This window comes from Gilliamella sp. Pas-s25, assembly GCF_009795885.1.
Taxonomy (GTDB): Bacteria; Pseudomonadota; Gammaproteobacteria; order Enterobacterales; family Orbaceae; genus Gilliamella.
In genome coordinates, this window is record NZ_WTEV01000008.1 from 1 (window position 1) to 114,022 (window position 114,022).

Annotated in this window: 87 protein-coding genes, 4 tRNA genes, 1 other RNA gene and 3 pseudogenes; 61 read left to right on the forward strand and 34 right to left on the reverse strand. The window is 33.2% G+C overall.

Annotated elements, in window-relative coordinates; translation table 11 throughout:
• Window positions 1-80: 80 nt before the first annotated feature.
• The 4 genes from GQ593_RS05315 to mfd all read right to left on the reverse strand — a co-directional run bounded on the left by GQ593_RS05315 (window position 81) and on the right by mfd (window position 8,423).
• Window positions 81-1,628 carry a DUF945 family protein gene (locus tag GQ593_RS05315; RefSeq protein ID WP_160431120.1) on the reverse strand — a complete coding sequence of 516 codons (1,548 nt, stop codon included), beginning with the start codon at window positions 1,626-1,628 and terminating at the stop codon, window positions 81-83.
• Window positions 1,629-1,812: 184 nt separating this feature from the next.
• Window positions 1,813-3,096: a YdgA family protein gene (locus tag GQ593_RS05320; RefSeq protein WP_160431121.1), complete on the reverse strand. Its 1,284-nt coding sequence runs from the start codon at window positions 3,094-3,096 to the stop codon at window positions 1,813-1,815.
• A gap of 314 nt (window positions 3,097-3,410) precedes the next feature.
• Complete coding sequence (locus tag GQ593_RS05325; RefSeq protein ID WP_160431122.1) at window positions 3,411-4,928, reverse strand: YdgA family protein; 1,518 nt, start codon at window positions 4,926-4,928, stop codon at window positions 3,411-3,413.
• Window positions 4,929-4,964: 36 nt separating this feature from the next.
• Window positions 4,965-8,423, reverse strand: coding sequence for a transcription-repair coupling factor (gene mfd, locus GQ593_RS05330; protein WP_160431123.1), 3,459 nt, complete (start codon window positions 8,421-8,423; stop codon window positions 4,965-4,967).
• Window positions 8,424-8,572: 149 nt separating this feature from the next.
• Here mfd and lolC point away from each other — a divergent pair, with 149 nt between their 5' ends.
• The 3 genes from lolC to lolE are packed head-to-tail and all read left to right on the forward strand — an operon-like array spanning window position 8,573 to window position 11,733.
• The gene (gene lolC / locus GQ593_RS05335) at window positions 8,573-9,784 is read left to right on the forward strand and encodes a lipoprotein-releasing ABC transporter permease subunit LolC (RefSeq protein WP_160431124.1); all 1,212 of its coding nucleotides are present in this window, start codon (window positions 8,573-8,575) and stop codon (window positions 9,782-9,784) included.
• Window positions 9,777-10,493 carry a lipoprotein-releasing ABC transporter ATP-binding protein LolD gene (gene lolD / locus GQ593_RS05340; RefSeq protein ID WP_160431125.1) on the forward strand — a complete coding sequence of 239 codons (717 nt, stop codon included), beginning with the start codon at window positions 9,777-9,779 and terminating at the stop codon, window positions 10,491-10,493. The genes lolC and lolD overlap by 8 nt, the downstream gene beginning before the upstream one ends.
• A 1-nt stretch (window position 10,494) precedes the next feature.
• Window positions 10,495-11,733, forward strand: coding sequence for a lipoprotein-releasing ABC transporter permease subunit LolE (lolE, locus tag GQ593_RS05345; RefSeq protein WP_202115376.1), 1,239 nt, complete (start codon window positions 10,495-10,497; stop codon window positions 11,731-11,733).
• Window positions 11,734-11,791: 58 nt separating this feature from the next.
• Here lolE and GQ593_RS05350 read toward each other — a convergent pair whose 3' ends face one another.
• On the reverse strand, window positions 11,792-12,517 hold the full coding sequence (locus tag GQ593_RS05350; protein WP_160431126.1) for a rhomboid family intramembrane serine protease: 726 nt from the start codon (window positions 12,515-12,517) through the stop codon (window positions 11,792-11,794).
• Between the two features lie 44 nt (window positions 12,518-12,561).
• Window positions 12,562-13,056 (reverse strand): GNAT family N-acetyltransferase, encoded by a 495-nt coding sequence (locus GQ593_RS05355; protein WP_160431127.1) that lies wholly within the window; start codon window positions 13,054-13,056, stop codon window positions 12,562-12,564.
• A 239-nt stretch (window positions 13,057-13,295) separates the two neighbouring features.
• Between GQ593_RS05355 and GQ593_RS05360 the strand changes: the two genes are divergently transcribed.
• The gene (locus GQ593_RS05360; protein ID WP_442903591.1) at window positions 13,296-13,376 is read left to right on the forward strand and encodes an integrase core domain-containing protein; all 81 of its coding nucleotides are present in this window, start codon (window positions 13,296-13,298) and stop codon (window positions 13,374-13,376) included.
• Window positions 13,377-13,962: 586 nt separating this feature from the next.
• On the opposite strand, the gene recO is transcribed toward GQ593_RS05360, so the two are convergent.
• Entirely contained in the window at window positions 13,963-14,655 is a 693-nt protein-coding gene (gene recO, locus GQ593_RS05365) for a DNA repair protein RecO (protein ID WP_160431128.1), read from the reverse strand.
• A 147-nt stretch (window positions 14,656-14,802) separates the two neighbouring features.
• Between recO and GQ593_RS14190 the strand changes: the two are divergent.
• Both GQ593_RS14190 and ubiT read left to right on the forward strand, forming a co-directional pair.
• Window positions 14,803-16,420 (forward strand): annotated as a pseudogene (locus tag GQ593_RS14190) (Na+/H+ antiporter).
• Between the two features lie 21 nt (window positions 16,421-16,441).
• Entirely contained in the window at window positions 16,442-16,930 is a 489-nt protein-coding gene (gene ubiT, locus GQ593_RS05375) for a ubiquinone anaerobic biosynthesis accessory factor UbiT (RefSeq protein ID WP_160431193.1), read from the forward strand.
• A gap of 54 nt (window positions 16,931-16,984) precedes the next feature.
• Here ubiT and GQ593_RS13775 read toward each other — a convergent pair whose 3' ends face one another.
• On the reverse strand, window positions 16,985-17,164 hold the full coding sequence (locus GQ593_RS13775; protein ID WP_237397691.1) for a hypothetical protein: 180 nt from the start codon (window positions 17,162-17,164) through the stop codon (window positions 16,985-16,987).
• A gap of 253 nt (window positions 17,165-17,417) precedes the next feature.
• On the opposite strand from GQ593_RS13775, the gene thrS reads away from it, so the two are divergent.
• The 19 genes from thrS to GQ593_RS05470 all read left to right on the forward strand — a co-directional run bounded on the left by thrS (window position 17,418) and on the right by GQ593_RS05470 (window position 41,508).
• On the forward strand, window positions 17,418-19,343 hold the full coding sequence (gene thrS, locus GQ593_RS05380) for a threonine--tRNA ligase (RefSeq protein WP_160431129.1): 1,926 nt from the start codon (window positions 17,418-17,420) through the stop codon (window positions 19,341-19,343).
• Between the two features lie 27 nt (window positions 19,344-19,370).
• Complete coding sequence (gene infC, locus GQ593_RS05385; RefSeq protein ID WP_085248720.1) at window positions 19,371-19,910, forward strand: translation initiation factor IF-3; 540 nt, start codon at window positions 19,371-19,373, stop codon at window positions 19,908-19,910.
• An 84-nt stretch (window positions 19,911-19,994) separates the two neighbouring features.
• Window positions 19,995-20,192 (forward strand): 50S ribosomal protein L35, encoded by a 198-nt coding sequence (gene rpmI / locus GQ593_RS05390; RefSeq protein ID WP_034945602.1) that lies wholly within the window; start codon window positions 19,995-19,997, stop codon window positions 20,190-20,192.
• Window positions 20,193-20,222: 30 nt separating this feature from the next.
• Window positions 20,223-20,576 carry a 50S ribosomal protein L20 gene (gene rplT / locus GQ593_RS05395; protein WP_024496189.1) on the forward strand — a complete coding sequence of 118 codons (354 nt, stop codon included), beginning with the start codon at window positions 20,223-20,225 and terminating at the stop codon, window positions 20,574-20,576.
• A gap of 209 nt (window positions 20,577-20,785) precedes the next feature.
• Window positions 20,786-21,769, forward strand: coding sequence for a phenylalanine--tRNA ligase subunit alpha (pheS, locus tag GQ593_RS05400; RefSeq protein WP_160431130.1), 984 nt, complete (start codon window positions 20,786-20,788; stop codon window positions 21,767-21,769).
• A gap of 16 nt (window positions 21,770-21,785) precedes the next feature.
• Window positions 21,786-24,173, forward strand: coding sequence for a phenylalanine--tRNA ligase subunit beta (gene pheT / locus GQ593_RS05405; protein WP_160431131.1), 2,388 nt, complete (start codon window positions 21,786-21,788; stop codon window positions 24,171-24,173).
• Between the two features lie 5 nt (window positions 24,174-24,178).
• Window positions 24,179-24,472, forward strand: coding sequence for an integration host factor subunit alpha (locus GQ593_RS05410; RefSeq protein WP_065637551.1), 294 nt, complete (start codon window positions 24,179-24,181; stop codon window positions 24,470-24,472).
• Window positions 24,473-24,609: 137 nt separating this feature from the next.
• An RNA gene (gene ffs / locus GQ593_RS05415) (signal recognition particle sRNA small type) lies at window positions 24,610-24,705 on the forward strand.
• Between the two features lie 140 nt (window positions 24,706-24,845).
• Window positions 24,846-25,988 carry a polysaccharide biosynthesis/export family protein gene (locus GQ593_RS05420; RefSeq protein WP_160431132.1) on the forward strand — a complete coding sequence of 381 codons (1,143 nt, stop codon included), beginning with the start codon at window positions 24,846-24,848 and terminating at the stop codon, window positions 25,986-25,988.
• Between the two features lie 29 nt (window positions 25,989-26,017).
• Complete coding sequence (locus GQ593_RS05425; protein WP_160431133.1) at window positions 26,018-26,917, forward strand: hypothetical protein; 900 nt, start codon at window positions 26,018-26,020, stop codon at window positions 26,915-26,917.
• Window positions 26,917-27,720 (forward strand): ABC transporter permease, encoded by an 804-nt coding sequence (locus GQ593_RS05430; RefSeq protein ID WP_160431134.1) that lies wholly within the window; start codon window positions 26,917-26,919, stop codon window positions 27,718-27,720. The genes GQ593_RS05425 and GQ593_RS05430 overlap by 1 nt, the downstream gene beginning before the upstream one ends.
• Entirely contained in the window at window positions 27,720-28,379 is a 660-nt protein-coding gene (locus tag GQ593_RS05435; protein ID WP_160431135.1) for an ABC transporter ATP-binding protein, read from the forward strand. The genes GQ593_RS05430 and GQ593_RS05435 overlap by 1 nt, the downstream gene beginning before the upstream one ends.
• Before the next feature lie 24 nt (window positions 28,380-28,403).
• Window positions 28,404-30,497, forward strand: coding sequence for a capsular polysaccharide biosynthesis protein (locus GQ593_RS05440; RefSeq protein WP_160431136.1), 2,094 nt, complete (start codon window positions 28,404-28,406; stop codon window positions 30,495-30,497).
• 298 nt (window positions 30,498-30,795) lie between these two features.
• Entirely contained in the window at window positions 30,796-31,986 is a 1,191-nt protein-coding gene (locus tag GQ593_RS05445; RefSeq protein WP_160431137.1) for a capsule biosynthesis protein, read from the forward strand.
• A gap of 25 nt (window positions 31,987-32,011) precedes the next feature.
• Entirely contained in the window at window positions 32,012-33,226 is a 1,215-nt protein-coding gene (locus GQ593_RS05450) for an acyltransferase (RefSeq protein WP_160431138.1), read from the forward strand.
• A 34-nt stretch (window positions 33,227-33,260) separates the two neighbouring features.
• A complete protein-coding gene (locus tag GQ593_RS05455) occupies window positions 33,261-34,346 on the forward strand; it encodes a stealth family protein (RefSeq protein ID WP_160431139.1) in 1,086 nt (361 codons plus the stop codon).
• Window positions 34,347-34,401: 55 nt separating this feature from the next.
• Window positions 34,402-38,523, forward strand: a complete 4,122-nt coding sequence (locus GQ593_RS05460) for a CDP-glycerol glycerophosphotransferase family protein (RefSeq protein WP_160431140.1) — start codon at window positions 34,402-34,404, stop codon at window positions 38,521-38,523.
• 39 nt (window positions 38,524-38,562) lie between these two features.
• Window positions 38,563-39,432 (forward strand): protease HtpX, encoded by an 870-nt coding sequence (gene htpX, locus GQ593_RS05465; RefSeq protein ID WP_160431141.1) that lies wholly within the window; start codon window positions 38,563-38,565, stop codon window positions 39,430-39,432.
• 138 nt (window positions 39,433-39,570) lie between these two features.
• On the forward strand, window positions 39,571-41,508 hold the full coding sequence (locus tag GQ593_RS05470) for a peptidase U32 family protein (RefSeq protein ID WP_160431142.1): 1,938 nt from the start codon (window positions 39,571-39,573) through the stop codon (window positions 41,506-41,508).
• 137 nt (window positions 41,509-41,645) lie between these two features.
• On the opposite strand, the pseudogene GQ593_RS05475 reads toward GQ593_RS05470, so the two are convergent.
• Window positions 41,646-43,007: pseudogene (locus tag GQ593_RS05475) on the reverse strand (phage/plasmid replication protein, II/X family).
• Window positions 43,008-43,063: 56 nt separating this feature from the next.
• Between GQ593_RS05475 and GQ593_RS05480 the strand changes: the two are divergent.
• The 3 genes from GQ593_RS05480 (at window position 43,064) to GQ593_RS05490 (ending at window position 45,948) form a co-directional block, all read left to right on the forward strand.
• Window positions 43,064-43,255, forward strand: a complete 192-nt coding sequence (locus GQ593_RS05480; RefSeq protein ID WP_160431143.1) for a hypothetical protein — start codon at window positions 43,064-43,066, stop codon at window positions 43,253-43,255.
• Between the two features lie 885 nt (window positions 43,256-44,140).
• Window positions 44,141-44,854, forward strand: a complete 714-nt coding sequence (locus GQ593_RS05485; RefSeq protein WP_160431144.1) for a helix-turn-helix domain-containing protein — start codon at window positions 44,141-44,143, stop codon at window positions 44,852-44,854.
• 50 nt (window positions 44,855-44,904) lie between these two features.
• Window positions 44,905-45,948 (forward strand): YdgH/BhsA/McbA-like domain containing protein, encoded by a 1,044-nt coding sequence (locus tag GQ593_RS05490; RefSeq protein WP_160431145.1) that lies wholly within the window; start codon window positions 44,905-44,907, stop codon window positions 45,946-45,948.
• Window positions 45,949-46,015: 67 nt separating this feature from the next.
• Here GQ593_RS05490 and hrpA read toward each other — a convergent pair whose 3' ends face one another.
• Complete coding sequence (gene hrpA, locus GQ593_RS05495; protein ID WP_160431146.1) at window positions 46,016-49,891, reverse strand: ATP-dependent RNA helicase HrpA; 3,876 nt, start codon at window positions 49,889-49,891, stop codon at window positions 46,016-46,018.
• A gap of 76 nt (window positions 49,892-49,967) precedes the next feature.
• Here hrpA and GQ593_RS05500 point away from each other — a divergent pair, with 76 nt between their 5' ends.
• The 4 genes from GQ593_RS05500 (at window position 49,968) to GQ593_RS05515 (ending at window position 55,847) form a co-directional block, all read left to right on the forward strand.
• A complete protein-coding gene (locus GQ593_RS05500; RefSeq protein WP_160431147.1) occupies window positions 49,968-50,387 on the forward strand; it encodes an META domain-containing protein in 420 nt (139 codons plus the stop codon).
• Between the two features lie 346 nt (window positions 50,388-50,733).
• Complete coding sequence (gene pykF, locus GQ593_RS05505; protein WP_160431148.1) at window positions 50,734-52,146, forward strand: pyruvate kinase PykF; 1,413 nt, start codon at window positions 50,734-50,736, stop codon at window positions 52,144-52,146.
• Between the two features lie 109 nt (window positions 52,147-52,255).
• Window positions 52,256-54,322 carry a polyphosphate kinase 1 gene (gene ppk1 / locus GQ593_RS05510; RefSeq protein ID WP_160431149.1) on the forward strand — a complete coding sequence of 689 codons (2,067 nt, stop codon included), beginning with the start codon at window positions 52,256-52,258 and terminating at the stop codon, window positions 54,320-54,322.
• 1 nt (window position 54,323) lies between these two features.
• On the forward strand, window positions 54,324-55,847 hold the full coding sequence (locus GQ593_RS05515; RefSeq protein WP_160431150.1) for a Ppx/GppA phosphatase family protein: 1,524 nt from the start codon (window positions 54,324-54,326) through the stop codon (window positions 55,845-55,847).
• Window positions 55,848-55,928: 81 nt separating this feature from the next.
• On the opposite strand, the gene GQ593_RS05520 is transcribed toward GQ593_RS05515, so the two are convergent.
• The 3 genes from GQ593_RS05520 to GQ593_RS05530 all read right to left on the reverse strand — a co-directional run bounded on the left by GQ593_RS05520 (window position 55,929) and on the right by GQ593_RS05530 (window position 61,388).
• Window positions 55,929-57,392, reverse strand: coding sequence for a DASS family sodium-coupled anion symporter (locus tag GQ593_RS05520; protein ID WP_160431151.1), 1,464 nt, complete (start codon window positions 57,390-57,392; stop codon window positions 55,929-55,931).
• 220 nt (window positions 57,393-57,612) lie between these two features.
• On the reverse strand, window positions 57,613-58,584 hold the full coding sequence (locus tag GQ593_RS05525) for an FAD:protein FMN transferase (RefSeq protein ID WP_160431152.1): 972 nt from the start codon (window positions 58,582-58,584) through the stop codon (window positions 57,613-57,615).
• A gap of 29 nt (window positions 58,585-58,613) precedes the next feature.
• Window positions 58,614-61,388: a flavocytochrome c gene (locus GQ593_RS05530; protein WP_160431153.1), complete on the reverse strand. Its 2,775-nt coding sequence runs from the start codon at window positions 61,386-61,388 to the stop codon at window positions 58,614-58,616.
• Window positions 61,389-61,901: 513 nt separating this feature from the next.
• On the opposite strand from GQ593_RS05530, the gene GQ593_RS05535 reads away from it, so the two are divergent.
• Window positions 61,902-62,966, forward strand: coding sequence for a dihydroorotate oxidase (locus GQ593_RS05535; protein ID WP_160431154.1), 1,065 nt, complete (start codon window positions 61,902-61,904; stop codon window positions 62,964-62,966).
• 133 nt (window positions 62,967-63,099) lie between these two features.
• On the opposite strand, the gene GQ593_RS05540 is transcribed toward GQ593_RS05535, so the two are convergent.
• Together GQ593_RS05540 and dnaQ are read right to left on the reverse strand one after the other, a co-directional pair.
• Window positions 63,100-63,176 (reverse strand) — tRNA-Asp (locus tag GQ593_RS05540).
• Window positions 63,177-63,290: 114 nt separating this feature from the next.
• Window positions 63,291-64,028 carry a DNA polymerase III subunit epsilon gene (gene dnaQ, locus GQ593_RS05545; RefSeq protein WP_202115381.1) on the reverse strand — a complete coding sequence of 246 codons (738 nt, stop codon included), beginning with the start codon at window positions 64,026-64,028 and terminating at the stop codon, window positions 63,291-63,293.
• Between the two features lie 223 nt (window positions 64,029-64,251).
• Here dnaQ and rnhA point away from each other — a divergent pair, with 223 nt between their 5' ends.
• From rnhA to GQ593_RS05560, 3 genes are all read left to right on the forward strand, one after another.
• On the forward strand, window positions 64,252-64,725 hold the full coding sequence (gene rnhA, locus GQ593_RS05550) for a ribonuclease HI (protein WP_160431155.1): 474 nt from the start codon (window positions 64,252-64,254) through the stop codon (window positions 64,723-64,725).
• 75 nt (window positions 64,726-64,800) lie between these two features.
• Complete coding sequence (gene gloB, locus GQ593_RS05555) at window positions 64,801-65,529, forward strand: hydroxyacylglutathione hydrolase (protein ID WP_160431156.1); 729 nt, start codon at window positions 64,801-64,803, stop codon at window positions 65,527-65,529.
• A 40-nt stretch (window positions 65,530-65,569) separates the two neighbouring features.
• Entirely contained in the window at window positions 65,570-66,805 is a 1,236-nt protein-coding gene (locus tag GQ593_RS05560; protein WP_160431157.1) for a transglycosylase SLT domain-containing protein, read from the forward strand.
• On the opposite strand, the gene GQ593_RS05565 is transcribed toward GQ593_RS05560, so the two are convergent.
• From GQ593_RS05565 to rlmC, 3 genes are all read right to left on the reverse strand, one after another.
• Window positions 66,792-67,565: an endonuclease/exonuclease/phosphatase family protein gene (locus GQ593_RS05565; protein ID WP_160431158.1), complete on the reverse strand. Its 774-nt coding sequence runs from the start codon at window positions 67,563-67,565 to the stop codon at window positions 66,792-66,794. The genes GQ593_RS05560 and GQ593_RS05565 overlap by 14 nt on opposite strands.
• Window positions 67,558-69,129 (reverse strand): glutamate--cysteine ligase, encoded by a 1,572-nt coding sequence (gshA, locus tag GQ593_RS05570; RefSeq protein ID WP_160431159.1) that lies wholly within the window; start codon window positions 69,127-69,129, stop codon window positions 67,558-67,560. Before gshA ends, GQ593_RS05565 begins: the two co-directional genes overlap by 8 nt.
• Window positions 69,130-69,359: 230 nt before the next feature.
• Window positions 69,360-70,508, reverse strand: coding sequence for a 23S rRNA (uracil(747)-C(5))-methyltransferase RlmC (rlmC, locus tag GQ593_RS05575; protein WP_160431160.1), 1,149 nt, complete (start codon window positions 70,506-70,508; stop codon window positions 69,360-69,362).
• 218 nt (window positions 70,509-70,726) lie between these two features.
• On the opposite strand from rlmC, the gene map reads away from it, so the two are divergent.
• Window positions 70,727-71,515: a type I methionyl aminopeptidase gene (gene map / locus GQ593_RS05580; protein WP_160402305.1), complete on the forward strand. Its 789-nt coding sequence runs from the start codon at window positions 70,727-70,729 to the stop codon at window positions 71,513-71,515.
• Window positions 71,516-71,576: 61 nt separating this feature from the next.
• Here the strand turns inward: map and GQ593_RS05585 are convergent, their stop codons facing one another.
• Window positions 71,577-72,446, reverse strand: coding sequence for a co-chaperone YbbN (locus GQ593_RS05585; protein WP_160431161.1), 870 nt, complete (start codon window positions 72,444-72,446; stop codon window positions 71,577-71,579).
• Between the two features lie 26 nt (window positions 72,447-72,472).
• On the reverse strand, window positions 72,473-73,264 hold the full coding sequence (locus tag GQ593_RS05590; RefSeq protein ID WP_160431162.1) for an SDR family oxidoreductase: 792 nt from the start codon (window positions 73,262-73,264) through the stop codon (window positions 72,473-72,475).
• A gap of 77 nt (window positions 73,265-73,341) precedes the next feature.
• On the opposite strand from GQ593_RS05590, the gene mtnN reads away from it, so the two are divergent.
• Both mtnN and GQ593_RS14065 read left to right on the forward strand, forming a co-directional pair.
• Window positions 73,342-74,034, forward strand: coding sequence for a 5'-methylthioadenosine/S-adenosylhomocysteine nucleosidase (gene mtnN / locus GQ593_RS05595; protein ID WP_160402308.1), 693 nt, complete (start codon window positions 73,342-73,344; stop codon window positions 74,032-74,034).
• Entirely contained in the window at window positions 74,031-74,657 is a 627-nt protein-coding gene (locus GQ593_RS14065) for a TRIC cation channel family protein (protein ID WP_202115382.1), read from the forward strand. The genes mtnN and GQ593_RS14065 overlap by 4 nt, the downstream gene beginning before the upstream one ends.
• Before the next feature lie 35 nt (window positions 74,658-74,692).
• Here GQ593_RS14065 and rnd read toward each other — a convergent pair whose 3' ends face one another.
• Both rnd and GQ593_RS05610 read right to left on the reverse strand, forming a co-directional pair.
• Window positions 74,693-75,775 (reverse strand): ribonuclease D, encoded by a 1,083-nt coding sequence (gene rnd, locus GQ593_RS05605; protein WP_160431163.1) that lies wholly within the window; start codon window positions 75,773-75,775, stop codon window positions 74,693-74,695.
• Between the two features lie 24 nt (window positions 75,776-75,799).
• Window positions 75,800-76,954 (reverse strand): metallophosphoesterase, encoded by a 1,155-nt coding sequence (locus GQ593_RS05610; protein ID WP_160431164.1) that lies wholly within the window; start codon window positions 76,952-76,954, stop codon window positions 75,800-75,802.
• Window positions 76,955-76,987: 33 nt separating this feature from the next.
• Here GQ593_RS05610 and cmoA point away from each other — a divergent pair, with 33 nt between their 5' ends.
• Complete coding sequence (gene cmoA / locus GQ593_RS05615) at window positions 76,988-77,758, forward strand: carboxy-S-adenosyl-L-methionine synthase CmoA (RefSeq protein WP_174786748.1); 771 nt, start codon at window positions 76,988-76,990, stop codon at window positions 77,756-77,758.
• 36 nt (window positions 77,759-77,794) lie between these two features.
• Window positions 77,795-78,763 (forward strand): tRNA 5-methoxyuridine(34)/uridine 5-oxyacetic acid(34) synthase CmoB, encoded by a 969-nt coding sequence (cmoB, locus tag GQ593_RS05620; protein ID WP_160431165.1) that lies wholly within the window; start codon window positions 77,795-77,797, stop codon window positions 78,761-78,763.
• Between the two features lie 414 nt (window positions 78,764-79,177).
• Here cmoB and GQ593_RS05625 read toward each other — a convergent pair whose 3' ends face one another.
• Window positions 79,178-79,468 (reverse strand): hypothetical protein, encoded by a 291-nt coding sequence (locus tag GQ593_RS05625; protein WP_160431166.1) that lies wholly within the window; start codon window positions 79,466-79,468, stop codon window positions 79,178-79,180.
• Between the two features lie 339 nt (window positions 79,469-79,807).
• On the opposite strand from GQ593_RS05625, the gene GQ593_RS05630 reads away from it, so the two are divergent.
• Entirely contained in the window at window positions 79,808-85,804 is a 5,997-nt protein-coding gene (locus GQ593_RS05630; protein WP_160431167.1) for an MG2 domain-containing protein, read from the forward strand.
• A gap of 188 nt (window positions 85,805-85,992) precedes the next feature.
• Here GQ593_RS05630 and GQ593_RS05635 read toward each other — a convergent pair whose 3' ends face one another.
• The 5 genes from GQ593_RS05635 to hemA form a co-directional block, all read right to left on the reverse strand.
• Window positions 85,993-86,928, reverse strand: a complete 936-nt coding sequence (locus GQ593_RS05635; RefSeq protein WP_160431168.1) for a hypothetical protein — start codon at window positions 86,926-86,928, stop codon at window positions 85,993-85,995.
• A 901-nt stretch (window positions 86,929-87,829) separates the two neighbouring features.
• Window positions 87,830-87,916, reverse strand: a tRNA-Leu gene (locus tag GQ593_RS05640).
• 98 nt (window positions 87,917-88,014) lie between these two features.
• A complete protein-coding gene (locus GQ593_RS05645; protein ID WP_085247981.1) occupies window positions 88,015-88,257 on the reverse strand; it encodes a zinc ribbon domain-containing protein in 243 nt (80 codons plus the stop codon).
• Between the two features lie 125 nt (window positions 88,258-88,382).
• On the reverse strand, window positions 88,383-88,637 hold the full coding sequence (locus GQ593_RS05650) for a DUF1289 domain-containing protein (protein WP_160431169.1): 255 nt from the start codon (window positions 88,635-88,637) through the stop codon (window positions 88,383-88,385).
• A gap of 36 nt (window positions 88,638-88,673) precedes the next feature.
• Complete coding sequence (gene hemA, locus GQ593_RS05655) at window positions 88,674-89,945, reverse strand: glutamyl-tRNA reductase (protein ID WP_160431170.1); 1,272 nt, start codon at window positions 89,943-89,945, stop codon at window positions 88,674-88,676.
• Between the two features lie 163 nt (window positions 89,946-90,108).
• On the opposite strand from hemA, the gene lolB reads away from it, so the two are divergent.
• The 6 genes from lolB (at window position 90,109) to GQ593_RS05685 (ending at window position 96,191) form a co-directional block, all read left to right on the forward strand.
• Window positions 90,109-90,729, forward strand: a complete 621-nt coding sequence (gene lolB / locus GQ593_RS05660) for a lipoprotein insertase outer membrane protein LolB (RefSeq protein WP_160431171.1) — start codon at window positions 90,109-90,111, stop codon at window positions 90,727-90,729.
• A gap of 12 nt (window positions 90,730-90,741) precedes the next feature.
• A complete protein-coding gene (gene ispE / locus GQ593_RS05665; protein WP_160431172.1) occupies window positions 90,742-91,581 on the forward strand; it encodes a 4-(cytidine 5'-diphospho)-2-C-methyl-D-erythritol kinase in 840 nt (279 codons plus the stop codon).
• Between the two features lie 264 nt (window positions 91,582-91,845).
• Window positions 91,846-92,907, forward strand: a complete 1,062-nt coding sequence (locus GQ593_RS05670; RefSeq protein ID WP_160431173.1) for a bifunctional transcriptional activator/DNA repair enzyme AdaA — start codon at window positions 91,846-91,848, stop codon at window positions 92,905-92,907.
• Window positions 92,908-93,136: 229 nt separating this feature from the next.
• Complete coding sequence (gene apt, locus GQ593_RS05675) at window positions 93,137-93,688, forward strand: adenine phosphoribosyltransferase (protein ID WP_160431174.1); 552 nt, start codon at window positions 93,137-93,139, stop codon at window positions 93,686-93,688.
• Window positions 93,689-93,970: 282 nt separating this feature from the next.
• Window positions 93,971-94,741 carry a dimethylargininase gene (gene ddaH / locus GQ593_RS05680; RefSeq protein WP_160431175.1) on the forward strand — a complete coding sequence of 257 codons (771 nt, stop codon included), beginning with the start codon at window positions 93,971-93,973 and terminating at the stop codon, window positions 94,739-94,741.
• Between the two features lie 49 nt (window positions 94,742-94,790).
• Window positions 94,791-96,191, forward strand: a complete 1,401-nt coding sequence (locus GQ593_RS05685) for a basic amino acid/polyamine antiporter (RefSeq protein ID WP_160431176.1) — start codon at window positions 94,791-94,793, stop codon at window positions 96,189-96,191.
• Window positions 96,192-96,418: 227 nt separating this feature from the next.
• Here GQ593_RS05685 and GQ593_RS05690 read toward each other — a convergent pair whose 3' ends face one another.
• The 4 genes from GQ593_RS05690 to GQ593_RS05705 form a co-directional block, all read right to left on the reverse strand.
• Window positions 96,419-97,165 (reverse strand): tRNA1(Val) (adenine(37)-N6)-methyltransferase, encoded by a 747-nt coding sequence (locus GQ593_RS05690; protein WP_160431177.1) that lies wholly within the window; start codon window positions 97,163-97,165, stop codon window positions 96,419-96,421.
• A complete protein-coding gene (gene nfi / locus GQ593_RS05695; RefSeq protein WP_442903592.1) occupies window positions 97,155-97,820 on the reverse strand; it encodes a deoxyribonuclease V in 666 nt (221 codons plus the stop codon). The genes GQ593_RS05690 and nfi overlap by 11 nt, the downstream gene beginning before the upstream one ends.
• Window positions 97,821-98,292: 472 nt before the next feature.
• Window positions 98,293-99,453, reverse strand: a complete 1,161-nt coding sequence (locus GQ593_RS05700; RefSeq protein ID WP_160431179.1) for a hypothetical protein — start codon at window positions 99,451-99,453, stop codon at window positions 98,293-98,295.
• A 553-nt stretch (window positions 99,454-100,006) separates the two neighbouring features.
• A complete protein-coding gene (locus GQ593_RS05705) occupies window positions 100,007-100,150 on the reverse strand; it encodes an Arm DNA-binding domain-containing protein (RefSeq protein WP_160431180.1) in 144 nt (47 codons plus the stop codon).
• A gap of 137 nt (window positions 100,151-100,287) precedes the next feature.
• Here GQ593_RS05705 and sbcB point away from each other — a divergent pair, with 137 nt between their 5' ends.
• The 13 genes from sbcB to GQ593_RS13795 all read left to right on the forward strand — a co-directional run bounded on the left by sbcB (window position 100,288) and on the right by GQ593_RS13795 (window position 111,489).
• A complete protein-coding gene (gene sbcB / locus GQ593_RS05710; protein ID WP_160431181.1) occupies window positions 100,288-101,733 on the forward strand; it encodes an exodeoxyribonuclease I in 1,446 nt (481 codons plus the stop codon).
• A gap of 94 nt (window positions 101,734-101,827) precedes the next feature.
• The gene (locus tag GQ593_RS05715; RefSeq protein ID WP_160431182.1) at window positions 101,828-102,268 is read left to right on the forward strand and encodes a CidA/LrgA family protein; all 441 of its coding nucleotides are present in this window, start codon (window positions 101,828-101,830) and stop codon (window positions 102,266-102,268) included.
• The gene (locus tag GQ593_RS05720) at window positions 102,265-102,954 is read left to right on the forward strand and encodes a CidB/LrgB family autolysis modulator (RefSeq protein WP_160431183.1); all 690 of its coding nucleotides are present in this window, start codon (window positions 102,265-102,267) and stop codon (window positions 102,952-102,954) included. The genes GQ593_RS05715 and GQ593_RS05720 overlap by 4 nt, the downstream gene beginning before the upstream one ends.
• A gap of 1 nt (window position 102,955) precedes the next feature.
• Entirely contained in the window at window positions 102,956-103,603 is a 648-nt protein-coding gene (locus GQ593_RS05725; protein WP_202115383.1) for an ElyC/SanA/YdcF family protein, read from the forward strand.
• 161 nt (window positions 103,604-103,764) lie between these two features.
• Complete coding sequence (artP, locus tag GQ593_RS05730) at window positions 103,765-104,493, forward strand: arginine ABC transporter ATP-binding protein ArtP (protein ID WP_160402280.1); 729 nt, start codon at window positions 103,765-103,767, stop codon at window positions 104,491-104,493.
• 23 nt (window positions 104,494-104,516) lie between these two features.
• Window positions 104,517-105,251, forward strand: a complete 735-nt coding sequence (locus GQ593_RS05735; protein ID WP_160431184.1) for a transporter substrate-binding domain-containing protein — start codon at window positions 104,517-104,519, stop codon at window positions 105,249-105,251.
• A 131-nt stretch (window positions 105,252-105,382) separates the two neighbouring features.
• Window positions 105,383-106,111 carry an arginine ABC transporter permease ArtQ gene (artQ, locus tag GQ593_RS05740; protein WP_160431197.1) on the forward strand — a complete coding sequence of 243 codons (729 nt, stop codon included), beginning with the start codon at window positions 105,383-105,385 and terminating at the stop codon, window positions 106,109-106,111.
• Between the two features lie 12 nt (window positions 106,112-106,123).
• Complete coding sequence (gene artM, locus GQ593_RS05745) at window positions 106,124-106,801, forward strand: arginine ABC transporter permease ArtM (protein ID WP_160431185.1); 678 nt, start codon at window positions 106,124-106,126, stop codon at window positions 106,799-106,801.
• Between the two features lies 1 nt (window position 106,802).
• The gene (gene uvrC / locus GQ593_RS05750; protein WP_160431186.1) at window positions 106,803-108,638 is read left to right on the forward strand and encodes an excinuclease ABC subunit UvrC; all 1,836 of its coding nucleotides are present in this window, start codon (window positions 106,803-106,805) and stop codon (window positions 108,636-108,638) included.
• A gap of 108 nt (window positions 108,639-108,746) precedes the next feature.
• The gene (pgsA, locus tag GQ593_RS05755) at window positions 108,747-109,301 is read left to right on the forward strand and encodes a CDP-diacylglycerol--glycerol-3-phosphate 3-phosphatidyltransferase (protein ID WP_160431187.1); all 555 of its coding nucleotides are present in this window, start codon (window positions 108,747-108,749) and stop codon (window positions 109,299-109,301) included.
• A gap of 235 nt (window positions 109,302-109,536) precedes the next feature.
• Window positions 109,537-109,624: transfer RNA gene (locus GQ593_RS05760), tRNA-Leu, on the forward strand.
• A gap of 12 nt (window positions 109,625-109,636) precedes the next feature.
• Window positions 109,637-109,712: transfer RNA gene (locus tag GQ593_RS05765), tRNA-Gly, on the forward strand.
• Between the two features lie 904 nt (window positions 109,713-110,616).
• Window positions 110,617-111,489 carry a LysR substrate-binding domain-containing protein gene (locus GQ593_RS13795; RefSeq protein WP_160431188.1) on the forward strand — a complete coding sequence of 291 codons (873 nt, stop codon included), beginning with the start codon at window positions 110,617-110,619 and terminating at the stop codon, window positions 111,487-111,489.
• Between the two features lie 138 nt (window positions 111,490-111,627).
• Here GQ593_RS13795 and GQ593_RS05775 read toward each other — a convergent pair whose 3' ends face one another.
• The gene (locus tag GQ593_RS05775; protein ID WP_160431189.1) at window positions 111,628-112,815 is read right to left on the reverse strand and encodes an MFS transporter; all 1,188 of its coding nucleotides are present in this window, start codon (window positions 112,813-112,815) and stop codon (window positions 111,628-111,630) included.
• 767 nt (window positions 112,816-113,582) lie between these two features.
• A pseudogene (locus GQ593_RS13800) lies at window positions 113,583-114,022 on the reverse strand (integrase core domain-containing protein); the annotation flags it as partial.

Below are 114,022 nucleotides of genomic sequence, written 5' to 3' on the forward strand. Positions count from 1 at the left end.
CGAGTTATGGTTGTTTTTTGCAGAATTATTATAACTCACATCATGCCGTCTAAAAAATAATCACGAAAGATCAACACGCCCTAATTATCTTCAAAAACTTTTTGTAAAAAATCCTGCTGTGGTAACATTTGTCCATTTAACATCGCTTCTTGTTTATCTTTGGAATAATCCACCTCAGAATAGATCCCCTCAATGTTATTTTTTTCAAAGGTAAATAGTGGGATTTTGCTAAATTCATCTTTTACCATAGATTTTATTGATAAATATTCGTTTTCAATTTGTTCAGTTGTTAGTGTTTCTTCATTTTGGGTTTCGAGTTGTGCTGAGCAATAAGCCAATACGTAAAATGGTACATCGACGTTTAGTTTAAGGCTATCAATATTGTCAATGTTGATTATAAAACGTTCCAGTTTTGATCGTAATCCTGATAGGGCTACAAAAGCATTGGCATTAACTTCACCTATGGTGTTTTTAAAATGGAATTTATTTAGTGAAATTTGGGAATTTAACGATGTTTGTTCGTCATTAAAGTCGGTATTATCATAATTATTTGATAGCATTGAGGCAGGGATATTTTGGTAACTAAGATCTAAACTAACACTGCCTAAATTTGGCAAACCGAGTAATACCGATTTTGCATTGGCTTTTAATAAACCATCAACGGTATTGTTTATTGGGTTGAAGGTGTTTTCTAGATCGACCGTTAGGTTATTAATGATGAACTTTTTATCATCTGAAACGGGATCAGAATAGGCGTTTTCAAGTGTGATTTTGTCTATTTCGGTGTGAATATTAGGGATTGTAGTGCCAGTTTTATGAAGGATATCTCCTTGATATTTTATATTATCAAACATAATGTGCGTTTTGATATAGCTATCTCTAGCTACTAATGCAATCTTATCGGCATTGATATTGTAATTTATTTCTGTTTTGTCTAAATTAGGATAGGCTGATAAATTAAATTTCTGTAAGGTGATTTGTGGTTTTGAGAAGTTTTTATAAATGAATTTATCTATATCCACTTGAGCATATAAATCGGAAAGATCCTTATTGACTTCAATATTAATATTACCATCGGACACCTCTAAGGAGCCATTAATAAATTTCAAAATCTCAGAATTATTATTGGAATCTGAATCAACAAGATTGAGCGCTTTGTTATCTAATTTTATGGTGAGATTTTCTTGGTAGCTCATACCGAGCTTGGCTGTAATAAATGGTTGATTACCAGCTAGTTGCCAAAGTTCTGGCGATAGTGCTTCGCTCATTGCATATTCTATCCATGCCATCTGTGGGGTAAATCTCCCTTCTGAAAGGGCAATGATTGGGAATGGGCCATGGTGAATGGTGATATCGTCATTAAAAAGTGTTTTTGTGTCTTCAATAAGCCAACTGAAACTCTTTGGAATTACTTTTACAGTAAGGTGTAGGTTGGTTGAAAAGATAGATTGTTGATAATCGCTATATTCAATTACAATGCTAAATTCGTCTTGGTCGTTGTCAATTTTTTGTGTAATTTGTTCTATTTTATTGTCAATGTTGTTTTTGATTACGTTCCCTGTATACCAAGATGAGCTAACGTATCCCAATATTGCAATAATGCCTATAGCGATTACACTTTTCTTCATTGTTTCTTCTCTTTATTTATTGAGTTTTATTTTAGTAATTTTAATTGATTTGCAGTTTATAGGCGATAATTTTTTGATTATTTTAGTTTATTTTATTTGAGGGTAAAAGTTAGTTTGGGGGTAGCTGAATAAAATTCGCCAGTATAACTGGCGAAATAGGTCAGCAGGGATGTAAATTGGTAGACTATAAGTGATCAAAGAATTCTTCTTTTGTTATTGTTTTGCCATTTACGCTAACTTCGTTACTATCTTTGGTTAGGCTAACATCAGAATAGATACCTTGAGTTTTATCATTGCTTAAAGTTAAGAATTTAGCGTTACCGACTAAAAATGCCGACATAAATTGTAGATTTTGTTTTGCTTTAGCAACTTGTTCTGGTGTTACCTCGCTAGAGTTAGAGTTTTCAATTTGCGCTGACAAATGAGCTAACACATCAAATGGTGCTTCAAGCTTTAATTTAAGGGAATTGATTTTTTCATAATCAGCTTTATCAATGGTTGAGCTATCAACATCAGAAATATCAAACTTTAGGTTAGCATTAAGATCGCCGGCAGCATTATGCCAATTGAATTTATTCAACGAAAATTGGATATTGTGTTTTTTGCTAGTATCGTCAGAGTCAGGATAATCCATTCCCAATTGATTACTAAACAGTTGTTTATCAAGACCTTTAAAGTCAAAATCTAATGAACCATTACCCAGATTTTGTTGGCCAAAAATAATTGAATCAACACGACTAAAAAACGAACCATCAACGGTGTTGGTGGCGTTATTTAAGACATTTTTTTGGTCCATAACAAATTTATTAATAACAATCGAAACAGAATCTGAGCTGAATAATATAGGATAGGTTAATGAAATTTTATCGATTTCAACTTTAGTTGAAATGTCAGAGCCTGAGGTATAGCTACTAATGGTGTAATTACCTTTTCCAAGTTCAAATGTACCATCAATGACTGGGATTTCGTTTTGAGTGGCTTTAATCGCTTTGCTTGCTAATTTAACGGTGATATATTGACCATAACTCATACCTGCATGCCCAGTAATAAACGGCTGATTACCCGCTAGTTTCCAAAGTGTTGGATTGGCTTGCTCGGTCATTTCGTATTCTAACCAAGCCATCTGTGGGGCAAAGGTTCCTTTGGCTAGGGCTGCAACAGGGAAGGGACCATGATGGATAGTGACATCATCATCAAATAGGGTTTCCGATTGAGCATCTTCTCCTGTAGTATTTTGCAGTGATGCTGTAACGGTTAAATGTAATTTTGTTGAAAAGATATGCTTTTCATAATTACTTTTTATAACCGACACCACAAAATCGTCTTGACTCTGGTTAAATTTGTTTGTGATTTGTGCCAATTGGTTGTCGATATGGTTTTCGATCATGTTACCGGTGTACCATGCAGTGCCTACGTAAGCAATCCCTAATGCAGCAACTATTCCTATAGCAAGTGTGGTTTTTTTCATCTTAGCTCTCTTACTTATTCATTATATTTTAAATTATCATTTTTGATGAGTTGCAAAATCAGCCAACAAATTTGTAATATATTCAATACGATCGATTTGTGGTAATTTTGATTTTTGTAATTCTAATCGATTTGAGCTTTCTAGGCGATAATTTTTTGACTTTTTGTAAAGCGCATTTAACACAAGTTTAAATTGATCCCTTACTGTATTATGGTCAATAAATTATCAACCGTTATGCTCGAGTTTAAAATAATCGCTAAGTTAACCAAAATAACCGAAACAATTTATAATTATATGAGTGTTACAAAAACAAATTATAAATTTTTAAAAAAATCTTTTTTATCTAGTAATTGCCCATTTACATTTACGTTTTGACTGCCTTTTGTGTACTGCACATCAGAGTAGAAACCTTCTGTTTGATCTTTATTAAAGGTAAAAAATGGCGATTGACTAAAAAGCTTTTTTGAATTGGTCTTTATTACAAAGTTTTCTTTTGCAATTTGTTCTGCTGTAACATGGCTAGCGTTAGGGTTTTCGATTTGTGCTGACAAACGAGCTAACACGTCAAATGGTGCTTCGAGCTTGAATTTAAATGTGTTGATTTTGTCGTAATTTTTTTCATTAATACTTGCGTTATTAATATCTGATATATTAAACAAAAAGTTAACATTGATATCGCCACCAGCATTGTGCCAATTGAATTTATTTAACGAAAATTCGATATTATGTTTGTCGTTCTCACTTATGTCAGAAGCATGTGTTTTAAATTGATAATTTAAAAATTGTTTATCAACCCCCTTGAAGTTAATATCAAGCGATCCATTGCCCAGATTTTGTTGACCATAAATAATCGAACCAATGCTACTGACAAGCGAACCATCAATCGTATTGTTGGTGTCATTTAAGACATTTTTTTGACTCACCACGATTTTATTAATAATCACCGATACCGATTCGATTTTAGGGGTGGATGATTTCATATTTAATGTAATTTTATCAATACTGCTTTGCTCATCAATATTTTGATTTTTGTAGTTAACCCGACCTTTGGATTTGAAATTGTTGACATCAAAATTCCCTTTTGAGATAAAGCTATCAAAACTGTATTTAATATTGCCAATATTAAATTCATAATCGATGTCTTCAGTGGTACTGAGTGGCTTTAATGACAGATTAAAGTCATCAAAGTTAAAATGATGGGTATCGTCAGAAAGAAAAACTAATTTATCCAAATTGATTTCAGCCTTAATGTCAGAACCATTGGTATAGCTACTAAAGGTATAACTGCCGTTACTGATATCTAAGATACAATCATGAATGGACGGGATTTCGTTCTGTGAGGCTTTAATCGCTTTGCTTGCAAGTTTAACGGTGATATATTCGCCATAACTCATACCTGTATGCCCACTAATAAATGGCCGATTGCCGGCTAGTTTCCAAAGCGTTGGATTAGCTTGTTGGCTCATTTCATATTCTAACCAAGCCATTTGTGGGGCAAAAGTCCCTTTGGCAAGCGCAGCAATAGGGAAAGGGCCATGATGGATAGTGACATCGTCATCAAATAAGATTTTTGAAGTAGCATCTTGGATAATAGATTCATTTGGTGACGCTGTCACAGTTAGATGTACTTTAGTTGAAAAGATACCCTTTTCATAACGACTTTTCGTAACGGAAAATGTGAAAAGGTCTTGAATCTGATTAACTTTGTTTGTGACTTGGGCTAATTGGTTGTCGATATGATCTTCAATCATGCTACCGGTGTACCATGATGTACCTACATAAGCCATACCCAATACAGCAATTATTCCTATAGCAAGTGTGTGTGTTTTCATTATGGTTCTCTTAATTATTCATGATATTTTAAATTATTATTCTTGATGTTCTGCAAAATCAATCAATAAATTTTTAATATATTCAATGCGATCGATGCGTTGTAATTTTGATTTTTGTAATTTCAATCTATTTGAACTTTCTAGGCGATAATTTTTTGGTTCTTTTTGAATTATTTCAATTAAATAATCGACTGATACCTTATTATTACTGCCGAATTCTATATAACCGCCTTTTTCGCCAAATTCGATTTTGGTAATACCTAATTGGCTTGCCTGATAACGGATTTTGGTGGTTTCTAATAAAAACAGCACCGCATCGGGTAATTGACCAAAGCGATCTCGCATTTCGACTTGAATATCAGTGAGTTCGGCAAGGTCGGTGATGCTTGCAATGCGTTTATATAGCGATAAGCGTGTATTGACATCGGGAATAAAGTCATCAGGGATTAATGTTGGTAATCTTAACTCTACTTCGGTTTGTTGGCTATTAAGTAATGATTCCAGTGTGGGTTCTTTGCCTTCTTTAAGTGATGTAACGGCCTCATCAAGCAGTTCAATATAAAGGTTAAAGCCAATAGTTTCAATTTGTCCACTTTGATCACTACCCAATAGTTCGCCTGCACCCCGAATTTCAAGATCGTGCGTAGCTAAGGCAAAACCTGCACCTAAATCTTCTAGGGATGCGATCGCATCTAAGCGCTTTTTAGCATCTTTAGTGAGCAATTTAGGGTGTGGCGTTAATAAATAAGCATAGGCTTGATGGTAAGAACGTCCAACTCGCCCCCTGAGTTGATGTAACTGAGCTAAACCGAATTTATCGGCACGATCAATAATAATAGTATTGGCGTTAGGAATGTCGATACCGGTTTCAACAATGGTAGTACAAACAAGTATGTTAAAGCGTTGATGATGAAAGTCATTCATCACACGTTCTAAATCGCGTTCATGCATTTGCCCATGTCCAATGGTAATGCGTGCTTCGGGCACCAATTCTGCCAGTTTTTCGCTGACTTTTTCGATATCAGAGATGTCATTGTGTAAATAATAAATCTGACCACCACGTAAAATTTCACGTAAAATGGCTTCTCTAATCACAAGCTCATCATATTCTCGAACAAAGGTTTTTACCGCCAGTCGCCGAGCAGGTGGCGTTGCGATAATTGAAAGATCTCGCATACCACTCATAGCCATGTTTAGCGTTCGTGGAATTGGAGTTGCTGTTAGCGTTAAAATATCGATATTTGCTCGCATTGCTTTAATGCGTTCTTTTTGACGAACGCCAAAGCGGTGTTCTTCATCAACAATTAGTAAGCCTAAATCTTTCCATTTAATATCTTCTTGTAGTAATTTATGCGTACCAATTACAATATCAATTTTGCCTTCGCCAAGAGCTTCTATAATGGCTTTTTGTTGTTTAGCTGTTTTGAAGCGAGACAGGCTTTCTATACGGATAGGCCAATTGGCGAAACGATCACAAAAGCTTTCGTAGTGCTGTTCAGCAAGCAGGGTTGTTGGCACTAAAACAGCTGTTTGTTTATGATTAATAACAGCTAAAAACGCAGCACGAATAGCAACTTCGGTTTTACCAAAACCCACATCACCGCAGACTAATCGGTCCATGGCATAAGACGAGCACATGTCGCCAATTACTGCACCAATCGCATTTTGTTGATCATCAGTTTCTTGATAAGGGAATCCTTGGCAAAATAGTTCATATTGCTCACGGTCTTGTTGAAATTGAAATCCGGGTTTGCTTTCACGTTCGGCATAGATATCGAGTAATTCAGCTGCGACATCACGCACTTTTTCGGCCGCTTTTTGCCGAGCCTTACTCCAAGCATCAGTGCCTAATTTATTCAGTGGGGCGTTTTCTTCATCGCCACCTGAGTAACGACTTATTAAGTTTAATGATGAAACCGGTACATAAAGTTTGGTCTCATTAGCATATAATAAAATGAGATATTCTGCGGTAATGCCGCCTGTTTCTAATGTAGTGAGCCCTGCATAGCGACCGACACCATGTTCTAAATGAACAACGGGTTTACCTGGAGTGAGTTCAGCTAAACTGCGAATAAGTGAATCAGTATTGATAGCTTGTTTACTTTCTTTTTTGCGACGAATAACGCGTCGACCTAGTAACTCATTTTCGGTTATAAACGCAAAATTATCTTGCTGATTAATAAAACCTTGCTCGCTAGCACCAACGATTAGATAAAATCGGCTATCAGCATTGTTGGGTTCATCAAGCTGATTGATGGTAGTTGGATGAATACGAATTCTGCCAAGAATTTCTTGTAAAGCTTCTTTGCGTCCTTCTGATTCCACCGAAAAGATGATTTTTCCTGAAAAATCATCAACAAATTTTTGAAATTGCAAATAAGGATCTTTTTGTTGGATCTCAATAGCAATGTTAGGCAATGTTGCATAAGGTAAATTAATGTTTTTACTTGATTCAGTTGTTGCCACATGCGATACAACCATCCTTGGATAGTTTTTAAAATTGGCAAAAATTTCGTCAGTTTTAGACCAAATAACACTTGGTGAAAGTAATGGTCGCATAGGATCGACTTTGCGACTTTCATAACGCTGAGTAATGTCTTGCCAATACTTATTAGCATATTGCTCAATATTAACAGTATTGATAATTAAGGTATTAGCTAAAAAATAAGAAAATAGTGGTGTTAACGGTTCGTTAAAAAACAGTGCTTGCCAATATTCAATGCCAGTTGGCAAAATATTTTTGCTAACTTGTTGATAGATGCTCTCTGCATCTAATCTTACTTCAAATTGTTCTCGCCATTGACTACGAAACAGTTCGATAGCCGTTTTATCAAAAGGAAATTCGTGCGCTGGTAGCAATTGTATTTCTGTGATTTCATCAAAGGTGCGCTGCGTTTCAACATCAAAGGTGCGAATGCTGTCGATCTCATCATCAAAAAAATCGATACGATAGGGTTTATCACTGCCCATAGGGTAAATATCAAACAAAGCACCACGAGTGGCATATTCGCCATGCTCCATCACTTGGCTCACTGAGCGATAGCCAGCATTTTCAAGTTGAAGACGTAAATGTTCACGACTAATTTGTAAGCTTTTTTTCATCATAAACACATGTCCACCCAAATAGCTTTGTGGGCAAACTTTTTGCATTAAGGTATTAATGGGTAAAATTAATGCCCCTTTGGTTAAATGTCCAAGATGATAAAGGCAAGACAGACGTTCTGATACGATATCTTGATGAGGTGAGAAGCTATCATAAGGCAATGTTTCCCAGTCAGGAAAGATAATAGAAGTAAATGGTGAAAATTGTTTAAGTTCTTCGTGAATACGCGAGGTTTGTTGCATATCATCGGTCACAATCACAACTAAACCTTCATGTGCGTCTATTGCTTGGGCACAAAATTGTGATAAGGATGAGCCAACAAGCTGCCCAATTTGTTTTACTTCACCTGACTTTTGGGGAATTATGTTTGAAATATTAACTGTTTTAGGCATGATGAATTCGTTGATATCGTTGAAAAATTATCACCAGATTATAACGTAAGTACGCGGTTGTTTTCTATAACTGTTTAATCCTGTATGATAAGCACCTTGCATTTAACTAGCAAAACTTTGTCAAAAAGTTTCAGGTAATATATACGTTTATGTCAAAACTATTTCGTCCATTAGTATTTTATATTGGTTTGCGTTATGTCTATGGCCAAAAAACGGATGGCTTTGGTCGCTTTGTATCATGGTTGTCGATGATTGGCATTATGTTGGGTTCTATTGGTCTAATTGTTGTGTTATCTGTGATGAATGGATTAGAAGACCAGATGCAAAACAGTATTCTAAGATTCTTTCCTCAGGCGCAAATCACTTCTATTAAAGGTAGACTTGATCCAAGTGCTAACCCTAGTTCATCATTTGAAAAGATTAAAGGCGTTAATCGTATCACGCCGTTAGTCACTAGCGATGTGGTATTGCAAAGTGAACAAAGTATTACTGTAAGTACGTTGATGGGGATTACACCAGAAGATAATGATCCTATCAATGATTATATCTATAGCGGATCGGTATTTGATCTACAAGCGGGGCAGTACAATGTCATTATTGGGCAAACATTAGCCAATCAATTAGGCGTAACCGTTGGCGACAAAATTCGCTTAATGGTGACAGATGCCAGTCAAATCACCCCAGTAGGTCGTATACCGTCGCAGCGTTTATTTAACATTGTAGGGTTGTTTTCTGTTAACCATGACATCAATCAAGCGCTTATTTATGTCAATCAATCTGACGCTAAAAATCTATTACGTTATCCAGCCAATATGATTAGCAGTTGGCGTCTGTTTCTAGACAAACCGCTTGATATTGCATCAGTAACGAATACTCAATTACCTGAAGGCTTAGTGTTTAACGATTGGCGAGTAAAACGTGGTGAATTATTTCAAGCCATTAAAATGGAAAAAAACGTCATGGGGTTACTCATTAGCCTAATTGTAATTGTAGCCGCTTTTAATATTATTACCTCGTTAAGCTTGCTGGTGATGGAAAAGCAAGGTGAAGTGGCTATTTTAAAAACCCAAGGGCTATCGCGATTTAAAATTATGTTAATTTTTATTATTCAAGGTGCAAGTTCGGGCGTAATCGGTACACTATTAGGTAGTGCTGTAGGATTGCTACTTGCTGTTAACTTAAATGAAATCATGCAACTGTTAGGTTTATCTTTAGCTGGTATTTTGCTACCGTCACTGGTTGAACCAACGCAAATTATTTTTATTATTATCGGATTGCTTATGTTATCGTTAATTTCAACTCTTTATCCTGCATATCGCGCCGCCAATATCCAACCTGCCGAGGCTTTACGTTATGAATAATACAGAAAAATTGCTTTCAGCTAAAAATCTTTATAAAACTTATAAAGAAGGCAAAATGGTGACCGAGGTATTAAAAAATGTCTCGTTTGATATTTATCAAAAATCCTTACTCGCCATTATTGGAAGTTCCGGTTCAGGTAAAAGTACCTTATTGCATTTACTCGGTGGACTTGATAAACCAACTTCAGGCGAAATTATCTTTAACTCTCATCAGTTAAGTCAATTATCCGAACAAGAAAAGGCACGTCTACGCAATCAAGAAATCGGTTTCGTTTATCAATTTCACCATTTATTGCCTGATTTTACGGCACTTGAAAATGTGGCCATGCCATTGTTAATTGGTGGTGTATCGACAAATGAAGCTAAAAAGCGGGCTATGGCAATGCTAGAGTCAGTCAACTTAGTCAAACGCGCTCATCATCGACCTTCTGAACTTTCGGGAGGGGAACGTCAGCGTGTAGCAATAGGGCGTGCATTAATTAATAACCCTGCTTTAGTGATGGCTGATGAGCCAACGGGTAACCTTGACAAATCAACTGCAGATTCTATTTTTGAACTGTTGATTAAATTAAACCGTGAACACGGTACTGCGTTTTTGGTTGTTACCCATGATCTTGAATTAGCCAATAAACTTGATAAACAATGGGTAATGAGAGACGGGCAACTTTCTGATAGCGCATTATCAGATAATCAATTAACGGATAATTAATATGAATTTATCTTTAATTACTGCTCTCAAATTTCGAAAAGGACGTCGCAAAAGTGGTATGGTGTCGTTAATTTCGATTATTTCAACACTCAGTATTGCTATTGGTATTGCTGCATTAATTATTGGCTTAAGTGCTATGAATGGCTTTGAGCGGGAGCTACATAATCGAGTTTTATCGGTCGTACCACATGGTCAATTATATCCAGAATATGGTAATTTAGATAATTGGCGTCATGTGCAACAAGAGCTTACGAACAGTAACAATATTGTATCGGCAGTACCCTTTGTAAGTTTTACTGGGCTTATTGAAAATGGTAGTAAACTCGGCGCTGTTGAAGTGCAAGGGATTGATCCTGAAAAAGAAAAGCAAATCAGTGCACTGCCTAATTATGTGCTTAATAATAAATGGCAAGATTTTAAACCTGATCGCCAACGCATCATTATTGGTGCGGGAATCGCCAAAAGCTTGTCGGTGAGCGAAGGGGGATGGGTTTCTTTATTAATTCCGGCTTCGAGCACTCCAAACCAGCTTAAGCCACCGAAAAGGGTTCGTTTGCAGGTGGTAGGTATATTAGAGTTAAGCGGTAGTTTAAGCAATAATGTCGCTTTACTGCCCTTAACCGATGCGCAAAAGTTACTTAATATAGGTGACAATGTCACAGGTATCATGATTAATGTAAATAATGTTTACCAAGCTAATCAGATTATTGGACAAGCTTCGTTAAATCTAGAAGAAAACCTATCATTTACTAGTTGGGAAAACTCATTTGGCTTTATGTATCGTGATATTCAAATGATCAGGCAAATCATGTATCTGGCCATGATTGTGGTTATTGGCGTGGCTTGTTTTAATATTGTGTCAACTTTAGTGATTGCCGTAAAAGATAAACAGCGCGATATTGCTATATTAAAAACGCTAGGTGCAACCAACCAACTAATTAAACATATTTTTATTTGGTATGGGGTGATTTCAGGATTGATTGGTAGCTTAATCGGGGTAATTTTAGGCGTGGTATTATCCTGGCAACTGTCGAATATTATGGGAGTTGTTGAGTCATTAATGGGGCATAAAATCTTAAATAGTAATATCTATTTTATCGATTTTTTACCCTCGGAAATTCATCTATTTGATGTGTTGGTCGTGTTTATAACTTCCATGTTACTTAGCTTAATTGCCAGCTATTATCCAGCTAAACGTGCTTGTAAAATCGATCCAGCTCGAATCTTAAATAGTTTCTAGGATTGAGTTGCATAAAAAAGGCGCAGTTTGATTGTTTATCATCAGTGCCTTTTTGTTTTTAATTGTAAATATAATAATCACTGGGTAAGGCATAGTGCATATAGACTATATATACCCCTAATGCCGTAACAATAAATAGTAAACTCATAATAAGTAAAGTTATTGGATATTTGAACGTTTTAAGGCATAAAGAAATCAGCCCACCAAGCACAAAACCCGTGCATGCCCCCCCGATATGAGCCATATTATCGATCGAAGGTAATAAGCCTAATCCTGCTGTCAAAATTAAACTGATCAGCATCGCTTTGACTGGCATTTCTTGTATATTAGCCTTAAACACTAAGCAATAAGCTAGTAAGGCGGTAATAATACCTAAAATAGCACCCGAAGCACCACAGCTGATTACATTTTGATTAATGGTAGCTATATCACTTGATAAGCTTCCCACTAGACCTGAAAAAAGATAAATACCCAAAAAAGCCATGCGGGGGATGCGCTGTTCTAAAATTGGTCCAATGCTCCATAATGCCAGCATATTCATAGCTAAATGGGTAAAACCGACATGCATAAATAAATTGGTAAACATACGCCAATATTGGCCAGAAAAGGTCAATGCTGCAACATCGGCACCCCAATCAATCAGAAAGTGATTTTCGTAAAGTGTCGAAAAACCGCGACTATCAAGTAACCGGAAGAGAAAAAAGCAAAGGACATTTATCATCACTAAAGTCGAGGTGATTTTAGATTGATTAGCGTAATATTTGATATCATTTAAGGTACTCATTAAAAATCCTTTTGAATAGTTGAATTTTATTGATAGTAGGTGAGTTAATCTAACCGTTTACCCCATATCATTAAATCACGCTGAACATTATCCAATTCAGCAATTTTTGGAAGAAGCCCCCATTGTTGATACTGCATTTTTTTAAATAAATTAACACTAGGTAAATTATGTCGAAACACATAGCTAAAAATTGCCTCAATTCCTACTTGTTTAGCAAATTGTTCAATTTTATCCACCATAAATTGACCAATTTTTTTACCCCGAAAATCTTGATGAAGATATAAGCTAATCTCAACCGTTTTATAAAAAGCAGGGCGACCATAAAAAGAAGACAAGCTAATCCAACCACAAGGCTGATCTTGATATTTTATTAACCAAAGGGGACGATTTTGAGGGTTATGTTGGTAAAACCATTCTAATCGACTTTCAACAGAAACAGGCTCCGTATCAGCAGTCACTTGGCGACTAGTAATTGTTGAATTATAAACATCGACAATAAAGGGTAAATCTTCTAATTTAGCATCGTGGTAAGTGATCATGTTTTTTGCTTTAAGTGGTTTAAAGAGAAATTATTGTAATTTTATTATTGATTGTAGGCAATAAGGGATATTTTTAATTAGGCATTGATATTGCGGTCAGTTTGCCAGCAGATAGAATTACTCGTTATCTGAATCAGCTAACTGAATATTATGGTTATCCGTTAAAAATACGGGGCGATAATAAACCTGAAATTACTGGAAGAGTCTTTTCCAACTGAGCCAAATCACATGGTATCACCATTGTTCTTATTGAGCCAGGTAACCCATATCAAAATGGTCACATTGAACGATTTAACCGAACTTATCGCACTGAAGTGTGAGATTTATATCTTTTTAACAACCTAGAGTAAGCAAGGATAATGACTGAAGAATTACTCACTATGTATAAGGCATTAAATAACATGACGCCCATTGAATTTAAAACACTAAAACAGTCAGCCTAATTTTCTACGTCAGTTATATGCTAAAAATGGGATATTTACATATGAATTCTCAATTAATGACGAAACGGTATAGAATCCTGAATATTTTTTACAAAAATATAGCTTAAAATATGAGTAGTAGTGTAAATACTCCATAGTGAGCAAAAAACTAACGTAGCAAATAACGCAACCTGTTTTGACAGACGTTTAATGCTATAAGGGATGTTTTTATCACGTTCCTTTTTACGGATATGGGGGGAACAACTTCAATCTGCTTTCTTTAGCACATTATAAGTTGTAAATAGTTGGACAACTGACCATAAAGTGTTTAGTCAATCGGTAACGATTATTTTTCTTTATGATAGAGACCCGTTTGTATATTCATTACCGTTTTTTTCAAATTACAGTAAACAACGCAAGTAATTCCTACATCAAGATACAAACTATCAAAATGAGCATGGGTTACTGATAAATATCAGTAAGATTAAATTTTTAAAAATAGCTCTCTACTTTTAAATGGTTTTGATCCTACATAAGGTTTTAACGCCATTCTGGTAAACCGTTTAGCCGCTTTTAACGTACTGTCATTATCAAATTGACGTTTTCCAAAAGCTAAAACTTGCTCTCCTGTAAAGCTGGTATTATTTTGTAATAAACTACTAATAAAACCTTTTTCGCTTTCGTATTGATAATGCATCGATTTAACAATATCATCACCTGTTACACAGCAATGAAAATAATCGATGTGATACCCTAAATTTTCTAATAATGATAATTCAAAAGCTCGCAGCACATTTTCAGCAGGAATTTGTTGAGCTAATTGTTGCAAGCTTGTTAGATAATCATCAAAAAGAGTTGGCATTTCTGTTTCTGCAACTAAAACTCGATGTAATAACTCATTTAAATAAAATGCGCTATATAAGAAAACAGATACTAACGGTAATGCCAGCGACATAGCTTCAACTTGCCGCAATGTTTTTACTTCACCTTGACCTGAATATTGTACAATGAGCGGGGTAAAAGGTTGCAACATACCTTTCAATGCTGAACTCTTTCTCCTAGCCCCTTTGGCTAACACCGTTATTTTTCCGACATTTTCAACGAATAAATCAACTAATAAACTACTTTCAGTGTAAAAACGAGTATGTAGTATAAATGCTCTTTGCCAACTTTCCATTAAAATGCCTTTAAATTATATTTTTGGTTGATAATTGCACACAACACAAAAAGAAATAAATTTTTCAAATTTTCACCTGAAATCTAGCTAAAATTCCGCTATAATCAATACAAACAATAGGATTATAGGATAAATAAAAGAGAAGCTATGGATCTTTTTTCAATAATTTTGCTACTAGTATTAATTGTATCACTTTCTGGCGTCGTTATTAAAATGTTACCAATACAAATTCCATTGCCACTAATGCAAATACTGTTAGGTTGTATACTGGCTGCTTTTGGTGTTTATGTAAAATTCGACCCAGAATTATTTCTTGTTTTATTCATTCCACCATTACTGTTTGCTGATGGGCGTAAAACATCGGTAAAAGACTTTGTGCACAACGTCAGAGAAATTGTTGGACTTGCGCTAGTTTTAGTTGTAATAACAATTGTCGCTGTTGGTTATTTACTTTATTGGATGTTACCAAAAGGAGTAGAATTAGCAGCAACATTTGCACTAGCTGCAGTTTTATCGCCTACCGATGCTGTAGCATTAAGTGGAATTGTGGGGAAAGGACGCATTGAAAAAGAAAAAATGGAGATCATCGAAGGTGAAGCATTGATGAATGATGCTTCAGGTTTGGTGTCTTTAAAATTTGCTATTGCTATTGCAGTTGGTGATGCGGTATTTAACATCTTTGATGTGAGTATGCAATTTTTTATAGTTGCGCTTGGTGGCTTGGCTATTGGTGTTTTATTTACTTGGCTATATGCACGTATTTTACGTAAAATAAATCAGCTGACTCACAATGACCCAGCAATTCAAATCGTATTATTATTCTTACTCCCATTTGCCGCTTATATTATTGCCGAGGAATGTCATTGTTCTGGTATTTTAGCAGCAGTAAGTGCAGGTATGACAGTTAATCATTCTGGTATGATGCGAAATGCACCATTAACTGCACGTTTGCAATCAGATAGCACATGGTCAATGCTAACATTTGTTTTTAATGGATTCGTATTCGTTTTATTAGGTATTCAGTTACCAAGCATTTTGAACAATACTTTTGCCGAAAACCAGATTGATACTTCAATTGAAGTATGGCAATTATGCTTAATTGTTTTGTTTGTATTTGCCGTATTAATGGGAACTCGATTCGCCTGGTTGTGGTCAATGAAACATCTGCCAGCCATGCCGCCCTCTTGCATTTAGAGAATACTCAACAAGAGATCTTTTAATTTCGACATTTGCTGGGGTTAGAGGAGCGATCACTCTAGCTGGTGTGTTATCTATTCCAATGACAATTGGTGGTCGTTATCAACTTGTTTTTATTGCAACAGGTATAATTTTAATTTCATTGATTGCAGCCGTTATTATATTACCTATCTTATTGCGAGGTAGTGTTATTTTAGATAATTCAGAACAAGCTAATGAAATTTTAACTGTAAAGGGTCATATGGCAGAAGAAGCGATTGTTAGCTTGGAAAAAATGCAAAATAATCTGCTACAAGAAACGACTGAAGATAGTATGGATCAAGAAATAATACATGAAGTTGGTTCACGTGTTATTGGATCATTAAGACGTCGAACAGGTCTTAAAGGTTTAGAGAAAAAAGCACTTGAAGCAGAAAACCTAGAAAGACGTATGCGCCTGGTTGCAATAGGTGCAGAACGAACCGCTTTATTACAAATGAAAATTCGTAACGAAGTGAGCGAGGAGGTTTTTGAACATTTAAATACCGACTTGGACATTTATGAAAAAATGATTTCTGGGGATGCATAAATGATTGGAACAAAAAGCCAAATTTTAAGCAAGATTCATTCACAGTTTGTTAATAATGGGCCCCATATTTTGGGGCTTACCTTACGATGCATTCCTTTTAATGTCAAAAAGCAAGCCATAGAACAATTATTACAGCTACAATTTGAACATTCCCTAGAAGATGGCGATCTTGATTTTTTAGAAAATCGTTGGCTTAAAATAGAAGTGACTGATCTAGGGCTTATCTGGTTTGTAAGTTTGATCGAGAATAAATTAGTTGTTAGCCGAGAAGAAATTGCTGATGTGAGCTTTATTGGTAATGCTAATGATTTAATTATGATAGCGACCAGACGTCAGGATCCCGATACCTTATTCTTTCAACGTCGCTTGATTGTAGAAGGTGACACCGAATTAGGACTATATGTTAAAAATTTAATGGATTCTATTGAGTTAGAAGCTATGCCAAAATTTTTAAGACTAACACTTGAAAAATTAGCGAATATTATTGAAAGTGCGCCAGCTCATCTTTAGGAAACTCACACCGCAACAAAGCTTGCTTTAATGTATTACAGACTAAATGACGGTCTATATTGTCTGCAACATCAAATCCTTTTTCAACTTGCAAGCTTTTGATATAAGGCGAGGAGGGTGGTATAATCGCTGATTAGTAATTAATACAACATTAATTGCTTTCCAGTTAGCTACTCGATATAAAATATCTTTGATTGGTTTTGGGCATGCATCGACATCAATCCAAATGTTCATAACCGGTATATCTAAATTATAAAATATCAATTGCTCGCAATTATAGTTGTTATTAGGGGAAAATTGCTATTTATTTTTTGTGAAAATATTTTAGGTAAATCAGCAATTTATTCTATTTTATGAATTTACTTATGTTGATATAAGCTGATTCTTTCTATTTAAAATCTTTATGATAAGTGGTAGTATATCTGACCAATTTATTTAGTACGCAAGTGCGCTTTCGTGTGGCGCACCACTGTTATAAGGATTTATTATGCCAATTATTACTCTTCCTGATGGAAGTCAACGCCAATTTGATAAACCCGTTACCGTTTTAGAAGTTGCACAAAGTATTGGTGCAGGGCTGGCAAAAGCTTGTATAGCTGGACGTGTAAATGGTGAGCGTAAAGATGCCTCTGATATTATTGAGCAAGATGCAACATTAGCCATCATTACAACTAAAGACGAAGATGGACTTGAAATTATTCGTCATTCTTGTGCGCATTTATTAGGTCATGCTATTAAGCAATTATGGCCGGATACACAAATGGCAATCGGTCCAACAATTGATAATGGCTTTTATTATGACGTTGATTTAGATCACTCATTAACGCAGGAAGATCTTGATGCATTAGAAAAACGCATGCATGAATTGGCTAAAAAAGATTATGAAGTAAAAAAAGAAGTCGTCAGTTGGGAACGAGCTAGGGAAGTATTTTGGGAACGTCATGAACCATATAAGATTGCCATTTTAGATGAAAATATTCCTAAAGATTCAAAACCAGCACTTTATCACCACGAAGAATATATTGATATGTGTCGTGGACCACATGTACCTAATATGCGTTTTTGCCACCATTTTAAATTGCAAAAAGTTGCAGGTGCTTATTGGCGTGGTAACAGTGACAATAAAATGTTACAACGTATTTATGGAACAGCGTGGGCAGATAAAAAACAACTTGATAGCTATTTACAATTTTTAGAAGAAGCGGCTAAACGAGATCACCGTAAAATAGGTAAACAGCTTGATCTTTATCATATGCAAGAAGAAGCACCCGGTATGGTGTTTTGGCATAATGATGGATGGATTATCTTCCGTGAACTTGAAGTTTTTGTTCGCACTAAATTGAAAGAGTATGATTATCAAGAAGTAAAAGGCCCATTTATGATGGATCGTGTTTTATGGGAAAAAACAGGGCATTGGGGTAATTATAAAGAGTTAATGTTTGTCACTTCATCTGAAAATCGTGAATATTGTATTAAGCCAATGAACTGTCCAGGGCACGTACAGATTTTTAATCAAGGTTTAAAATCTTACCGTGATTTACCATTACGTATGGCGGAATTTGGTAGTTGTCATCGAAACGAGCCATCTGGATCTTTACACGGATTGATGCGTGTTCGAGGTTTTACTCAAGATGATGCACATATTTTTTGTACTGAAAGTCAAATTCGCAGTGAAGTTAATAGCTGTATCAAAATGGTTTATGATACTTATAGCACTTTCGGTTTTACAGATATTACTGTTAAGTTATCAACTCGCCCTGAAAAACGCATTGGTAAAGATGAGACATGGGATCTTGCAGAAAAAGATTTGGCCGAATGCTTAACTGAAAACGGCATTGATTTTGAATACCTACCAGGTGAGGGAGCCTTTTATGGACCAAAAATCGAGTTTACTCTACATGACTGTTTAGGGCGTGCATGGCAATGTGGTACTGTTCAACTAGATTTTATGCTACCAGAACGTTTAGATGCAACTTATGTTGGTGAAGACAACGAACGTCATGTTCCAGTTATGATTCATCGAGCCATTTTAGGTTCAATGGAGCGCTTTATGGGAATCTTAACAGAAAACTGCGCAGGATTTTTCCCTACATGGCTTGCTCCATTGCAAGTTGCAGTAATTAATATTACCGATAATCAAGCTGAATATGCAAAACAATTAACCGCGCAACTACAAAAAGTTGGTATTAGAGCAAAAGCGGACTTGAGAAATGAGAAAATAGGGTTTAAAATTCGCGAGCATACTCTTAAACGTGTTCCTTATATGTTTGTTTGTGGAGACAAAGAAATGGAATCAGGAAAAATTTCAGTTCGAACTCGCCAAGGTAAAGATCTTGGTAGCTTTGAAGTGAAACATGTTATAGAATTGTTGCTTAACGAAATTCATAGTCGTTCATTAGAACAAATGAATTAATGATAAATTAATTTGGAGGAATGAGATATTAAAGTCAGTAAACGAATTCAGTCAACACGAGCACATAAGATCAACGATGAAATTACCGCTCGAGAGGTGAGATTAACCGGCGTCGATGGTGAGCAGCTCGGTATAGTAAGCTTAAATGAAGCTTTAAAACAAGCTGAAGAGGCAACTTTAGATTTAGTTGAAATAAGCCCTAATGCAGAGCCACCTGTTTGTCGAATTATGGATTATGGCAAGTTCCTCTATGAAAAGAGTAAAGCAACAAAAGAGCAGAAGAAAAAGCAAAAGGTTGTTCAGGTTAAGGAAATTAAGTTCCGACCTGGTACAGACGAAGGCGACTATCAGGTAAAACTCCGCAGCCTGATACGCTTTCTTGAAGATGGCGATAAAGCTAAAGTCACATTACGTTTTCGTGGTCGTGAAATGGCTCACCAACAGTTAGGTTCTGAAATGCTTGACCGCATTAAAGAAGACTTAGCTGATTTGGCGATTATTGAGTCTTATCCAACTAAGATTGAAGGTCGGCAAATGATTATGGTGCTTGCGCCTAAGAAGAAATAATGGTTTTACAAGCTAGTTTTTGATTTATTGAAAATTACACCATTATTTTATTTTTATTAACAATGCGAAGTGGAAATTAATAAAATGCCTAAAATTAAAACTGTAAAAGGCGCAGCAAAGCGCTTTAAAAAAACAGCTTCTGGTGGCTTTAAGCATAAGCAAGCTAACAAAAGCCATATCCTAACTAAAAAATCAACTAAACGTAAACGTCATTTACGTGGTTTGACGACTGTGTCAAAAGGCGATTTAGGTTTAGTTACTGCGTGTGTTCCATACGCTTAATTTTGGTTAATTATTTAGAGGATATAGTTTATGGCTCGTGTTAAACGTGGTGTTATTGCTCGTGCACGTCACAAGAAAATTTTAAAACAAGCAAAAGGTTATTATGGAGCTCGTTCACGTGTGTATCGTGTTGCTTTCCAAGCTGTAATTAAAGCTGGACAATATGCTTACCGTGACCGTCGTCAACGTAAACGCCAATTCCGTCAATTGTGGATTGTTCGTATTAATGCTGCAGCTCGTCAATGTGGTCTTTCTTATAGCCGTTTTATTAATGGTTTAAAGAAGGCATCAATTGAAATTGATCGTAAGATCCTTGCTGACATTGCTGTATTTGACAAAAATGCATTTGCTGCATTAGTTGAAAAAGCCAAAGCAGCACTATAATACTTGATAAAAGCCGAGTTATCTCGGCTTTTATCATTCTAATTTTGATATTTTTGAAGAGTAAATTAATTATGAACATAGTTATTTTTCGTTTCTTTTTTGGTTTCTGTTGCAATATAAATTCATGAGGCAAAGAAAAAACGAAAAATGATTATAAAAGCCTCAAAAGAGGCTTTTTTTATGCAATGAACAATAAGCAGGAGAACTGTATGTCTCAATTAGTTGAACTGGTTAATAATGCCAAATCCGCTATTGAAAGTGCTAATGACATTAATACGATCGAACAAATTCGTGTGGAATATTTTGGTAAAAAAGGCTATTTTACAATGCAAATGGCTTCGTTACGTGATGTTCCTGCCGATAAGCGCCCGGCTGTCGGTCAAAAAATCAATGAGGCAAAACAAAAAGTCATTGAAATATTAAATCAAAAGCGCAATCTTTTAGAGCGTCAGGCTCTTGATGCAAAGCTGGCAAACGAAACAATAGATATCACTTTGCCAGGTAAAACACTTGAATTAGGTGGATTACATCCAGTCACAAAAACAATTAATCGATTAGTTGATTTTTTTGGTGAGCTGGGTTTTGTTGTTGAAACTGGCCCTGAAATTGAAGATGACTACCATAATTTTGATGCACTGAATATTCCGGCTCATCATCCTGCGCGTGCTGATCACGATACATTTTGGTTTGATGCAAAACGATTATTAAGAACACAGACATCAACTGTGCAAATTCGCACCATGGAAAACCAAAAACCCCCAATCCGAATCATTGCTCCAGGTAGAACTTATCGTAATGATTATGATCAGACTCATACGCCTATGTTCCACCAAATGGAAGGTTTACTGGTTGATAAGGGTATCAGTTTTACACATTTAAAAGGGTTATTACACGATTTTCTTCATTGCTTTTTTGAAGATAATATGGAAATTCGTTTTAGACCAGCTTATTTTCCATTTACAGAACCTTCTGCTGAAGTTGATATTAAAGCTAAAAACGGTAAATGGTTAGAAGTGTTAGGTTGTGGAATGGTACATCCTAATGTATTACGTAATGTGGGCATTGATCCTGAAATCTATAATGGTTTTGCTTTTGGTATGGGTATAGAGCGATTAACTATGCTACGTTACGGTGTCACTGATTTGCGTTCTTTCTTTGAAAATGACTTACGTTTTTTAAAGCAATTTAATTAATTCTGGAGATCAAAACATGAAATTTAGTGAAAATTGGCTACGTGAATGGATCAATCCAGAAATTAGTAGCGAAACGCTTACCAATCAATTGACAATGGCTGGTTTAGAAGTCGAAGATGTTGAAAAAGTAGCGGGCGATTTTACTGGAGTAGTTGTCGGTAAAGTTGTTGAATGTATGCAACATCCGAATGCAGATAAACTTCGTGTAACAAAAGTTGATATAGGTAAAGCCGAATTACTTGATATTGTTTGTGGTGCGCCAAATTGCCGTCAAGGTTTAACTGTTGCTTGTGCAACAGTGGGGGCAGTATTACCTGGCGATTTTAAAATTAAAGCGGCTAAATTACGAGGCGAACCTTCGGAAGGTATGCTTTGTTCTTATTCTGAATTGGGAATTGCAGATGATCATAATGGGATCATTGAGTTGCCAGATGACGCACCTTTAGGCATGGATATTCGTGAATATTTAAATCTTAATGACGTTATAATAGATATTAGTGTTACACCAAATCGAGCGGATTGTTTTGGAATTGTTGGTATTGCCAGAGATATTTCTGCAGTTAACAATATTGCAATGAAAGAACTAAAATTTGACAGTGTATCTGCAACAATTAATGATACATTACCAATCCAGATAGATGAACCGAAAGCAGCACCACGTTATTTAGGTCGTGTAATTAAAGACATCAACATTAATGCTGCAACGCCATTATGGATGAAAGAAAAACTACGTCGTGGTGGAATCCGCTCTATTGATGCAATCGTTGATATTACCAACTATGTATTATTAGAACTTGGTCATCCAATGCATGCGTTCGATTTGGCTGAAATAGAGCAGGGTATTGTTGTTCGTTATGCCCAAAAAGAGGAGAAACTTGTTTTACTTAATGGTAATGAAGTTAAACTTAATGATAAAACCTTAGTTATTGCCGATCACCAAAAAATCTTAGCATTAGCAGGAATTATGGGCAGTGAAAAATCAGGCGTAACGCAATCGACTAAAGATGTGTTTCTTGAATCTGCGTTTTTTAACCCATTAGCAATAACAGGTAAAGCTCGTGAATATGGTTTACATACAGAAGCTTCACACCGTTATGAGCGTGGAGTAGACCCATCTCTACAATTTGTAGCAATGGAACGAGCTAGCAAATTATTAATTGATATCTGTGGTGGCGAAGCTGGTCCAATTATTGATGTAACACATAAAGAAGAACTTCCTGTACAAGCAACTATCCAGTTACGTCGCAATAAAATTGATCGTATTATTGGTTATGCAATCGAAACACAAAAGATCACTGATATTTTAGTTAGACTCGGTTGTGAAGTTGAATACAAAGAGGATGTGTGGGTTGTAAAATCACCAAGTTGGCGTTTTGATTTACAAATTGAAGAAGATCTAGTTGAAGAAGTAGCTCGAATTTACGGATATAATAATATCCCAAATGCTAACCTGAAGATTGAATCAGTAATGAAACCAAAGCCAGAAAGTGAAATATCATTACGAAGGGTAAAAGAGTTATTGGTTGATAAAGGGTATCAAGAAGCAGTTACATATAGCTTTGTTGATCCAAAAGTTCAGCAAATTCTTCATCCTGAACAGCTTGGAATCAAGTTGCCTAACCCGATTTCAAGTGAAATGTCAGTCATGCGTTTATCACTATGGTCTGGATTATTAGATGCGGTATTATACAACCAAAATCGTCAGCAAGCACGTATACGATTATTTGAAACAGGCCTACGCTTTATACCAGATGAAAAATGTGAATTAGGTGTACACCAAGAACTGATGTTATCTGGTATTGTTACAGGTAGTTTGTACGAAGAACACTGGCAGCTTCCTAAAAAGCACGTGGATTTCTACGATCTTAAAGGTGATATTGAGTCAATTTTTTCACTTTTAGGCTGTGCGGATAAAGTGCAATTTAAGAAATCACAGCTTACTACCTTACATCCAGGACAGAGTGCAGATATTTATTTAAATGATGTTTTAGTTGGCTATTTTGGTGTCTTACATCCAGAAATTGAAAAAAAATTATCTTTAAATAGTAAAACGCTTGTTTTTGAAATAAATTTAGCTAAAATTGGTAGCAAGAAAGTACCTGTTGCTCAAGACTTATCAAAGTATCCATCGAACAAACGAGATATAGCTATTGTTGTATCAAATACAATTCCAGTAGCAGATATAGTTTCTGAGTGTAAGCAAGCTGGTGGTGAGCAACTTATAAAAGTTAACTTGTTTGATGTTTATCAAGGTGAAAATATCAAGGAAGATCAAAAAAGTCTTGCTATCAGTTTGATTTTACAAGATAAATCGCGTACACTTGAAGAAGAAGATATAACAAACATTGTAAATAAGTGCGTCACTGCTTTACAAAATCGTTTTAAAGCCCTATTAAGAGAATAATAACTATGACATTAACTAAAGCTGATATTGCAGATCGTCTTGCCGAAAAATTTAACATTGATCGTCAAGAAGCTAAAGTCCTTGTTGAACTCTTTTTTGAAGAGATTCGAGTGGCTTTAGAAAAGGGAGAACCGGTAAAATTATCTGGATTTGGTAATTTTGCGGTACGTGATAAAAACTCACGTCCAGGACGTAATCCAAAGACAGGTGAAAGTGTGGATATCTCTGCTCGTCGAGTTGTTACGTTTAGACCTGGAATTAAATTTAGAGAGCGTGTAGAAAAAAATTTAGTTATCTAATTGCTAAGTTTTACTCCTGCTTTTGCAAAATAAGGCCTTTCTTTTATTTAATATATGAGAAGGGCGTAGTATTTTTTAACAAAAATAGTTGTATTAATTTCTTAAATAAAGCATAATAATACCTCCAATGGAGGCTCTGTGGGTCCTCTTGCAACATTTTTTTGCTCATCAGGTCAGATCCGGAAGGAAGCAGCCAAAGTAAAAAGTATGTGTGTGGGATGCGGCTGATAGGGTCTCCTCCAAAATGTTTTTATAGTAAATTTATCTGTTTTACCAATTATAAATAAAATTAGGTGTTATTTTAAAAATTAAAATAACTGCATGAGCTAGTAGTCTATAGTATCCTAAGTGTAGATGAATAAGGAAATTTATTTTGAAATTACCATCCCTTCTTCCAATAACGTTAGCAATGGTTTTAAGTGGTTGCTCATTTCTACCTCATTCAGGCCCCAATTTTTCTTCTATAAAGAATATCAATAAGCAACAGACTGAATTAGATAGTATTTATAATAAAGTTAAAATTGTTAATTTAAATACTTCAATAGATCTAATAAAAGAAACCAAAACTAATTTTTTGAATTATAATAAGTTTATAAATGAAACAAGTAATAAAGTTAAACAAGTAGATAACCTTGGAAAAGGTGATAGCATAAAAATTTCTATAATTGAAACCCCTCCAGCAATACTATTTACAGGTTCAAGTGATACAGGCGCACCAAAAACAGGATTAACTGAATTACCAATCGTTGTTGTTGACTCTCAAGGATTTATTTCTTTGCCGTTTATTGGAAATATAAAAGCTGCCAATAAAACTCCCACGCAAATACAAAAAGAGATAATTGAAAAACTGTCTGGTATTGCAAATAGACCGCAGGTAATTGTTACTGTTTTAGAAAAACGCTCATCAAGTGTTACTGTTATTGGTGATAAATTTAGTGGTAAAATGCCAATAACAGCTAAGGGGGAACAACTGTTAGATGCTGTTACTATGTTAGGTAACAATATGTATGATATTAAAGATACTTTAATACAAATAACTAGAAATAATAAAGTCAATAAAATTCCACTAAGTTTGGTATTATCTAATCCTAAACTTAATGTTAAGCTTCAAAAAGATGATGTTATTACTTTGATCAATAAGCCTAGTTCTTTCATTTCTATGGGGGCGATAGGGGCAACCAAAGAAGTCAGATTTGAAGCTGTTGGAATTAATTTATCTCAAGCATTAGCCCGTATTGGTGGCTTACGAGATAATCAATCTGACGCCCGAGGGGTGTTTGTATTCAGATATCAAGATACATTTTCAGCTGATAAGAAAAAAGAACTTATTCCAACGGTTTACCAAATAGATTTAAATAATCCCAACTCATTGTTTATAATGAATAAGTTTCAAGTTAAAAATAATGATATTGTTTATGTAGCCACTGCACCAATTATAGAATTACAAAAATTCTTGTATGCAATTTTCTCACCAGGTATCGGAGTTGTTAATCAAGTCAGCCAGATTAATGAATGATTTTTTGATTAATATACTGGTGACATTTTATGTATTTAAATTTTAAAAGAAAAAAAAGTTGGTTATTACATCTATTGACTACATTGCCAACTTTACTATCAATAATTTATTTTGGCTTAATAGCAGAAAATATTTATACATCAGAGGCAACGTATATTATACGTTCTTCTGACACCCAGTCATCATTGGGGGGCTTAGGAAGTTTTTTTTCAAAGGTTGGAATTTCACGCTCTAATGATGATTCTTATGTGGTTTTATCATATATTAAATCTAGAGATGCGCTATCTTCTGTTGAACAAGTTTTACCTGTACAAGAATGGTATACAAAAAAAGGGGATGTAGTATCTCGGTTTAATGGATTTTCTCTCGATTTTTATAACAAAAAAGAATATTTTTATCGATATATGAGCAATATGATAAGTGTTAATTTCGATAGTTCTACTGGTATTGCTACAATTAGTGTAAATGCTTTTGATACGCAAGATGCATACAAAATAAATGAACAATTATTAAGGCAGGCTGAAGGGTTTGTGAATCAAATAAATTTACGAGCCAAACAAGATCTTATAACAGCATCATTAGCAGAATTAAAAAATGCTGAATCACAGATGAAAAAAGAAGCTCAAGCATTAGCTGAATTTCAGAAAAATAAAAATAAGGATGCTAATTTAGCAGAATATCAACAAATACTAATTAATAATACTGTGGCCAAACAACAATTTGAAGCTGCAACTTTATCTCTACGTAATGCACAGGTTGAAATAACAAAAAAACAACTTTACCTAGAACGAATTGAACAACCTAGTCTGTCAGACGTATCATTTAAACCTGCGCGTATCTATAATATCATAGCAACCTTTATAATTAGCTTTCTAGTATATGGTATTATTAATTTACTTTTAGCTGGTATAAGAGAGCATAAAGATTAATGACGGAAATAATTGCTAAAACATCATTTATTCGTTCTTTAAAGATACAGCTTAATGTATTGAATGCTTTAATTTTAAGGGAAATTATTACACGTTACGGACGTAATAATATTGGTTTTCTTTGGTTATTTGTTGAGCCGATGTCATTAACTTTTTTAATAAGTTTAATGTGGTTTTTTTTTAAAATAAATTCTATATCTAATCTAAACATTGTTGCATTTGTATTAACTGGTTATCCAATGGCTATGATGTGGCGTAATGCTTCATCTAGGGCAAAAGGTTCAGTTACTGCTAATAAAGCATTGCTATATCATCGAAACATTAAAATCTTGGATTTAGTCTATGCTCGAGTTTTTCTTGAAATGATTGGCGCAAGCGCTGCTCAAGTATTTGTTATATTATTTTTTATTTTTATTGGATTAATTGCTATACCGTATGATCCTTTTTATATGCTATGTGCCTGGGGATTAATGTGTTGGTTTTCTCTTGGGTTAGGTTTAATCATTTTTGTTTTATCTGCTAAATATGAGGTGTTCGATAAAATGTGGGTCACTTTAAGTTTTATACTTATGCCTCTTTCTGGAGCATTTTTTTGGGTTGACACTTTTCCTCATGAAATTCAAGAATTATTACTTTATATTCCGCCTATCAATGGCACTGAGATGTTTCGATCAGGATATTTTGGTCCATCAGTTATAACTCACCAAAACGTAAGTTATTTAGTTTTGTGCAATATAATTTTATTATTTGTGGGATTAACTATGGTAAAAAACAATGAAGCACAGATTATTGAGGATAATTGATGATCAGCGTTAGACATGTCAGCAAACAGTATTTAACAAGGAAGGGATATAAAACAGTTCTTAATGATATTAATTTTTCTTTACAGAGAGGAGAAAAAATAGGGATTTTGGGACGTAATGGTGCTGGTAAATCGACACTAATTAGACTACTCAGTGAAGTTGAAAAACCAACCACTGGTTCAATAATAAGAAATATGTCAATTTCTTGGCCATTAGCCTTTTCTGGTGCTTTCCAAGGCAGTTTGACAGGAATGGATAATTTAAGATTCATTTGTCGGATTTATGGATGTTGCATTGATAAAACGAAAAAATATGTTGAGGATTTTGCTGAATTAGGAGATTATTTATTTGAACCAATAAAAAAATATTCTTCTGGAATGAAGGCTCGCCTAGCTTTTGCTTTGTCATTGTCAATTGAGTTTGATTGTTATTTAATTGATGAAGTAATTGCTGTTGGCGACTCTAGATTTACCGAAAAATGTAAAAAAGAATTATTTGAAAATAAAAAAGATCGTTCTCTCATCTTAGTTTCTCATAACATGAATGCTATAAAGAACTACTGTGATAAGGCAATGGTATTAGATGCTGGTTGCTTATATCAATTTGACACAATTGAACAAGCATATACATACCATAGCAATCAACAAAAAATTGGTTAATATTTATAATTAATTGAGCTATACATGAAGAAAGTCGCAGTTTTCTCAAAAAAAATTCTAGCCATAAAAGATATAAATTATTTTTTTTCTGATTTGTCATTTGTATCTATAAAGAAACAAAAAAAAATTGATGCAGTTGCTGGATGGGGGTATCGACCAACAACAGTTAAAGCTAGGGCATATGCAACCAAACATTTATTACCATTCATTGCTCTTGAAGATGGTTTTTTGCGTTCTATTGGTTTAGGATTAGAAGGTTTTCCTCCACTGTCACTTATTGCTGATAGTATTGGAATCTATTATGATTCTAGACACCCCTCAGAATTAGAAATATTAATCAAAAATAAAATAATTTTAAATCAGCATATGAATGAAGCGACCGCTGCAATAAAGTTAATTATTGATACAGCGTTAACGAAATATAATCATGCTCCTGATTTTTGTGGTTTTAAGGATAAAAGCAGCCATCAAAATAAAAAAGTGTTAATCATCGATCAAACATTTGGAGATAAGTCTGTCGAATTGGGCGGAGCAAGTCAAGAAACATTTATATCAATGCTAAATTGTGCTGTCAAAGAGAATCCATCTTCAGTTATTTATGTGAAAACCCATACAGATGTAATCAATGGATATAAGAAAGGTTATTTAACTCAAATAGTTAACCAGAAGTCTGTTATTTTATTTAGTGAAGACGTAAACTCCCTTTCATTACTTAAATATTTTGATAAAGTTTATGTTGTTACATCTCATATGGGATTTGAAGCACTTTTATTGGGTAAACAGGTTATTACATTTGGCTTACCTTGGTATGCTGGATGGGGGGTTACCGATGATCGTCATAAAGATATAAACCATTTACGAACAAATAATAGAAGAACTCAAGCTACAGTATTAGAGTTATTCACTGCAAGTTATATATTATATTGTAAATACATTAACCCTTATACAGGCAAAAAGGGAACTATTTTTGATGTTATTAGCTATTTAACAAAAATGAAAACACTCAATAATAAGCTTAGAGGCACGATTAACTTAGTTGGATTTTCATTCTGGAAGAAACAAGTATTACTACCTTATTTAAGCCTACCTTCTGTAAAATGTCGTTTCTATTCAGTTAGCAAATTTATAAAAACCATTAATAATGAAGATATAGAAAATAAACTTAGAACTGAAAAATTATTAATCTGGGGGCAAGGAAAAAAAACATTACTTCCAATTATAGAAAGAATGAATCTATTTCGTGTTGAAGATGGCTTTATCCGCTCCATTGGTTTAGGATCCAATCTAGTTATGCCATATTCACTGGTTATTGATGAGCTAGGCATTTATTTCAATTCCCAAAATATGAGTGAATTAGAGTATTTATTGACAAATAAAAAAGTCAATAATCAGGAAATTGAAAAAGCTAGATCACTACAGCATTTACTAATTGTAACGAAATTAGGTAAATACAATGTAGGTAAAAAAATTAATATTAAACCAAGTGACAGTAAATCAAAAATTATTTTAATTCCTGGTCAGGTTGAAGATGATGCATCTATTTTATATGGCTCACCTGTCATAAAAACGAACTTAGCTTTGATAAAGGCCGTTAGACAAAAGAATCCAAATGATTATATTATCTATAAACCTCATCCAGATGTTCTGAGTGGTAATCGAATTGGGAAGGTTGATAAAGTTGAAATTAAAAAATATGTTGATGAAATTGTTGAATTTGTTGACATTATTAATTGTATTGAACAAGTTGATGAAGTTCACACTATCACATCGTTAGCAGGGTTTGAAGCGCTAATTCGGAATAAACAAGTAGTGTGTTATGGTCAACCGTTTTATTCAGGTTGGGGATTAACAATGGATATACATCCTAATGTTAGACGGAATAGGCTACTAACACTTCATGAATTAATTTATATTGTGATGTATGATTACCCCATTTATATTCATCCTGAGACTTTAGCTTTTACAGATCCAGAAACTTTAATTAGTTATTTAAATGATAAAAAATTAAAAAGCTCAAAATTAATCAAGCAAAAATGGTTAAAAAAACAAATCAATAAATTAAAGCAAGTTATTTTTCTTATTTGTAAAATAAAATTAAATAAGATTAACTATCTATAAATTATAATAATATTTTATAATTCTTATCAATATTTGTACTTTAGTTATTAGTTTTGAGTGACGTCAATAGTGTAAGTTCACTATTGGAATAAACTAATTTACTAAGTTAGTACTTAATCTTTTATTAACATATTTCTGCATTGAGATATTTATATCATAGTATGATTTAACGATATTATTTTAATAAAATTTACAAATTTATGTTTTTATGATAAGATAGTAAAAAATGTAAATGTTTAATCATATTAAAGTAAATTATTCCTTTATCATTATCGATTTTGTTATATACAGGGAAGTAATGATCCACTATTTATACGAACTACTCCATAAAAAAAATATCTTATTTCTACAAGGTCCTATTGGTCCTTTTTTTAAAAATGTAGCAGAATGGTTGCAGAAATCAGGATGTAATGTTTATAAGATAAATTTGAATGGAGGTGATGAGCATTTCTATCCGCAAAATAGTGTTTCTTTCTGCGAATCACCTGAAGCATTTCCTCAATTTTTACAAAACTATATTAATCAATATACTATTGATGCTATTGTTGTTTTTGGCGATTGTCGCATTTACCACAAAATAGCCAAATCAATAGTGGATTCTAATTCAAATTTATCATTTTGGGTGTTTGAAGAAGGTTATCTAAGACCCCATTATATTACATTTGAAAAAGATGGAGTTAATGGTTTTTCTCTTATTCCCAAAAATCATGATTTTTATCAAAATATTGAAATTACCTCCATTGATGACAGCAAGGGGAAGTCTCATTATTATTCAATGATTTACTATAGTGTTATTTATTATATTTTTATACTACTAAAAAAATATAAATATTCTAATTACGTGCACCATAGGAAGACATCATTATTTTTTTACGCTTCTCGTTGGACTTTAGCTTTAATTAGAAAATTGAAAACCAAGTTAGTCCAACCTAAATTAGTAAAGAATGTCATTAATAATGATTATAAGCCATTCTATATTTTTCCTTTGCAATGTAATCAAGATTTTCAAATAAAGGTCCATAGTCATTATCATTCTATGAAATCCTATATTTTTAGAGTTATTCGCTCATTTTCTTTATTTGCTGATGAAAAGAGCTATTTACTAATCAAGCATCACCCAATGGATGAAGGTTTTAATAATTATAATCGATTAATAAAAAAATTGGCTAACCGTTATGGTGTAAGCAAACGAGTGATATATATTCATGGTGTTCCAATGCCGATTTTACTGAGAAAATCGATTGGGTTGGTTACTGTGAACAGTACTTGTGGTCTTTCAGCACTTATTCATGGATTACCTGTTATTGCTCTCGGTAACGCACATTATGATATAAAAGGATTAACTTTCCAAGAAGGACTCGACCGTTTTTGGAAGGAAGGACAAAAACCTGATCCCGAACTATTTGAACGATATCGAAGTTATTTGTGCAATAAATCTCAGATTAAGGGATCCATTTATGGCTCTGACTTTAAATTACATGCTAAATAATTTTCAAATATAGGAGAAATATATAGTGGCAAATATCTATGTAGAAGGCCATTATTCAGATAATAAAGGAAATCAGGTTTTCGCACCAAAAAATTTGAATGGTGTAACAGTAAATTTTGTTGGTGCTAATAATAAATTAATTATTGCGGATACAAGTAAAATTCGTAATATTAATTTTGATTTTCCATCACATAATGCAGTTATCATTATCGGAAAAAATGGGAACTTATCAGGGCAAATAAGAGCTGGTTATTATTGTCATATTAACATTGGTGATAATGTAACTTGTACTAATAAAATATATATAACATCAGCAGAAAAAACAAAAATCATCATTGGGGATGATTGTATGTTTTCTACAGGTAACCAGATTCGTTCTGATGATGCTCATGCAATTTATGATGTTGATACAGGCGAACGAGTAAATAAATCTAAAGATATTATTATTGGTGAGCATGTATGGTTTGCTTTTAATTCAGTAGTCTTATCAGGAAGTCAAATTGGAGAAGGTTCAGTTGTCGGATTTGCTAGTATAGTAAAAGGACAATACCTAAATAATTGTATAATTGTTGGTGCTCCGGCAAGATCTACTAAACATAACATTGCTTGGGAAAGACCTCATGTGATGCTCAATGAACCTTGGATTAGAACCCATCAAAATCAAATAAAATCTAAAAAGGAATATTGGAATAAGACAATTGAAAATAAGCCTATATATGTAGGTCAAGGCATATTTCATAATATATACAAATTAAAACCCTTTGGAGAACCTATTAATAAAACAAAATATCATCCTTATGTTGAATTATATAATATATTTATTCAGGAAAATAGAATTTATTTAAAGGGAATTGCGGCTATCATTGGTATTCCTTGCCCAGAATATACTCCATGTATAAAAAATTATTTATTATTTACTAATAAGAACTCATGTTATTCAAAGCAATTAGCAAAATTTTCAGATCCAAATATTAGTCGCAAGTTATTTAATGGTGATTATATTAGCTATGATAAAGCAGGTATGTTCACTTTTAGAGATGAAGGTTTATCAATTGATGATATTCCTAATGGTATTTATAAATTAAAGATAAAATTAACTTTCAATGAATTAGAATATTATAGTGATCTTAAAAGTGAAAATTTTAAGGAATCATTTTATCAAAATGATAAAGTGATATTAAAACTTTATATTATTAATAATGTTGTTTATTTCAAAAAAACAACCAAAACTTTAATATAATAAATTTATTATTGATATACATTAGATTCATAATATGAGTAAACTTAGTAAACTTTTAAAAAATCCAGGAATATTTTTTAGAGATTATTTCATAAAGAAATATCCATTGTCCTTAGATGAACAAGGTCATAATTTGTTGCATGAAAATGTTCTAATTGAAAATGATTTGAGATTATATGATATTACTGTAAATGAAAGTAAAGAACCTGTTGATGTAGTTATTACATGGGTAAATAACCAAGACCCTGAGTGGATAGCAAAGTTTGAATATTATAAAAATCAGAAAATCAATGATATTAATCCTATTTCTATAGATAATGCAAGATTTGAAGATCATGGCGAATTATTTTATGTAATTAAAAGTATTCAACTACATATGTCATGGGTAAGAACAATTTTTTTGATTACAGACAACCAAATCCCCACCTTTGATCTTCCTAGCAAAGTTAAGATTATTGATCATAACCAAATTATAAACAAAAAGTATCTTCCTACTTTTAATTCTCATGTTATCGAGGCTCATTTACATAATATTCCAGAATTATCTGAAAATTTTATTTACTTTAATGATGATGTTTTTATAGCCAGAAATCTTCCTAAAAGCCATTTTTTTTGTGGTAATAATTTATCATCTCTATTCATAACTAAAAAAAATTTGAATATTCTAGTTAAGAAAGGCTTTAAAACTCCCACATTATCAGCAAGTCTAAATTGCAAAAATCTATTATTAAAAAAATACAATAAAAAAATAGATAACCCACTAGTTCATACTTATGTACCATTAAAAAAATCTTATTTTGAATTAGCATGGTTATATTTCAATGAAGAAATTAGTAATTTTATCTCGAATAAATTTCGAGATGATAATGATCTCAATTTAGCTACTTTTTTGGTTCCATGGATGATGTATTTAGAAGCAAAATCTAAATTATCTCGTGACATTTGTTATTACTTTAATATTCGTTCCGCTAGAGCCAAAACTAATTATACATTCCTAAATAAGAAATCTGGTTCAATGCCTCATTCTTTTTGTGCGAATGATTTTTTTATACATAAAAGTAATGATTCAAATTATCAATCTAATTTGATGGAATTTTTGGAAAAATTCTATGACTCATAACTATTTGATTATTAATTTGAATTAATTTTTTATTATTTAAAAGGTTTAAAATTCTATGTCTATAGTAAAAAAATGGAAAAAATTAAAAAGGGACCCAAAACTTTTTTTTTGGGATATGTATCAAAAAAGAAGTAAATATGTAATAAAATATAAACCATCAAAAAAATATAAGACTGAACAAAAATTTACTGTAGTATCTGCAGTCTATGGTGTTGATAAATATTTAAATGATTATTTTGAAAGCTTAGTGAATCAAACTATTGGATTTGAATCACATATAAATTTAGTTTTAGTAGATGATGACTCTCCAGATCGGTCTTCAGAGATTATTCAAGGATGGATAAAAAAATACCCTAATAATATTACTTACATTCATAAAGAAAATGGTGGACAAGCTTCTGCACGTAATTTAGGTATGGATTATGTAAAAACCAAGTGGGTTAGTTTTATTGATCCTGATGACTTTGTTAGTTTGGACTATTTTGAAGAAATAGCTAAAGTAATTGATAAAAACCCCAAAGATACGGGATTGGTTAGTTGTAATTTTATTTTTTATCGTGAAAATAGTGATCAATACAGTGATTCACATCCATTAAAATACCGTTTTACTAAAGGAATTACATGTAATTCCAATTTTGATTTTGGTAAAAACATAGTAATGTCAGTTAACTCAGGAATATTTTCTACAAAAGTAATCCTTGAAAATGATTTATTTTTTGAGCCTAGGCTGAGACCTTCGTTTGAAGATGCTCGTTTTGCTTCAGAATACATATACTATATTAAATCATCAAAAGTGATTTTCTTACCATCTGCTAAATATTATTATAGGAAAAGAGAAGATGGTTCATCGACTTTAGATACATCATGGAATGATAAACGTAAATTTTTAGATGCTTTAGAATATGGTCCAATTTTTGTTTTAGAATTCTACAAAAAAAAATTGAAACAAATACCAGAATTCATACAAAGACAAGCTTTATATGATTTTGCTTGGATTTGTAGACATTTACTCAATAATCCTAACCCTCTAAATATTTTGAGTAACTGTGAAAAAATAAAGTTTTATGAAAATGCTGAGAGAATTTTATCTTTTATTGATATTAAAACAATTTTAAATTTTGATTTGGCTGGAATTTGGTTCCTCTATAAAGTAGGTTTACTAGGATCCTTCAAAGGTATAACTGATATAACTCAGATAGCATATATTGAAAAGTATGATCAAACTAAACAAGAAATTTTGATATCGTATCACAGTTATAGAGAAAGTGATATTTCTATATTGTTCGACAATAAAGATACAATACCGAAATATCAAACAAAGAAAAAGCACACATTTGGCGATAGATATTTTGTAACAACGTATAAATTGTGGGTTGGTTTGCCAGATAAATTTAGCAAATTTGAAATCAAATTTAATGGTATTCATTCAAAAATTTTCATCAAAGGAACTTTTTTTTATACAGGTGTTTCTCATCAAGAAATGATAAAACATTTAACTTATTTTGTTCAAAAAAATAAAAGAGATCATTGGATTCTTATGGATAGAGATACTAGAGCAGATGATAATGCAGAGCATTTGTATAGATATATTAGATCTCAACATCCTGAGCAAGATATTTACTATGTATTGTCAAATAAATCTCATGATTGGAAACGTTTAAAAAAAGATAATTTTAATTTGTTAAGTTTTGGCTCATTTGAACATAAAAAATTATTAAAGACAGCATCAAAAGTAATTAGTAGCCATATTGATAAATATGTTAATGACTATTTTTCTGATGGCTCAATGTTAAACCAACAATTTATATTTTTACAACATGGTGTTATTAAAGATGATTTATCAAACTGGATCAATACAAAAAAAAATATAAGTTTAATGGTTACTAGTACTGAAGCAGAGTTTAATTCCATCGTATTTGATAATAAATATTATTTAACAAATAAGGAAGTAATATTAGCAGGTTTAGCTAGGCATGATGCTTTGTTTTTGCAAAAAAACAAATTTGAATCAAATAATAAGACTGTTTTAATAATGCCAACATGGCGTGATTCTATTTTACCGAAAGCAAAAGCAGATTGTTCAGAGCGAGATAGAAACCCTGATTTTATATCCACCGATTATGCTATACATTGGCGAAGTTTTTTGCATAACGAATTATTGAAAAAAATAACAAATGATGGAATAAAAGTTATTTTTGCTCTTCATAAAAACATAGAACCATATTTAGATGATTTTAATATTCCACCTTATATTGAACAATGGCATTCTGGAAGCTGTAGCATTCAAGAATTATTTTTAAAGTCAACACTACTTATAACTGACTATTCGTCAGTAGCATTTGATATGGCATATTTAGAAAAACAAATTGTATATTATCAATTTGATGAAAATGATTTCTTTTCAGGGAAACATACTTTTTCAAAAGGTTATTTTGATTATAGGCAACATGGTTTTGGCCCTGTTGTTACTACAGAGGATGATTTAATTAATGCTTTAAAAACTATTACCAAGAATGATTTTTCTATTGAAGAACCGTATTTATCGAGAATTAGGAATGTTTACCCTTATAGAGATGGAAGATGTTGCGAAAGAACTTTTGATGCAATCAAAGCATTAGATAAACAGTCTGAAGGTTCAGAGATAATTAATTTTACAATTTTAGCAGATTTTATGTTAAGGGCGTACGAAGAGCAAAATTGGCCAATAGCAATTCAACGAGCAAAGCTATTATTATCAGGTAATGAAGAACAAGTAGAAGTTGCCCAGCTTGTCTTATCTGAGGCAAGCTATTATCAGAGAAACCCTTCAATATTTCTTGCTAATGTTAATAAAAATAGTATTAAAAATGAGAAAATTAAAGCATTTCTTTTTATGGCTCAGGAAGAGTGGGAAAAAGCTTATAAAATTTGGAGTAAATTGATAAATAAATCACATTCTGATTTATTTTATCAGTTAATATGTTGTTACCACAGTAACTATGCTTTTGAAATTCAAAATGAGTATTTGCAACACTTTAATAATTGTGATAAAAAAATATTATATTTAATTAATGCATTAGTATTTATATCTAATGAAAATTGGAATGGAGCTATAGAACAATTACATCTTTTACTAAAGAGTAATGTAACTGAATTCTTTTTAAAGAAATATTTCCCAGAATTAATTTTGGCTGATGTGTATAGAAAAATTAATAAACTAGATCACAGTCAAGAACAATTGGTAAATTTTGAAAAACATGCTACTGACAATTTTGAATACAAATTACAAAAGGTTAAGCTAACTTTAGTTAAAAAAGACTATTACAACGTGATTTCCTATTTAAAGAAAACATTTAGTAATAATTTTATGATAATTCCTAATTCGGCTTTAATTAATTATATTGAAGCTTTAAAAATGTCGGCAAATTGGGAAGAAATTGTAGATTTCTCTAAAGTATTATTGAAGAAAGATGGATATTGGAAAGTTATTGCACAACAAATGTTAGCTGAAGCAAGTTATCGCAAATATAAAATATCTTTATTTATTAATAATGTAAATCAAAAAATTGAGAATATTAAAGATGAAAAAACCAAAGCGTTTCTTTTTATGACTCAAGAAAAGTGGAACGAAGCTTATCAATGTTGGGAAAAAATTACTAATAAAAAAGCAACAGATCTCTTTTATCAGTTAATTTGTTGTTATAATCTTCAGAATTCTTTTTATGCAATAAAAATTAGTTCAGATTATTTAGAAAATGATTTATTTGAACAAAAAGAATTATATATATTAAATGCTCTTGTCTATATTACACAACAAAAATGGGAAGATGCGATTTCTCTGCTTAATCATTTAATAAATTCTAATATATGTAAATATTTCTTAAGAAAATATTTACCACAATTAATTTTGGCTAATATTTTTCGTAATTTAGGAGAATTCGAAAAATCAAATAAGTTATTATCTGAATTTGAACAACATACGCCAAATGATGTGGAGTGTCATATACAAATGGCAAAACTGGCTCTTTCACAGAAAAATCACCAAAAAGTTATAAGTTTGCTGAATAAACTATTTAATGATAATTATAAGTCAATGCCACCATCAGTTTTAGTTGATTATATTCAAGGGTTGACTATGTTAGTAAATAATGAGATGGAAAATTTAGAGAAGATTATTGAATTTGCTAGTAAAAAGTAAATTATTTTTGAATTATCCCCCCAAAATGAGGACACTTACATGATGCGAATTGGATTATTTATTCTAACTAACTTAGCGGTTATGTTAGTATTCGGAATTATTCTAAGTATTTTAGGCGTTGATGCGCATAGTACTTTAGGATTACTTATTTTTGCAGCAATCTTTGGTTTTGGAGGATCTTTTATATCTCTTCTATTATCTAAGCGAATGGCTTTGCGGTCAGTAGGGGGACAAATCATAACTCAACCTAGTAATAGTCAAGAACAATGGTTAATTGATATTGTTCGTCGCTTATCAACAGAACTTAATATAAAAATGCCAGATGTTGCTATTTATGATGCTCAAGACGTTAATGCTTTTGCGACTGGTGCAACCAAAAATAGCTCTCTTGTTGCGGTAAGTTCAGGTCTATTAAATACTATGACCCAAGATGAAGCTGAAGCAGTCATTGGTCATGAAATGAGCCATGTCGCGAACGGTGATATGGTTACAATGACTTTATTACAAGGTGTACTGAATACTTTTGTTATTTTTATTTCACGAACTTTAGCGTCTGTTGTAGCACAAGCACTAGATGATCGCAATCGAGGCTTATCACAGTTAACATATTTTATAATAGTTATGGTATTTGAAACGGTCTTTGGTATTTTAGCTAGTCTTATCGCAATGTGGTTTTCTCGTTATCGAGAATTTCATGCTGATGCGGGTTCGGCTAAATTGGTCGGAAACACAAAAATGATTGCCGCTTTAGAAAAACTCAAAACTAGCTATGAGCCAAACGAAGATACTTCAATTTTAGCATTTTGTATTAATGGTGCTAAAAAAGCGAAATTTTCAGAGTTATTTATGTCTCATCCTCCCTTAGAAAAACGTATAGAAGCCTTACGAAACAATACTTACCAAAGTTAGTGTTAGCTAAGCTATAACAATATTTATACGCAAACGTATACTTACCTGAAACTTTTTGACAAGCATTAGGGAATTAATAATAATGCTTGTCAAATAAAGATTAAACTATCAAAAAGTTACATATTTTAAGAGTTCATCATGCCATATCATAATACCAATAATAAATTAGAATTACTTAGCCCCGCTAAAAATATTGAAATTGCTCAGCAAGCCATTTTACATGGCGCAGATGCTGTGTATATTGGTGGACCGAGCTTTGGTGCTAGGCATAATGCTGGTAATTCCATTAGCGATATTGCTCAGTTAGTCGAATTTGCTCATCGTTATTATGCAAAAGTGTTTGTAACCTTAAATACCATTCTTCACGATAACGAACTTGAACCAGCAAGACAACTTATATGGCAGTTTTATGATGCTGGTATTGATGCGTTAATTGTGCAAGATATGGGTATTTTAAATCTGGATATTCCCCCGATAGATTTGCATGCTAGCACTCAAATGGATATTAAAACACCTGAAAAAGCCAAATTCTTGTCTGATGTTGGTTTTTCACAAATAGTATTGGCTCGTGAACTTAATTTAGCTGAGATAACCAAAATTAATGAGCAGATTGATGCAAAAATAGAGTTTTTTATACATGGTGCACTTTGTGTGGCATTTTCGGGACAGTGTTATATCTCTCATGCACAAACAGGGCGTAGTGCGAATCGGGGAGATTGTTCCCAAGCTTGTCGGCTTCCTTTTACCTTAAAAGATGATCAAGGCCGTATTGTTGCTTACGAAAAACATTTATTATCAATGAAAGATAATAATCAATCGGATAATTTGAACGAATTAATTCAAGCAGGTGTGAGATCATTCAAAATAGAAGGACGCTATAAAGACATAAGTTATGTCAAAAATATTACCGCTTTTTATCGTCAAAAATTAGATAATATTTTAACCCAATCTCCTAATCTACAACCAGCATCAAGTGGTCGAACAGAATACTTTTTTACACCAGATCCTAACCGAACATTTCATCGAGGAAGTACAGATTATTTTTTGCATGGAAGAAAGCCAAATATAGGCGCTTTCGATTCGCCTAAATTTATTGGCTTGCAAGTCGGAGAGATAATTAAGGTAACTCCAAAAACTATCGACATTAAATCTGAGAAAATATTAACTAATGGAGATGGTTTAAATGTACTAATAAAACGAGAGATTTTTGGATTTAGAGCCGATAAAGTTGAAAAACTTTCGGTCAATCAATACCGAATTTATCCAAATGAAATCCCTAAACCACTTTTGTCAGTTAAATTACCTTATGTGGTTAATCGAAATCTCGATCACATGTGGCAACAAAATTTATTGAAAGAATCAAGTAATCGTAGAATTGGCGTGTCATTTGAACTACATAATATCAAAAACGGGATTGAGCTAATAGCAAAAAGTGAAGAGGGGATTTGCGTTAAGCAAGAACTAAATGGGGCATTCGATCTTGCAGATCAACCTGATAAATCATTAAAAAACATGATCGATAATTTATCAAAATTAGGACAAACTATATATTATCTAACTAATTTTGAAGTGAATTTATCAACCATTTATTTTATTCCAAGTAGCCAACTTAACCAATTTAGACGGGATACTATTGATAAATTGACTGCCACAAGATTAGCGAATTATCGTCCCCAAAAACGTAAACCTGAACAAAAGCCAGCTCCAATTTATCCTGAAAATCATTTAAGCTTTTTAGCCAACGTTTATAATCATAAAGCAAGAGAATTTTATACTCAACATGGGGTTGAATTAATCGAGAACGCCTATGAAGCACATGAAGTTAAAGATGATGCACCATTAATGATAACAAAACATTGCTTACGATTTGCGTTTAATTTATGTCCAAAACAAGCAAAAGGAATTCAGGGTGTTAAAACCAAAGTTACACCAATGAAATTGATTCAAAATAATGAAGAATTGTTGTTAAAGTTCAATTGTAAAGCTTGTGAAATGCAAGTATGGGGTAAAATCAAAAAACATATTTTAAAAATGCCACTTTCTGGTAGCGATGTTATTTTTATGACAAAAAATTAAAATATCAAATAAAATTATGGTTATAAATAATGTATTTTATTTAACATAATATACATTACGCGCACCAAGATAAACGTACGTGAATTCTATAGATGCAACCAACAAAATCATGTCGTCAATTTAAATTCACTTAATCATTAAACAGCCTTTAAATATTCCAAATTTTTCATATCATCATAAAATGATGTCGGTTCAACGTACCAATCTGGACGCTGATGACTAAAATCGATATTAATAACCCTGCAAAGAGGAATTACGTTATTTTTTTGTTGTTGTAAGTTTTGTAATTGCATTTTACTTAAACCGATCGACAATAAGTCATTTTCATATCTATAAAATGACATGCGATTCATTGAGTTCTTAACGAATTGATAACCGTCATTTAATAATGATCGATAAAATGCATAAATTCGATTAGCTTTTGAATATGAAATTTTTCCTGTTCTAGTAATAGTAAAATAACTATCATTTAATAATGTTCGTATACGTTTATCATCATAAATATTCATTTCTGCGCCTTTCACTGCTATCAAGATGTCATTAAATGCTGTCTGCCATAATTCTTTAATAATATTAATGCCATTGTTTTGTTTATCTTGTTGATATTTAATAAATTTAAATAAATTTCTAGGTATATTATGCTTTTCTAAATAACTATGCTTTAATCGTGCTTCAAATCTAACGCATTTTTTAGCCCAATCAATGAGGTCAGGATTTGATAAAATTTTGATTTTTCGTTGTAATAAATGATCTTGAGGTTTAGATAATGATAATTTTTCTAATTCTGATAATTGATTGATGACTTCGTAAAATTTAAGATAAACTTTCAATGATTTAAGTTGGCTACCTGTATTCCATTCTACTGTAGTCTGATATTCTCTGTTATAACGTGATTTTTTTGTTTGACCATTAGTAACATTTTTCAATGAATCAATCACTTGTTGAGCTATTAGCTCATTATCAACATGAGCCGAATAAGTAACATCAATCCAGTCTAAATTAGTGTTAGAAATATCTAATAAATCAAACAGTTTAGGCATACCATACGCTAAACCGCTCAATAATTCAGTTGCACATAATTCTAAATTTTCAGAACCAAAAACATTATGACCTTATAATAATTTGGCAGGACTCGCCTTTATCTCGACGCATGGCTTCATAGTTATAGAGCCAGCATGGATTTTCACCGCTAAACTTGCAAAACTCGACGGTAAAGATTCAAATGGATGATTAAGATCTCGAACCTGCAAATCACCATCAATACAAAATTCAACAGTACGAGCACCAAGAGCACAACCCGATAATTTACAAATTTCCATTAAATCGACATATTGCCCATAACGACCACCAACATCATCGTGTGATTTTGTTTGCAAAACAAACTTATTTTTAAAAGGTATTCGTAATAGCAATAAATCAATCATATTTGCATTAATGCATACACTTAAACAGTAATGCAAAATTATCATAAATAAACGTGCATGTAAACACTCAAGCATTAAAATATGAATGATGATATACAATATTGCATACAAGCAAACATAAAGGGGTAAAAATGACAACACCAAAAAGAACAAGTTTAGCAATCAGCGCAGAAAGAAAACTTAAAATTGAAAGATTAGCTGTAGATTTAAGTTATAAAATAGGAAAATCAGTGTCGTGGACAGAATTAGCCACATACATTCTAGATAACTACGCAAAAGATGCAGTACAAGACATTATCCATTCTGATAAAAAAATAAAATAACGATTATTTTTTAATCGAACATACCCAAAAATCTTCAAAAAGCGACAAACGGAATTGTATAAATAATAATCTATTTGTAACATATTGTTACAAGGTTGAACTATTATATATAGTTCAACCTTTAAAAAGGTGATAAAACTATTTCGTCACTTTTCAATAAAATAAAAGGTAAATATTTATGAATTATTACAAAGAAAATTTATTCTAACTATTCAAAAAGTTAGGAGAAATTATGTTAAGGCTAAAAAAACAATATTTAAAGAGTTATATAATTAAATGTTATCAACATGAAATTAAATATTATCCGTGTGTTCATAATTTCATATATAAGAAATTTAGCACTAAACAAGAAAAAAGTGCTTATTTTCTTCATATGATTGAATATAAACAATATAAATTAAAAATCAGAGCATCAAGAGGAAGCAATATAGCAAATGCATGGGACGATTACCAATCAGATGTATATAAGATGTTAAAAAGCTGGAAATATAACTCAAAAAGAAAGAAACAACACCATAACTAAAATAAGATCGCATAATCTGCCGTTATGCTAAATTCTTGACTGTTAGCCACCTGCGGTGGCCAACATTATACAGCCTACGAATTAAACATAACGGCATTAACATTATGCGAACCACGATAAACGTACGTGAATTCTGTGGATGTAAGCCATAAAATCATGCCGTCAATTTAAATTAAGCTACCAAACCCACTAACCCTATAATTAATCTACAAATTAATAATACATAAACAATAAAATCAATAAAATCAATGCGTTAAAATAATGTATATTATGTTAAATAATATTTAATGTTAATGAGTGATTTTTGTTTTATTATAAAATATGATAATCTAATAAATTATGATTATTTCTTTTTGGTTAATATGCAAAATATTTTTAAGACATTACGTTCAAAAAGTTATTCTGTTCCATGTGAATTATGTAGTATAGGCTCTCTGTGTATTCCCATGATGCTCAACAACAAGCTAGATGGCATCTTAAATCGCAAGGTATCTTATAGCAAAGACGAAATTGTAGTTAAAGCTAATACACCATTTACCAAATTCTATATTATTCATGCAGGTGCATTTAAAACCTTTGTTACAACGACGGATAATCATCAACAAATTAATGGTTTTTATTTACCTGGTGATATTGTTGGTTTAGATTCAATTTCAACAAAAGTATATAACAATACGATCCAAGCGCTTAGCAATACACAGGTTTGTGAGCTTCGTTATGACGAATTAATGTCACTTGTTGATAATCAAAAAAACATTAGAGACATGGTATTTAATTTACTAAGTTCTGATATTTATAATTATCAAAAATTAGTATTATGCTATTCACAAAAAAAAGCGGATGAACGATTAGCAACATTTATATATTCGCTCTATCAACGTTATGAAAAAAGAGGACATTCTTCATTAAATATTAAACTGATGATGAGTCGAGCTGATATTGCTAACTATTTAGGCTTAACAATTGAAACGGTTAGTAGAAATTTCTCAAAATTTCAGGAGCAAAATATTTTATCAGCTAGAGGAAAATATATATTTATTAAAAACTTAAATGCTTTAATAGATTTAGGCAACTAGATTTATTTATGTTAAAATAATCGCAATACTATATTGTAAGGTCTTAATATATGACAAGTTTAAAGAAAACATTTATTCTAGCAACTTTGGCTCTCACCCCTCTTTCTTCGTTTGCTGCCCAACAACTAACCGAGCAACAAGCTAAAGATTTGCAATCATTTAAAAGCATAACTATCCGTGGAGCATTTTATACTGATAATGACTATGTTTTGGCAATGTCAAAAGCGGCAGATAAAGAAGGTGCCGCTTCTTTTTTTATAACAACCACTAATATCAGCCCTTCTAATGATACTTTACGCATTGTCTACGCTAAATTATATAAATCTGATGCACCTAAAGCTGAACAGCAAGTAGAGAGTTTTCGCAAATTCGAGGGGATATATGAATATCCTAAATCTAAAGCCATACGTTTAGAACCTTTTAATATTGTGCGTATCCGCGGCTATTTTCCTAATGAATATGATATGAATCAAGCAATTGCAAAAGAAGCATCGGCAAAAGGTGCTTACGCCTTTTATATCGATTCACGTTCTGAGTTAGGTAGTAATATACAAGTTGCTGCCTATTTATTTAAAAAGGATGCACCTGAACGTAAACTACAACCAGAAAATGCTATTCCTTACGATTCTGAAGCAGGCCAACAAGCTCTAGCTAAAGGTGGTGATGATGCAATGCAAGTTGAAAAACCAGGATATTATTCTCCATCAGCGTTTAATGAAAAGTTTTATGCAGATAAATTTAATAATAAAGTAAAAGTTATTGATCAATCTACTAATAAAACGAAAACTTCTGCAGCAACTAGTATCCATGCATCTGAAGTTGCTACGGTTGCAGCAGAACCGCAACGTGTCAATCGTTACACTGTCACTTTGTCGGACGGGCGAAAAATTCAAGAATTAAATGATGCAACTGCGGCTAAAATGGTGGCATTTGATACAATTAAGTTCAGAGGTTATTATGTCACCGATCAGGAAATTTCTTATCAGGCAGGTAAACGAGCTATTGATGCTGGAGCCAAGTATTATCATATTGCTAGAGTAGCGCATGATTCAAATGGTCCGAATATAACTGTTTTTGTCGATCTTTATCGATAAACTCTAGATAACTGGGCGCATAAGCGCCCTATTTTTTATCACACAAATACCTTCATTCAATCAACAGTTATAGCTCAGATTTTACTTTGTCGATTTGTTGCTTAATACGTTTTACTGAAATTGGATATGCAGTACCTAACTGCTGAGCAAATAGATTCACTCTAAGTTCTTCAATCATCCAACGGATATTTGTTACTTTTTCTTGTGATTTTAAGTTTTCTGATAAGCTATTCACCCATTTTTCATATTGAACTTCAACTTCATCAATTATATTCATCGACTGCCTATCTTTAGTGGTATTCAACATTAGTTTTTCAATTCTTTTTTCAATCGCCAATAAATAACGATTGATATCTGGTAGTCTTTTATAGCTTGATTGTGCAACAAAGCCTTTATAAATAAGATGATCCATTTGCTTTTTTATATCAGATAAAGCAAAAGCTAATGATATGTCAATTCGCCCCTTTAATTTTTTACCGATGTTGTAATATAACGTCAAAATGGACTCAACTGCTTTGGCAATATCAACCACAACATCATTAATATGACTTTTGGTATAATCCAATAATGCCTCATAATTATCTTGGTTTTGAATTACTTGACCATTTTTTTCAATCAAATAGTCAACACCACAGGCAATGCAGTCATCAATTAAACTCAGTACCGTACCAAAAGAATTGAAGTATAAGCCTAATTTAGATTTATTTGGTAATTTTTCATGTAAGTACTTGATTGGCGATGGTATATTGAGTATAAGCAAGCGTCGTAGCCCTAGTTTTGTAAGTCTTTGTTGCTCATCTTGATTATCGACTAACTTAATGCTTACAGAATGTTGATTATCAATGATTGCTGGATAAGCTTTAATCGTATAATTTTTATGATTTTCTTCATAAATATTAGGCAAGGAGCCGAAATTCCACTCTGTTAAATTATTTTGTTCAATTTGAACCGTTTTCTTAATTGTTAAAGATGAAAATGCTTGTTGGAGTTGATTTTTGAGTTCTTCTTTTAGTAAAACTAGGTCTTTACTTACAGCAATTTCTTTATTATTACTATCAACAATGCTAAAAGTCATCTTCAAATAGTCAGGGATTTGATCCAATTGCCAATCTTCAGGGGCAACTTTTACACCTGTCATTTTGTGAAATTCGGTTTCTAAACTTTCAAGTAAAGGTTGATTCGTTGAAATACCTCTACTCAAAAATGCATCAGCATAGTTTGGTGCTGGAACAAAATTTCGGCGCAATGATTTAGGTAATGATTTAATTAATGCAATAATTAAATCTTTTCTAAAACCAGGTACTAGCCAATCAAATCCCCTATTTTTGATTTGGTTTAATAGATTAAGAGGTATTTTTATCGTGACGCCGTCACGTTTATGTCCGATATCAAATTGATAACTTAGTGCTAATTTCAAATTATCTTGATTCCAAAAATCAGGAAAGTCATTTAAATTAACCTGTTGTGCCGATTGTTTGATCAACATTTCTTTCTCGACATTAAGAAAATCAGGATCTGATTTCTGTTTTTGTTTCCACCAAACATCAAAATGTTTAGATGACACAACCGATTTATCAATTCGCTTTTCATAAAAATTAAAAAGTTCATCATCATCTATTAAAATATCTTGCCGGCGAGATTTATGCTCAAGATTTTCAACTTCATTAATCAATTTTTTATTTTTTTTATAAAACTGATGGTTGGTAAACCAATCACCTTCAACCAAAGCGTGACGAATAAATAGAGAACGACTTAATTCAGGATCTATTTTACTATAATTCACCATTCGACTAGCAACAATAGGTAAACCAAATAATGTCACTTTTTCATTTGCAATAGTTGTCCCCCGTTTTTTAGACCACTTTGGTTCATTATAACTATATTTCACCAAATGTTTTGCTATGGGCTCAATCCATTCTGCTTCAATTTTAGCCACTGTCCTTCCCCATAGCCGGCTGGTTTCTATCAGTTCACTAGCGATACACCATTTAGGTTGATTTTTGAAAAGTGCCGAATTAGGAAAAATTGCAAATTTAATATTTCGTGCCCCAAGATACTCATGCTTTTCAAGTTCTTTCATTCCGATATGGGATAATAAACCGCTTAGTAATGAAACATGTAATGAATTATAATCTGCTGCTTTACTATTTATAGGGAATGCTAATTGTTTAATGGTTTGTCTAATTTGTGTATAAACATCTTGCCATTCTCGAATCCGAAGGTAGTTTAAAAATTCTTTCTGACACAATCGTCTAAATTGATTTCCGGATAATATATTTTGTTGTTCTTTAATATAATTCCATAAATTAATTAAAGATATAAAGTCAGATTCCTTATCAACAAAACGACGATGTTTTTCATCCGAAGCTTGCTGTTTATCAAAAGGTCTTTCTCTAGGATCTTGGATAGACAAAGCTGCAGTAATTATCATCACTTCTTTAGTACAACCCAATCGCCTTGCTTCAACCAGCATTCTGGCCAATCTTGGATCGATGGGTAATTGCGCTAAAATTCGTCCTATTTCAGTTAAATGATATCGATAATGTTTAATAAATATTGCACCAAGTTCTTCTAACAATCGAATGCCATCACGAATATATTTTGCATCAGGCGCTTCAACAAAAGGAAATGCTGCAATGTCACCTAAACCTAACGAGGTCATCTGTAATATCACCGATGCTAAATTTGTACGTAAAATTTCAGGATCGGTAAATTCAGGACGAGATAAAAAATCTTGTTCATCATATAACCGGATGCAGATTCCATCTGAGGTTCGTCCACAGCGCCCTTTTCGTTGGTTGGCTGAGGCTTGAGATATCGGTTCAATCGGTAAACGTTGAACTTTAGTGCGATAACTATAGCGACTAATCCTAGCTAAACCCGTATCGATAACATATTTAATTCCAGGCACCGTCAACGATGTTTCTGCCACATTTGTTGCTAGAATTATTCGCCTTTTAGTATGCGACTGGAAAATCCGATTTTGTTCTGATGCTGATAGCCTTGCATATAATGGTAAGATATCAGTATGACGAAGATCCAATTTATTAAGTGTATCGGCAAGATCTCTAATTTCTCTTTCACCAGTTAGAAAAATAAGTATATCACCATCGCTTTCAGCTGAAAGTTCATCAATCGCATCTACGATGGATTGAAAATCACTACTTTTATCGTTGCAACTATCCTCTCCATCTATTATTGAGGGACGATATCTAACTTCAACTGGATAGGTACGACCAGACACTTCAATAATCGGTGCTTGGTTGAAATGTTTAGAAAAACGTTCCACATCAATCGTTGCCGATGTAATTATGACCTTCAAGTCTGGACGTTTAGGTAATAATTGCTTAAGGTAACCTAAAATAAAATCAATGTTTAAGCTACGTTCATGAGCTTCGTCAATAATAATAGTATCGTATTGTAATAAAAGTTTATCTTTTTGAATTTCAGCAAGCAATATACCGTCAGTCATTAATTTAATCAGTGTTGTTTCACTAACATGATCAGAAAATCTGACTTTGAAACCAACTAATTGTCCTATTTCTGTTTTCAATTCATCAGCAATACGATTAGCCACTGAACGCGCGGCTAACCGCCTTGGTTGGGTATGACCTATAAATCCCTTGACGCCTAAGCCCAACTCTAGACAGATCTTAGGAATTTGCGTGGTTTTTCCTGAACCTGTTTCGCCGGCGATTATGACCACTTGATGATGCTTAATTGCATCATAAATTGTTTGTTTTTTTTCAACAACAGGTAAATTATCTGGAAAATCAATTCTTTTTGGTAATGAATCTATTCTAGCTTGGTAATGTAACTTAGCATTTTGTATGGCTGAATCTATATTAGTTATAGTTTGACTTTTCCGGGAAAATTTTATTATTTTGTGCTTATCTAAGAAAGTCATTGAATCAAGGTTTTTTAATTGGTTTTGAGATAACATAGAGAGTCATATATTTTTAATTAACGTCATAATTAGGTTTAATTATAGCAAATTTAACCTGTCATTAGGAGTTCATATGAAAAAAACATTATTGCTAATTTCGCTATTTACTGCTGCTTTAGTTATGTCTGGATGCTATGAATCGAGTAAGTTACAAGATACTGATCTTATGCATCACCGTTTCGTATTAATTAATGCAAATGGTCAGGACATCTCTTTAGATGAGCAAGCTGAACTTATATTCGGTGAAAAAATGACAATCACAGGCAAAATGTGTAACCAGTTTTCAGGTCAAGTTATTTTAGATAAAAGCCACATTAAAGGTACAGGTGTTGCAATGACCAAAATGCTTTGTAATGATATTCAATTAAATCAATTAGATCATGTTATTCAACAATTAATTACTGACGGTGCAAAAATCAATTTAACCAATAATCAATTAACTTTGAAAAACAACAAAAATGAACTCATTTACCAACTCAAAGATTTAATGTAGTTCAAACTTTTTATTTTTGTGCTCATTTTAGCAAAAATACATTTATGAATGTTGCTATTGAATTATTTTATAAACAAAAAAATTTATTTAGGATAAAAAACTTTATTTAAAATACTGTTAAGAATATAATAAGGACAATTTTTAAAGGATTTAACTTATTGATGAAATTATCATACTCTTCAAATGCTTTATGTGATTTTTGTGGCTATTTAAAGCTGCATAGAAGCCTTTTAACCAACTCTACCAATGCTCTGCCATTGGTTTTTTTTTGCATAACGTTGATTTATAGAATTTTTAAATAGAATCAAAACATTAACATTAAATAAATTACAAAGTAGATATTATTATGAAAAAGACTAAAATTGTTTGTACTATCGGACCCAAATCTGAATCAAAAGAGATGTTAGCAAAATTGTTAAACGCAGGCATGAATGTTATGCGTTTAAACTTTTCTCATGGAGATTATGAAGAACATGGCAACCGTATTAAGAACTTACGAGAAGTCATGCAAGAAACTGGATTAAAAGCGGCGATCATGCTAGATACCAAAGGGCCAGAAATCCGTACCATTAAATTAGAAGGTGGTAATGATGTATCACTTATTGCTGGTCAAACATTTACTTTTACAACAGACAAGAATGTTATTGGAAATAGTGAACGAGTAGCAGTTACATATGATGGCTTTGCGCATGATCTGAAACCGGGTAATCGTGTACTTGTTGATGATGGTTTAATTGCAATGGACGTGATTGAAATCAAAGGTAACGAAGTTATCTGTACGGTTTTAAACAACGGGGAGCTTGGTGAAAATAAAGGTATTAATTTACCTGGCGTTTCAATTAAATTACCAGCACTAGCAGAAAAAGATAAAAACGACCTTATTTTTGGTTGTGAACAAGGGGTTGATTTTATTGCAGCATCATTTATTCGTAAACGTTCTGATGTTGAAGACATTCGTGCTCACTTAAAAGCGCATGGAGGCGAAGATATAAAAATTATCTCTAAAATCGAAAATCAAGAAGGTTTAGATAACTTTGATGAAATTCTTGAGGCTTCCGATGGCATTATGGTTGCACGTGGTGACTTAGGTGTTGAAATTGCTGTTGAAGAAGTTATTTTTGCTCAAAAAATGATGATCAAAAAATGTAATAAAGCTTCTAAACCAGTTATAACTGCAACACAAATGCTTGATTCAATGATCAAAAATCCACGCCCTACTCGTGCTGAAGCTGGCGATGTGGCAAATGCAATTATTGATGGTACAGATGCTGTTATGCTTTCAGGCGAAAGTGCTAAAGGTAAATATCCACTAGAAACAGTCAATGTCATGGCGACTATTTGTAAACGTACCGATGGTACTATTCCTGCTTCTTTGGAATTAACAACTAAAGAAGAAAAATTAAGTATAACCGCGGCTGTTTGTTGTGGTGCTGTAGAAATTGCTGAACGTCTAAATGCGCCATTAATCGTTGTTGCAACACGTAGTGGTAAATCGGCTCGAGAAGTTCGTCATTATTTTCCAAGAGCCCGAATTTTAGCGCTTTCATCAAGTCAAAAAACGGTTAATCAATTAGCTGTTACTAAAGGTGTTGAACCAATTTTAATTGATTCAATCAATTCAACTGATGATTTTTATCGTTTAGGTAAAGAGATGGCGGTAAAAGTATGTGGTTTACAACAAGGCGATATTATTGTGATGGTGTCTGGTGCTTTAGTACCAAGTGGAACAACTAACACAACTTCGGTTCACCGTATTTAAATCTTAAACTTTTAATCGATATAAAATAAAAAAGCTAGCTATCTGCTAGCTTTTTTTTTTACTTAAGTTATTCTGTATAGAATATTTTGCTAGAGTTTGAAAAACTATAATGATTGAAGAAAAAGTATATTTACCTAAAGAGCTCAGCTGGTTATCTTTCAATCAGCGAGTTTTACAAGAGGCTGCAGATAAAAGCAATCCGCTTATCGAACGAGTTCGTTTTTTAGGCATATACTCCAGTAATCTTGATGAATTTTATAAAGTCCAGTTTGCTAACTTAAAAAAATATGTACTTATTGAACAAGAACAAGTGCATTCTTCATCTAATGCTAAAAGTCTATTACGACAAGTAAATCAAAAGGTCATTCAATTGGAATTACAGTTTGATCAACTTTATAATGAATTATTGTTAGAAATGGCCAGAAATCAAATCTTTTTGATTAACGAAAGACAGCTTTCGGCTTATCAAGAAAATTGGATTAAGAATTATTATAAACAAAATCTGAGGCAGTATATTACCCCTATTTTGCTTGATAGTCATACAGAATTGATTCAATTTCTAAAAGATGATCATGCCTATTTGGCTGTAGAAATAGTTTGTGAGAATAATATCAGTTATGCATTACTTGAACTTCCAACTGATAATGTTTCTCGTTTTGTACTACTACCGTCAGAGGTTTCAACTAAAAATAAATGCATCATCTTTTTAGATAACATATTACGATATTGTTTATCAGATATTTTTAAAGTGTTTTTTGATGCCAAAGAATTAAATGCATATTCAATTAATATTAATCGAGATGCAGAATATGAGTTGAATACTGAATTAGATAGCTTACTTGAACTTATGTCTCAAGGTTTAAAACAACGCTTAACGGCACAGCCAGTACGATTTACTTATCAAAAAGATATGCCAAAAGCATTATTTGAATTGTTAATTAATAAATTACGGTTAACTGAACAAGACACAATGCCTGGTGGACGCTATCCTAATTTTAAAGATCTTGTTAAATTTCCTGATCTTGGGCAAAAAAATTTATTAAATAAGAAAATACCAAACCTAAGTTACACTCGATTTAAGCAATTTCGAAATGCGTTTGATACGATTAAAGATCGAGATGTTTTACTTTATTACCCCTATTACTCTTTTGGTCATGTTTTAGAAATCATGAGGCAAGCTTCATTTGATCCATCTGTTACGCATATTCGAATGAATATTTACCGAGTTGCCAAAGACTCTCGCTTTATTCATGCCGCGATCAATGCTGCAAATAATGGCAAAAAAGTTACCGTAGTTGTCGAATTACAAGCGAGGTTTGATGAAGAAGCAAATATAAAATGGGCAAAACGGTTGATTAGCAGTGGTATTAAAGTTATCTATTCACAACCCAAACTTAAAATCCACGCTAAATTATTTTTAATTGATCGTAAAGAACGCGATCAAATAGTTCGTTATGCTCATATTGGTTCAGGTAATTTTAATGAAAGAACTGCAACCATTTATACCGATTTTTCGCTATTAACAGCAGATCCAGCAATTACAGATGAAGTAAAAAAAGTATTTAATTTTATTGAAAACCCATTTAAACCCGTATCATTTAACCATTTGCTTGTTTCACCACAAAATACACGATTACGATTTTATGAATTTATCGAACGAGAAATAAATAATGCTAAAGCAGGCAAAGCAGCAGGTATCTATTTAAAACTTAATGCAATAACTGATAAAGATATGATAGATCAATTGTATCGTGCATCTTGTGCTGGGGTAAAAGTTAGAATGGTTGTAAGGGGAACTTGTGTATTAATACCACAAATTCCGAATTTAAGTGAAAATATTACTGTTACAAGTATTGTTGATCAGTTCTTAGAGCATGCTCGTGTTTATATTTTTGAAAATGATGGGAAAAAAGATACTTATATCTCCTCTGCCGACTGGATGCCCCGTAATATTGATAATCGTATTGAAGTAGGCGTGAAAATCTTCGATCCAATAATAAAGTCAACTATCCACAATATATTTGATATACAATGCAATGATAATGTAAAAGCTCGTATTATTGATAAAGATGCAGCCAACAATTACGTACAAAGAGGTAATAAGAAAAAAATCAGAGCCCAGTATGCCATTTATGATTATTTGAAGCAGTCAGAATCTTTTGAAAAAGGACTCTAACATGAATAGATTCAATGAATATGCGGTAGTCGATCTTGGTTCAAATAGTTTTCATATGGTGATTGCTCGTATTATTAATGGTGCCGAACAGATCATTTATAAAAATAAAATAAATATTCATCTCGCAACCGGGCTTAAAACCAATAACGAACTCACTGAATCAAGTATTATGCGAGGCGTAGAGTGCCTTGCGTTGTTTGCTGAACGATTAAATGGATTTCCTCCCGAACATGTTCGTGTTGTCGCAACACATACTTTAAGGGTGGCCAAAAATAGGCATAAATTTTTAATGGCGGCGGCTAAAGTGTTTCCCTTCCCGATTGAAATTATTTCGGGCCAAGAGGAGGCTCGTCTTATTTATTTAGGCACCATGACAGCAGAGTCAACATCACCAACCGATACAAAACTTGTGATAGATATCGGTGGTGGATCTACTGAAATTGCGATAGGCAAAGGGAATGATTTAACCCCTTTAATTGTTGCTAGTCGTCCGATGGGATGTGTAACTTATACCAAACAGTTTTTTTATGAGCAAACAATTGACGCAGTCTCATTTCAACAAGCAAAACTTGCCGCCGAACAGCAAATAGAGAGCATGATCAGTAGACTTAAAAAAATGAATATTACAGCTGCATTTGGTACGTCTGGAACCATTAAGTCTATTTATCATATCTTATTAGATCTTGGTGTCAGTGACGGCATTATCACTCCTAAAAGGCTCGATGATTTAATTAGTTATGTTTTGGAATTTAAAGCCTTTAACGATATTAATTACCCCTCTTTGTCCAAAGAAAGGAAAAAAGTATTTGTCAGCGGGTTAGCTATATTTAGTGGTATTTTTAATGCGCTGGGTTTACAGGCTTTACAATTTAGCCCATGTGCTTTACGAGAGGGCGTATTTTATGAGTTGATTGATCGCCCTAATTACCAAGATATTAGGAAAAACACCGCACAATCACTTTTAGAACATTACAACATAGATCAACGCCATGCAAAACAAGTTGTTAAAACTGCAAAATATTTATTTTCACAATGGCAAAAGCAAGCACCGATTACTATTCCACCCAATCTTGAATCTATTTTATACTGGGCAGCTCAGCTCCATGAGGTAGGTTTAAAAATTAACTTTTCATCCATTCATAAACATTCAAGTTATATTTTGCAAAACAGCAATCTGCCAGGATTCAATGAAGAACAACAATTACTTTTATCTACCCTTGTTCGCTACCACAGAAAATCGATCAATATTGATGAACTACCTTATTTTAGCCTGTTTGAATACAGACATATAATATCGTTAATGCAAATTTTAAGATTGTCTATCCTCATAAATAATCAACGGAATACTGGCATTGATTTACAGGCTATTCAATTAAAATTATTAGAAAATAAACTAGCAAAAATCACTTTAGAAATTAATCAAGAATTTGTTGAAAATAATAAACTGATATTACTTGATTTAGCACAAGAACAAAAATATTGGGAAGTGGTTGACGATTGGAAACTATCAATTGTAATTAGCTAACAATAAAAATTGATATACAGATAAATACCGCCAATTAATATGGCGGTATATACAATAGTTTGTAAAATAGTTTTTTAATCATTATTGACCAAGGCCAATAATCTTCCACCATAAAATACCGATAGTAAATATAATGAGCAGATTTACAACACTACAAATAAACCCAACTTTCCACCAAGTTTTTACAGGAACAAACCCCTCGGCAAATAATAGTGGATTTCGAGCATTTGCAAACTGTGTTATTGACCCAAAATAATTAGTACAAATGACTAAAGCAAAAATTGCAATCAAAGTTGGTACGCCAAGCGCAATAGCAAGCGATAAGAAAACCGGGAATAATGCGGCAATATGCGCGTTTCCACTGGCAAAGAAGTAATGTAAATAAACATAAGCAACACATAAAACGATTATTACAAATATCCAACTGCTTTCCCCTAAATGACCTTGCACCGCACTACCTATTGTATCGCCCAGCCATTTTGTTACGCCAAGTTTATTCACTTGGCCTGCCATCATTAATAACGCAGCAAACCAAATTAATGTGTCCCAAGCCGCTTTTTCACCTTTTATATCATCCCAACTTAATACTCCGGTTAAGATCAATATAGTCAAACCAATAAAAGCTGTGGTCGTTGAATCTATACCAAAGTTTTTACCAAAAATCCAAAATACTAATAATAGCAGTACAGTTCCTCCCATTACAATTTCGTTAATAGTGATTGGTCCCATTTTTGTTAATTCTTCATCAGCTAACTTTGGTGCTTCTGGTGTTTTTTTTAGTTCTGGATTAGTTAAGAAATAAATAACCAAAGGGATCACAATAAATGAAACTAAACATGGCACAATTGCTGCAACAAACCATTGTCCCCAACCTAATGTAATACCTAATGATGTTGTAACTAATTTAGCAGCTAATAAGTTTCCGGTAAATGCAGTTAAGAACATTGCAGAGGTGATATCATTCACATGACTAATCGTCAACATTAAAAATGTACCAATGCGATTTCTTGATTCATCTTTTGGGTTAGAGTTAAAATTGATGGCTAAAGCTTCTGCTATTGGATATATAACACCTCCAGCTCGAGCTGTAGTACTTGGAATAGCTGGTGCTAGCGCAATATCAGTGACAGATAAACCGTAAGCTAATCCCAATGTATTTTTACCCAAAATCTTAACAAGATAATAAGCAATGCGTTTACTTAATCCTGTTTTGATAAAGCCCCGAGCAATCATAAAAGCAATAACAATCAGCCAAATAAGACTACTGTTTAATTCGCTTAGCGAAATTTTTATAGATTCAGTCGCTGTTGCTGCACCAGAAGGTCTTAATACAGCAAAAATTGTGATCGCAAATAGACCAATTGCGCCAATAGGCATTATTTCTGCCACAATACAGGCGATTGTTGCAACAAAAATAATACTGGTTTGCCAACCTTCTTGGCTAATACCTGTTGGCGGTGTTACAAGCAGCCAGAGTATTGCTGAAATTGCCGTAATAATTATGAATGGAAACCATTTTAATGGCGGTTTTTTTACTATATTCATAGTATCTTCCTTTTTATTTTAAATAGTATTTAATAAGTTAATATTTAATTTTGTTACACTATGATACTCACTTCGTACTCCATTATTTGCTCAAGTTTATTGTCTTATATAAAAGCATCAAAAGAATTAATATTTTTAACAAATTTTGAGAAAAACATCCAAAATAAAGCATAAAAATTTAAATAAAATCAATGTTATTCCTAGTTTTTTGATACCAATTTTAATTATAATCTGTGCTGATTGTGTATTGAGTATCAAGCTGTTGAAAAATAAAATTATCAGTATTGATTAATATTATTGTTTTATTTTTTAACAAGAATATAGCTGATAAGTTTTGATGTTTTTGTAAATACTCTCTACTTTTATCAAGTCCCCATCCATAAAAGACAGTCGAATAAATATCGCCTTCCAATGAAGAGTCTGAAATTATTGTCACGCTTTCTAATTCATTGTCTAGTGGATAGCCTGTTTTAGGATTAAATATGTGATGGTAAAGATGACTGTTTTGTATAAAAAAACGCTCATAAATCCCCGATGTGACAACCGACTTGTTTATAACTTTAATAATCCCAGACAGCTTATTTTTAGTTGAAAACGGTTTTCTTAACCCTACATGCCAATAGCCGTCTTCATTAAGTGAGGATTTACCCAATGTTAATACGTTACCACCTAAATTAATGATGCCTTGATACACTTGATATTGTTGTAAAATCAATTTAACAACATCAGCAATATATCCTTTAGCAATTGCACCTAAATCAATTTCCATCCCTGATTTTTTTAAAAATACGGAATGGGTCTTTGCATTCAGTACAATATTTTTAGGATCAGTTAACAATAATTGTTGTTTTATTAACTTGTTAGAAGGTACTTGATAATCTTGGAAGCCAATTTTCCAAAGCTTAACTAATGGACCAATGGCAAAATTAAAGCAACTATTGAAATGTAGGCTGACTTTTTGAGCTTGTTCAATCAAAGAAAACACAGAATGGCTTACTGTAACAGGGTATTGGCCAGCTGCTAAATTAATTGCCATAACTTCTGATAACGACCTATTAACGGTTAATTTATCCTCAAGCATTTTTATGGTTTCAAAAACAGCATGTGCAGCGGCTTTATTAGGCTCTAATAGCGTTAATGAAACCGTTGTTCCCATTAAAGTTTGAGTATATTCATAGCTAGTACGTACCATACTAAACAAGCTCAATTAGTTATAACAAGTTAACTTTTGATATAATCACTAGCTTTTTTGCCAGCTTGTATACCAAAAATAATGATATCTGCAACAGCGTTACCTCCTATACGGTTTGCGCCATGTACACCACCCACTACCTCACCTGCGGCGAACACGCCTTGAATGACATTTTTATTAGTATCTAAGACTTGTGTTTGGGTATTGATAGTCACACCGCCCATGGTATGATGAACACCAGGTGCAATTTTTATTGCATAGAAAGGTCCTTTTTCTATCGGATGACGCATACCCGTTGTTCGTCCAAAATCTTCATCGTGTTTAGTTGTTGCAAACTGATTGTATCGTTTTACAGTTATAGTTAATGTGTTGTCATTAATCGATAGTTTTTGAGCTAATTCTTCAATCGTATTTGCTTGGGTAACAAGTTCATTTGCAACATATTCTTCAACTGATCTGTTTTCATCACGTACTTGTTGATCAAATAGGATATAAGCATAGTGTTCCGGTAGTTTGATAATCTCAGCTGATACATTGTCCCGGGTATCTAGTTCATTAACAAATCGTTGGCCTTCTTGCGATACAAGTATCGCGCCCCCACCACGAATAGATTCTGAAATTAAATAAGAAGAGGTTTGTTCAACCGTTGGGTGGATTTGAATTTCTCCCATATCAACGGTTCCAGCACCAAGCTTTTCAAGTATCATAATACCGGAGCCGGTAGCACCTTTATGATTGGTGGTGACAAATCCTTTAAGATCAGGGCGATATTTTTCAACCATTGCAGTATTGGCACTAAATCCACCGGTTGCAATAATGACAGCTTTGGTTTTTATCATATGAGTTGAACCGTCTTCTTCTAAAACTTTAACGCCAATAACTTTATGGTTTTCGGTTACAATTTCAGTAACTGCTGTATCAAGCATGACTTCGATACCACGCTTATTGATATTTCTGACTAGTCCACTGATTAAGAAACCACCTACCGCTGCACCACTTTCTGGGCGGTGTGTTCGATCAATACTCATACCGCCAGTTGTTGTAATGCCACTTAGTTCAATACCATTATCATCTAACCAATTGATCGCATCAGGTGCATTTTCAACAAAATAATGTAATAAATCAGGATTATTTTTATTTTTTCCACCTATCATCGTTTCTTGATAGAAAAGTTCTTTACTGTCTTTGATACCTTTAAATTTTTGGAACTTAGTTTCTGCGGCATTCATACCAGCCGAAGCTTTATTGGTATTACCGCCAATGACAGACATTTGCTCAACAATTACTACATTTTCACCCAGATCATGCACTTGAATAGCAGCCGCTAGTCCAGCACCACCACTACCAACTACTACTACATCGAAAGATTGGTCATTAGGATCGCCACCTTCGGCAATAATCGCCTCTTTGTTAGATTTTGCCATCGCTTTAGTGACAGCTTTTTTAAAAGCTTCACATTGGGTAGTTGCTCCCGAAATCGTATCAACATGTGGACTATTGGAATCAATAATTCTATTTTTTATAACAGTAAAATTATCTAGGATATCATTATCAAACTCTTTAGCATTCACTAATGCCATATCCTTAATAAAGTCTTTACCTAATTCAACATTAATAAGAAATTCATAAGATTCGTCGTTGACTGTTTCTTGATAATTACCTGGTTTAAATTTTTTAACATTAAGATTAACATCACGAATCAAACTTTCAACCAAAGAAAAACGCCATAAAGGTTCAGGAATATTAAGTTCTTCACGTTTATCACTATTGATAAATAGTTCTAGTTTCTCGCCTTTCTTAATACGGCTTATCCAATCAGGATAAGCAATACAAGCCCGACCAACTGCAACTAAGTCATAACCATTGTCTATGGCATTATCAACATCATTTTTATTAATAACATTACCAACCCCCACAACAGGAATTTTAGCTAATGTTTCTGAACGCATTGCAACATATTTATTGATTAACGGCGTAGGATCTTGTGTATCAACTATTGATGGTCTAAGTGTCGCTCCCATTGAAAAATGGACATAATCAAGTCCTTTTTCAGCCAATTTTTCAAGTAAATACATTGTATCATCAAAACGAATTCCTGGGACTTCTAGCTCTTCGGGAGAAAAGCGGTAGCCAACAATAAATTCTTCAGATGTTGCATATTGCTTGACCATATTATGGGTAATATCTAAAATAGCAAGCGGGAATCGAGTACGATTATCACGGCTACCGCCCCATTTATCGTTCCTTTGATTTGAATTAGGAGAATAGAATTGTTGAATTAAATAAGTATTAGCGCCATGAATCTCTACGCCGTCAAAACCAGCCTGAATAGCTCGACGCACGGCTTGACCAAACTTATCAATCATTTCGTCCACTTCATTAGTAGTCAATTCAATTGGCGTAGCAGCATTAGGACGCGGAGCTGCAATTGCACTAGGCCCCACAGGAGATTGTCCACCAATGAGTTTAGGTTCGACCATTCTTCCGCCATGATATACTTGAATGATTGCTTTAGAGCCTTGTTCTTTAATAGCTTGAGCAATTTTAGCTAATCCTTCAATTTTATCGTCACTATCTAAACCAATCGCTCCAGGAAAAGCTAATCCCTTATTATCGACAAATCCACATTCAACAATAATAGCTCCTATGTCACCAGATCTTACACGATAATATTCGATCAAGTCATGAGTAACAGAACCATCATAAAAACCAGAACATGTTGTCATTGGTGCCATCATTATACGGTTTTTTAATTCAACACCATTGGGTAGCGTTAACGATTTAAAAATATTTTCATTTTGCATTTTTATATACCTAACATTTAATCTTTTTCGTTTTCAATAATGATAACATTACCAATAGTCATTCTCCACTTACATTAATTTCATTAATAGTTGGTGTATCATTTTTTCGACAAAAATTTTTCTTGATTTATTAATTGATTAGAAAATTATCGATATAAATAAAATAAGACTTTACTTATTTTTCATACTTGACTGTGTTTGAAGTGTCTACTGTATAGCTATAAATCTAAAAAATAATATTGTAACCATTTCATTTAGTTACATATTTTTTAATATTTTTATATTGAATTTTAAATTTGAACAGCTAAAATGCCTTAAAGTTAACAAAAAGAGAATATTAGAATGTTTGGAATACCCATTAACAAATTAAAATCAAAATTATCTTTTTATTCTCTACTTGCCCTATTTTTAAATCCTCCTTCATGGAGGATTTTTTTTGGTTAAAAAACAGTTTTTTTACCATTTCAAATTAATAATCAATTTACTTTAAGACATGCATAATCAGGAGAGAGTATGAAATCTTTAACACCTTTTTATAATCCAAGTATAAGCTACGAAGATAATTATGCTCAAGGCCCCTTTGGGCTTTTTGCACAACTCGATAAAGCACAACAAATCCCAACAACAATTTCAAAATTCTTAAATGTTGAGGTCAATTTACCATTTGGGATGCCAGCGGGTCCACTATTAAATGCAAACTATATTAAAGCTGCTTTTGCTTATGGATTTGACTTATGTGTATATAAAACGGTCAGAACTAAGCTACATAAATGCCATCCTTTACCTAATGTTTTATCTGTTCATCCTAAACATAAATTATCATGCAATCTAGATACAGTATTAGCTGATACCAATTATGATCAGCCATTATCAATTACCAACTCATTTGGCGTGCCTTCATTTTCACCTGATATTTGGCAACCCGATATGGCTGACGCTGTAAAATCGGCTGGCAATGGACAATGTGTTATAGGTAGTTTTCAAGGAACACAAGGTAATGGAGAAATAGAAAAAGATTATGCTTTAGCAGCAAAATTAGTTAAAGAAACCAATGCACCTATTCTTGAAGCAAATTTAAGTTGCCCAAATGAAGGAGCAAGCAAACTACTTTGCTTTGATGTAGATAAAGTTGAACGAATAGTCAATGCTATTAAAACTGCTGTGCCTGATCGTCCACTTATTTTAAAACTAGCGTATTTTCCTGATGATGAAAAGATTATTTCTTTATTAACTCGTGTCGGAGCTATCATTGACGGTTTAAGCGCCATCAACACATTATCGGCTAAACCCGTTGATGCTAAAGGTCTCCCTGCCTTAGGTGAAAATAGAAAAGAAGGTGGAATTTGTGGCGATGCAATTCGTTGGGCTGGCTTAGATATGGTAAGTCGTTTAGCTAAATATCGTAAACAGATGAATCTAAAATTTGCTATAGTGGGCGTCGGTGGAGTTGGTTCTAGTGAACATTATCATCAATTTATAAAAAGTGGTGCTGATGCTGTTATGAGTGCAACGGGTGCTATGTGGAACCCCCTCCTTGCGATAGAAATCAAGAAAGGCCTTTTGAATGAGAATAGATAATTGAAAAAAATAAACCGTTACAGGGTAACTTACCCTGTAATTCCATTTTCAACAATAATTTTGTACGATCCTGCTTTATTTATTTTTACTGGCAAAAAATAGACTAAATAGATTTGAATAAGATTTGATGAATTGGCGGAACGGACGGGGCTCGAACCCGCGACCCCCTGCGTGACAGGCAGGTATTCTAACCAACTGAACTACCGCTCCGCTTTTGTTTGATAGTTTTAATGCTAAAACATTAAAGTAGGCGTGATGTTAAAGATTTTTTTTATCATCGTCAATAAAATTTTTAAAATTAACGTTTAATTGACTATAAAGCAATCACTTATTCAAATTCCATAGTGCTCCACCACTTTTTTTATCAATTTTTTTTAAAACTGATTCATGTTCAGAAAGCTCATATTCAGTTGCTTTGATTACTTTTAAAGGCACGCCGTTACGTTCTACTCTTTTTATTATATTATTTTCCGATGAAGATGAGTTATTATCCTCTGCATTAAAAGATAAAGTTGTTTGCCCCCCCGTCATCGCTAAATACACTTCAGCTAAAATCTCGGCATCTAATAACGCGCCGTGCAGCGTTCTGTGAGAGTTATCAATTTGATAGCGCTCACATAATACATCTAGGTTATTACGTTTACCAGGAAATAGGCGCCTTGCCATGGCTAAGGTATCAGTAACAATACAATGATCAGCAGTTTTAAAATCCAACCCACAAAGACGAAATTCATAATCCATAAAGCCAACATCAAACGAAGCATTGTGGATAATTAATTCAGCGCCATCAATAAATTTAATAAAATCATGCGCTATATTTTTAAAAATCGGCTTATCTTTAACAAAATCGTCACTTATGCCATGCACTTTAAATGCATCTTCATCAATTAAGCGTTCTGGATTAATGTAAACATGAAAATGGTTACCCGTTAAACGGCGATTAATGACTTCAACAGCACCAATTTCAATAATCTTATGCCCTTCATAGTGATTATTACCTTCTTGGTTCATACCAGTTGTTTCAGTATCTAATACAATTTGTCGAGTAGAATGATTTATCACTTGCTTCTCTTTTTATATCAATGATTGGGAAAAAACTTTTTTAGTGGTATAGTCTAACACCAAAAAACTTTAATGTTGATACCTTCATAAATGATATAATCGTCAATTTACTAAAGTTATAGAATAATAGTAAATAAATTAAATGGCTGTTAATTTGCATATTCAATTAAAATAAACAATAGATTTAAATCGATTCCCAATAATTATTAAATAAATTTAAAAAATGTTAAAAAAAATCGAAATATATACAGATGGTTCTTGCCTTGGTAATCCAGGCCCCGGTGGTTATGCTGCTATTTTAAAATATAAACAAACTGAAAAGATATTATCGAAAGGTTTTTTTAAAACGACTAATAATCGCATGGAATTATTAGCTGCAATTGTGGCTTTAGAACAATTAAAGCAACCTTGTCAAATTGAGTTATATTCTGATAGTCAATATTTGCGTAACGGTATTATGAATTGGATCCACGGTTGGAAAAAAAATGGTTGGAAGACAGCTAGCAAACAACCAGTAAAAAATGTCGACTTATGGAAAAAGCTTGATGAATTAGTACAACCTCATAACATTAAGTGGATTTGGGTCAAAGGTCATGCTGGCCATATTGAAAATGAGCGTTGTGACATTATAGCTAAAACACAAGCCCAATCCCCTACTGTGCAAGACGCTATATTTGAACAATCTCTAAATGATTAATTTATCAAAATACTTTTATGAAACTGATATAAATTTACTTGCTTTTAAATAGATAACTGATGGTATAAAAATAATATGTATCAACTGAATAGCATCAAATCCTTAAAAGATAATTATATTTGGATTCTAAGCAACTCTGATAATCAAGCCGTAATTATTGATCCTGGCGAAGCTGGACCTGTCATTAATTATATTAAAAAGAATAAATTATTCCCCCTTGGAATCCTACTTACCCATCACCATATTGATCACACTGGTGGGGTGTGTGAATTAAAAGCTCAATATCAGCATATTGATGTTTACGGCCCTAGCGAAATCGATTTGCCGATTAATTATCTTATTAATCAAGATAAAGTTTGTATTGGTAACTTTAGCTTTGATGTTATAGCTGTACCAGGACATACTCTTGGGCATTTAGCTTATTATTGCTACCCTTATTTGTTTTCTGGCGATACTTTATTTTCGGCTGGTTGCGGAAGGGTTTTTGAGGGTACTTATCAACAAATGTTAGATTCATTAGAACATTTAAAACGGCTGCCTGATGATACTTTAATCTGTGCAGGTCATGAATATACTCTATCAAATTTAGCCTTTGCGTCCCACATATTGCCTAATGATAAAAACATCAAAAGCTATATAGATCTGATTTCAAAAAAATCAAAAACATTACCGTCTATTTTGTCTAAAGAAAAGCAAATTAACTTATTTTTGCGATGCCATGAACATCAATTACAAAATAAGTTCAATTTTAATAATGAGTTAGATTTGTTTGTTTTTTTTAGGAGCCAAAAAGACATTTTTTAGGTATAATATTAAACTTAATTTGGGTAAAACTTACGAAATAATGAAAAAGTTATTAATATTTACAACATTATGTTTGTTTCTAGGTGCGTGCCATCATCATGCACCGCGATATAATCCTGTTGTTAGAATAAAGTATTCGAAAAACACGGCTAATAACAGAAGTAATTCTAGTAGTTATGTATCTATCACTCAGAATCCATGGCAATATATGCTCAATCAGATTGATGCCAATGTTCCTGAAAATGGCCGAATTAAAGCAGAACGAGAACGGTTATTACGTAATCCTAAAGGATTTGAAACGGTTGCCTTACGTTCTGAACCTTATGTTTATTACATTATTAATCAACTTCGTAGAAATAATCTACCTGCTGAATTAGCTTTAGTTCCTCTTATTGAGAGCGCTTATGACCCACTTGCAACATCACCTGCACAAGCTGCGGGGTTGTGGCAATTTGTGCCAGTTACAGCTAGAGAGTATGGGTTACAACAAAGTAATTCATTTGATGCCCGTAGGGATCTAATTGCCTCCACTAATTCTGCAATATCGCTGCTGCAAAATTTAAATAACCGTTTTAATGGAGACTGGCTTTTAACACTAGCAGCTTATAATGCGGGTGAAGGTCGAGTCAGAAAAGCCATTGAGAAAAATCAGGCAAAAGGTTTACCAACAAATTATTGGTCATTAGACTTGCCAACTGAAACCATGCACTATGTGCCTAAAATTTTAGCTATCATTGATATTGTTAAAAATAATAAACGATATGGCATTAAATTACCTGATTGTAATTACGAAAATTCGCTTGTTAGAATTGATATTTCTAAAAATATTTCATTAGCTAAAATTGCTAAATATTCTAAACTATCGCTTGATGAATTAACAACATATAATGCAGGGTATGTACAACAAACAGTAAATGGTCCTTTTCATCTGCTTGTTCCTTATACACATGCTCATGATTTATTTAAAAAATTACAAAAAGAAAATCTTGTTGCAAATGAAATTACAGAACTTCTACAAGATACTCCACATGCTAATAAGCCATTTGAATTTAGATCAAGTTTCATTCAAAGCAACAGCATTGTAAGTAGAGATAACTTCTCTAGAAATGAAAAAAAGATTGCTTATCTTGTCAAAGCAGGAGATAGTTTATACTCCATAGCAAAAAATTATCGTGTAAAAATTACTGATATATTGCAGTGGAATAATCTAAAAAATTCTAGAGTTCAAGAAGGTGATATATTAACAATCAATCTTGCCAATGCTAATCCAATCTAAAATTTACTAATAGAGGATTATGATCTGATGTGGTTGTGCTAATAATTTCAGCTGCATCAAGTTGTAATCCTCGGTAAAAAATAAAATCTAACGGTCTGCCCATAAATTTCTTACGAATATCAATTGAAAAATTAACAGGCTTAAGTTCAATTGAATGAACAAGATGATACAATAAATTCAGTCGCTGCCTACTCCATGCATTAAAATCCCCAGCCAAAATAACTGGACCAGTATGTTCTTTTATTCGGGTTAATAATATGCGGATTTGTTGCTGGTATATTTTTACACCAATACTAAAATTTACAGCATGAATATTCGCAACTAATAACTGTTGCTTAGAATCTCTAATCGGATAAATAGTAATTAAAGCAGATTTAGGAACACGAATTAATGGTTCTTTTTCTCTAAAAGAAAAAAGTGACGTTGGTAACGAGTCAGAGATTGTCATAACCCCAGCATAAATATTGTTAAAACAATATGCTGGGACATGATCGGCAATTTTATTGTGCTGTGAAATAAAATGAAGTAACGGTAATGTTGCTTGTGCTTCTTGTAATAAGATTAGTTTAGTTTTATCAGCATATTGTTTGAGTACAGTAATACAATCAGATTTTTTTTGTTTAAAAATATTCCAAACTAAAACAGTAAATGATGTTTGATCAATTAACGGTTTATTAACTGTAATTTGTTGGTTAGGCAAGAGCAACTCAACTTCGTTGCTTGCCCGATAACGTAAAGTATAACATCGATTTTTAAACATTTTTATCGTTCAACTTTTTCTGCAAATATTGATCAAAAGTTAAAGCATCACTCAGCTCTTTCTTCTTCTGTTTTTCAATAGATAAATTGCGTTGTTGAACAAAATCACCTTCAGTTAATAATGCTAAGGGTTCTGCCATAAGCTGTTTTTTATATTGGCTTGCTAAAGCTAAACCAAATTTTGCTGTACCTAAATCACTTATTGCTTGTAGTGTTCTTGCTGATAAAGTTAATTCAGGTTGATCAAACATTAACTCTAAACGCTCACAAACATTACGGTACCCCTGCTTGTCATCTTGATGATCTAAAACATCAGCAACACGTAATAAATCTTTGAATAATTGGTGTCCAACTTTGGCCAAAGGTTCTTGATAGCTATTGCAACCTATACCGATCTCAAGCCCTGGTTTTCGTCCTTCCATTATTACCCTATTCCAATTTAACTTGGCACACTCAAGTTCTTGACTGCTCATTTCTGGCGCAGGTGCTAGTGCACACCAAATTAAAAACAGATCGATAAATCGTATCTGTTCTTCAGTAATCCCTACCGGTGAAAATGGATTAACATCTAATGCGCGTACTTCAATATATTCAATACCGCCACGTAAAAGTGCATCCGACGGCGACTCCCCAGTCATTGTGACTCTTTTAGGTCGAATTGGCCCATAAAATTCATTTTCAATCTGCAATACATTATCGTTTAATTGACGATAATGACCATCAACTTTGATGCCCAATTTAGCAAATTCCGCTGATTTTGTATGCGTTGCTCGTTTTAATCCTTCAACATAAGTATCTAAATGATTAAAAGTAATGCCTAGTTGTTTTTGTGCATTATTAGTATACCCAATATCGCTTAACCTTAAAGAGGTTGCGTAAGGCAAATAACAGTTACCATTTGTTTGTTCAATAAAGGCTTTTGCTTTTTGTGGATCTTGAATAAATGAGGAGCACATCGATGGTGATGATCCAAACAAATAAGGAATAACCCAACCAAAGCGATAATAGTTACGAATCAATGTAAAGTAGCCTTCAGAAATAACAGCTTTACCCTCTTCTGTATTTTTTACACCATCTCTTGCTTGCCAAAATGCCATGGGTAATGAAAAATTATAATGAACGCCAGATATGGTTTGCATCATTGCACCATAACGGTTTTTTAGACCTTCTCGATAAACCGTTTTAAAACGCCCTTCATTTGATGATCCATATTGAGCTAAAATAATATCTTCTTCATTGGCAACAAAACATGGCATACTTAATGGCCACATCATTTCATCATCAATATTTACACTAGCATAACGATGCAGATCGCGTAAAAACGTTAGCATATAATCGATATTGGTATTAACTGGTGTAATAAATTCTAGCATTGATTCAGCAAAATCAGTTGTTATCCAAGGATGAGTCAACGCTGCGCCAATTTTTGCGGGGAATGAAGTTTTCGACAATGTCCCGTCAGGCAAAATGCGTAAAGTTTCACGTTCAACACCGCGTTGAATACCTTGTAAGATGCTGTAGTGTTTTTCTAACCAGTTAAGCGCTTTAGAAACATCAGGAATCATATTTTGCCTTCCTTAAATGAAATTATTTATTTTTTTATATTAACATAATTTGATATTAACAATGGTCTAATTTATAACAACCTTTAAAATAAAAACTAAATATAATGTGTAATTTAATGATTAGAAAATACAATTCACTATTTTTATTACAGATAATTGAATATTGGCAGATTTTTAAATATAACAACTACCTCATTAATTGAAGATAATATTAGGGTTTGATAATTAAATTATCTATTTTTTCTTTGTAACAAAACCAAGACTTCCATATGTGATGTATGGGGAAACATATCAAACAGTTGCACTTTCATGATTTGATAGTTAGATAACAACATCAAATCTTCGACTAACGAGGTTAAGTTGCAACTTGAATATAAAATATAGCTTGGTTGTACATTTTCTAAATACTGCATAAGCACTTTACCAACCCCTCGTCTTGGTGGATTAAGCAGCACTAGATCTGGAATGTGTTGTTCAGCAATAGCGTATTGGGTCGCATCAAGTGATTTAAACGTTAACCGCTTAAAACCTAACTTGTTAGCTGATTTTGTTGCACATTCAATTGCATCTGGACTAATTTCAATTCCTGTTAGCTGGATTTGATTTTCAATAGCAAGACTAACACAACTTAAGCCAAAACCACCTACACCACAAAACAAATCCCAAATAGAGTGAATAGATAAATTTGTGACCCAGTCACTTGCAGTTTTATAAAGATTGCTGGCAACATCACTGTTTGTTTGAAAAAAACTTTTAGGCTTAATGAAAAGAGGAACGCCATTTAATGTCATTGGTAAAAATGAGGTGTCGGTTAAAACTAACTCTTCTTCCCCTTCTAAAATAGCTGCATGATTAGGTTGGATATTTATTGAAATTACCTTTAAATTTTGTATTTTATCTTGTAATTGTTTAAAAGAATTATTTATTTTTTCGACAAGTTTGTGCGATTTTAAAACAAATCGCAGCATAAAACAGCTTGTATTATTCTCTTTACTTTCAGTAACAATAACAAATTTCAACTCTCCTTTTCGCTTATTAATATTATAAGGTACAAGTCCCTGTTTACGGATGAAAGTTCGAACAAGTTTTAGGATGTTTTGCATACTATTTGAGTAAAGAGGACAATCACATAAATCGACCATCTCATTATCTGTTTGTATTCCTAAAATAGGTCTTTCAACAGTACCTAACACCGCCATTTTTGCTTTATTACGGAAAGCAAATTCATGACTAGCAAACGGTTCTACAACGTCATTAGGTTTAAATTGAGTTAATTGTTGTAACAGATTATTTTGTTTTTCTGCTAGTTGTGCATGATAGGGCTTATCCATCCACTGACAAGATAAACATTTTTTCTGCTGATAAAAACGACATTGCATTGCGATAAAACCCTTTTTTATAATGAGTTATTATATATATAAAACCGTATTAAAATAAGTATAATTTTTTATTTTATACTAAAACACATACTTTCCTGAAACTTTTTTACAAAATTTTATAAGAATATAAGTAAAATGCATAATTAATCATCCGGTATGATTTGACGAAATAGCGGGGTATGATAGGATATTGTCATTAATATTACAGGAAAAATTTAATGTCTATAAAGTTAAAAACCCCCGTCGAAATTGAAAAAATGCGAATAGCTGGAAAACTTGCAGCTGAAGTATTAGAAATGATTGAACCTTACGTTAAACCGGGCATTAGTACTGGTGAACTAGACAAAATTTGTTATGAATATATTGTTAATGTTCAAAAAGCTATTCCAGCTAATATTGGCTATAGTGGCTATCAACACACTAGTTGTATTTCAATTAATGATGTGGTTTGCCATGGTATTCCAAGTTTTGACAAAAAGCTAAAAGATGGTGATATTTTAAATATTGATGTAACAGTTATCAAAGATGGTTATCACGGTGATACTTCTAGAATGTACATTGCTGGTAAACCAACTATCGCAGGTGAAAAATTATGCCAAGTTACACAAGAAAGCCTTTACGAGGCGATTAAAATTATCAAACCCGGCATACGTTTAAAGGAAATTGGTAAAACGATTCAAAAATATGTCGATAAGTTTGGTTTTTCTTCAGTTCGGGAATATTGTGGCCATGGTATTGGTGAAGTCTATCATGACGAACCTCAAGTTTTACATTATGACGCTGATGATGGCGGTGTAATTTTAAAGCCAGGTATGACTTTTACTATTGAACCTATGATAAATACAGGCGATTGGCGTACCCGTACCATGAAAGATGGCTGGACAGTCAAAACCAAAGATCATGGACTTTCGGCTCAGTATGAACACACTATATTGGTTACTGAAAATGGTGTTGAAGTCTTAACATTACGCAGTAACGAAGATTTTCCTCGCATTATTGAACACTAAATAAAGTGGATTCAACAATAAACTATTGTTGAATCCTTTCGCCTTATTACTTTGATAAACCTTAATATAATAAAGTATACAACTTACGTCGATAACTACTGGCCAATGGGTTACTTGTTCCTAATGCTGCTAGTAAATCAAGTAATGTTTTCTTCACTTGTCCGTCACCAACATTAAGATCTTTTGTTAGCGGTTTAAATAACAACTCTAATGCTTCCTCATGACGCCCTACATGCATTAATTGGGAAGACAATTGAATCATTAATTCAACGTTATCAGGGTATTGAGCAAATTCTGCTTGTAATTGCTGTAATTCAGGAGAATTAGCGGCTTGTTCAAGTAGTTCTATTTCGGCTTGTAATCCATGATAACTTGAATCTTGATCTTGTAGAGGAATAGTTGCAAGCACTCCTTTTGCTTCATTGAGTTGTTTAAGTTCAATTTGTGATTTTATTAGCATTAATGCAATATCTGTTCTTGGTTTACCCAAATGATCGGTAAGTGATTGCCAAGTTTGCCGTAACAGTGGTAATGCTTCTTCATATTTGGCTGCATGAAATAAATTTTGTGCTTCAATTAATTTAAGCTCATCTTCATTTGGTAGCACTTTTTCTAAAAAAGTTTTAATGGTTTCTTCAGATTGAGGTCCTTGAAAACCATCTACAGGTTGACCATTTTGAAATAAATAAACCGTTGGGATAGCCCGTAAACCAAATTGAGCAGCTAACATTTGTTGTTCATCACAATTAATACTAGCCAAAATAAATTGCCCATGATGTTCATTAGCTAATTTAGTTAATGTTTGAGTCATTACCTCATAATTTGGACTTCTAGCTGACCAAAAATAAAATAACACAGGGGATGTCGATGATCTTTCAATCACCTCTTGAATATTTTGCTCATTAACATCAAAAATAAATTGATTTTGCATATTATGTCCTAGGGTATAATGATTTATTATTTATTCTTTAAAATTTTATCCATTAATCTATCAGGAAGCAAACGTTTAGCCATAGCTGCTATTTTTGTTATTTTTGTTACCCTGTAACGTATTTTAGGGTTGCAGTGTTCAAGGGCATGAAATAAGTAAGGCAAAACAGCCTCAGGCGGTAAAGTAAATCGTTTAGCTATAGGTGGATTTTTTACCATATTCTTTTGCTCTATTTGATTTACATTGTTTGAAAAATATGTCTTTAATGGGCCAGGTTCAATTAAACAAACCTTTATATTGGTTTGTGCTAATTCCAACCTTAACACATCAGACCAAGCTTCTAATGCATATTTGCTGGCTGAATAAGCCCCTCTCCTTGGCGTTGCCACAATACCAACAATGGAACTTGTTTGAATAATACGTCCTTCATTTTGTTCTAACATGGCTGGAAGCAATAATTGCGTCAACTGATGGGCACCAAAAAAATTAGTGGAAAATTGAGATTCTAACTGCTCTCGACTGATCGTACTTAATCGCCCATAAACACCGTAACCTGCATTGTTAAATAACGCATATAATTTGCCTTCAGACAAAGCTAAAACTTCTTGAGCGGCTTGCTTGACTGAGTCTGGATTGTCAAGATCAAGAAGCACAGTTTCAAATCCTTGCTCGATAAGTTTTTGTTGATCTAATGATTTGCGACACGAAGCAATAACACGATAGCCACGTTTTTTTAAAGCAATAGCCGAGATTAGTCCTATTCCACTTGAGCAGCCTGTAATAAATATTGTTCGCAATTTCAGCTCCGATTGATTCATATATTGTCAAATTTATCTTCTCAAACTATGATAGCACATCTAATTTGAAGTTACCCAAACTAAGCCAAGAGGATCGTATGAAAATTGCTATTATTGCTGCAATGGAAGAAGAAGTAGCCATATTAAAAAGTAAAATCACCCATTATCACGTTGAGCGTTATTTAGGCTGTGATTTTCATTTAGGTCAAATTGCTGGTTGTGAAATCGTACTGCTCCAATCTGGTATTGGTAAAGTAGCGGCAGCATCAGGTACTACTTTATTATTAAATAATTATAAAGTAGATGCTGTTATCAACACTGGTTCGGCTGGTGGATTATCTTCCGACCTTAATATTGGTGATATTATTGTTTCAAAGGATGTTTTTTACCACGATGTTGATTTGACTGCTTTTGGTTACAAGCCAGGTCAAATGTCTGGCTGTCCTGTAGCATTTGATGCTGATCAAAAATACCAATCATTAGCGAAACTCTGTATCAAAAAGCACGGAGTTAATGCGATTGAAGGTTCAATTGGTAGTGGAGATGCTTTCATAAATGGTAAAAGCAATTTAGCAAGAATAAAACAAACTTTCCCGAATGCTATCGCTGTTGAAATGGAAGCTGCAGCTATTGGTCATGTTTGCTGGTTATTTAAAGTACCATTTGTGGTTGTTCGCGCTATCTCGGATAATGGAGATAGTGAATCTGCAGTTGATTTCCAATCCTTTTTAAAATTAGCTGCAACACAATCGTCACTCATTGTTGAATCAATGCTAAGTGAGCTTGCGTGAGTTATCTTTTTGGGTTTGACATATTAGGTACCATTGTATTTGCTATTTCTGGCGTATTATTAGCAGCTAAAAAAGAGATGGACCCAATCGGTGCCTTAGTACTAGCAGTCATCACCGCTATTGGTGGCGGTACAATCCGCGATATTGTTTTAAATCATGGGCCGATCTTTTGGATCACTGATTCCACTGATTTATATATTGCTATCACCACCTCATTAGTCACCATGCTCTTATTACGTTACTCATCATCAATTACAGTCCCTAAATGGTTATTTTCTGTATTAGATGCAATCGGCCTTGCTGTATTTGTGGGTATTGGCGTGAACAAAGCGATTTATTCTGACGTAAACAGCTTAGTGGCAGTTTGTATGGGAGTGATGACTGGCGTAGGTGGTGGTATTATTCGAGATGTACTTGCTCGAGACATCCCAATGGTATTTAAAACCGACATCTATGCTACTGCTTGCGTCATTGGCGGAACAATTCATGTTATCGCCTATAATGCATTCAAACTACCTTTGGAATATTCAACATTCATTGGTATTTTGGTTACACTGGTTATTCGATTATTAGCTATTTATCGTAACCTAACTTTGCCTATTGTTGGATTGAAAAATCATTAAATGCACCACAAACTGCACCTACACTTAATCAATAATCAAAGACAATACTGCTCAAATAAAGGTTTACGCCAACCTATTAATAATTCTGGCGTATTCCCCTTTTTATCGATTTTCCACTTTATGTATTGATTGATTAATCGACGTGAAAGCAATAAATCCTCGCTAAGCCCTGTTTGTGAAGAAATAGTCAGTGCTGCTTGTTTTAACTCGCTAGTAATTTTTTTATAATCAGGATAGCTATTAACTCGGCGAATTGGTTGAACTTCGGGTATGGGAGTAGATAAAAGATCCAAAATTATTTGACCATACAAACGAATTTCTTTTCCTTTCATACCTAACTTATCAAGTTCTCCTAATGATGTCGGTAAATAGCGTGCAATTTTCCATAATACTTCTTCATGTACCACAAAATTTATAGCAATATCTTGTTCTTTCGCTAATCTATATCGCCAGCTTGCTAATTTATACAATTGTCCTAAACTTTTCCCTTTCAGTTGCCAACTATTTTTAATATTTAAATAAGCATCATTTGGATCCATTAATTCCGATTTACGGGCAACCGCCATTTGGCATTCTTGATAAGCTGCTTGTAAATAATGGTTAGTGCTTAACTGAGTCTTTAAAATATTAATTAAAGGAAAAAGATATAACACATCATTAATGGCATATTTACACTGTTTTTCAGTTAGTGGACGTTGTAGCCAATCTGTTCGGGTTTCACTCTTATCAAGTTCGATCTCTAAATATTTTTTTACTAAACTAGCATAACCACTACTTAATGGATTATCTAAAAAAGAAGCTAATATTTGGCTATCGACAATCGGTGTTGGAACACAACCAAAATGATAAGAAAAGACCTCAATATCTTCACTACATGAATGAAAATATTTTTCAATAGTTGGATTATTTAATATAGCCAAGAAAGCCTGCCAATCAGTAATATTAATTGGATCAATTAACGCTGCATGTTCGCCATTAAATACCTGCAGTAAACCCAAATGAGGGTAAAAGGTTCGGGTTCGAACAAATTCAGTATCTAAAGCCAAAGCCGAGCTATTTTCGATTTTTGAACAATAATCAGCTAACTGATCATTACTAATAATAAGTTGATAAGACAAAATCAAATTCCTGTTCAAATATATTTATTCATTGTGTGTATTTTTGTCAAAAACGATATCCATGACCACTATCTCAGAACGAGTCATTAAGCGAATTGGTGGTCCCCAAAATCCATATCCACTACTCACAATGCTGCTAAAATGATGATCTTTTTTTCTATATAACCCATAAGTATTTTTATACATTAATTTTTCAATAATATTAATAGGAAATATTTGCCCAGCATGGGTATGCCCAGAAATCATCAAATCAACCCCTAGTTTTTCCGGCTCATTAAGGTCTTTTGGTTGATGATCTAATAAAATAATTGGCGAATCAGTATTAGTAAACATAATAAGATCTGACAGTGGAGCCCTATTTACATTATAACGAAATGAGGAAAAATCATCTCGGCCCACTAATGTAATCCCTATATCATCGAAATAAATGATATCATCCTTTAGTACTTTCATTCCAGCTTGCCTAAAAGCATTCGCAATATCTTCTTCTCGGTTATTTTCTAGGTTAGTAGCTAAGTATTCATGATTGCCGAAAATAATAAAAGTACCATATTTTGATCTTAATTGTTGAAATTGCTTATCAAAGCCTTTTTGTGTAAAAGGTTTTAAACGTCTATCTAATGTATCACCTGTAATCACAACAAAATCAGCATTAAGATTATTCACTTCATCAACCATTTGTTGAATAAATCGATGTGTCGTTAGTTCGTTAAGATGAATATCGGAAAGTTGAACAATACGTAAACGTTCAACTTTTGCGGGTTTATCAATTTTAACTTGATAATGAACAATCTTTGGATTAATTGCCATTTCATGAGCAAAACAAAACAATAATACAGAGACAACAATATATACCATTTTAAGCCATAAATTGGGTCTAACCTTTTTTTTACTAAGCCAACGTACAGCGTCAAAAATAAGCAAGGTAAAAACGCAGCAAATCATCAAACCGGTAATGACATTACAACATAATGGCAGCCAATAAGTTGATATATTATCAAATATTTTAGAAAAGATTAGCGATAATCCAGCTATAAAAACAACGATCCAATAAATAAATTGATGATAGCCGATAAAATTAAAATCAAACCAAAATAGCCATCGTTTTCCGAGATAGATAGTTATTAAAACACTAACAACAATCGCTATAACAATAGTAATAAAATCGACAAAACCCATAATTATCCGAGCAATTGAATATAAAAAAATGATATGATAACAGAATTAATTTCTATAGTACCAATTAGTTTTATGGATACCAAAAAAGACCAGCTATTCTCGACACCCATTGATAAATTAGGCGATTGGACATTTGATGAAAAAGTCGCTGAAGTTTTTCCTGATATGGTGCAGCGTTCCGTACCTGGTTATTCTAATATCATCTCAATGATCGGCATGTTAGCAGAAAGATTTGTACAACCTAATTCAACGATTTATGATTTAGGCTGTTCCTTAGGTGCTGCCACATTATCTATTCGTCGTCATGTTAATCACGAAAACTGCCATATTGTTGCGGTCGACAATTCCCAGCCCATGGTTGATCGCTGTAAAAGGCACCTTGAATCCTATAAAGCAAATACGCCAGTGGATGTAATTTGTGATGATATTTGTAACCTCGATATGCAAAACGCGTCAATGGTAGTACTTAATTTTACTTTGCAGTTTTTGACGCCCGCAAATCGCCAACGTATCTTAAATAACATTTACAGCGCATTAAATCCTAATGGTATTTTAGTGCTGTCTGAAAAATTTAGCTTTAGTGATTCAACTGTCGATGAATTATTATTTAATATGCACCATGATTTTAAACGTGCTAACGGCTACAGTGAACTAGAAATCAGCCAAAAACGTAATATGTTAGAAAATGTCATGCTAACAGACACAATTGAAACACATAAACAGCGACTGTCTGAAGCTGGTTTTAAACATATAGATACATGGTTTCAATGCTTTAATTTTGGCTCTATCATTGCCATAAAATAACTGATTGATTTAAGCTTAATTGATAAGGAAAACAGAATGATTGACTTTGGTAATTTTTACCAGATTATCGCAAAAAGTAAACTGAGTCGCTGGCTAGAAGTCTTACCAGCACAACTGGCAAACTGGCAAAATCAAAATATTGATAACCGTTTTAATCAATGGATCAACAGTATTAAACACTTACCGTCTATCATTCCAGATCAAATTGATTTACTCCATAGTGTATCTGTCAATAGTGAACAACCTATCTCGATAGGTGAACAGCAACGAATTACTCAACTACTTAAAAACATGATGCCATGGCGCAAAGGCCCTTTTCACTTATATGGTATTGATGTTGATACAGAATGGCGTTCAGATTGGAAGTGGGAACGCTTAATTAATCACATTGATAGTTTAGAAGGTAAAATTGTTTTAGATGTGGGTTGTAATAGTGGTTACCATTTATGGCGCATGATTGGTGCAGGAGCAAAACTCGCTGTTGGAATTGATCCTATGGCACTTTATCTATGCCAATTTGAGGCTATTCGCAAATTACTGGGTAACAATCAAAGAGCGCATTTATTACCACTTGGCATTGAGCAGCTACCCAAACTTGGTGCTTTTGATACAGTCTTCTCAATGGGCGTTTTATATCATCGTAGGTCGCCACTTGATCATTTATTTCAATTAAAAGATCAACTCGTTGAAAATGGTCAATTAGTACTCGAAACATTAGTCATTGATGGCGCTGAACATACAGCACTCATGCCGGGTGAACGCTATGCTCAAATGCGGAATGTTTATTTTATTCCATCTGTTCCAACAATGATTAATTGGTTAGAAAAATGTGGATTTTCTGATGCAAAACTGGTTGATATATCACTCACCAGTTTGGATGAACAACGTAAAACAGAATGGATGACATCGGATTCACTTGCGGACTTTTTAGATCCAACCGACTTAACCAAAACCATTGAAGGCTACCCTGCTCCAATGCGGGCAGTTTTTATTGCAAAAAAATAAGAATAAATTAGCTAAATATTGTGTTTATTCATTAATATTAGTAGTGAATTCTAATTTAACCAATTGAACTTAATGAATATCGACTATTAGTCATAATGATTATTGGCAATGGCCATCGGCTAGCCAATAATTTGAAATGATTATAATAACTCAAATTTAGGACTAAACTAAAGTATATTGTTGTCACTACACTAGTACGTAGAAAATCAATTGCATTCAGATAGATATACATTATTTTTTAACAAGATAATCATAAACAGTATACTTTAAATGATATGCAGGTTGGTTATTGCAACGGATTAATCTATCTATATTCTTGTGGTGATAACATTAACTGTTTATATTTCTGCTTTAATATTGCCAATTGCTGCTCCATTGATAATTTATCTGTAACTAATTAATTTTATTATCATTTCACAATAAAATCTTTTCAATATACCCATTTATTCTCGAATTAATATCAGATAAATAGGCTAGCTCATCACCGTGATAATAATATAAAGCTCCTTCTAAATTATCATGTAGTACCAAAAGACTATAAGCAAGCTGCTTGGGAATATCAGATTGTTGCGTATAATTAACTGCAGTTTGATCAAGTAAATCATAGAGATAATTAACGCTATTTTGGTCTAATTTTTCTGCAAACCTTAATTTTTCAACTATAGTTATAATGAAATCATTAATATCAATATTTGAGTTATGCATATTAACTCACCTTTACTTAACCTAAATCTGCAATACATAATAATTTATTACTTATTTTTATTCTATCTAAATAGGATTGTAAACTATTTTTCAGTATATGGTGGTAGCTTATTAACAGAAAAGTCCAATTAAACCAATACAGTGATAAAAACAGTTCATATATCGAGTAGATTTTTATACACATTACTATATTATATAAATATTTTTTAGAATTACGACTCACCATATAAAAAATAAACCGTAAAAAGACTTGTCAGACATTTTCAGGAAAGCATGCGTTTAGATATAACTATAACCAATTTAGTTTAAAATTTATATATTAGGAATAGGAAATAAACAATGGAGTTACTAAAATTTATCTTGCAGTTACCTTTTAGTATTCTGCAAAAGGCTTGGGAAATAATTAGTTATTTCCTCGTTTTTTTGTTAATTTTAATAAAAGGGATTTTTTGGTTATTTGGACCGATTATTGGTGATATAAAATGGTCAACGCCCAACTGGCTACCTAATGCAAAAAGATTTTACTATGCGATAGGTTCTACATTAAACAAAATAAAAACTATAATTGGTGCAAGCATTATTCTTGGTTCTATCGCTTACTTTTCTGGTAATTATGCCTATCATTGGTACTTAAATCGTCCAAAACCGATTGAACCAGCACCTGTAGTAATAAATACCTATTCAGCTAAATTAGTCCCACCAAGTACGAGTAACGGTATAATATATATCCAATTCACCGGTGCTAAACGCCCACCAATTCCCCTTGAATCAATCAATAAAGATGAAATAACAGAAGGTATTACTATTTCACCAAACATTGAGGGGAAATGGACATGGTCAAATGATTCAACAATAAAATTCACACCAAAAGAGAGAAAGTGGCCACTTGGTATTGAATATACAGTCGTATTGGATAAGTCAAAATTATTAGCTGAAAATAGCGAACTAGAAAAAAATAGTGCAACCTTTTCCTTTATTTCTCCTGATTTCGAATATAATTTTAAAAATTATGGAGAAATTTACTCAAATCCTACAGAGCTTAATATTAGAAACGTTATTAATACAATCCAATTCAGCCACCCTGTTGATAGAAATAGTTTTGAGAAAAATATTACTTTATCTCTTTATGAAGATAATACATTTTTAAAGAATGTCGATTTTACTGTTACTTATGGAAACGATGACAAAATTGCATATGTAAAAAGTGCTCCGATTCCTTTACTTAATAAAAATGGTTATTTAGAAATCACTATCAAGGAAGGGACTATATCGACATTAGGAGGTAGTCCTACAAGCCATAGTATGACTAATGCTGTAGAGGTGCCTGATAAATATCATTTAAACATTACTAATAGCCAAGTTACATTGGTTGAAAAAAGTAACGATAAAATACAACAAGTATTAATTTTATCACTAAGTCATGCAGTTAAATCTGAAGATGTATTAAAAGCAATCAAAGTCTGGAAATTGCCTAAAAATAAAGATGTTTTATATAAAGAACGATATTACAACAATTATTCTAGTAGTTATAAAACAAAGCTCAACGTAACACCAGAAATACTCAAAACAGCAACCCCTTTATCAATAAAACCAATTGATACTGAACTTGCTTATCAAAACCAAATTAGTTTTGAATTAAAAACAGAACAAAATTCTGAGCTATATATTGAAGTTAATCAACCTTTAACTTCTCAAGAAGGTTACTTCCTAAAAGGACAGTATAAAGAAGTATTAACTGTACCTAGTTACCCAACTTATCTTAATTTTGCTGCATCAGGATCATTATTATCTTTATCTGGCGAGAAAAAACTACCTATAGTATCGCGCAATGTAGAACAGATGAAGTTAGAAATAGATCGTGTTATCCCTTCACAACTTCAACATTTAGTAGCATTTAATCAAAGTTACGAATTTAATGATATGAATTTTGGGGAATTGGATAATGATCATTTTGTTGAAAAATATAGCATAACTAAAGACTTTACCGGTGCACCTGAAGAAATTAAATATACAGATGTCGACTTAACTCGTTACTTAACAGCTAACACAAATGGCAATAAAAATCGTGGTGTTTTTTTATTAAGACTTTATGGAAAAGATAAAAAAAATACTAAATATGAGTTTATGGCCTCTCGCTTTATTGTCGTAACTGATTTAGGAATTATAGCTAAAAAATCGCTTGATCAATCAAATGATCTATTTATTCAATCAATAAGCTCAGGAGCTCCAATTAATGGAGCAAAAGTTTCTGTTTTAGGAATGAATGGCGTCACCATTACTTCCCAAAAAACAGATAGTAATGGTCATGTCCACTTTTCACCATTATCTGAATATTATAAAGGAATTAAACCACTTTTATATGTTGTTGAAAAAGGACGTGATTTATCATTTTTACCAATCAAAAGTTACGAAAGAAATTTAAATCTATCTCGTTTTGATATTGGTGGCATTCGTGAAACTGTCGAAGGTGGAGAATTGCGCTCGCACATCTTTTCGGATCGAGGAGTTTATCGCCCAGGCGATACATTCCATATAGGTACAATAGTTAGAGCCCAAAAATGGACTAATTCTTTAGAAGGAATCACGGTAGAAGCAGAAATTTATGATCCCAAATCCAATTTAGTACTTAAAAAGGCGATTGTACTAGATAAATCAGGTTTTAATGAACTTAGCTATAAGACTAACTATGAATCCCCTACTGGTGATTGGTATATTAATTTATATTTAAAAAATGACGATGAAGAATCACGAATTCTATTAGGTTCAAGTTCGGTTGTAGTTCGTGAGTTTGAACCAGATAAAACTGCTGTTTCACTTAAATTATTGCCAGAAATAAAAGAAGGTTGGTTAAAACCTGAAAATATCCAAGCTGAAATTAAAGCCAAAAATTTATTTGGTACTGATGCAGCTAATCGTCGAGTCACAAATACATTGATTCTTGAACCTTCAACCCCTTATTTTGAAAAATATGAAGACTACTATTTTTATCAAAATATCTCTGGTGTAAGAAATAGCTTTAAAGTCGAATTAGATGACGCAAAAACAGATGAAAACGGCGTAGTAAAAATCAATCTTAATGACAACATGAAAAGCTTTGAAGGCAACTATACCTTAAGAATGTTAACAGATGTTTTCGAACCAGATAGCGGTCGAAGTGTTGCTGCAACCGCAAGTACTTTTGTATCACCAAGAGATTATTTGGTTGGTGCAAAAGCAGACGGCAATTTAAGATATATTAACAGAGATTCAGTCCGTCATATTGATTTTATTGCGATAAATCCAGCTTTAGAAAAAATAGAGTTATCTAATCTAAAACTTGTTTTAATTGAAGAAAAATATCTATCAGTATTAGTCAAACAGTCTTCAGGTGTTTATAAATATGAGTCACGCCGTAAAGAATCGATACTATCAGAACAACCATTTAAGATTAATCAAAATATAACAAGATATCAATTAGATAGCAAAAATCCTGGTAACTATATTATTCAAATCAAAAATAAAGAAGACGAATTACTTTACCAAAGCAAATACTCCATTGTTGGTAAAGCTAATGTTACTCGTGATTTAGATCGTAATGCGGAATTAGCATTAAAGATTAAAGATACGCAATATAATCCAGGTGACGAAATAGAAGTTTCAATCACTGCGCCTTATGTTGGTAGTGGTATTATTACTATTGAACGCGACAAAGTGTATGCTTGGAAATGGTTTCATACAGACACAACAAGCTCAGTACAAAAAATAACGCTTCCAAAAAACATTGGCGGTAATGGTTATATTAATGTCCAATTTATTCGTGATCCTAATTCAGATGAAATTTTTATGAGTCCGCTTAGTTACGGGGTTATACCATTCAAAATTTCAAATGAACAATTTAATGATAAAATTATATTACAAGCACCATCAATAATAAAACCAGGAGATACACTACCAATTACTTTACACACCAATACACCACAAAAAGCAGTTGTATTTGCAGTAGATGAAGGAATTTTACAGGTTTCAAATTATAAACTTAAAGATCCACTAAATAGCTTCTTACGAAAAAAAGCACTATCAGTAAGAACCTCGCAAATTCTAGATCTTATATTGCCAGAATTTCGTCATCTAATAACAGCTTCGGCCCCTGGTGGTGATGGTGATAATGATGATGTTTTATCAAATCATTTAAATCCATTTAAACGAAAAGTAGACGAACCTGTAGCCTATTGGTCAGGCATTATCGATGTCGATGGCGATAAAACCGTTGAATATAAAGTCCCTGATTATTTTAATGGCAAAATTCGTATCATGGCTGTATCGGTCGGTGATAAAACAATGGGACATACGCAAATGTCAACAACTGTACATAACGATATTGTTTTACAACCTAATGCCCCATATTTTGCTGCACCAGATGATGAGTTTGAAGTTACCTTAAATGTAACTAATCTTATTGAAAATATTGGCGATAAAGCAATCCCAATCAATGTTAAGGTTTCAACCACCCCTAACCTATCTATTACGGGCGATAACAAAAAAAATATTGAATTGGCTAATGGCAAAGACGGGGTTTTAAAATTTAATTTTAAAGCAACCAATAAACTTGGTAATGCCGATCTTCATTTTTCTGCTAACTATAATGATATTACAATTACTCGTGATATTAGTCTTTCAATAAGACCACTAACTGAGTACAGATTAATCACAAAAATGGGAAGAATGGATGGTGCAAAGGAAACAATTACTGATTTTAGAGACATGTACAGTGACTTAAGTAAACGTGAAGCCGCTGTATCTTATTCACCGTTTATCTTAAGTAAAGGTTTAAATACCTATTTACAAGATTACCCACACTACTGTTCTGAACAGATTGTCAGTCGCGCAATTCCTATTTTAATCGCGAATAAATATCGTGATTTTGATCTGGCTTCAAAAGAAGGAGTTTCCTCACTATCAGAACTATTTCAAGTATTACAATCTCGTCAAAATAGTGAAGGTGCGATTGGTTTATGGTATTCAACATATAATGTTAATCCATTTATTACGCTATACGCTGTAAATTTTATGCTTGAAGCAAAAGAAATGGGCTATAAAGTTCCTAAAAAAATGCTTGATAATGCTAATAAATATTTACAAACAATTGCCGAATCCAGCTATTCTGATACTTATGGATTAAGAGTCCGTGCTTATGCTATCTATTTATTAACACGACAAAATCAGGTAACAACAAGCTATTTAGCTTCTGCTATTCACGATCTTAATAGAAAAACAGATTTATGGAAAAAAGATATTACAGCAATGTATCTAGCATCATCTTATAAGATGCTGAAAATGGATAAAGAAGCAAATAAATTACTCAAACCAATTTGGCAACAGTTAGAAGATGCGTATGATCATGCTTGGTGGACCAACAACTATTATGATCCACTGGTTGTTGATGCAGGAAAAATCTATTTAATTAGCAAACATTTTCCTGAAAAAATAAATGATATTCCAGCACAAGCATTAGAAAATATGGTTCTCATGCTTAATAAACAAAAATATACAACTCAATCAGCCGCAATGACTATACTGGCTTTAAGCAGTTATTCGCATAGTATCAATAAATCAAATTTATCTAGTGAAACCCTTCAAATTAATGCAGTATCTAAAGACCAAGAAAAACAAAGAGTTATTGCAAGTTTAAATGGAATCTTAGCCAAAGGTAAATTTACCGCTCAAGATACTAAAGTAAATATAACTAATAAATCCAGCTTACCTGCTTGGTATATGCTTTCAGAGCAAGGTTATGATACAACTCCGCCTAAAGAGCCAATTAAACGGGGTATGGAAGTCTATCGTGAGTTCACAGATCTTGACGGAAAACCTGTTGAGAAAGTCAAACTTGGCGATAAAATCAATGTTACAGTTCAAATACGCGCACTAGCAGATGAAGGAGCTACAAATATCGCAATTATTGATTTACTACCGGGTGGCTTTGAAGTTGTGCAACAACCAATTACCCCTAAAGAAGATAACAATGACGAATATATTCAAGGAGATGATGATTATGATGAAGAATCTGAAGAATACGAAGACTATGAAGAAGATAGTAATTATGGCTGGGTTTCGCCAATTGCTATAAAAACAGGTGAAAATACTTGGTATCCTGAATATGTCGATGTTCGTGAAGATCGTGTTATTATCTATGGTTCAACATATAATGATAAAATACAGAAATTCACTTATCAAATCAAAGCAACTAATGTAGGAACCTACAGCATTCCACCTGCATTTGGTGAAGCTATGTATGATCGTGATATTCAAGCTGTATCAACAAGTGGACAAAAGATAAGCATCATCTCACAGCAATAGTTGTTTACAACTAACCAATCACTAAAACGGGCTTATGCCCGTTTTTTCAATAAAAAAACCATCATCATACATGACAATAAAAAAGCCATGTTCTGAAACACAGCTCTTTTATGTTCATACTCGTTTTATGCTTATACAGCTAAAATGCTAAATAACAATTTACCTTATACTAAAAGTATTTAATTTATTTATTGAGTAACAAAAAAATTGATTTGGTTAGTTTCATCGAATGCTTCCTCAAGTTGTCTTGTCGCTGATTGATAACTTCGATTCGTATCTCCTTCCGATGTGCATTCTTTCATAATGGCATGTTTTGTTTGAAAAGTTTCATTCGATGTTAACTGTTTATATAAAGATGCTAAGTCTTTACCTGTCGAGGTAAAAAACTTATTCCAATCATTTAATTGAGTTTCCACAAATTCACGGCCTTTTTTGCAGGCAATCGCATCTAACTGAACATTTGGAATCGTATATTTCTTGATCTCAGAAAATGTAGGATGTTGATTTATGAAGTTTATTTTTTCATTAAGTCCTTCTGATTTCAAAGATTCAATAAAACTGTCTTCGCGGAATAATTTAATTTTTTGAGATTGAAATTGCCCCTTTCCTCGCAAAGTCACTTCATCTGGATAAGGTTCATCAACGGAATAATCCCAAAAATCCTTTTGACGTTCAATAAAAACATCATTAATAACTTTAACCGGCATTTCAAGCTCTTGTTGTTCACCGTTAATAATTACAGGAACTGAATTTAAATGTTTAGCTATCAACTTATCATAAGTTTCATCACTCACATTTGAAGTTGTATAGAAAGTAGTTAACAAATAATAGTTACTTTGAGTAGGATTAATTAATCCAGAACTATCAGTTGTTGAAGGTTTAGCTATAAAATTTAACGATTGATCACCATAAGACAATGTATGCTTACCGTACTCAAATGTATAATTCACACTTGATTTTGCTGGAATGGTTAATTCTTTTCCATCCACAATAACTTTTATTTCGTTTGGAGTTGGATTGTCAATCATACGATCAACTGAGCTAGACGAAGATGTATCTGAACCAAAACAACCGGCCAATGTTATGTTGCAAATTAACAACAAAGAATATTTTATTTTTTTCATCGCATTAATTTTTTATAAAGGTTTTAAAAGGAACCAAATATTATCATAAATTTGATAAAACAACTATTTTGGCTATCATTTTTAATATTATTTGTAGTAATACCATAAATTCGAAATGCTGTAGGGAAACATCAGGTTGTTTATACTTCCTGATAAAAATAATCTTCAAAAAATTTATACGCATTTTGCCAGAAATCACTTAAATTTTTGTTTCCTATCCTTTGAATAGTTAACTATTCGCTAATTATGCTACCTCTGCATTAAAATACGAACCACGTTTTCAACTTACCCATTCATTTGATAGCTAGCAAATTTCGTGAATTTTTAATTGATACGATAGAGATTACGCATTTTGACAAATGGGATACTACCAAGTCTAAATTAATCACCAAACGGTATAGAATCCTGAATATTTTTTACAAAAAATAGAGCCTAAAAAACGACATCTGTGTAAATATCCATAGTGAGCACACTGCTCACCTAGAAAATGATACTAACTGTTTTCATGTTTTATATTCTATGAGAGTTATGTTATTTAATACTTAATGAGCTCTTTCGGTGCTATAAATGGTTAGACGCCTGACCATAAAAAGTTTAGCTAAATCGGGACGGAAATTTTTTTATGATATAGGCGTTAGTTTTATGTATATTCATCACTGTCGTTTCTTAAATTACTATAAACAACGCGAGTAATTCCTACAATTAATGAATAGAGGAATATTGTCATATCGATCTTTTCGATCAATGATTGCGCTATCACGTTCAGTTTTGTGATCGATTTGGGTCAATTGGGATTGATTTCGGTAGAGTCAGTTAACACACTAAATATTGTAGAATCGTGTCTTGATGAGATTTTGGACATAAAAAAACCAGCTTTTAGCTGGTGTTCTTTTTTTGGACTTGGTGCCAGTGGTCGGACTCGAACCGACACGCTTTTAAGGGCGGCGGATTTTGAATCCGCTGCGTCTACCAATTTCGCCACACTGGCATTAAACGTGTAAATAAGTAAACGTTAGCATTATACTTAGCTTTGCAATATCTGCAACAAGTATTCTCGTAAAGTGCTTTATATGCCTAAAAAACAAGCTACCGTCTAGGTTTCCATGCGGGTAATTTTTTAAGGATTATGTAAGCCGTTTGCTTAGCCACTGCGTTATCAACATTATGATTTTTAGCATATTGTAATGTGACTTCATACCATTTTTCGTCAAATGTTTTCATTGTGCCATCTTTACGAGCACAATGTTTACAATAGCTTTTTGACATATCAAGCAACGGATAATCAGCAATAGCTGTCATTGGCATGCCACAAGCAATACACATTTTCATATTCTAAGTCCCAATAAAATTTAAAAAGTGACTTAATAATTGCCATCTTTATTATATGTATAAAAAAGCCTACTCTTAGTTACACAAGATTACAATATACAATTAAACAGAACTAAATAGATTTTTCAGAAATTAAGATCAAATTGTGATGTGATTGGATTTAATTGTGGTTGTCGTTGTTGCTGTGATAATAAATAACGACGCCTTGCTGCCCGTTGTTTGCATAAACGCAAAACATCTTGCTTTTGGCTATCACTCAAGGTTAACCACTTAAAGCGTTCGTCTCTTGAGCGATAGCAGGTAATACAATAGCCTTGTTTATCAGTTTCGCAAACCCGTTTACAAGGGCTTGGGATATCAAAAAATTCAATCTGATCCAAATTATTCCTCGTCTTTTAGGCAATTCGATATATTTATTAATGTTCTTTTAAACCTAAACCTTTACTAAGCACTTTAAAACAGTCATCACAATCATGTGTTGCTGCGTGGAGCAATGTTTGAGTCGGTGCATGGATTAATTTATTGGTTAAACGATGGGAAAACTCAGCAAAAACATCATCAATATTAGCACCCTGCTTGATAGCATTTAAAGCTTTTATTTGTAATTCACGCTTAATACTTTCCGCATTACTACGATACTGCTTAACATAAGCAACTGCATGTCTAGTTTTAATCCAATCAATGAAATGTTCAGCTTGTTCTTGAATAAGATATTGCGCTTCTTTAGCGGCAATAGCGCGTTGCTCTAAATTACTTTCAACCGTTTTTTGTAAGTCATCAATAGTGTAAAGATGCACATTATTGAGCTGATTAACCTCTTCCTCGACATCACGAGGCACAGCTAAATCAATAAACAGCATTTTACGATAATTTCTAGCATGTAAGGTGCGTTCGACCATGCCTTTACCTATGATAGGTAAAGGGCTTGCTGTTGAACTAATCACAATATCAACATCTTTAAGTCGATTAGCGATATCAGGCAATGAAATGATTTCTGCATCGATACCAGCCGCAAGTTTTAATGCCTTTTCACGGGTACGATTGGCAATAATGACGTGATTAAACCCATGCGGTTTTAGATAGCGCGAGATAAGCTCTATCGTTTCCCCTGCTCCAACAAGCATAATATTTAAACTAGAAGTATCAACAAAAATATGACGAGCAACTAAACAAGCGGCATAAGCAACAGATGCCGTATTAGCACCAATATTGGTTTCACTGCGGACAATTTTTGCCACATGAAATACTGTTTGAAATAGTTTTTTTAATTGGACAGATAAACAGTTTTGTTTTTGAGCAAAACTATATGCCTGCTTAACTTGCCCTAAAATTTGTGGCTCACCAATGATCATTGAGTCTAAACCGCTAGCCACCGACATCAAATGCTCAATAGCTTGTTGACCGTCATACCAATAAAGTGAGTCTTGATATAGCTCAATATCAAGATGATGAAATTGCCCCAACCAACTTTCTACCGACTGTTTTAATCTTAGATAGTCGGTTTGATGCTCATAACTTAAATAAATTTCAGTTCGATTACAGGTAGACAAAATCACACACCCTTCAACCAAAGGATGTTGGTATAAGCTATATAGCGCTTTATCGACAATCTCAGTAGGAAAAGCAAGCCTTTCCCTTAAAGCGACTGGCGCAGTTTTATGATTAACACCAAAAATTGTAATGGACATTGCATCGCTTCTTTTTTGTAGGTTATATTAGATATAATTATTTTATTCAGCGTTCTTAAAACTCATATTATACATAAAAAACAATAAAAGGTTCTTTTTCTTATTCAGCAAATAATCAGTTATAATACTGCCATCGTTGACAAATACAACTAAGAGTTATGCCATGTCTAAAATTAAATATGCTTTTATTATCATGCTACCGTTACTTATCACAGCTTGCCAAACAACGAAATCTCAAAACAATACGTCGGTTGCGCAACAATGGCAAGTTCATCAACAAAATCTAAAACAAATAAACGCTTTTCAAGTAAAAGGTAGTATCGCTTATATAAGTGATAAATCGCGTAGTTATGGACGATTTTTGATAACTCAACAATCAACCGATAATTACCAAGTCAAATTGACCTCACCGGTTGGTACCAACATTTTAACTTTAAACGCAGAGCCTAATTATGCTCAATTGATTGATAAACATGGTGGAAGCTACCAAGATGTCAATGTTGAAAATCTCATGAAAAAAATATCTAATGTAAATATCCCACTTAATTCTTTACACAATTGGCTAAAAGGTTTTTCAGACAATATCAATACTGACAAATTAGACAATTCAGGGCGATTAATATCAACAATATTTGTGCAAAATAATAATAAGTGGACATTAAAAATTCCAAGTTACGCAGCTTACACCTATAAAAATCAAAAAATTGATTTGCCAGCTACTATCGAACTTACGCATGATGACGAACTTGTCCGCTTAAAAATTAGTGACTGGATTTTAAAATAACGGAAAATAGTGATGAAACAGTGGTTATCTCCTGCTAAATTAAATTTATTTTTATATATTACTGGTCGTCGTGCAGACAACTATCATAATTTACAAACGTTGTTTCAATTTATTGATTATTGTGACACCGTAACGTTTAGTGCACGCAAAGATAACAAGATTAACTTATTAACCGATTTTGCAAACATACCAGCTAATAAAAATTTAATTGTCATTGCCGCTGAACAATTAAAAAATTATACCAATCGCAATGATCTAGGTGTAGATATCGCAATTGATAAAAAGATCCCTATGGGAGGAGGATTGGGAGGCGCATCGTCCAATGCGGCGACGGTATTAGTGGCTCTTAATCAGTTATGGCAACTTAACTTATCCACTGAAACATTAATGGATATAGGGCGAAACATTGGTGCCGATGTCCCTATTTTTATTTATGGACATGCTGCTTTTGCTGAAGGAATTGGCGATCAATTTCAACCTATAGATATACCAGAATATTGGTACCTAGTCACTTACCCTAATATTGAAATATCTACAGTTAAAATTTTTAATGATCCTGAGCTAACTCGTAACACACCGGTCCAAAACATCACTGATTTGCTTTCATTGCCGTTTAACGAATTGCAAAATGATTGTGAAAGCATTGTTCGAAAACGCTATCCTAAAGTAGACAATATAATTACTTACCTTTCTCAATATGGTACTACTCGATTAACCGGCACCGGTGCATGTGTTTTTACACAGTGTGAATCAAAGCAGCAAGCATTAACCATTCAAAACAAACTTAAAGAACTCTCAATCCATAGTTTTGTGGCTAAATCATTAAACTCTTCACCTTTATACGCAAATTAAACAAAAGACCTTAATCTAAAAATATCATTAGATGATTAAGGTTTTTTATAAATAATGCCAATGGTTAAATATTAAATAAGCTACATTTGTGCCAAGCGCTAATCTTGCTATCACTAATAATAGTTAAGTTCAAATCAAACTAAACAACAAAATAAAAAATAGTTGTCTTTTTTTCGGTTGCAACGCTTCGTGTTTATTTAATATGCTACCGGATTGTTAATTCCTCAGTTATTAAATTAACTAAAATTGGGACTTTTAAAAATTATGCTTATTACTAATGTCGAAAAAATAAAACAATATTATCAAGCTTTACTGGCAAAGGATGCGCACTATATCGGGATATTTTACGCAGGCGTTAAAACAACATCGATATTTTGTATTGCGACTTGCCGAGCAAAGAAACCAAAATTTGAAAATGTAGAATTTTTTAGTACTTTTAAAGAAGCCCTTGATGCAGGGTATCGTCCTTGTAAAATTTGTAAACCAACTGAAAACGCAAATGAAGCACCACCAGAAGTTGTTAAAGCTATTACATTAATTACACAAAATCCCAAAACAAAAATATCGGATACACAATTAAAAGAACATCAAATAACTCCCGAAACAGTCAGACGCTGGTTCAAAAAACACTATGGTATTACTTTCCAATCCTACCAAAGAATGTATCGAATTAATCATGCCTTTCAAGAGCTTAAAATCGGCAAAAATGTCATTAATACCGCTTATGATACAGGATATGAATCTTTAAGTGGCTTTGGATATACCTATAAAAAAATCACCAAAAATGCCCCATTAATAAGCATTAACCAAGACATTATCCTAATTAATCGCTTAACAACGCCATTAGGACCTATGTTTATATGCTCCACTAATCAAGGGATCTGCTTATTAGAATTTGTCGACAGACGAATGTTAGAAACCGAATTCGAACAGCTGCAAAAACAGTTAAAATTGCAGATAATTTTTGGAGATAACCAGCATATAAAACAAGCAAAAGAAGAAATTACTGAGTACTTTCAAGGAAAAAGACAACATTTTAGTGTCAATTTGCATACACCAGGAACAGATTTTCAGCAAACCGTTTGGGACAGTTTAAAGCAGATCCCTTATGGCAAACTAACTACCTATAAAGCACAAGCAGAAAACATCAATAATCCACATGCTATACGTGCAGTTGCAAACGCAAATGGGTTTAATCGAGTCGCAATTATCATACCTTGTCACAGGGTCATTGGATCAAATGGTGAATTAATGGGATATGGCGGAGGATTAGAAAGAAAACGCTGGTTAATTGAACATGAAAAAAATCACTCAAAGCAAAATTAAATGTATTTGTAAAAATTTTAAAAAAACATAAAGTGTTTAAAAAGAATTTTTTACGGCATGGTATCATTTAATGATTAATTACGATTTTACTAATGAAACAAATATACTAATTGATAAGTATTGCTAGTTTTTAGCATGATATTACGGTTTCTTTATTGCAACTAAAAAGTTTGCAGGTATATAATGAAAAATTAGCAACTCTTATAGAAAAGGCTTAGAGAGCATTTAAATGAATCAGTTACAAGAAAAACTTGCATTAATTAAAAACAGCATTCTTACCATTCCCAATTACCCAAAAGAAGGGGTTTTGTTTCGTGATATCACCAGTTTACTTGCTGATCCTATTGCATTTAAAACCACTGTTGAATTACTAATTGATCATTATCGTAATAAAAAAATTGATAAAGTTGTTGGCACAGAAGCGCGAGGGTTTATTTTTGCAGCACCAATTGCGTTAGCATTGGGTGTAGGTTTTATTCCTGTTCGTAAACCTAATAAATTACCTCGTCACGTGTTTAAAGAGGAATATCAACTTGAGTACGGCACAGACACATTAGAAATTCACACAGATGCCATTAAACCAGGTGAACGGGTATTAATTATTGATGATTTACTCGCTACTGGTGGAACAATCGCTGCAACAGCTAACTTAATTCGGAAAGCTGGTGGTATTGCCGAAAATGCTGCATTTGTGATCAACTTACCAGATTTAGGTGGCAAATCCAAGTTAACGGATATGGGGATTGATTGCTTTACTTTAGTTAATTTTGACGGAGAATAATGATTACTATTAAGGGCACGCTTGGTGCCCTTTTTTCATTTTAAGTACCATTCATTTCTTTTCCTTTCTAAAATCAAACCCGCAAACCCGTAAGTTATTTTTGTTGTATACAAAAAATAGATATGCACGCCTCACTTCATCTAAATTCAGCTGTACCGATCAAAACAAGAAAATAATAAAAAAACCAACTAAAACGAATAAAAATACACTTCACATCTTGATTAAGCTTTAAATGTGAATTATTATTCAATAATTAAGCATAATTATTTAAAAGGAAATAAAATGAAAAAATTTAACCACATTATTACAAGAATTCCCGCCAAATCACTTATTAACGGTTTAACTTCAGCTAACTTGGGCAAACCAGATTATCAAAAAGCCTTAGATCAACATAATAATTATATTCGTGCATTACAGCAGTGCGATGTTGACATCACCATTTTACCCGCTGATGAACGCTTTCCAGATTCAGTATTTGTTGAAGATGCAGTCCTTTGTACGCCATATTGTGCCATTATTACAAGACCGGGAGCCGAAAGCCGCAGGGAAGAAACTGAAATTATTGCTGAGACCATCGAAAGATTTTATCCGAATAAAGTGGAAAGAATTAACGCACCCGGTACAGTTGAAGCGGGCGATATAATGATGGTTGAAAACCACTACTACATTGGTTTATCGGCTCGAACCAACCTAGCTGGCGCTAACCAAATGATAGCTATTTTAGAAAAGTATGGATTAACGGGCTCGGTGGTTAAACTCGAAAAAGTGTTACATCTAAAAACTGGTCTTGCTTATTTAGAGAATAACAACTTATTAGCAGCAGGCGAATTTATCACTAAACCCGAATTCCAACACCTTAATATTATTGAAATCCCTGAGCAAGAAAGTTATGCGGCTAACTGCATATGGGTTAACGACCGCGTTATTATGCCAGCAGGCTACCCAATCACAAAAGGCAAAATCGCAAAGCTTGGTTACCAAGTTATCGAAGTGGATACCTCTGAATATCAAAAAATAGATGGTGGCGTAAGTTGCATGTCATTACGATTTTAAAATGATTGAATGAAAAACTGCTAATACTCAACTCAACAATAAGCAAATTATGAATACACCAATACAAAAAAAGCTAGGCATACTTCCCCTTACCCTATTAGTTGTTGGCAGTATTGTAGGGAGTGGAATTTTTAGCCTACCACAAAACATGGCCGAAGGGTCAGGCACTGCAGGGATTTTAATTGCATGGACAATAACCCTTTTGGGCATGTTTATGCTAACACGGATATTTCAGTATTTATCGATCCGATTTTACAAAATCAATGATGGATTATACGGCTATGTGCGAGAAGGATTTGGCGATTATATCGGCTTTAATGCAGCATGGGGATACTGGATATCGGCATGGATGTCGTGTACTAGCTACTTAGTTATTTTATTTAGCGCATTAGGATCTTTTGACTGCTTGAGCTTTTTTGGTCATGGCACCACGTTACCAGCAGTTATTGCGGCTATTTTATTGTTATGGATAGTACATTATTTTGTATTGAAAGGAATATATCGTGCCTTCTTATTAAATTGTTTAGTGACATTGGCTAAAATTGTGCCTATTGGTTTATTTATTGTTTGTGTTAGCCTAGCCTTTAAAATATCGACATTTAAGATCGACTTTTGGGGAACTGCGCAATTAGGATCAATTATTGATCAAGTTAAAAACACCATGCTTTATACCGTTTGGGTCTATTTAGGGATTGAAAGCGCAACGGTTTATGCCAAAAGAGCCAAAAATATCATTAGTATTAGTCGCGCAACCTTTTTTGGCTTTGCCATTACCAGTTTATTACTTATTTGCGTATCTGTGTTATCGCTTGGCATTGTGCCACAGCAAGAACTGGCACAAATGAAAAACCCATCAATGGCCTTAGTCATTGAACGTGTCATTGGTAGCTGGGGTGCAACCTTGATCAATATCGGCTTAATCGTGTCGGTCAGTGGTGGATTATTATCGTGGCTAATGCTAGCTGCCGAAATGCTATTTTTAAGCGGCCAAGGCAAACAGCACACGGTGCCAAGTTGCTTTGGTAAACTCAACAAAGCGGGTACACCTTTCAACGCATTATGGTTAACAACAAGCTTAATAACGGTATTAATTATCCTTGCTCATTTCAATCAATCGGGCTACAACACCTTAATCCAGTTATCAACCTCAATGGTGCTGATCCCCTACTTGCTTTCGGCACTTTTCGTTTCCAAACTGGCTATTCAACAAGGCAAAGCCTATTTAATTATAATTGGCGCTTTAGGATCGATTTATGGAGTATGGTTGATTTATGCTGGTGGTACAACTTATTTATTACTTTCCATGATACTCTATAGCGTGGGACTATGTTTTTACCTCTATGCCAGAAAGGAACGATCTTTACCAGCATTTAGTTATTTGCACGACAAAGTGTATGCTATTGCAATTATCCTATTAGCTGTCATCGCTATTTTATACTTCTTGATCTGATCATATTTAGTCGAGGCTTTTTGACAATCTCAAATAGCCTCATATGAGCAAAAAATACGAATATATAAAAGGAATACAAGCGACTTAAATAATAAGTTATATTTGTATATAACATTAATTTTATGCTTTAACTTTTGAGGATGAAAATTTCTTTTATCAAGATTTATTACTTACTATTAAATAACTTAGATTCACTATGAAATTAAAAATAAGTAAGCATCTAAGCGTTATTTTCGAAACAGATAAAAATCAGCTAACAACCGTCTAAACTCTTGTGAATAACGCCCATCATCCTCTCGCATACACAATTCCTGCGAATTAACCTTATTAGACTGAATTAATGAAAAAGCCATCAACGACAACGAAAAGTCTTTATCTGCACTATATCTAACATTCATCAATTCGTGTAAATATAACTGATTAGATTCACATAATAACCTAAACTGATTAGATAAATGATAAGGCAAAACTAAACAAAATTGACCTGCGGGGTTTAATAAACGCTTAACCGTGTCAATAAGCTGTTGAAAGTTTAAACTTTCGGTATAACGTGCTAATTGCCTTTGTGGATTACGACAATCAACAGCTGATTCAAAATAAGGAGGATTTGTCACAATCAAATCATAGCCCACGGCATGACTTGGCTCAAATTGATTAATATCGATATTAATCGCATTAACCGAGGTAAACCCAGCTTGTTGGCTATTTTGCTGGCATTGTGCCACTGCCTGCACATCAATATCAATCGCATCAATTTGACAGTGATTATGTTCTAATCGCTGAGCTAACATCAACGCAATTACGCCACAACCGCAGCCAATATCCAGTATTTTTTGCGGAGCAGAACGAATGGGCGCCCATGCGCCTAACAAACAACTATCAGTTGTTACCTTCATTGGACTTTTGTCGTGCCCAACAAAAAAACGTTTAAAGGTAAAGCCACCTTTTTTTAATGGTAATGGATTATTGTGCATGTTTAAACTTCTTAAACAAAGGTTTATTTGACGCAATCGCATCAGCCCAGCGCGTTGGTTCAGGCAAGCGATAGCCACGCAAGCATAAATTAACCCATTTTAAAGCGCTATCTTGACTCACTCGGTGACCGGCCGAAATAAATAAAGGATTGCAATTATTTTTACTGCATAGCACCCAACCAATCTGGTCTTGCTTATCTTGCAAAGGCGTGACACTACCTGCTTGTTTTGGCAATGGTTTATACTGACCGCACAACTTTTTTTTAGCCACTCCAATCGTTGGCATATCTAGCAACAAACCTAAATGACTGGCAATACCTAAACGTCGAGGGTGAGCAACCCCTTGTCCATCAACGAACAATAAATCGGGTTTCTGAGTTACCTGCTGCCATGCCTCGATCAGTGCTGGATACTCACGAAAAGATAAATAACCGGGAATATAAGGAAACTGTGTTCTTATTCGAGCAATATGGTACTCAACAACCTTAAAATCAGGATAAGTAAGAACAACAATTGCAGCTCTAGTCACATGACCATCATCCTCAAAACCGACATCGGTTCCACCAATAAATTTAACCGACTGACAAAACGCATCGGTTAATATAACTTGTTTTGCTAACGTCTGTTGTGTTTGCCTTAATTGTTCTAAATTAATAGACATTTTGATTCTGATCAGTATTATTATCTACAATAAATTGATTTTACCAGAATTAGCATGCCATATACATCAGCAAATCCCGTTGAACTAACAGAAGAAATAAAAAAAGTCACTTTATTGTCAATGCTGCGCCAGTTACATCAACCGAACAATCCAGCGATTTTATTAACCAAATAAACGATGCCAACGCTACTGACAACTGCTGGGGGTAGAAATTCCTCGTGTTGTTTTTAGTAATTAGAGAAAACATAGTAATGAATATACATAAAAAAACAACATTAACGCCTTATCATAGACAAGAAATATGACGTCTATATCATAAAGAAAAATAACCGCAACTGATTTGGCTAACCGCTTTATGGTCAGTCGCTAGGCCATTTATAGCGAGCTAAAGAAAGCTCGCTTGAACCTTTTTGTTCCTTTAACCAGTAGGAATATCGGCGTGTTCCTGCAGATTAACAAATAAAGACTAAGGAGTAACGCAAACAGTATTTCTATAGTTGCCTTTCCAATCTCTCATCACAGATCCACTGGACGTGTCCGTTCCGTACACGTGGTCACTATCCCCCGCCCAATCACTCGTCCAAATCCATATAGCGGGGTAGAAATGATGAATATAATTCGTCGGCCATCCCCACTCAGTTACAAATCCAGCCCCTATTCGGCGCTGGGCACGATTATTAGGTGACGACGGCATGGCACCGAACTTACTACCTGGACACTTAAAGTAGGGGTTGGTAGAATCCTTACCATCACCCCGATCAATACAAACAGCATTGGTCAGGTCTTTGACCTGTGTCAAACGATACCCCAAACTAGGACACCAAGCTTCTTGCTCTTGAAAGGTCCCCCCCCACCCTTTCCTCGGATCATATTTATAATCTCCACGGATCACAAACCACTTCTGCAGGACAAACCCATATTTAATTACCTCGTTCCCCCCGCTATCTCTACCTATTATCTCAAAGGTCTGTGGTAACCTTGGCACAGCAATTCGACTTGGGTACGGATTCTGCCATTGAGAGTTTGTTGTCGCTGGACCTTTTAGCGTAACCTTAAGAAAAGACATGCTTCTATTTATACCTCTACACACATCAAATTCGATCTCTAAGCATCGCATTTCTGTTACTCTTTCCAACAATATGGTGATGATCCCCTCATTCGGGGATGACTCCCATATCAATTCATCGACCTCTCCAACCATGAGTAAATAAAAATAAAGTCCATCAGCTCCTGTAGTTGGAAAATTTAGCGCATATGATGCCGGATTGGTTGATTGGACTAAGGCTCCATAATCTGGATCCCATATACCAGGGATAGTAAACCTGAATTGTCTGTAGGATTCAAGAATAGGTCTTACATACTTGAGCTCTCCCCATTGTAACGCTGGTAGTATTATGGCATCACTACGATTATCCCCTCGACCATTTTGACCTGCCAATGCTGGCAAATGCCATAAACATGACAATAATAACAATGCCAATAGTACTTTTCGGGATAATTTTGATAGTGATTTGAGAAATAACTTCGAGAATATAAACGAGGCAAGAGGAAAAACGCATCTGATGCATCTATTTGATAAATTTAAGACATTGGTTTGCCAGTGCTGGTGTCTAAAATGATAATGCATTACTGTTCACCTGTCAAGTAAATTTATGTTTTATTTCGATTTTTTATATCTATTTGCTTATTAAATAAGCTGATTTTTAAAATCGGTGAAAGTATAACCGTTTTAAAAAAGCTTGGCTAGCTTTTTTGAGGAATTTTGGGGTGAAAATTAATTAAGTGTAGGAAAACGCCGAGTTGTTTACACTTCATGGCTAAAATAATCCTCTAAAAACTCATAAGGCGTTTTCCTACAATTAACTTGTTCTTGCTTTTCAAAAGAAAGTGACCATGTCACGCACAGGTATTTCATTAACAGGTATATCAGGAAATTGATTATAAAAATGTTTGCATACAACAGCTTGAAATAGTGTGGCAGTTTTATCTCTAGCGTTGATACATATTTTTTCCATTCAATAATCAAGGCAGGCATTCAAAATCAGACTTTTATCGTTTGCTTGGTTGTGTTTTTTGTTCTATTCCTTTGTTATATAGGTCTCTCAGTTCATCAACTAAAATCCTAGCATCTTTAAGCGATAATGATGGATAACGCGCCCTATTGTCATTCTTTGAGCTTTTCAGTTCCATCTGTAACGAAATTGAAATGCAATTGTTCCTTTTTGTGATATTCTTACGCCTAAACCATCACCATCGGTTAACTCAGGCAACCCAATATAAGTTTTATTTAATATTGATTTTAATTTTGTATCACTTAATACCATTGTATTTCTATATTCTGTAAACATCTGCAATGTGAACAAATAAAAAATGCTTAAATAGCTAAAAACAAAAATGAATAAGAATTATTATATAATTGAATTTAAATAAATAAAATAAAAATTACGAGCAAAGCTACACAATGAAAAACAACCAAGAACAGCCTACTTTTTACTTTCATGATTATGAAACTTTTGGAACTCATCCAGCATTAGATCGTCCCGCACAATTTGCTGGGGTTCGAACTGATAAAGATTTTAATATTATTGAAGAACCTCTTGTTGTATATTGTCATCAATCCCCAGATTATCTACCCAATCCTGAAGCCGTACTAATAACGGGAATTACCCCTCAAGAAGCTAATCAAAAAGGTGTTTGTGAAGCAGAATTTACTCGCCTAATTCATCAAGCTTTTAGTGAACCAAATACATGTATTCTTGGCTATAATAATATTCGTTTTGATGATGAAGTTACTCGTAATATTTTATATCGTAATTTTTATGATCCTTACGCCTATAGTTGGAAAAATGGAAATTCCAGATGGGATCTGCTTGATGTAGTGCGAGCTTGTTATGCACTAAGACCAGAAGGAATTAATTGGCCAACAAATGATGCAGGCTTACCAAGTTTTCGTTTGGAGCATTTAACAAAAGCGAACAATATTAAGCATGAACATGCACATGATGCGATGTCTGATGTTTATGCGACTATTGCAATGGCTAAATTAATAAAAGCAAAGCAGCCTAAATTATTTGATTATTTTTTCCAATTACGTAAAAAAAATAGAGTTGCAGAACTTATTGATGTGGTTAATATCACGCCACTAGTTCACGTATCTGGCATGTTAGGTAGTTACCGTGGAAACTTATCTGTAGTTGCACCTATAACTTGGCATCCAGTACAAAATAATGCCGCTATTATTTGTGATTTAACGGGAGATATTGATCTCTTAATTGAACTCCCTGTCGAGCAAATAAAAGAAAAATTGTACACAAAAACTGAAGATCTCCAATTGGGGGAAGCACGAATACCTTTAAAATTGGTTCATACCAATAAATGCCCTATTATTGCACCACTAAAAACCTTATTACCTGAAAACGCCGAACGGTTTAACATTGATATAAAGCAATGCATAATCAACCAACAAAAACTATTACAAAATCAAAAATTATTACAAGATAAAATGCAGGCGTTATTTAATATCGATGATAATAGCCCTATTAATACTATTAATTCTGATGTTGATGCTCAAATTTACGGGAGTTTTTTTAATAACCAAGATAGGTTACGCTGTGACACTGTACGAACAACTCCAATCCAGTTATTAGGTAGTTTATCAATAACGTTTGATGACCCTCGCTTAGCTACACTATTTTTTAGATACAAAGCACGAAATTATCCACAAACATTGACAGAACATGAACAACTTATCTGGAAGGATTATTGTCGTGATAAACTTCATGTTCAAAAAATCCAAGATTACTTATTAACATTGGAACAATATGCAGAAACTTATATTCACCAGTCAGAGAAACTTGCAATCATTAAACAACTTTATCATTATTGCCATTATTTAGTTGGTAATTAATTTTGACGGGCGTATTATATATGCAAATAAACCTAATTTCACACTAACTATAGGCATAATAATCATAATTTAAAATTAAGATTAAATTTACGTTATGAAACATTTTCTAGCTAAGCACGCCACTATCAAACATCGATTATATTCTTTGTACTATACACTTTTTAGTTATGGTCGGGGATTGGTCATATTAACTCTCTGTCTATGGGGTGGTGATATTATTTCTAAAATATTACCTATAATGATTCCTGGCAGTATTATCGGTTTGTTAATTCTATTCTTCTTACTTGCCTTTCAACTAATTCCCACCTGTTGGATCAAAAATAGCTGTAATCTATTCATGCGTTACATGACATTACTTTTCATTCCTGCTGCAATGGGAATAATGGATAATTATTCACTTTTATTGCAAAATTGGATACCGATAATATTTGGCTGTGTTGGTGGATCATTCATTGTATTACTTTTAACTGCTTTTTTAACGGAACAATGTCATAAGGTCATGCCAAAAAGAAAAGATGAGGACCTTCAACCATGATATGGATGCTACCATTAACGCTTTGTGTTTTTCTCGTTATTCGAAAAATATCGTTTAAAATAAAAAGTCCATTATTTAATCCCTTAGTGATTTCGGTCATAATCCTAATTCCAATATTGCTGCTTACCAACACAAGCTATATACAATACATTGGTAATGTGCAAATCATTAATGATTTATTGCCTTATTCAGTTGTTGCCCTCGCCTATCCTTTATATGAACTTATTCCACAAATTAAAGCACGTTGGAAGTCAATTATGATTATTACTTTTATCGCCTCGCTTTCTTCAATGATAACCGGTGTTTGTATTGTATTTTGGCTAGGTGGGAATACTGAAATTGCCGCATCGGTTTTACCTAAATCGGTGACCACAGCTATTGCTGTAACAATTGCGAATAGTCAAGGAGGAATACCATCTATAGCTGCACTTTGTGTGATACTAGTTGGTACGCTAGGTGGCATATTTGGACATCAAATATTGAATTTAGTAAAAATAAAATCAGCACCAGCGAGAGGATTATCAATTGGTGCGATCTCACATGCTGTTGGAACCGCTCGTTGTATCGAAGTTGATTATAATGAAGGTGCATATAGTTCGTTATCCTTGGTTTTATGTGGCATCATGACATCATTGACAGCACCGTTTTTATTTCCAATAATGGTATTTATTTTTAACTGGTTTTAGCATGAAATTAAAAAAACTTATTGCTTATATAGCTAGTTTCTGTTTGGTTTCAATGCTGGCAATTGCCAGTTTAGATTATTGGATCAGCTATAAAACAGCTCCTTATATTTATCATGATGAAAACCTATTGCCCTATCGAGCAATTGGTGTTGTGCTTGGTACCTCAAAGTATGTTCGAGGTGGTGGCTTAAATGATTTCTACCGTAATCGCATTAATGGAGCAATTGATCTTTATTGGCAAAATAAAGTTGATTATCTATTACTAAGTGGTGATAACGCCCTTTTGAGTTACAACGAACCCATTACTATGAAGAAAGATTTGATAAAAGCAGGTATTCCTAGTAATTCAATTGTGTTAGATTACGCAGGATTCCGAACTTTTGATTCTGTTATTCGAGCCAATAAAGTCTTTGATGCAAATGATTTTACGATTATTACTCAAGAGTTTCATTGCGAACGAGCGATTTTTATTGCTCTAGCACAAGATATACAAGCACAATGTTTTGCTGTGCCTTCCCCTAAAAGTATGAAGTTGGTCAGAATTCGTGAAATGTTTGCTCGAGTTGGTGCTTTTATTGATCTTTATGTTTTGAAAAAAGAACCTAAATATCTTGGTCCTACAATTCCCATCCTCTCGAATACCCAGTAGTCATCTTTAGGGATAAAATTTTGTCAAAAAGTTTCAGGAAAGCATACGTTTTAGTATAAAAACAAAGCAAAAAACTGATAGTCTAATAAATTAGATTGCATTATTATGCAAAAAAATGTAATATTTAATCAATTATTGTTTTAAAAAATATATAACTGACAATGAATATTGAATTAAACCATATTAACTGTTTTTATGGTAAACACCAGGCCTTAAATGATGTTTCTCTCTGCTATCCACTTGGTGAGACTATTGTATTACTTGGTCAGAGTGGCGCTGGAAAAAGCTCTTTATTAAAAGTTTTTAATTTACTTGAAATACCCGCATCAGGACAGATGACTATTGCCAATTCACATTTTGATTTTTCTGAAAAAATCAGTGAATCAACAATTCGTCATCTTCGTAAAAATGTAGGAATGGTATTTCAAAACTACAATTTATGGCCACATTTGACGGTGTTAGAAAACTTAACTGAAGCACCTTGCCAAATATTAAAGTTATCTAAAAAAGAAGCTAACGATAAAGCAATGGCTATTTTAAACAGATTACAAATTGATGATATGGCCAAGCGTTATCCGCTTCATCTTTCAGGCGGTCAACAGCAACGTGTTGCTATTGCTAGAGCATTAATGATGGAACCTCAAATATTATTATTTGATGAACCAACAGCAGCATTAGATCCTGCGATCACATCACAAATTGCTGAAATTATTAATGAACTTTCTGAAACGGGAATTACACAAATTATTGTTACTCACGAAGTCGATTTTGCTCGTAAAGTTGCTTCACAAGTCATTTATATGGAGCACGGTAAGATTATTGAGCAAGGGCAGTTAGAATGTTTTGCTCATCCTCAAACTGAAGAGTTTAAAGCTTATTTGTCACATTAATTAAAATAAATTTAGGTGGATATATGAAAAAAACGTTACTAGCCATTTTTCTTGCAGGAACAGCGTTTGTAGCTCAAGCAACAGACACTTTAACAATCGGCACAGAAGCAACTTATGCGCCTTTTGAATTTACTAATGAAAAAAATGAAATCATTGGTTTCGATATTGATGTGATTAATAAAATTTGTGATGAGATAAAAGCCTCATGCAAAATTGTCAATCAGTCATTTGATGGCTTAATTCCTAGTTTAAAAACTCGTCGAATTGATGCTGCTATAGCTGGAATTGATATTACGCCAGAACGTCAAAAGCAAGTTGATTTTACCAAAATTTATTATGATGATAGCTCAATTCAATTCATTACATTAAAAGATACATTAACTGACCTTCAGCAATTAAAAGGTAAAACTGTTGGCATTCAAAAAGGAACAACTTATCCAAAATATCTAAATGAAAAATTCCCAGATATTAAACAGGTCAGTTACGATAGTTATCAATTTGCTTTTTTAGATTTAAAAGCAAAACGAATTGATGCAATCGTATCAAGTTCAATAGTCGCTGGTGAATGGCTAGGTAAAGATTCTGATATTGTACCATTAAGTGATAAAATCACTGATCATGAATTTTTTGGTGAAGGTTTAGGTATTGCAGTTCGTAAAGGCAATGATCAATTACTAAATCAATTTAACCAAGCTCTGGATAAACTCAAAGCAAATGGTGAATTAGATGTTATTTATAAAAAATGGTTTAATAAATAATTATTAAACAGTAAAACTCGACTTCGCTATGATCTCGCCGCATATTTTGCGGCGAGTTTATTTTTTAATTTAACAACGGTTTTTTTATGTCAGACTTTCTAACAAATGGAACAAACTGGATTCTATCTTTGATGGATGGATATATCTTGCCACTAATGCAAGCTACATTAATTACATTATCATTAGCTTTGGTATCATTAGTTGTAGGAATGTTTTTTGCCTTTATTTTTACGCTATTAGAATCAGCTCCATTCAAACCAATTGCATGGTTAATGTCTCTTTTTAATTTAACGATTCGAGCTTTACCTGAACTATTAATTGTTGTCGCCATTTATAATGGATTACCCTTATTGCTCATATTATTAAATGATGGATTTACAATTAATTTTTACTTCACCTCATTAACAATACAACTCGATATTCAAAATTTTAATATTAACCCTTTTTTATGTGGTGTAGCTGCACTTTCACTATTATATGCAGTCTATGCGTCACAAACGCTTCGCGGTGCATTTAAGGCAATTCCCAACGGACAAAGACAAGCAGCCCAAGTGCTTGGACTTAGTAAATCACGCACATTCTTCCGTATTATAATGCCACAAATGTGGCGTCATGCCTTACCTGGATTAAGTAATCAGTGGTTAATTTTGTTAAAAGATACCGCACTGGTTTCGACCATCGCAATTAATGATTTAATGATGCAAACTAAAACCATTATTGCCCGAACAAATCAACCTTTTTTATGGTATATCATCGCAATGATTATTTATCTCATCATCTCTATTTTTAGCAAAAAAGTAATATCACGAATTGAAAAACGTTCAACTTATTTTGAACAACCAACATCAGCAAAAAGTTAATAAGGTCGTATTATGTCTGATAATTTTATTTATTACCTTAAAATCATACTACAAGGTCTACCTAATACTTTAAGCTTAGGTATTTTGGGAATTCTATCGGCAGGATTACTGGCAATTGTCTTAGCATGTTTATTATCATTAAATTCAAATGTATTAACTAAAGTTATTCGTACTTATATTATTATATTTACGGGTTCACCACTGCTTGTCCAACTATTTTTAATTTATTACGGACCTTCGCAATTTAGTGATACGTTAAGTAAAATGCCTGCCCTTTATGAACTTATTTCATCATCTTGGTTTTGTGCATACTTAGCCTTAACACTTAATAGTGCAGCTTACACAACACAAATTTTTTATGGTGCACTAAAATCTTTACCTCAAGGACAATGGCAAGCTTGTCAAGCGCTTGGTATGAATAAAAAACAAACATTAAAAGTTGTCATGCCATATGCATTAAAACGAGCTCTTTCAACTTATTCAAATGAAGTCATTTTTGTGATTAAAGGCACGGCCTTAGTATCAATGATTCAAGTGATGGATATTATGGGATATAGCAATCAATTAAATGGTGATTATTATGATTTTTCTATTTTTGTGGTTGCAGGGCTAATATACCTCTTGATAAATGGCTTACTGAGCACCATTATGAGAGTTATAGAGAAAAAAGCCCTCACATTCGAAAACTAATATGAGCCAATTTGATTCAACCTCCTTTTTGAAAACAGTCCCACATAAACCGGGAATTTATCAGATGTTTAATGATAAAGAGACGATTATTTATGTGGGCAAAGCCAAAGATCTCAATAATCGCTTAAAAAGCTATTTTAATAGCAGTAAAAAAACACTAAAAACAGATATGCTTGTTAGCCATATCCATCATGTTGAATTTACAATTACCAATACTGAAACTGAAGCCCTGCTACTTGAACAGACATACATCAAAAAACATCAGCCACGATATAATGTGCTTTTAAAGGATGATAAAAGCTACCCGTTTATAAAACTAAGCAAAGAGAGGCATCCTCAACTATCCCTTTATCGTGGAGCAATTAATCGTAAAAAAGATGAATTTTTTGGTCCTTATCCTAGTGGTTATGCAGTTAAACAGATATTAACACTATTGCAAAAAACGTTTCCAATAAGACAGTGTTTAAATACAACCTATCGAAATCGAACTCGTCCCTGTTTGCAATATCAAATTAAACGTTGTTTAGGTCCTTGTGTGCCAGGTTTAGTCAGTGATGAAGACTATTTAGAGCAAGTTAACTATGTTAGGTTATTTTTATCCGGTCAATCAGATCAAATACTACAAAAAATAACCGAAGATATGCAAAAAGCCAGTAAAGAGCTCAATTTTGAAAAGGCTGCGGTTTTGCGTGATCAACTACAAGCAATAAAACATATTAATGAAAAACAAGCTATATATAATAATAATGATAATCTTGATGTCATTGGTTTCCATTATGAATCAGGCTTGGCTTGTATATATGTCTTATTTATTCGAAATGGTCAAACCTTTGGACATCGCTCTTATTTTCCTAAAGTGCCATCGAATACTGAACTAGAAGAAGTTATTGAAACCTTTTTGGGACAATTTTATTTGCAAGGCAATCAAAATAGAAATATCCCTAAAAAGATTTTACTTAATTTTTCGTTGTCTGATAAACAACCAATGGAAGAGACACTGTCACTTATTGCTGAGCATCAAGTTAAACTGGTTGATGAACCCAAAGGTGATAATCTTAAATTACTCAATATTGCAACTGTGAATGCTCAAACTGGGGTTAAAAATAAACTACTAGCAAACTCAACAATTAAACAACGTTACGATGCATTGAAAGCCTTTTTGGGGATTGACAAAATTAATCGAATGGAATGTTTTGATATTAGCCATTTTATGGGTAAAAATACCATTGCATCTTGTGTTGTGTTTGATGATAAGGGACCGGTTAAATCTGAGTTTCGACGCTACAATATTACCGGTATTACACCTGGTGACGATTATGCAGCAATGGAACAAGTATTAACTCGCCGTTACAATAAAAAAGAGCTACCAACTGAAAAAGTGCCTGATATTATTTTTATTGATGGCGGTAAAGGACAACTTAACCAAGCTCTACAAGTATTTGAACAATTGGATGTCAATTGGAACAAAAATCACCCTATTTTAATTGGTGTAGCTAAAGGAGCTGAGCGCAAAGAAGGATTAGAAACCCTCTTTTTTGAAGCTCATGGTACGGGATATTACCTTGATGACCATTCCCCTGCACTATTGCTCATTCAACAAATTAGAAATGCATCACATGATCATGCTATCGTAGGTCAACGTAAAAAAGGGACAAAGCAACTTACTGACAGTGCATTAGAGCATATTGAAGGCATTGGTGCCAAAAGACGTCAAGCGCTACTCAAACATTTTGGCGGATTAAGAGAGTTAAAAAGTGCCAGTATTGACGAAATAGCTCAAGTGCAAGGTATATCAAAATCATTAGCTGAAAAAATTTATCTAAATTTACAACAATAACACATTGAAAAAATAACATATTTCAGGCAACATAACCATTAAGAAAAGACTGTTTTTTATCAATCTCTAATACATTGATTAATAAAATAAAAAAAGAGTTTATGTCACATGAAAATTAATTTTCCAACAGCCTTAACACTATTTCGAGTTATTTTAATCCCTTTTTTTGTGTTGGCATTTTATTTGTTTCCCTATAAATGGTCTGGTTTTTTTTCTGCATTGATTTTTTTAATTGCTGCCGTGACTGATGTATTAGATGGTTATCTTGCCCGTCGCTTAGGTCAAACAACTAAATTTGGCGCATTTTTAGATCCAGTCGCCGACAAAATCATGGTAACAATTGCACTAGTTTTAATTACCCAATATTACCAAGCATGGTGGATCTCAATCCCTGCAATTATTATCGTTTCGCGCGAAATTATAGTATCGGCCTTACGCGAATGGATGGCTGAAATCGGCAAACGCAACAATGTAGCCGTTTCGTCTATTGGTAAAATCAAAACGATAGCACAAATGACAGCGCTAACTTGGCTACTTTGGCGCCCTTGTGACATTGTTATTTACGCAGGTCTTGCAGCATTATTTATTGCAACAGTATTAACGCTATTATCAATGTTACAATATTTATGGATAGCACATAGCGATTTATTAAAAGAAGAATAACTTTTGGTTAATATTTCCATCTAAACATCTTTTTATATGAGTAGTTTTGTTCAAAAAGTTCGTATAAACAAAATTACTCATCCCCTTTCAAATTAAAAATAACTTTATTTAAACCGTCAATCAGTCAAACATTGAACAGTTAAACGATTAATTTAAAATTTTTATTGACTGAAATCATAAGATCGGTAAAATGCACTGCATTCAAAACGAATTACTTCCTAGTAATCAGTTTTGAGCCCGGGTGGTGAAATCGGTAGACACAAGGGATTTAAAATCCCTCGGCCTTTTTGGCCGTGCGAGTTCAAGTCTCGCCCCGGGCACCACTTCTTACCTATGCGGGAATAGCTCAGTTGGTAGAGCACGACCTTGCCAAGGTCGGGGTCGCGAGTTCGAACCTCGTTTCCCGCTCCAATTCAAAATTAATTATTAAGACACTAAGTTAGTAGTAATCATTTTATTTTAAATTAGTTATTAGAAGCTATTTTAATTTTTATAATACCGTTAAACAGCATAAAGTTATTTCGAGGAAAACGCCTTATGAGTTTTTAGAGGATTATTTTAGCCATGAAGTGTAAACAACTCGGTGTTTTCCTACACATTATAATTTCTAATCTAGCATCATTAATTTAAAAGCAGATGCTTAATTCGATAATAAAAAACACTGGGTGATAATGATAAACACCGACAGATTTGAGCTGTTTTATTTCCGGTATTCTTAGGCATCAATGCTATTTACTGCTGTTTGTCAGTTCGATGGTTAAGAAGGCTGAAGCCTTTTTTAATAACTAATTATATCTTTGCAACTACTTAACTTGTTTTTCTAAAGCTTGTATTCGTTTTTACTCATGGGGCATCGCACTACTTAGTTGTCTTGTCATGGAATAATCTCCATAGTCTATGGTTTATCATACCGCTAAAAATGCCACCAAGAAAAGTATACCATTACAAATGGTCCTGATATTGTATAATAGTTTTATAGAGCTTTCAAAATATGTCATCCACTAAATATAAAGTACAGTCAATCAAATAAAAACAATCTGAAAATTAAGAAAAAATGATAAAACAACAAAATTTTTTTCATCAAACAAATGGCAAGATAAATCTTAAATCGTCAATATTAATAGATGTTGATAATGTAAATAATATTCTTTCATTTAATATTAAACCAGAATTAGTAAAAATTCATCAGATGCCATCATTAATTGAAGTTAGCTAAATATTTAGCTCTTTATTTGTTAGAACAAGTGTAATTATTAGATCTTCAAAATTTAATAATTAAGTATAATACTTAATAGCTAACTAGAAGGATTTCCCTGTGTATGTAAAAAAGATAAGATCATTCATTGTATTAGCTACAAGTGATAGTTTTCGCGATGCCGCTGAGAAACTAAATATAACTCAACCAGCACTTACAAAACAAATTCAACTTCTTGAAGGAATATTCGGTTTTCAACTATTTCTGAGAGATAATCATGGTTGTTACCTGACTGATGAAGGTAAAATAATATATAAATACGCACTTAATTTAACCGATGAATTAGATAAATTCTTATGTGTAGTAAAAAAAATAAAAACAGGTAGAACGGGTGTTTTGAATATCGGACATACATTTTCTTTTATAAATATATTACCGGAAATGATAAATAGATATACAGAACACCATCCAATGATAAAAATTCAAATACATGAGTTGGATTCAGCAGAGCAGGAAAAAAGGCTATTATCTGGAGAGTTAGATATAGCTTTTATGGAAAAGCCTGTCAATAAACAAATAAAATATGAAGAGATAGGCACAGATCATTTATTAATTATATCCAATCCAAAAGACAATTTTCAGATTAATAATTTTAATGATATTAATCAAATTTTAGATAAAAATATTCTTTGTTTACCAAATTGTGATTCGCATTTTGAACTATCTCAAAAAATTTCGAAATTTCTTTTAAAAAACTCACTAAATTTTCCACAGGTATATTACACAAATAATGTTTACAACAGTATATCTATGTCCAATTTACATTCAAATGTAACGATATTACCTAATAGTTTAGTTCATAATATTAAATCAAAAATTAAATATCATGAACTCATGGGAAAAGGATCAAAATGGAAAATAGGAATGTCTTGGAATGAAGAAAGAGCAGGTGCTGATGCTCTTACTTTTATTAATGAGATGAAAAATAAATAAATTTATTTACACAGTAAAATATTTATTTTTTATACTAAAAAAAATCGATTACTTTGCTTCCACTTGTATTTAGCAAACATTATATTTTCGTATACTGAACTATATCCGTGACAGCTTGCTAAAGTCTGAGCATGCAGATCAATTAGATACATTATCGTCTCCGCTTGCATTTCCAACACCAAGTTTACCAGCATATAAAACTATAAAAATAGCTAATATCAACAAAATACACATCATGATTGGTAATACTCTTGCATCGAAAACATTTAGCAGCATTCCGCCACAAAAACCACCACCAGCTATTGCCAAATTCCAAAGTGATACAAGTAAAGACTGTGCAATATCAGCAGATTCTCCTGTTATTTTTGCTGATGCTGTTTGAAATAATGTTGCTCCACCGCCAAAAGCCAATCCCCATACTACAATTGAGACTAAGATTAACGAATAAATGTTATCAAAAGCATAAAATAATAATCCGGAGATAGCAAAAAAACTGAGAGATAAAATAATCAACTTACGTAAATATTTGTCAATAAATATCCCAACAATAGCAATACTGATAATCGATGAAATACCAAAAATAAATAGAACTACATCGACATTCATTTCATTTCCTGAAAGTTGTAAATATGGTGATATATAGGTGTAAAAAATATTATGACCAAAAGCGAAAATAAAATTTATTACTAAAATCGATTTTACATAAGGTATAGATAATACAGAAAAAATGGCATTCTTTTTCTTCGTTTTTAATGCTTCTAAATTAGGTAGTTTTAGGCATATCAAAATGACCAACAACAAAGAGATTATTGTAATTATATGAAAAGTTAATCTCCAACCGACTAACTGACCTATTAATGTGCCCAATGGAATACCTATAGATAAGGCTATCGGAACCCCTAGCATAACTATAGTTATTGCTCTTCCTTTTTTATCATCACTAACCATTCTTGTTGCGTAACCAGCCACCATTGCCCATAAAAGACCAGCAAAAATACCAGCTAAAAATCTAGCTATTAATATCATAGTAAAAGACAGAAAATATGCAGTCATAAAATTAGTAATGCCAAAACCAAGTATAACTGTTACTAATAATTTTTTTCTATTCCAACTTTGTGTAGCAATTGTTAATGGGATAGCAGATAGTAGAGAACCTAATGCGTAAAGTGTCACTAATTGACCCGCTTGAGCTTCTGTAACACTTAGATCTTCACTTATTAACAGTAAAAAACCAGCAGGCAAAGCTTCTGTCATAATTGAAATAAACAGTGCTGTTGCTAAGGTAAGAAGGCTCAATGTGGGAAATGTATTATTTGTTCTTTCCATGTAATTCGCTCATATTATAAATTTGTTTGGGGTTAAATTGAATTTATTCATCAAAGCCATAGCTAACCATATCCTCCTTAGGATAATGTTCCCTATGAATAACAAAATTAGCCATGCTTTTATCAATAAAGGCAATGTCCTTTGGACTTAATGTGATATTTACAACTTTAATATTTTCAAGTAAATAACTTAACCTCCTTGTGCCAGATATAGGAAAAATATTCTTAGATTTACTAAATAATTAGGTAAGTAATACACAATGAATTCATGCTAACAAATAATTCTATAGCTGTATAATTCCAATCATTTATTACATAATGAAAAATATTTATCACAATTAACTATCAATTTAGATGAGCTGAACCACACAAAATGTTAGATGCTTTTATTAAATAACTTGTCAATGAATGGTTTAGTGCCATAAAATGATGATTAGAGGATTAGTCAAAATTGTTTTTTACGCTTTGAGTCTACAGAAGTCCATAAGCGTCCATTAAGAACCACAAAGAACTAGTCCAAAAGGTGAGCAAAAGCAATATAGATGCCTGGATAATTCTTTTATATACAACAGCTTAATAAGCTGGATTCGAACCTCATTTCCCGCTCCAATTTTATTTAATATTAAACCGTAAGGTATCATTCATAATAAAATAGAAAGCTATCTGGGTAAATATACTCCCCTACTCGGTAAAAACTCCTTGGTCGAATAACCTTATCCATGATACTTTGTAAATACCCCAAACTTAGTACAAGATTCAAGTAGAAAATCATGCTGCTTGTTTTAGGGTTTTATACTCAATCGGCGTCATATTATTTAGTGCTTCATAAGGTCTTTCGGTGTTATAAATCGTTAACCATTCTTCGGTTATTGTCCTTGCTTGTGCTAAGTTGTTAAAAAGATATAAATCGAGTAATTCAGTACGATAGGTACGATTAAATCGTTCAATATAGCCATTTTGATAAGGACTACCGGGCTGGATATAATCAATGGCTATATCATGTGATTTAGCTTAGCTTATAAAGGTTTTTCCTGTAAATTCTGGCCCATTATCGACCCGTATTTTTAATGGATACCCATGATATTCGGCCAGTTTATCTAAGTAACGGGTAATTCTCCCTGCTGGTAAGCTTACTGCAATATCAATGCCTAGCGCCTCACGATTAAAGTCATCGATGACATTGAATGTCCTAAAGCGACGTTGATTAC

Coding starts and splice junctions, on each gene's coding strand:
- GQ593_RS05315 (WP_160431120.1), bottom strand. CDS start 1,628: ATGAAGAAAAGTGTAATCGCTATAGGCATTATTGCAATATTGGGATAC.
- GQ593_RS05320 (WP_160431121.1), bottom strand. CDS start 3,096: ATGAAAAAAACCACACTTGCTATAGGAATAGTTGCTGCATTAGGGATT.
- GQ593_RS05325 (WP_160431122.1), bottom strand. CDS start 4,928: ATGAAAACACACACACTTGCTATAGGAATAATTGCTGTATTGGGTATG.
- mfd (WP_160431123.1), bottom strand. CDS start 8,423: ATGCCTAAAACAGTTAATATTTCAAACATAATTCCCCAAAAGTCAGGT.
- lolC (WP_160431124.1), top strand. CDS start 8,573: ATGTCAAAACTATTTCGTCCATTAGTATTTTATATTGGTTTGCGTTAT.
- lolD (WP_160431125.1), top strand. CDS start 9,777: ATGAATAATACAGAAAAATTGCTTTCAGCTAAAAATCTTTATAAAACT.
- lolE (WP_202115376.1), top strand. CDS start 10,495: ATGAATTTATCTTTAATTACTGCTCTCAAATTTCGAAAAGGACGTCGC.
- GQ593_RS05350 (WP_160431126.1), bottom strand. CDS start 12,517: ATGAGTACCTTAAATGATATCAAATATTACGCTAATCAATCTAAAATC.
- GQ593_RS05355 (WP_160431127.1), bottom strand. CDS start 13,056: ATGATCACTTACCACGATGCTAAATTAGAAGATTTACCCTTTATTGTC.
- recO (WP_160431128.1), bottom strand. CDS start 14,655: ATGGAAAGTTGGCAAAGAGCATTTATACTACATACTCGTTTTTACACT.
- GQ593_RS13775 (WP_237397691.1), bottom strand. CDS start 17,164: ATGAACATTTGGATTGATGTCGATGCATGCCCAAAACCAATCAAAGAT.
- thrS (WP_160431129.1), top strand. CDS start 17,418: ATGCCAATTATTACTCTTCCTGATGGAAGTCAACGCCAATTTGATAAA.
- rpmI (WP_034945602.1), top strand. CDS start 19,995: ATGCCTAAAATTAAAACTGTAAAAGGCGCAGCAAAGCGCTTTAAAAAA.
- rplT (WP_024496189.1), top strand. CDS start 20,223: ATGGCTCGTGTTAAACGTGGTGTTATTGCTCGTGCACGTCACAAGAAA.
- pheS (WP_160431130.1), top strand. CDS start 20,786: ATGTCTCAATTAGTTGAACTGGTTAATAATGCCAAATCCGCTATTGAA.
- pheT (WP_160431131.1), top strand. CDS start 21,786: ATGAAATTTAGTGAAAATTGGCTACGTGAATGGATCAATCCAGAAATT.
- GQ593_RS05410 (WP_065637551.1), top strand. CDS start 24,179: ATGACATTAACTAAAGCTGATATTGCAGATCGTCTTGCCGAAAAATTT.
- GQ593_RS05425 (WP_160431133.1), top strand. CDS start 26,018: ATGTATTTAAATTTTAAAAGAAAAAAAAGTTGGTTATTACATCTATTG.
- GQ593_RS05430 (WP_160431134.1), top strand. CDS start 26,917: ATGACGGAAATAATTGCTAAAACATCATTTATTCGTTCTTTAAAGATA.
- GQ593_RS05435 (WP_160431135.1), top strand. CDS start 27,720: ATGATCAGCGTTAGACATGTCAGCAAACAGTATTTAACAAGGAAGGGA.
- GQ593_RS05440 (WP_160431136.1), top strand. CDS start 28,404: ATGAAGAAAGTCGCAGTTTTCTCAAAAAAAATTCTAGCCATAAAAGAT.
- GQ593_RS05445 (WP_160431137.1), top strand. CDS start 30,796: ATGATCCACTATTTATACGAACTACTCCATAAAAAAAATATCTTATTT.
- GQ593_RS05455 (WP_160431139.1), top strand. CDS start 33,261: ATGAGTAAACTTAGTAAACTTTTAAAAAATCCAGGAATATTTTTTAGA.
- GQ593_RS05460 (WP_160431140.1), top strand. CDS start 34,402: ATGTCTATAGTAAAAAAATGGAAAAAATTAAAAAGGGACCCAAAACTT.
- htpX (WP_160431141.1), top strand. CDS start 38,563: ATGATGCGAATTGGATTATTTATTCTAACTAACTTAGCGGTTATGTTA.
- GQ593_RS05470 (WP_160431142.1), top strand. CDS start 39,571: ATGCCATATCATAATACCAATAATAAATTAGAATTACTTAGCCCCGCT.
- GQ593_RS05480 (WP_160431143.1), top strand. CDS start 43,064: ATGACAACACCAAAAAGAACAAGTTTAGCAATCAGCGCAGAAAGAAAA.
- GQ593_RS05485 (WP_160431144.1), top strand. CDS start 44,141: ATGCAAAATATTTTTAAGACATTACGTTCAAAAAGTTATTCTGTTCCA.
- GQ593_RS05490 (WP_160431145.1), top strand. CDS start 44,905: ATGACAAGTTTAAAGAAAACATTTATTCTAGCAACTTTGGCTCTCACC.
- hrpA (WP_160431146.1), bottom strand. CDS start 49,891: ATGTTATCTCAAAACCAATTAAAAAACCTTGATTCAATGACTTTCTTA.
- GQ593_RS05500 (WP_160431147.1), top strand. CDS start 49,968: ATGAAAAAAACATTATTGCTAATTTCGCTATTTACTGCTGCTTTAGTT.
- pykF (WP_160431148.1), top strand. CDS start 50,734: ATGAAAAAGACTAAAATTGTTTGTACTATCGGACCCAAATCTGAATCA.
- ppk1 (WP_160431149.1), top strand. CDS start 52,256: ATGATTGAAGAAAAAGTATATTTACCTAAAGAGCTCAGCTGGTTATCT.
- GQ593_RS05515 (WP_160431150.1), top strand. CDS start 54,324: ATGAATAGATTCAATGAATATGCGGTAGTCGATCTTGGTTCAAATAGT.
- GQ593_RS05520 (WP_160431151.1), bottom strand. CDS start 57,392: ATGAATATAGTAAAAAAACCGCCATTAAAATGGTTTCCATTCATAATT.
- GQ593_RS05525 (WP_160431152.1), bottom strand. CDS start 58,584: ATGGTACGTACTAGCTATGAATATACTCAAACTTTAATGGGAACAACG.
- GQ593_RS05530 (WP_160431153.1), bottom strand. CDS start 61,388: ATGCAAAATGAAAATATTTTTAAATCGTTAACGCTACCCAATGGTGTT.
- GQ593_RS05535 (WP_160431154.1), top strand. CDS start 61,902: ATGAAATCTTTAACACCTTTTTATAATCCAAGTATAAGCTACGAAGAT.
- rnhA (WP_160431155.1), top strand. CDS start 64,252: ATGTTAAAAAAAATCGAAATATATACAGATGGTTCTTGCCTTGGTAAT.
- gloB (WP_160431156.1), top strand. CDS start 64,801: ATGTATCAACTGAATAGCATCAAATCCTTAAAAGATAATTATATTTGG.
- GQ593_RS05560 (WP_160431157.1), top strand. CDS start 65,570: ATGAAAAAGTTATTAATATTTACAACATTATGTTTGTTTCTAGGTGCG.
- GQ593_RS05565 (WP_160431158.1), bottom strand. CDS start 67,565: ATGTTTAAAAATCGATGTTATACTTTACGTTATCGGGCAAGCAACGAA.
- gshA (WP_160431159.1), bottom strand. CDS start 69,129: ATGATTCCTGATGTTTCTAAAGCGCTTAACTGGTTAGAAAAACACTAC.
- rlmC (WP_160431160.1), bottom strand. CDS start 70,508: ATGCAATGTCGTTTTTATCAGCAGAAAAAATGTTTATCTTGTCAGTGG.
- map (WP_160402305.1), top strand. CDS start 70,727: ATGTCTATAAAGTTAAAAACCCCCGTCGAAATTGAAAAAATGCGAATA.
- GQ593_RS05585 (WP_160431161.1), bottom strand. CDS start 72,446: ATGCAAAATCAATTTATTTTTGATGTTAATGAGCAAAATATTCAAGAG.
- GQ593_RS05590 (WP_160431162.1), bottom strand. CDS start 73,264: ATGAATCAATCGGAGCTGAAATTGCGAACAATATTTATTACAGGCTGC.
- mtnN (WP_160402308.1), top strand. CDS start 73,342: ATGAAAATTGCTATTATTGCTGCAATGGAAGAAGAAGTAGCCATATTA.
- GQ593_RS05610 (WP_160431164.1), bottom strand. CDS start 76,954: ATGGGTTTTGTCGATTTTATTACTATTGTTATAGCGATTGTTGTTAGT.
- cmoA (WP_174786748.1), top strand. CDS start 76,988: ATGATAACAGAATTAATTTCTATAGTACCAATTAGTTTTATGGATACC.
- cmoB (WP_160431165.1), top strand. CDS start 77,795: ATGATTGACTTTGGTAATTTTTACCAGATTATCGCAAAAAGTAAACTG.
- GQ593_RS05625 (WP_160431166.1), bottom strand. CDS start 79,468: ATGCATAACTCAAATATTGATATTAATGATTTCATTATAACTATAGTT.
- GQ593_RS05630 (WP_160431167.1), top strand. CDS start 79,808: ATGGAGTTACTAAAATTTATCTTGCAGTTACCTTTTAGTATTCTGCAA.
- GQ593_RS05635 (WP_160431168.1), bottom strand. CDS start 86,928: ATGAAAAAAATAAAATATTCTTTGTTGTTAATTTGCAACATAACATTG.
- GQ593_RS05645 (WP_085247981.1), bottom strand. CDS start 88,257: ATGAAAATGTGTATTGCTTGTGGCATGCCAATGACAGCTATTGCTGAT.
- hemA (WP_160431170.1), bottom strand. CDS start 89,945: ATGTCCATTACAATTTTTGGTGTTAATCATAAAACTGCGCCAGTCGCT.
- lolB (WP_160431171.1), top strand. CDS start 90,109: ATGTCTAAAATTAAATATGCTTTTATTATCATGCTACCGTTACTTATC.
- ispE (WP_160431172.1), top strand. CDS start 90,742: ATGAAACAGTGGTTATCTCCTGCTAAATTAAATTTATTTTTATATATT.
- GQ593_RS05670 (WP_160431173.1), top strand. CDS start 91,846: ATGCTTATTACTAATGTCGAAAAAATAAAACAATATTATCAAGCTTTA.
- apt (WP_160431174.1), top strand. CDS start 93,137: ATGAATCAGTTACAAGAAAAACTTGCATTAATTAAAAACAGCATTCTT.
- ddaH (WP_160431175.1), top strand. CDS start 93,971: ATGAAAAAATTTAACCACATTATTACAAGAATTCCCGCCAAATCACTT.
- GQ593_RS05685 (WP_160431176.1), top strand. CDS start 94,791: ATGAATACACCAATACAAAAAAAGCTAGGCATACTTCCCCTTACCCTA.
- GQ593_RS05690 (WP_160431177.1), bottom strand. CDS start 97,165: ATGCACAATAATCCATTACCATTAAAAAAAGGTGGCTTTACCTTTAAA.
- GQ593_RS05700 (WP_160431179.1), bottom strand. CDS start 99,453: ATGCATTATCATTTTAGACACCAGCACTGGCAAACCAATGTCTTAAAT.
- GQ593_RS05705 (WP_160431180.1), bottom strand. CDS start 100,150: ATGGTATTAAGTGATACAAAATTAAAATCAATATTAAATAAAACTTAT.
- sbcB (WP_160431181.1), top strand. CDS start 100,288: ATGAAAAACAACCAAGAACAGCCTACTTTTTACTTTCATGATTATGAA.
- GQ593_RS05715 (WP_160431182.1), top strand. CDS start 101,828: ATGAAACATTTTCTAGCTAAGCACGCCACTATCAAACATCGATTATAT.
- GQ593_RS05720 (WP_160431183.1), top strand. CDS start 102,265: ATGATATGGATGCTACCATTAACGCTTTGTGTTTTTCTCGTTATTCGA.
- GQ593_RS05725 (WP_202115383.1), top strand. CDS start 102,956: ATGAAATTAAAAAAACTTATTGCTTATATAGCTAGTTTCTGTTTGGTT.
- artP (WP_160402280.1), top strand. CDS start 103,765: ATGAATATTGAATTAAACCATATTAACTGTTTTTATGGTAAACACCAG.
- GQ593_RS05735 (WP_160431184.1), top strand. CDS start 104,517: ATGAAAAAAACGTTACTAGCCATTTTTCTTGCAGGAACAGCGTTTGTA.
- artQ (WP_160431197.1), top strand. CDS start 105,383: ATGGATGGATATATCTTGCCACTAATGCAAGCTACATTAATTACATTA.
- artM (WP_160431185.1), top strand. CDS start 106,124: ATGTCTGATAATTTTATTTATTACCTTAAAATCATACTACAAGGTCTA.
- uvrC (WP_160431186.1), top strand. CDS start 106,803: ATGAGCCAATTTGATTCAACCTCCTTTTTGAAAACAGTCCCACATAAA.
- pgsA (WP_160431187.1), top strand. CDS start 108,747: ATGAAAATTAATTTTCCAACAGCCTTAACACTATTTCGAGTTATTTTA.
- GQ593_RS05775 (WP_160431189.1), bottom strand. CDS start 112,815: ATGGAAAGAACAAATAATACATTTCCCACATTGAGCCTTCTTACCTTA.